At 39.3% G+C, this 89,057-nt stretch carries 69 protein-coding genes, 6 pseudogenes and 1 riboswitch; of the genes and pseudogenes, 59 read left to right on the top strand and 16 right to left on the bottom strand.

The window, feature by feature from the left end:
- Nucleotides 1-892 precede the first annotated feature (892 nt).
- The 4 genes from AC3WLU_RS20735 (at nucleotide 893) to dapF (ending at nucleotide 4,978) form a co-directional block, all read left to right on the top strand.
- Entirely contained in the window at nucleotides 893-1,687 is a 795-nt protein-coding gene (locus AC3WLU_RS20735; RefSeq protein WP_492597827.1) for a hypothetical protein, read from the top strand.
- An 88-nt stretch (nucleotides 1,688-1,775) separates the two neighbouring features.
- Nucleotides 1,776-2,348: a beta-class carbonic anhydrase gene (locus tag AC3WLU_RS20740; RefSeq protein ID WP_063575901.1), complete on the top strand. Its 573-nt coding sequence runs from the start codon at nucleotides 1,776-1,778 to the stop codon at nucleotides 2,346-2,348.
- Nucleotides 2,349-2,504: 156 nt separating this feature from the next.
- Nucleotides 2,505-3,806, top strand: a complete 1,302-nt coding sequence (locus AC3WLU_RS20745; RefSeq protein WP_340876678.1) for an NCS2 family permease — start codon at nucleotides 2,505-2,507, stop codon at nucleotides 3,804-3,806.
- A gap of 182 nt (nucleotides 3,807-3,988) precedes the next feature.
- On the top strand, nucleotides 3,989-4,978 hold the full coding sequence (gene dapF, locus AC3WLU_RS20750; RefSeq protein WP_492597828.1) for a diaminopimelate epimerase: 990 nt from the start codon (nucleotides 3,989-3,991) through the stop codon (nucleotides 4,976-4,978).
- 179 nt (nucleotides 4,979-5,157) lie between these two features.
- Here dapF and ligD read toward each other — a convergent pair whose 3' ends face one another.
- Nucleotides 5,158-7,005 carry a DNA ligase D gene (ligD, locus tag AC3WLU_RS20755; RefSeq protein WP_492597829.1) on the bottom strand — a complete coding sequence of 616 codons (1,848 nt, stop codon included), beginning with the start codon at nucleotides 7,003-7,005 and terminating at the stop codon, nucleotides 5,158-5,160.
- A gap of 150 nt (nucleotides 7,006-7,155) precedes the next feature.
- Between ligD and ku the strand changes: the two genes are divergently transcribed.
- The 14 genes from ku (at nucleotide 7,156) to AC3WLU_RS20825 (ending at nucleotide 27,303) form a co-directional block, all read left to right on the top strand.
- Nucleotides 7,156-7,998: a non-homologous end joining protein Ku gene (gene ku, locus AC3WLU_RS20760; RefSeq protein WP_492597830.1), complete on the top strand. Its 843-nt coding sequence runs from the start codon at nucleotides 7,156-7,158 to the stop codon at nucleotides 7,996-7,998.
- 490 nt (nucleotides 7,999-8,488) lie between these two features.
- The gene (locus tag AC3WLU_RS20765) at nucleotides 8,489-9,139 is read left to right on the top strand and encodes an MOSC domain-containing protein (RefSeq protein ID WP_492597831.1); all 651 of its coding nucleotides are present in this window, start codon (nucleotides 8,489-8,491) and stop codon (nucleotides 9,137-9,139) included.
- A gap of 111 nt (nucleotides 9,140-9,250) precedes the next feature.
- A riboswitch (SAM riboswitch) is annotated at nucleotides 9,251-9,349 on the top strand.
- Nucleotides 9,350-9,452: 103 nt separating this feature from the next.
- Nucleotides 9,453-11,300, top strand: coding sequence for a bifunctional homocysteine S-methyltransferase/methylenetetrahydrofolate reductase (locus AC3WLU_RS20770; RefSeq protein WP_063575906.1), 1,848 nt, complete (start codon nucleotides 9,453-9,455; stop codon nucleotides 11,298-11,300).
- Nucleotides 11,293-14,742, top strand: a complete 3,450-nt coding sequence (gene metH / locus AC3WLU_RS20775; protein WP_492597832.1) for a methionine synthase — start codon at nucleotides 11,293-11,295, stop codon at nucleotides 14,740-14,742. The genes AC3WLU_RS20770 and metH overlap by 8 nt, the downstream gene beginning before the upstream one ends.
- Before the next feature lie 104 nt (nucleotides 14,743-14,846).
- Complete coding sequence (locus AC3WLU_RS20780; protein ID WP_268565710.1) at nucleotides 14,847-15,620, top strand: polysaccharide deacetylase family protein; 774 nt, start codon at nucleotides 14,847-14,849, stop codon at nucleotides 15,618-15,620.
- A 75-nt stretch (nucleotides 15,621-15,695) separates the two neighbouring features.
- Nucleotides 15,696-16,466 carry a dioxygenase family protein gene (locus AC3WLU_RS20785; protein WP_034307426.1) on the top strand — a complete coding sequence of 257 codons (771 nt, stop codon included), beginning with the start codon at nucleotides 15,696-15,698 and terminating at the stop codon, nucleotides 16,464-16,466.
- 375 nt (nucleotides 16,467-16,841) lie between these two features.
- Nucleotides 16,842-19,694 (top strand): 2-oxoglutarate dehydrogenase E1 component, encoded by a 2,853-nt coding sequence (locus tag AC3WLU_RS20790; protein WP_063575910.1) that lies wholly within the window; start codon nucleotides 16,842-16,844, stop codon nucleotides 19,692-19,694.
- A gap of 1 nt (nucleotide 19,695) precedes the next feature.
- A complete protein-coding gene (gene odhB, locus AC3WLU_RS20795; RefSeq protein ID WP_057277368.1) occupies nucleotides 19,696-20,973 on the top strand; it encodes a 2-oxoglutarate dehydrogenase complex dihydrolipoyllysine-residue succinyltransferase in 1,278 nt (425 codons plus the stop codon).
- A gap of 226 nt (nucleotides 20,974-21,199) precedes the next feature.
- Complete coding sequence (locus AC3WLU_RS20800; protein ID WP_057277370.1) at nucleotides 21,200-21,952, top strand: DeoR/GlpR family DNA-binding transcription regulator; 753 nt, start codon at nucleotides 21,200-21,202, stop codon at nucleotides 21,950-21,952.
- A complete protein-coding gene (pfkB, locus tag AC3WLU_RS20805) occupies nucleotides 21,952-22,872 on the top strand; it encodes a 1-phosphofructokinase (RefSeq protein WP_057277371.1) in 921 nt (306 codons plus the stop codon). The genes AC3WLU_RS20800 and pfkB overlap by 1 nt, the downstream gene beginning before the upstream one ends.
- A gap of 4 nt (nucleotides 22,873-22,876) precedes the next feature.
- Entirely contained in the window at nucleotides 22,877-24,769 is a 1,893-nt protein-coding gene (locus AC3WLU_RS20810) for a PTS fructose transporter subunit IIABC (RefSeq protein WP_492597833.1), read from the top strand.
- A gap of 808 nt (nucleotides 24,770-25,577) precedes the next feature.
- Nucleotides 25,578-25,982 (top strand): secondary thiamine-phosphate synthase enzyme YjbQ, encoded by a 405-nt coding sequence (locus AC3WLU_RS20815; RefSeq protein ID WP_048679988.1) that lies wholly within the window; start codon nucleotides 25,578-25,580, stop codon nucleotides 25,980-25,982.
- A 39-nt stretch (nucleotides 25,983-26,021) separates the two neighbouring features.
- Complete coding sequence (locus tag AC3WLU_RS20820; RefSeq protein ID WP_492597848.1) at nucleotides 26,022-26,597, top strand: GNAT family N-acetyltransferase; 576 nt, start codon at nucleotides 26,022-26,024, stop codon at nucleotides 26,595-26,597.
- A gap of 106 nt (nucleotides 26,598-26,703) precedes the next feature.
- Entirely contained in the window at nucleotides 26,704-27,303 is a 600-nt protein-coding gene (locus AC3WLU_RS20825; RefSeq protein WP_057277373.1) for a cell wall hydrolase, read from the top strand.
- A gap of 58 nt (nucleotides 27,304-27,361) precedes the next feature.
- On the opposite strand, the gene AC3WLU_RS20830 is transcribed toward AC3WLU_RS20825, so the two are convergent.
- Nucleotides 27,362-27,949 (bottom strand): DUF2087 domain-containing protein, encoded by a 588-nt coding sequence (locus AC3WLU_RS20830; protein WP_492597834.1) that lies wholly within the window; start codon nucleotides 27,947-27,949, stop codon nucleotides 27,362-27,364.
- Nucleotides 27,950-28,108: 159 nt separating this feature from the next.
- Between AC3WLU_RS20830 and trhA the strand changes: the two genes are divergently transcribed.
- Together trhA and AC3WLU_RS20840 are read left to right on the top strand one after the other, a co-directional pair.
- On the top strand, nucleotides 28,109-28,753 hold the full coding sequence (gene trhA, locus AC3WLU_RS20835) for a PAQR family membrane homeostasis protein TrhA (protein WP_063575916.1): 645 nt from the start codon (nucleotides 28,109-28,111) through the stop codon (nucleotides 28,751-28,753).
- Between the two features lie 100 nt (nucleotides 28,754-28,853).
- Nucleotides 28,854-29,339: a YusW family protein gene (locus AC3WLU_RS20840; protein ID WP_283928701.1), complete on the top strand. Its 486-nt coding sequence runs from the start codon at nucleotides 28,854-28,856 to the stop codon at nucleotides 29,337-29,339.
- Nucleotides 29,340-29,602: 263 nt separating this feature from the next.
- Here AC3WLU_RS20840 and AC3WLU_RS20845 read toward each other — a convergent pair whose 3' ends face one another.
- Nucleotides 29,603-30,175 (bottom strand): biotin transporter BioY, encoded by a 573-nt coding sequence (locus AC3WLU_RS20845; protein ID WP_048679976.1) that lies wholly within the window; start codon nucleotides 30,173-30,175, stop codon nucleotides 29,603-29,605.
- Between the two features lie 314 nt (nucleotides 30,176-30,489).
- Here AC3WLU_RS20845 and AC3WLU_RS20850 point away from each other — a divergent pair, with 314 nt between their 5' ends.
- The 11 genes and pseudogenes from AC3WLU_RS20850 to AC3WLU_RS20900 all read left to right on the top strand — a co-directional run bounded on the left by AC3WLU_RS20850 (nucleotide 30,490) and on the right by AC3WLU_RS20900 (nucleotide 44,979).
- Nucleotides 30,490-31,008 carry an NfeD family protein gene (locus tag AC3WLU_RS20850; protein ID WP_413001421.1) on the top strand — a complete coding sequence of 173 codons (519 nt, stop codon included), beginning with the start codon at nucleotides 30,490-30,492 and terminating at the stop codon, nucleotides 31,006-31,008.
- Between the two features lie 20 nt (nucleotides 31,009-31,028).
- Nucleotides 31,029-32,561, top strand: a complete 1,533-nt coding sequence (gene floT, locus AC3WLU_RS20855) for a flotillin lipid rafts scaffold protein FloT (protein ID WP_413001423.1) — start codon at nucleotides 31,029-31,031, stop codon at nucleotides 32,559-32,561.
- A gap of 984 nt (nucleotides 32,562-33,545) precedes the next feature.
- Nucleotides 33,546-34,232 (top strand): FadR/GntR family transcriptional regulator, encoded by a 687-nt coding sequence (locus AC3WLU_RS20860; protein WP_240520696.1) that lies wholly within the window; start codon nucleotides 33,546-33,548, stop codon nucleotides 34,230-34,232.
- A 73-nt stretch (nucleotides 34,233-34,305) separates the two neighbouring features.
- Nucleotides 34,306-35,634: an FAD-binding oxidoreductase gene (locus AC3WLU_RS20865; protein ID WP_492597835.1), complete on the top strand. Its 1,329-nt coding sequence runs from the start codon at nucleotides 34,306-34,308 to the stop codon at nucleotides 35,632-35,634.
- Between the two features lie 2 nt (nucleotides 35,635-35,636).
- Nucleotides 35,637-36,995: a (Fe-S)-binding protein gene (locus tag AC3WLU_RS20870; protein WP_492597836.1), complete on the top strand. Its 1,359-nt coding sequence runs from the start codon at nucleotides 35,637-35,639 to the stop codon at nucleotides 36,993-36,995.
- Nucleotides 36,996-38,462: an FAD-linked oxidase C-terminal domain-containing protein gene (locus AC3WLU_RS20875; RefSeq protein WP_098186943.1), complete on the top strand. Its 1,467-nt coding sequence runs from the start codon at nucleotides 36,996-36,998 to the stop codon at nucleotides 38,460-38,462. It abuts the gene before it with no gap.
- Between the two features lie 292 nt (nucleotides 38,463-38,754).
- Complete coding sequence (locus AC3WLU_RS20880; RefSeq protein ID WP_492597837.1) at nucleotides 38,755-40,935, top strand: malate synthase G; 2,181 nt, start codon at nucleotides 38,755-38,757, stop codon at nucleotides 40,933-40,935.
- Nucleotides 40,936-41,167: 232 nt separating this feature from the next.
- Nucleotides 41,168-41,383, top strand: a pseudogene (locus AC3WLU_RS20885) (NAD-dependent malic enzyme); the annotation flags it as partial.
- 24 nt (nucleotides 41,384-41,407) lie between these two features.
- A complete protein-coding gene (locus tag AC3WLU_RS20890; protein WP_095395220.1) occupies nucleotides 41,408-42,187 on the top strand; it encodes a fumarylacetoacetate hydrolase family protein in 780 nt (259 codons plus the stop codon).
- A gap of 10 nt (nucleotides 42,188-42,197) precedes the next feature.
- Nucleotides 42,198-42,665 (top strand): annotated as a pseudogene (locus AC3WLU_RS20895) (IclR family transcriptional regulator); the annotation flags it as partial.
- A gap of 622 nt (nucleotides 42,666-43,287) precedes the next feature.
- Nucleotides 43,288-44,979 carry an L-lactate permease gene (locus AC3WLU_RS20900; protein ID WP_413001432.1) on the top strand — a complete coding sequence of 564 codons (1,692 nt, stop codon included), beginning with the start codon at nucleotides 43,288-43,290 and terminating at the stop codon, nucleotides 44,977-44,979.
- A 1,002-nt stretch (nucleotides 44,980-45,981) separates the two neighbouring features.
- Here AC3WLU_RS20900 and AC3WLU_RS20905 read toward each other — a convergent pair.
- The 4 genes from AC3WLU_RS20905 to AC3WLU_RS20920 all read right to left on the bottom strand — a co-directional run bounded on the left by AC3WLU_RS20905 (nucleotide 45,982) and on the right by AC3WLU_RS20920 (nucleotide 48,769).
- Nucleotides 45,982-46,704, bottom strand: a complete 723-nt coding sequence (locus tag AC3WLU_RS20905; RefSeq protein WP_413001434.1) for a dihydrofolate reductase family protein — start codon at nucleotides 46,702-46,704, stop codon at nucleotides 45,982-45,984.
- A gap of 100 nt (nucleotides 46,705-46,804) precedes the next feature.
- Nucleotides 46,805-47,215, bottom strand: a complete 411-nt coding sequence (locus AC3WLU_RS20910; protein WP_057277380.1) for a cupin domain-containing protein — start codon at nucleotides 47,213-47,215, stop codon at nucleotides 46,805-46,807.
- A gap of 33 nt (nucleotides 47,216-47,248) precedes the next feature.
- Nucleotides 47,249-47,995: an SDR family oxidoreductase gene (locus tag AC3WLU_RS20915; RefSeq protein ID WP_475467728.1), complete on the bottom strand. Its 747-nt coding sequence runs from the start codon at nucleotides 47,993-47,995 to the stop codon at nucleotides 47,249-47,251.
- An 18-nt stretch (nucleotides 47,996-48,013) separates the two neighbouring features.
- Entirely contained in the window at nucleotides 48,014-48,769 is a 756-nt protein-coding gene (locus AC3WLU_RS20920; protein ID WP_413001440.1) for a carboxymuconolactone decarboxylase family protein, read from the bottom strand.
- Between the two features lie 217 nt (nucleotides 48,770-48,986).
- On the opposite strand from AC3WLU_RS20920, the gene AC3WLU_RS20925 reads away from it, so the two are divergent.
- The 3 genes and pseudogenes from AC3WLU_RS20925 to AC3WLU_RS20935 all read left to right on the top strand — a co-directional run.
- Entirely contained in the window at nucleotides 48,987-49,532 is a 546-nt protein-coding gene (locus tag AC3WLU_RS20925) for a TetR/AcrR family transcriptional regulator (RefSeq protein WP_063575922.1), read from the top strand.
- A 485-nt stretch (nucleotides 49,533-50,017) separates the two neighbouring features.
- Complete coding sequence (locus tag AC3WLU_RS20930; RefSeq protein ID WP_400448085.1) at nucleotides 50,018-50,926, top strand: PhzF family isomerase; 909 nt, start codon at nucleotides 50,018-50,020, stop codon at nucleotides 50,924-50,926.
- A 186-nt stretch (nucleotides 50,927-51,112) separates the two neighbouring features.
- A pseudogene (locus AC3WLU_RS20935) lies at nucleotides 51,113-51,734 on the top strand (IS110 family transposase); the annotation flags it as partial.
- Between the two features lie 13 nt (nucleotides 51,735-51,747).
- Here the strand turns inward: AC3WLU_RS20935 and AC3WLU_RS20940 are convergent.
- Nucleotides 51,748-52,116, bottom strand: a pseudogene (locus AC3WLU_RS20940) (transposase); the annotation flags it as partial.
- 1,385 nt (nucleotides 52,117-53,501) lie between these two features.
- Between AC3WLU_RS20940 and AC3WLU_RS20945 the strand changes: the two are divergent.
- Both AC3WLU_RS20945 and AC3WLU_RS20950 read left to right on the top strand, forming a co-directional pair.
- Nucleotides 53,502-53,720 carry a hypothetical protein gene (locus AC3WLU_RS20945; protein WP_057277386.1) on the top strand — a complete coding sequence of 73 codons (219 nt, stop codon included), beginning with the start codon at nucleotides 53,502-53,504 and terminating at the stop codon, nucleotides 53,718-53,720.
- A 98-nt stretch (nucleotides 53,721-53,818) separates the two neighbouring features.
- Nucleotides 53,819-56,053 carry a transglycosylase domain-containing protein gene (locus AC3WLU_RS20950; RefSeq protein WP_413001449.1) on the top strand — a complete coding sequence of 745 codons (2,235 nt, stop codon included), beginning with the start codon at nucleotides 53,819-53,821 and terminating at the stop codon, nucleotides 56,051-56,053.
- 829 nt (nucleotides 56,054-56,882) lie between these two features.
- On the opposite strand, the gene AC3WLU_RS20955 is transcribed toward AC3WLU_RS20950, so the two are convergent.
- Entirely contained in the window at nucleotides 56,883-57,182 is a 300-nt protein-coding gene (locus AC3WLU_RS20955; RefSeq protein ID WP_413001451.1) for a spore coat protein, read from the bottom strand.
- Nucleotides 57,182-57,385: a hypothetical protein gene (locus AC3WLU_RS20960; RefSeq protein WP_492597838.1), complete on the bottom strand. Its 204-nt coding sequence runs from the start codon at nucleotides 57,383-57,385 to the stop codon at nucleotides 57,182-57,184. The genes AC3WLU_RS20955 and AC3WLU_RS20960 overlap by 1 nt, the downstream gene beginning before the upstream one ends.
- A 189-nt stretch (nucleotides 57,386-57,574) precedes the next feature.
- On the opposite strand from AC3WLU_RS20960, the gene AC3WLU_RS20965 reads away from it, so the two are divergent.
- From AC3WLU_RS20965 to AC3WLU_RS20975, 3 genes are read left to right on the top strand one after another with little or no spacing between them, the layout of a single operon-like run.
- Entirely contained in the window at nucleotides 57,575-57,790 is a 216-nt protein-coding gene (locus AC3WLU_RS20965) for a hypothetical protein (RefSeq protein ID WP_063575944.1), read from the top strand.
- Nucleotides 57,791-57,802: 12 nt separating this feature from the next.
- Nucleotides 57,803-58,165, top strand: coding sequence for a spore coat protein (locus tag AC3WLU_RS20970; RefSeq protein WP_048682441.1), 363 nt, complete (start codon nucleotides 57,803-57,805; stop codon nucleotides 58,163-58,165).
- 15 nt (nucleotides 58,166-58,180) lie between these two features.
- Nucleotides 58,181-59,317, top strand: coding sequence for a zinc-dependent alcohol dehydrogenase (locus AC3WLU_RS20975; RefSeq protein WP_063575945.1), 1,137 nt, complete (start codon nucleotides 58,181-58,183; stop codon nucleotides 59,315-59,317).
- Between the two features lie 522 nt (nucleotides 59,318-59,839).
- Here the strand turns inward: AC3WLU_RS20975 and AC3WLU_RS20980 are convergent.
- Nucleotides 59,840-60,505 carry a GntR family transcriptional regulator gene (locus AC3WLU_RS20980; protein ID WP_057215460.1) on the bottom strand — a complete coding sequence of 222 codons (666 nt, stop codon included), beginning with the start codon at nucleotides 60,503-60,505 and terminating at the stop codon, nucleotides 59,840-59,842.
- 589 nt (nucleotides 60,506-61,094) lie between these two features.
- Between AC3WLU_RS20980 and AC3WLU_RS20985 the strand changes: the two genes are divergently transcribed.
- From AC3WLU_RS20985 to AC3WLU_RS21005, 5 genes are all read left to right on the top strand, one after another.
- Complete coding sequence (locus AC3WLU_RS20985) at nucleotides 61,095-62,537, top strand: aldehyde dehydrogenase family protein (RefSeq protein ID WP_492597839.1); 1,443 nt, start codon at nucleotides 61,095-61,097, stop codon at nucleotides 62,535-62,537.
- 18 nt (nucleotides 62,538-62,555) lie between these two features.
- On the top strand, nucleotides 62,556-63,761 hold the full coding sequence (locus tag AC3WLU_RS20990; protein WP_492597840.1) for a hydroxyacid-oxoacid transhydrogenase: 1,206 nt from the start codon (nucleotides 62,556-62,558) through the stop codon (nucleotides 63,759-63,761).
- Nucleotides 63,762-63,877: 116 nt separating this feature from the next.
- A complete protein-coding gene (locus tag AC3WLU_RS20995) occupies nucleotides 63,878-65,119 on the top strand; it encodes an iron-containing alcohol dehydrogenase (protein WP_492597841.1) in 1,242 nt (413 codons plus the stop codon).
- A 126-nt stretch (nucleotides 65,120-65,245) separates the two neighbouring features.
- Nucleotides 65,246-66,541, top strand: coding sequence for an MFS transporter (locus tag AC3WLU_RS21000; protein ID WP_413001460.1), 1,296 nt, complete (start codon nucleotides 65,246-65,248; stop codon nucleotides 66,539-66,541).
- Between the two features lie 60 nt (nucleotides 66,542-66,601).
- Nucleotides 66,602-68,065 (top strand): NAD-dependent succinate-semialdehyde dehydrogenase, encoded by a 1,464-nt coding sequence (locus AC3WLU_RS21005; RefSeq protein ID WP_328136528.1) that lies wholly within the window; start codon nucleotides 66,602-66,604, stop codon nucleotides 68,063-68,065.
- Between the two features lie 588 nt (nucleotides 68,066-68,653).
- On the opposite strand, the pseudogene AC3WLU_RS21010 reads toward AC3WLU_RS21005, so the two are convergent.
- Nucleotides 68,654-69,176, bottom strand: a pseudogene (locus tag AC3WLU_RS21010) (transposase); the annotation flags it as partial.
- 474 nt (nucleotides 69,177-69,650) lie between these two features.
- Between AC3WLU_RS21010 and AC3WLU_RS21015 the strand changes: the two are divergent.
- From AC3WLU_RS21015 to AC3WLU_RS21055, 9 genes and pseudogenes are all read left to right on the top strand, one after another.
- Nucleotides 69,651-70,958 (top strand): spore germination protein, encoded by a 1,308-nt coding sequence (locus AC3WLU_RS21015; protein ID WP_492597849.1) that lies wholly within the window; start codon nucleotides 69,651-69,653, stop codon nucleotides 70,956-70,958.
- Nucleotides 70,951-72,015, top strand: coding sequence for a GerAB/ArcD/ProY family transporter (locus tag AC3WLU_RS21020; RefSeq protein ID WP_492597842.1), 1,065 nt, complete (start codon nucleotides 70,951-70,953; stop codon nucleotides 72,013-72,015). Before AC3WLU_RS21015 ends, AC3WLU_RS21020 begins: the two co-directional genes overlap by 8 nt.
- Nucleotides 72,012-72,446, top strand: coding sequence for a Ger(x)C family spore germination protein (locus AC3WLU_RS21025; RefSeq protein ID WP_492597843.1), 435 nt, complete (start codon nucleotides 72,012-72,014; stop codon nucleotides 72,444-72,446). Before AC3WLU_RS21020 ends, AC3WLU_RS21025 begins: the two co-directional genes overlap by 4 nt.
- A 176-nt stretch (nucleotides 72,447-72,622) precedes the next feature.
- Nucleotides 72,623-73,090, top strand: coding sequence for a Ger(x)C family spore germination C-terminal domain-containing protein (locus AC3WLU_RS21030; protein ID WP_492597850.1), 468 nt, complete (start codon nucleotides 72,623-72,625; stop codon nucleotides 73,088-73,090).
- 465 nt (nucleotides 73,091-73,555) lie between these two features.
- A complete protein-coding gene (locus tag AC3WLU_RS21035; protein WP_492597851.1) occupies nucleotides 73,556-73,759 on the top strand; it encodes a MerR family transcriptional regulator in 204 nt (67 codons plus the stop codon).
- A 299-nt stretch (nucleotides 73,760-74,058) separates the two neighbouring features.
- Nucleotides 74,059-74,442, top strand: a complete 384-nt coding sequence (locus tag AC3WLU_RS21040; protein ID WP_413001466.1) for a VOC family protein — start codon at nucleotides 74,059-74,061, stop codon at nucleotides 74,440-74,442.
- Nucleotides 74,443-74,850: 408 nt separating this feature from the next.
- Nucleotides 74,851-75,948 carry an L-dopachrome tautomerase-related protein gene (locus AC3WLU_RS21045; RefSeq protein ID WP_413001468.1) on the top strand — a complete coding sequence of 366 codons (1,098 nt, stop codon included), beginning with the start codon at nucleotides 74,851-74,853 and terminating at the stop codon, nucleotides 75,946-75,948.
- 216 nt (nucleotides 75,949-76,164) lie between these two features.
- On the top strand, nucleotides 76,165-76,269 hold the full coding sequence (locus AC3WLU_RS21050) for a VOC family protein (protein WP_400449467.1): 105 nt from the start codon (nucleotides 76,165-76,167) through the stop codon (nucleotides 76,267-76,269).
- Nucleotides 76,229-76,441, top strand: a pseudogene (locus AC3WLU_RS21055) (flotillin family protein); the annotation flags it as partial. The gene AC3WLU_RS21050 and the pseudogene AC3WLU_RS21055, both read left to right, overlap by 41 nt.
- A gap of 406 nt (nucleotides 76,442-76,847) precedes the next feature.
- Here the strand turns inward: AC3WLU_RS21055 and AC3WLU_RS21060 are convergent.
- The gene (locus AC3WLU_RS21060) at nucleotides 76,848-78,236 is read right to left on the bottom strand and encodes a M28 family peptidase (RefSeq protein WP_034307391.1); all 1,389 of its coding nucleotides are present in this window, start codon (nucleotides 78,234-78,236) and stop codon (nucleotides 76,848-76,850) included.
- Between the two features lie 654 nt (nucleotides 78,237-78,890).
- Here AC3WLU_RS21060 and AC3WLU_RS21065 point away from each other — a divergent pair.
- The 3 genes from AC3WLU_RS21065 to AC3WLU_RS21075 all read left to right on the top strand — a co-directional run bounded on the left by AC3WLU_RS21065 (nucleotide 78,891) and on the right by AC3WLU_RS21075 (nucleotide 82,030).
- Entirely contained in the window at nucleotides 78,891-79,073 is a 183-nt protein-coding gene (locus tag AC3WLU_RS21065; protein WP_034307388.1) for a YolD-like family protein, read from the top strand.
- A gap of 664 nt (nucleotides 79,074-79,737) precedes the next feature.
- The gene (locus AC3WLU_RS21070; protein ID WP_369314893.1) at nucleotides 79,738-80,367 is read left to right on the top strand and encodes an NAD(P)H-binding protein; all 630 of its coding nucleotides are present in this window, start codon (nucleotides 79,738-79,740) and stop codon (nucleotides 80,365-80,367) included.
- A gap of 46 nt (nucleotides 80,368-80,413) precedes the next feature.
- Entirely contained in the window at nucleotides 80,414-82,030 is a 1,617-nt protein-coding gene (locus AC3WLU_RS21075; RefSeq protein WP_252266819.1) for an FMN-binding glutamate synthase family protein, read from the top strand.
- A gap of 834 nt (nucleotides 82,031-82,864) precedes the next feature.
- Here the strand turns inward: AC3WLU_RS21075 and AC3WLU_RS21080 are convergent.
- Nucleotides 82,865-83,503, bottom strand: coding sequence for an HD domain-containing protein (locus tag AC3WLU_RS21080; protein WP_492597844.1), 639 nt, complete (start codon nucleotides 83,501-83,503; stop codon nucleotides 82,865-82,867).
- A gap of 104 nt (nucleotides 83,504-83,607) precedes the next feature.
- Entirely contained in the window at nucleotides 83,608-84,531 is a 924-nt protein-coding gene (locus AC3WLU_RS21085; RefSeq protein WP_413001584.1) for a LysR family transcriptional regulator, read from the bottom strand.
- A 438-nt stretch (nucleotides 84,532-84,969) separates the two neighbouring features.
- Between AC3WLU_RS21085 and AC3WLU_RS21090 the strand changes: the two genes are divergently transcribed.
- A complete protein-coding gene (locus AC3WLU_RS21090; RefSeq protein ID WP_492597845.1) occupies nucleotides 84,970-85,581 on the top strand; it encodes an FMN-binding negative transcriptional regulator in 612 nt (203 codons plus the stop codon).
- A gap of 167 nt (nucleotides 85,582-85,748) precedes the next feature.
- Here the strand turns inward: AC3WLU_RS21090 and pdxR are convergent, their stop codons facing one another.
- Nucleotides 85,749-87,134, bottom strand: coding sequence for a MocR-like pyridoxine biosynthesis transcription factor PdxR (gene pdxR / locus AC3WLU_RS21095; protein WP_492597846.1), 1,386 nt, complete (start codon nucleotides 87,132-87,134; stop codon nucleotides 85,749-85,751).
- Nucleotides 87,135-87,260: 126 nt separating this feature from the next.
- Here pdxR and AC3WLU_RS21100 point away from each other — a divergent pair, with 126 nt between their 5' ends.
- On the top strand, nucleotides 87,261-87,884 hold the full coding sequence (locus AC3WLU_RS21100) for an FMN-binding negative transcriptional regulator (protein ID WP_098864727.1): 624 nt from the start codon (nucleotides 87,261-87,263) through the stop codon (nucleotides 87,882-87,884).
- Nucleotides 87,885-88,130: 246 nt separating this feature from the next.
- Nucleotides 88,131-88,769: a LysE family translocator gene (locus tag AC3WLU_RS21105; protein ID WP_492597847.1), complete on the top strand. Its 639-nt coding sequence runs from the start codon at nucleotides 88,131-88,133 to the stop codon at nucleotides 88,767-88,769.
- Nucleotides 88,770-89,057 lie beyond the last annotated feature (288 nt).

The raw sequence follows: 89,057 nt of genomic DNA on the forward strand, positions 1-89,057 counted from the left end.
CTGAGTCCGATAGAATACCGAACTCAGGTCTTAGAAGCTGCTTAAATTATATGTCTAACTTTATTGGGTCAGATCATTTCCGCCGACTGCCTGCCAAGCCTCCTCGACGCAAGCGTCTGTGGGGTCTCGGCTAGCCAGTTTTTCGGCAGGAGTGTCGCAAATTCTTCCATCCATTAAGGAGTACAGGGAAAAACATGAAAGATAAACTAGTCTTAAATAGGGTTCGGAATAAGACGAACCTGCAGTTTTTTCTTTTAAAAATTCCAGTGGATTTCAGAAATCCGCTCCCTTTCCGCCGACTGCCTGCCCAGCCTCCTCGCCTAGCGGGCAGCGGTGTCTCGGCTAGCCAGTAATTCGGCAGGAGTGTCGCAAATTCTTCAATCCATTAAGGAGTTCAAGAAAAACATGAAAGATAAACTAGTCTTAAATAGGGTTCGGAATAAGACGAACCTGCAGTTATTTCTTTTAAAAATTCCAGTGGATTTCAGAAATCCGCTTCCTTTCCGCCGACTGCCTGCCAGCCTCCTCGATGCAAGCGTCTGTGGTGTCTCGGCTAGCCAGTAGTTCGGCAGGAGTGTCGCAAATTACTTCCATCCAATAAGGAATACAGTAAAAAGACATTAAGAAAAATCTAATCTTGTTTTAAAATTGGATAGGCCCCAATTTTGTCTAATTTAGGATTCCGTTCGAAGCGGACCTTTTTTATTTGGACCATGTTGGGAATTGTCCTTCATTAAAAAGGGAATAGATCACATTAAAGCGAATAAAGTATTATGATAACTGCTTCCCTGCACATTTAGGAAGCGGATCCGGGCGGATTGTGGTATTGCTAATCAATGGCCGCATTAAAGGCGGTAATCTTTCTTGTAAGGAGTGAGGAGCAGAGCGGGATATGAATATACGTGAATATTATCAGAAAACGAGCAATTCAAATTTTCATGCATCTTGGGTATCTCTTGTTTTGGCCGTTGTTTTTTTCATTTGCCATATTTTTGCGATAATTCCTGGCAATATATTATTGATAACTTCTCCTTTTATTTTCTTTAGCATTGCTCAATTTGTCAGTCATCGTATATATGAAAATAGAATGAAGGAATTGCCTGAAGAACAAATCGGGACGAATGCCGGGTTATTAAAAAATGAACATGTTTTATTGACTTTTATGCCAGCACCGACTTTGCGACTGCTTCTCTTTGCGCCCGATGGGTCACTAATGGGCGAGGTACGTGATTTGAATATGAAGTGGTTCATGTGGATGATTCCCAATTTCTTGTCGATGCTAATGGCCAAGCGATATGAACTGGTGGACCATGAGGGGCGTTTGCTGGCTAAGTACCATATCAAAAGGGGGCTTTTCAATAAAATGACGATCCTGGATGATCAGGGCGGCATTATTGGATCGTATCAAGAAAATCGGTCATTCGTGAAGGTAAATGGAATGATCTATAAGGAAGATGGTACGGAATGGATGCCGATTGAAACTCCGGGAAGTGTAAATTCTTTCGAGATTGCCACAAAAGACGGGGAAAAGATCGCTTCATACCAAGAAGGCTGGATGCCTTTGGAGTGGGGGAAACGATTCAAGACTAATACACCCATACTTTCTTTTTCATCAAATGTTGCTGAAAGTCCTAAAATCATTGTCTTTGGGTTCTGTGCAGCCACGCTGAATCATCGTTCAAATTGACTACGGTTCCCCTTTAGCAAATCTTTTAAATACCTGATATAATAATAGGAGATACATAGATTAAATAAATAATAAAAAGGTGGTAAATATGAGTTTACTTAATGAGATTCTGGATTATAATGAACAGTTTGTAGAAAAAGGTGAATATGTTAAGTATAGGACGGATAAGTTTCCTGAGAAACGTATGGTCATCATAAGCTGTATGGACACTCGGCTCGTCGAACTATTGCCAAAATCCTTGAATGTCAAAAATGGTGATGTCAAAATCCTGAAGACTGCCGGGGCAATCGTCTCCCACCCATTCGGAAGTGTCATGCGGAGTATCCTTGTTGCTATTTATGAACTAAAGGCAGATGAAGTATTGGTCATACCTCACCATGACTGCGGGATGGCATCAGTCGATGCCGATTCTGTCATGGACAAGATGATCGAACGTGATATACCAAAGAGCACCATCGATACACTGGGAGCTGCAGGAATCGATATCCGCAGTTGGCTTCGCGGATTTGATGATGTTTATGAAAGTTGTAAGAACAGCGTCGAAGTGATTAAAGGACATCCATTGATTCCTAAAAATATTCCTGTGCATGGTCTAATCATTTCGCCTGATACAGGGAAGCTGGAATTGGTAGTAGATGGTTATTCGCAAGAACAAAAATAATATATTCATCGAGGCTGTCGGGAGCATTTCCGACAGTTTTTTTCAAATTTTTATCATTGCTATTTATTTTTATCCTTTTTTTTGTTAAAATCGCCAAGTGTAGTTTGTCACTAATACAAACGGGTGGGCGAGGGATAAATTTGATAAGGATACAACATGAAGAAATTAAACTTGGAAACGTTTTTTCATTTTTCCGACTATGGAACGAATGGAAAACGTGAAATCCTTGCTGGAGTGGTCGGCTATTTTACGATAGTCTATATTCTCATCGTGAATTCCCTGATTTTATCGGAAGCGGGTATACCGATTAATGGTGCAGTGATTGCCACGATTCTTTTATCTGCTTTAAGCTGTGTCATGATAGGATTTTGGGCGAATGTCCCAATCCTTCTCGTTCCAGGAATGGGCGTCAATGCCCTATTTGCTTATACCATGGTTCAAGGAATGGGTCTATCATGGCAATCGGCTCTTGGTGCTGTGTTTATCTCAGGGGTAATTTTTGTAATCATCGCTTTTACAAAATACTCCAAAATCATCAGTGATTCGATTCCAAGTTCGATAAAAGAAGCCATATCTGTTGGTCTTGGCCTATTCTTGATGCTGATCGGACTTGAAAAGGGTGGGATCATCACAAGAGGTTCATCATCAATCGTCGCACTGGGAGATTTAAGCGATCCAGCGGTGTTTGCAACGGTGTTGACCTTTTTACTGGCAATCACGCTGTTCATCAAGAATATCCCCGGTAATTTCATGATAACCATCCTGGCAGGCAGCCTCATTGCCTATTGGTTCGGGACGGTTCAACTATCGGAAATCCATTTTTCAGGCATTAACACAGCTTCCTACGGCGATCTCTTCTTTTCATTATCGTTCTTGGAAGCGAACCGGATTGAATTCTGGATAAGTGTATTTGCGATGACGATGGTTCTTGTTTTTGAAAATATTGGTCTTGTACACGGGCATGTAGACAGTATCAACCGCCAGGATGCCTATAAAAAGTCGCTGCAGGCGACAAGTGTGTCCGTTCTATTATCAGGCTTATTCGGTTCGAGTCCTACCGTCGCAACAGTAGAAACGGCAGCTGGAATCGCATCAGGAGGCAGGACTGGTCTTACTTCAGTGGTGACGGGCGTGCTATTCATCCTATCACTGTTATTTATACCGGTGATTAAAGTAATCCCTGATAGCGCCATTGCCCCCATCTTGATTATCATTGGCATTTTGATGCTCGGAAACATAAAAAAGCTGAATTTCAGTGATTTAACCGAGAGCATACCTGCAATCATGATAATCACGATCATTCCTTTCACATACAGTATTGCCGATGGAATGGCATTCGGTTTCATCCTGTACCCATTCTTGAAGCTTGTAACCGGAAAAGCGAGAGAAGTGTCAGCCCCGATGTATGTGAGTGCCGGAATGTTTATCGTCTATTTCATCATTGGTATGATCGGTTAAAATTCAAAAGAGCGGTTGGAATGAGTTAATTCTTATTCCAACCGCTCTTCTTATTGGTTTTTTCGTCGAAAAAAATGGATTTAATGTGATTTACGCGATGACACATCCATCTTCAAAATGCTATGATATAGAATATTAAAAAAATGATAAATAACAAGCAGCATATTAGAGGATGTGACAGGATGATTATTGAAGGTTTAAAAAGCCATGGTTCAGGAAATGATTTCTTGATAATTGATGAATTGACTACTACCCTGACGTTTACGGAAGAAGAGCGGAAAAATTTCGCGAAGGCCCTATGCAATCGGGAGAGGCTCGGAGCGGATGGTATTTTGTTCGTAATGAAAAGTGAACATGCTGATTGCCGGATGCGTGTCTTTAATGCGGATGGATCGGAAGCCTCGATGTGCGGCAACGGACTTCGCTGTGTTGCACGTTACGCGAACGACGTTCTGGGGCTAGATAAAATGATCGTGGAAACCATGAAGGCAAATTTACTAGTCGAAAAAACGGAAGATATTTATGAGGGCATTCCGACTTTTAAGGTGGAAATTTCACCGGTAAGTTTTAATGTGAAGGATCTACCTCTTGTATTGGCTAAAGAACAGCTGCAAAACGAAACATTGCCGGAACTGCATGATACCCTTTTATTTTCGGCATTGGCGGTTCCAAATCCACATTTGATCACACTTGTCGATAGTGATGTTTTACAAAGTGATTTGCAGGAAAAACTTTCAACAAAGGTCAATCAACCGAATGAGCTTTTCCCTGATGGTGTCAATGTCAGCTTTGTGAAAGAGTTGGAACCAGGGAGCATTTATGTGCGGACATTCGAACGTGGAGTAGGCTTCACGAATGCATGTGGAACGGCGATGTCGGCTTCTAGCCTAGTAACATGCTCTGTTGGGTTAAACGCGTTGGAAAGTGAAATATCTGTCTACAATAACGGCGGAAAAGTTAAATGCGTGGTCCACCATGTTGTAGAAAGCCAAACGTATTCAATTGATTTAATCGGGAATGCAACCTATGAATTCAAAGTATCGATTGAAATGGACTTAGATCAGCCTGAAAAATTTGAAATACTTGAAAAAGAGGATTTTGAATTGGAAACAAGCTTATATGCCAAGCTGCAGGATGAAGTGCAAAGTTATTTGAGAACAAAATTATTATGAAATTTTTAAACTGCAGGCGAACTCGAAAAAAACGAGTTTTCCTGCAGTTTTCTTATTTGAAAAAAGTTGCAGTTGATTTCAAAGATCCGTTCACTTTCCGCCGACTGTCTGCCAAGCTGCATCAAAGCAAAAACCGCCCGCGGAAAGTGCGTTTCTAGAGCAACTTTCCATCTTACCAATTAATTATTGGTCTTTTTCTGTTTTAGGAACGACAATACTTCCAAAAAGGCTGGTCCATTATCTACCAGTCGGTAATCCATAAACGCACACCCGTCCCTTTTTATTCTGTTTGGTATGGTTTCAATCGTAAAGTCCTTTAACTGGAGACTTTCGTTCACTTCCTGCCAAAACAAAGGTGTAGCTACACCAGCGAAAGAATTTCCCCGTGGGGAATAAGGAAGAATGATGGTTTTTCCTTCACTATGCTGAACAAAGTCCAAGTAAAGTCGATTATGCCGATTTATTTTCATTCTTTCTGTTGTAAAATCATTCGGATTGGAACTTGTTAAATAATCACCTAGAAAGTCAGTGAATATGCGTGTCTCCTGATAAGTAAATCTGTCTTCAGGCAGAGGGAGGTGAATTTGCAGTCCTTTGTTACCTGAAGTTTTTACAAAAGCTTTAATCCTTAATGATTCCATCACCTTTTTTATTTCCTGTGCAGCCTTTACCGCAAGAGAGAAATATTCGATGGAAGGAGGATCCAAGTCCAGGACGATTTCGTCTGGTCTTGTTTTACCGGCTTTCTGAAATGGGGCATGAAATTCCAATGCAAGTTGATTACCAAACCAAAGGAGAGTTTCAATGTCGTTACACAGCATATACTCGATATCCTCATCCATGAACGTTTTTATAAAGTCCGGCGCATAATCAGGTTTGTTTTTTTGGAAAAATCTTTCTTTATCCAAAGTTCCATGAGGATAGCGGATCGTGGTAAGAAGCTTATCCTTCAAGAAGGGTAAGAAGAAAGCTGAAACCTCCCGTAAATAATGAAGATATTCTACTTTTGCCACCTGTTTACCTTCTGTTTTCCAAAGCGGTTTATCCCTGGAAGTTATTTGTACAGTATCTGGAAATGTATATTGGCCTAGCACGAATTTCTCCCAGGTACATTCGTCGGGAGAGGTTTGTAAAAGCCACTGGGAAAACTGAGGTTCACGCAATTCATTTTCCTCATAAACGTGCAAGAATTGAACTTCAATGCAAATGGATGGATGGATATAAAAAAATTGTGCGTCTTCGTCTGATGCATTTTGCTTGATTAATTGATGCAATATACTTTTATCTCTAGCACTCAGTCCATTTTTGACACTTCCGATTTTCGTTACGGCACCTTCTTTGAATACTGCAAGGGAAACGTAGCCATTTTCTTTGTGCAATGCTGTGATGAAACAAGAAACGGTCTTCCAATTTTTCACCTTAATCCAAGATGTAGTACGTCTTCCTTCTTGCCAAGCACCCCGAATTTCCTTAGCGACAATCCCTTCGCCATCTAACAAGGTGACCTTATTCAAGGCAATATCCAAAACGTCAAAACTCTCTATTAATTGTATCAAAGCCTTATCATTGGGATCAGGAGGCATAGGAAGACCGAGTTTTCCCCCCATATTCAACATCAATTCCCTTCGTTCCAACATAGGTTTATCTGCTATGTCTTTTCCGCTGATGCGAAGCAGGTCAAACGCTATAAACCGACATGGGGAAAAACGGGCATTTTCTGAAATTAAGGATTGTTTCCCAAGGCGTCCTCGCCACTGTATTTGAAAAAAGTCCGCTTTCGCCTCATTCGTAAGCCAGACCAATTCTCCATCTAATTGAAGCGGGAGATAATCTTCCAGGTCCAGGTCTTTGATGAAAGCAATGATTTCTGGGAATTGAGGTGATAATTCCTTTTCATTTCGACTCGAAATGCTTATGGTATCGGAGTCTATCGTTAAAATAGCCCTAAAGCCGTCATATTTGACTTCATAACGCCAATCCTTGGAGTTGGGGGCTTCAGGGTAATATGTTGGCAGCATCGGTTTCATTTTTGTATTTACCTCCGCAAATAATTGATAACATTATTTTGCCAAAAAAACGAAGTGTTAAAGTTGGCAATTGTTTTTTCGGTTTTTTTTGAACAAAGGGGAATAATAAAATTGTTCTTCTCATCAAAAATAAGTTATGAGGTGACGAATATGCATACGATGTGGAAGGGGAGCATATCATTCGGTTTGGTGAACATTCCGATCAAACTTCATGCTGCAACGGAGGATAAGGATATATCTTTAAGGACGTTGCATAAGGAATGTCATACACCGATTAAATACGAAAAGGTTTGTCCAGTATGCGAGAAAGAAGTGGGGAAGGATGATATAGTCCGCGCTTTTGAGTATACAAAGGGAAAGTTTGTTGTATTGGAAGACAATGAACTAGAACAACTGAAAAAACAAAACGAAGAAAAAGCCGTGGAAATCGTGGATTTCGTTAAAATTGAAGAAATAGATCCTATTTATTTTAACCGGAGTTATTACATGTCCCCAAATGACGGGGGGATAAAAGCTTATTCCCTTTTGAGGCAGGCCCTCAAGGAATCGAATAAGGTTGGGTTGGCAAAAATCATCATTCGCTCCAAAGAACAAATGGCGGTAATCCGAGTCGTTGATAATACCTTGGTTATGGAAACGATTCATTATCCGGATGAAGTCCGCTCCACAGCGGATGTTCCGAATATCCCGGCCAATGATACCATTGTAAAAAAAGAAATCGATACTGCCGTATTATTGATAGATCAATTAACGACTACTTTCGATCCGACAAAATACACCGATGACTATCGAACCGCGTTACTAGAATTGATTGAATCGAAGAAAACGGGTCAGACGACGATTACAGCGAAAACAAAAGAACTAGTTTCCAACAATGTAACTGATTTAATGGAGGCACTACAAGCATCCATAGACCGTACAAAACATGATGAACCGGAAAAGAAAAAGACGACCCGAAAGAAAGCGGCACCGAAAAAAAAGAAACAAGCGTAAACAGGAAGCTGAGCGGAAGACGGATGATGTCGCTCGGCTTTCTGCTTGTTTTTGCAAGGAATCAGGCTTCTAATAAGATGAAAAGGTCTTGATAAAGAGGGAAGGAATGTACAAACAGGTGAGTCGATCACGATGCAAGAAACTGAATGGAATTACAGGAAATTAGTGGATATTGACGAAAGCAAAAAAAATTCGCTCCCTAAAGAGCGACAATGAGGAATTCAATCGTGAAAATCAACATATAGGCGAACGGTTGTAGTTTTCGACTATATATTGTGTTCATATTCTACCATATTTAATTCTGAAATAGCAACTAAATTACTGAAACTAACCTATGAATTTTTCTGGAAATCAATGATATTTCGCCCATTTCCGCCGCATATGGCTTTTTCATTTCATATACATATAAAAAGGTACTGAATAAAATGGATTTTTAGTATAATTTATACATATAGAACGATATAAATTTAATATGAATGGAAGATGCAAAATGGAAAATGGGAAAATCAAATCACTACATGCGGGGAAGCCGAAACAAGAAATTTTTTCGAATATCGATATCTTTTCAGCCATGGATAAACAAGCACAGGATAATTTGAAAGTGACTAAAGCTGGCATAATCGGTGATGGTGTCGGTAATGTAAAGTTCCATGGAGGTCCTGATCGGGCTTTGTGCTTTTACCCATTTGAGCATTATTCATTATGGAATGAAAAATTCTCTAAAGAGCTGGATATCCCTGCATTCGGTGAAAATTTAACTATAGGGGGGATGAAGGAAGAAACAACATATATCGGCGATATTTATCAAATAGGCGATGTGATTGTTCAAATTAACCAAGGGAGGATACCTTGTTCGACCATTTCCCTCTTCAATCAAGAACCTAAGTTTTTGGAACTCGTGCTGAAAACGAGTTTCACTGGTTATTTTGCAAGAGTACTTCAAGAAGGAACGATAAATAAACAAAACGAGATTGTGCTGATAGATCGTCTACAAGAAAAAATTTCTGTCCATTACGCAGCAGAGGTCATCCTTCATAAACGGGATGGGCTTGAAGGTGCTAAGGCTTTACTAACACTAGACTCGTTAGCGGAAGACTGGAAACAAAGGATCTTGAAGAGGGTTCAAGCAGCAAAAGATTGAATGATTTTTGCAAAAGTGAAAAAAATGTCGATCAGGTATTGAAATTGACAGACTATTAATGTAAATTAAATATAATCAAATTTTGAAATCTTATGAAAATTATATAAATGGATCTTATCGAGAGAGGTGGAGGGACTGGCCCGAAGAAACCTCAGCAACCAGCTTACGCAAAGGTGCTAAATCCAGCAAGCAGAGCTTGATAGATGAGGAGAATGTTTCAAAAACCTTCTTCTTTGAGAAGGTTTTTTTTCCTTTTCTCTCATACTCATAGAATACGACAAAAACAGGATTGTTTTTGAGAGAGGGTGTAATGATGAATTTTCGTAAAGAATTAAAAGAAAGAATGCTGGTTGGGGAAGGGGCAATGGGGACCTTGCTTTACTCTAATGGCATTGATCAATGTTATGAGGAATTAAACTGCACGAACCCAGATCAAATAGAGTCCATCCATCGAGCCTATCTGGAAGCTGGTGCAGATATCCTTCAATCGAATACATACGGAGCCAATTTCAATAAATTGAAGCGGTATGGACTTGAAGATGAAGTGAGCAGAATCAATCGCCAGGGAGTCATTCTTGCTAAAAAAGCGGCAAAAGGAAAGGCATACGTCTTCGGCACCATAGGGGCACAGCGGAGTATCAGGAAATCGGATTTAAGCATGGAAGAGATAAAACGGGCTTTTCGTGAACAGCTATACAGTCTGTTGATGGAAAATCCTGATGGGATTCTTCTGGAAACATTTTATGACCTGGAAGAACTGGAAACCGTCCTGCAAATCGTTAAAAATGAAACCGGACTGCCGATTATCGCAAATGTCTCGATGCATGAACTGGGTAATCTTCAAAATGGAATCCATTTAAATGAAGCCTTTCAAAAACTCGAGCAATTGGGTGCCGATGTGGTTGGTGTGAATTGCCGCCTTGGACCACATCATATGATTCGGGCCTTGGAAGAAGTGAGTTTGCCAAAGCAAGCATCGATTGCCATTTACCCTAACGCCAGCCTGCCGGATTATGTCGATGGGAGGCTCGTTTATAAAGCTGTCCCGGAATATTTCGGTTCTAGTGCCCTGGAACTTCGTGAGCAAGGCGCCGCGATCATAGGAGGGTGCTGTGGAACGACTCCACTGCATATTCAAGCTGTAAAGCATGCAATTGGAAGTTTGGCTCCCGTGAAAGAGAAATTTACGAAATCCCGTGAAATAGAAGTAATTGAGGTGAACGATAGGGAATTGGAACTTCCCCTTTACGAAAAGGCCAAAACGGAACGGACGATTCTCGTTGAGCTTGATCCACCGAAAAAGCTAGGGATAGAGAGTTTCATGACTGGTGCTGAGGTTTTGAAAAAAGCAGGGGTCGATTCCATTACATTAGCGGATAATTCACTTGCCTCACCAAGGATATCGAATGATGCACTGGCTAATTTACTGAAGAACCAATTGAATATAAATCCGATGGTGCATATAACATGCCGTGATCGAAATTTGATTGGCCTGCAGTCACATTTAATGGGTCTGCAGACGGTAGGGCTGAACGAAATATTGATCATCACCGGAGACCCTTCAAAAATTGGGGACTTCCCGGGTGCCACTTCGGTTTACGATTTATCTTCCTTTGACCTGATAAGTATGGTCAAACAATTTAATGAAGGTCTTTCCTATTCCGGTCAAAGTTTGGGTCAACGGGCAAATTTTAAAATTGCGGCAGCTTTTAATCCCAATGTGAAATATCTGGATAAAGCCGTACTGAGAATGGAAAAGAAGATTGCCTGCGGTGCTCAATCCTTTTTGACACAGCCAATTTATTCCGTAGAGCAAATCGAAGAAGTATATGAAGCGACAAAACATCTGGAAACCCCGATTTTCATCGGTATCATGCCCTTAACAAGCACCCGGAACGCCGAATTCATCCATAATGAGATCCCGGGCATCAAATTGCCTGATAATGTTAGAAGGGCCATGGCTCTAGCGGGGGATGACCCTGTAAAGTCAAGGATTGAAGGGGTGAATATCGCGCGGGAACTGGTGGACGCGGCTAGGGAAAAATTCAAGGGCATATATTTAATCACTCCATTCCTTCGCTATGAAATGACGGCGGAACTAACGAAATATATTAGAAAAGTCGATAGTAAACAGACATCAGAGGTGGCAGTACATGAATAAAAAAGCGATTCAAGATCAGTTAAATTCTAAGATTCTCCTACTTGATGGGGCGATGGGAACGATGCTTCAAGCGGAGAATTTGACAGCAGACGATTTTGGCGGGGAACAATTCGAGGGCTGCAATGAATATTTATCACTGACGCAACCGGAAATCATCCAATCGATTCATGAAAAATATTTAGCAGCGGGCGCAGATATCATAGAAACAAATACCTTTGGAGCGACCAGCATCGTCCTTGAGGAATACCAAATAAGTACGATTGCCTACAAGCTAAATAAAATTTCAGCTGAGCTTGCCGTTAAAGCTTGTGAAAAGTATTCCAATGATGAATGGCCAAGATATGTAGCTGGCTCGATGGGCCCCACTACAAAAACGCTATCTGTAACGGGCGGAACGACTTTTGATGTTTTAACAGATTCTTATGAAGAGCAGGCACTGGGTCTCTTGGATGGCGGGGTAGACTTGCTGTTGGTGGAAACCTGTCAGGATATGCTTAATGTCAAGGCTGCCTTTTCTGGAATCAAAGCAGCATTCGCTAAAACGGGAAAAGATGTGCCTGTCATCATATCAGGAACAATCGAACCGATGGGCACGACACTTGCCGGCCAGTCCATAGAAGCTTTTTATTTATCGGTTGAACATATGAAGCCCGTAGCTGTCGGCCTTAATTGTGCAACAGGGCCGGAATTCATGATAGACCATATCAGGACACTTGCAGATATATCAAATAGCGCCATCAGCTGTTATCCGAATGCCGGGCTCCCTGATGAAGAAGGCCACTATCATGAATCACCTACATCCCTGGCAGAGAAAATGAAGCAATTTGCCGAAAAGGGATGGGTCAATATCATTGGCGGATGTTGTGGCACGACACCAGAACATATTAAAGAACTTTCCAGGGTACTCGAAGGCATGAAGCCCCGTACAATTATGGAAGCTGCCCATGGTCATGCCGTATCAGGGATAGAGCCGCTAATTTATGATGATTCAATGCGTCCTTTATTCGTAGGGGAGAGAACGAATGTTATCGGTTCCCGAAAATTCAAGGAGCTGATACGTGGAAAGCATTACGAGCCAGCTGCCGAAATTGCACGTAACCAGGTAAAGAAAGGCGCCCATGTCATTGATATCTGTCTTGCCGATCCTGATGGGGATGAGCTTGGCGACATGAAGGAATTTGTAGAAGAGGTCGTCAAAAAAGTGAAAGTCCCATTGGTCATCGACACTACGGATGAAGTCGTACTTGAACAAGCATTAAAACATTCACAAGGAAAATCGATCATAAATTCCATAAACCTTGAAGATGGTGAAGAGCGCTTTGAAAAAATAGTACCCTTAGTCCATCAATATGGTGCTGCCGTTGTCGTAGGAACCATTGATGAAATTGGGATGGCCGTCGATGCTGAACGAAAATTGGAAGTGGCTACGCGGTCTGTGGATTTGCTCGTCAATAAGTACGGTCTAAACAAAAATGACATCATTTTTGATCCGCTGGTATTTCCTGTAGGCACCGGGGATGAACAATATATTGGATCTGCATTGGAGACGGTGAATGGAATAAAGGCGATTAAAGAAAAGTTTCCGGAATGTCTAACGATACTTGGGATTTCCAACGTTTCTTTCGGTCTGCCGGCGAGGGGAAGGGAAATATTAAATGCCGTTTTCCTTTACCATTGTACAAAAGCGGGTCTCGATTATGCTATCGTGAATACAGAAAAACTTGAACGTTTCGCCTTGATACCGGAAGAGGAAGTGAAATTGGCGGAGGCACTCCTGTTTGAAACATCAACTGAAACTTTAGCGATTTTTACCGAATTTTATCGTGGAAAAAAAGCGGAGAAGAAGGATGATGGTGTGATCCTGCCATTGGACGAACGTCTTGGTAACTATATTATCGAAGGAACGAAAGAAGGATTGATTGATGATTTAAATGAAGCGATAGAGCGCGGTGATACCCCATTGGAAATCATCAATGGACCATTGATGGATGGGATGAGTGAAGTGGGGCGGCTGTTCAATGACAACCAACTTATTGTCGCAGAGGTGCTTCAAAGTGCTGAAGCGATGAAGGCGGCTGTAGCTCACCTTGAACCACTTATGGAAAACGCTGAAGATAGTGCTAAGAAAGGGAAAATCCTGTTGGCGACCGTCAAGGGAGATGTGCATGATATCGGGAAAAACCTAGTGGATATCATCCTTTCCAATAACGGCTATGAAGTCATTGATTTGGGAATAAAGGTCGCACCGCAACAAATCATTGAAGAGGTTCGAAAACATGAGCCAACCATCATTGGCCTATCTGGGCTACTTGTCAAATCTGCACAGCAAATGGTTTTAACCGCGCAGGATTTAAGGCAAGCGGGAATAGATACCCCAATTTTAGTTGGAGGGGCAGCATTATCCCGTAAATTCACCGATTTTAAAATTTCACCTGAATATGAAGGGCCGGTTTTATATTCCAAAGATGCGATGGATGGTTTGGCGGTAACGAATATTTTACATGACGCCGACAAAAAAATGGTGTACTTGGAAGAGTTGGTCGAGAAACGAGAAAGATCGAAAGCGAATGCCGCCATTGCTGCCACGTTGGAAAAACCTGTTCGTAAGCAGTCCACAGCGGCTCCTTTAAGCGATGTTCCTGTTCAAACACCGCGTGACATCAAACGACACGTCCTGAAAAACTATCCATTGGATGTCGTCCAGCCATATATAAATAGGCAAATGCTGATTGGTCATCATTTGGGGTTAAAAGGCAAAGTTACCGAATTGCTTAAGCAAGGGAATGAAAAAGCAGTGCAGCTCAATGATCTCGTAGACGAATTGATCGAATTCCTAAAGACGGAACCGGATTATGGTTTGAATGCAGTTTATCAATTTTTCCCTGCTCAAAGCGAAGGAGATAAGCTATTTATATACAACCCGGACAATCATCATGAGGTTTTGGAAACTTTCGAATTCCCCCGGCAAGATACTAATCCGCATCTTTGTTTAGCGGACTTCGCAAAACCGATTTCCTCCGGGCAAATGGATTATGTTGGTTTCTTCCTGGTCACTGCCGGAAAAGGAATCAGAAAATGGGCAGAAAAACTGAAACTTGAAGGTGATTTCTTGAAAAATCACGCCCTTCAATCACTTGCTCTTGAAACAGCTGAAGGGTTCGCGGAAAGAATCCATCAATTAATGCGGGATGATTTAGGTATAAGCGATCCGATTGATATGTCCATGAAAGAGCGGTTTGCAGCTAAGTACACCGGGCAAAGGTTTTCATTTGGTTATCCTGCTTGTCCTAATCTGGAAGACCAGGAGAAGCTATTCCGCCTGTTGCAACCTCAAGATATTGGCGTGGAATTGACTGAAGGATGCATGATGGAACCAGAGGCTTCCGTTTCAGCCATTGTTTTTGCACATCCTGAAGCCCGTTACTTTAATGTCGATCGATAACTTCATTTAATAAAGGCAGCGGTATTTTTTACCGCTGCCTTATTGCGCATGAAACCCCTTAACTGGTACACCTTAATGGTCAAAAGGAAGGGGATGCAGCACCTATGAAGAAGATGCTAAAATTAATTCTTGCCATGGCGAGTTCTCTCATTATTATTTTGTCTGATGTGGATGTGCAAAACATTCAAGTACATGCAGATGCAGTTATTCCTGAAGAGATGACACCGTTGCTAAAAAGTAAGGCGAATCAGAAAATCGCCTATTTGACCTTCGATGACGGACCATCCTTGAATACCATGGAGATATTGAATATTTTGGACCGCTATCATGTTAAGGCCACATTTTTCGTTAAAGGTAACGAAGAACCATACGCAAAGAGTTGTTATCAGGAAATGATATCCCGCGGTCATTCGATCGCCCTTCATTCTTATACACATGATTATTCCATCGTTTATCGGTCGACTGAGAGTTTCTTTCAAGATTTGAATAGGCTTGAAACCATGCTGCAAGAGGAATATGGGATAAAAAGCCGTATTGTGCGCCTTCCTGGCGGCTCGAATAATCGGCTGCGGCATCAGGCGTCAACGAAACCAATCATCAATGGAATCCTTCAACAACTAAAGGAAAAAGGGTATATTTATTTTGATTGGTCCATTGACTCGACAGATGGCTTCAGTCCGTCAATAAGTGAACAACAAATCATTTCTGCTGTACAAAAAGGGACGAAAAATCAAAAGCATGTTAATATCTTATTGCATGATATCAATAGTATGAAAAATACAGTGAAAGCGTTGCCTGATATAATTGAATTCCTTAAAAAAGAAGGATATACCTTTGATACTATTGATGAGACTACGCCGAAAATGCAATTTAATTGATGAACACATTGTTTAACTATAGTAAATTAAGGTATAGGATTTTGAGATTACAATGCGAAAGGATTTATCGTCTCTATGATGCCATCATTGTTTTTATCACATGGAACACCGCTATTAGCTTTGGAAAAGAATAGCTATACTCTTTTTTTGAAGGAATATATGCAAACTATGAAGAAACCTGCTGCCATCGTTATTTTGTCAGCACATTGGGAAAATGAAGATCAAATGATTTCAGCAGTGGGGAAGCATGAAGTCATTTACGATTTTGCTGGATTTCCTGAAGAAATATTTCAGATAACATATCCTGCGAGGGGATGCCTGGAGCTGTCAGATCGAATTTTAACCTTATTGTCCAGGATAGATGTATTGGGGGAACTTGATGAAAGGCGCCCCCTGGATCATGGAGCATGGGGGCTTTTGCATATCATGTACCCAGAAGCTGATATCCCGACCGTATCTATGTCCATTAGTCCTTCGCTGCCATTGGACAAGCAGTATGAAATTGGGAAAGCATTGAGGGAATTAAAGGAAAATAATGTCCTGATCATAGGAAGCGGTGGAATTGTCCATAATTTCACACATATTCAGGAAGATATGCATGTTGCAGAGGGATGGGCAATCGAGTTTGAGAACTGGGTCGAAGAAAAAATCATGAAATGGGATTTGCAATCTTTGTTCAATTATGAAAATATCGCCCCTTACAGTACAGAGGCTGTGCCCTCCAAAGAGCATTTCATTCCATTGGTCATCGCAATGGGCTCAGGGGATGACAATAAAAAAGCGGCTCTTCTGCACAGAAGCTTTCAATATGGCAATCTAAGTTTAACAGCTTGGAAGTTTGAGTGAGGTGAAAGGGCTTTCAAACTAGTTAAATTTACCTGAAAAATAATCATTATACAAAAATACAAAAATCTTTTTTTAGCGAAAAAAAGACTTAAATGAGCAAAAAAGACAGTTAAAAGCGATTTTTGACGAATTAAGCAGAAATATAGTTGAAAAAAGGTTGTATAAAGTGGTTTAACCTTTGGATATTTCGACAAAAACATGTTAATATAACATCTGAAAACGTTTTATCCTTTAAAATTTTATTATTCAATAACCAAAGTTATTTATTATATATCTTATATATATCCTATATTTGGGGAAAATTAGAAGAAAGAAATTTGGGGATGGATAAAACGGAATGAAAAAAATTATGAGAAAAATTTGGGGGTTTACAAAATGACCATCAATGATTCTAAGGTATTAGACCACTGGAAAGCTTTTTCGGGTCCAAACCTTGGGTATGTCATGGAGCAATACGATTTATTTCTAGCTAACCCGGAAGAAGTGGATCCGGAACTGAAAAACTTTTTTGAAGTAGCAGGTCCTCCTTCATTCGATGTATCGGCAGAAACAACGACTGTAAGTGCATCAACTGTACAAACTGGAGAAGTTCTTCCAATGAAGAAAATTATGTCTGCAGTGAAGTTAGCTGAAAATATCCGTGCATACGGGCATCTTGCTGCAAATATTTATCCTTTAAAAGAAGAAGCTCTGGACACTGAACAAATTCACTTTGAAAAATATGGCTTGACTGCAGATGATTTAAGGAAAATACCGGCTGACTTTATTTGTCCGGAATCACCTGAAGACGTGAAAGACGGATACGAAGCCGTACAATACCTAAAACAACTCTATACAAAAACGATAGCCTTTGAATTTCATCATGTTAATGACTTGGATGAAAAGCAATGGCTTACTGATATGGTCGAATCTGGAAGCATGTTCCCGGAAGTGGGAAAAGAGAAAAAAGAACTATTACTTAAACGATTGAATGAAGTAGAAGGTTTCGAGAAATTCCTTCACCGCACATATGTAGGGCAAAAACGTTTCTCAATTGAGGGACTGGATGCTATGGTTCCGATTTTAGATGAAATGATTTCACAAACTGTCCAAAACGGAACGGGTAATGTGAATATTGCCATGGCTCACCGTGGACGTTTGAATGTGCTTGCACATGTATTAGGAAAGCCTTATGAGGTCATTTTCTCTGAATTCCAACATTCACCGAATAAAGATTTGGTTCCTTCCGAGGGTTCAACAGGCATTAACAATGGATGGACAGGTGATGTTAAATACCATTTAGGTCTGGATAAACAGATTACAAAAGCTAATATACAAAAAGCAAGGATTACACTTGCCAATAACCCAAGTCACTTGGAAGTAGTCGGTCCAATCGTGGAAGGGTATTCTCGTGCGGCTCAAGAAGACCGTACAGAAAAAGGATTCCCTGTGCAAGACATTTCCAAATCTCTTGCAATCCTGATTCATGGTGATGCTGCATTCCCAGGTGAAGGAATTGTACCTGAAACGTTTAACTTAAGCCGTTTACGCGGTTATCAAGTTGGCGGCGCAATCCATATCATCGCCAATAACATGATCGGTTTTACAACGGAAAGTGAAGATTCACGTTCAACCTTATATGCTAGTGATTTGGCAAAAGGCTTCGAAGTGCCGATCGTGCATGTAAATGCAGATGATCCAGAAGCATGTATGGCTGCTGTGAACCTTGCTAACCTATATCGTGAAAAATACAACAAGGATTTCTTGATCGACCTGATCGGTTACAGACGTTTCGGCCATAACGAAATGGATGAGCCATTGGTGACTCAACCTGAAATGTATGCATTAATCCATAAGCATCCAACCGTAAAAGAGCTTTATGGGAAAAAACTTATTGAATCCGGCGAGTTCACTGAAGCTGAAGTTAAAGCGATTGCTGAGCAAGTAGATACAAGGCTTGCAGATGCATATGCGAAAATTTCCGGAAATAAACCGGAAGCTTCCAAAGAGTGTAATCCTCCTGGGATTATTGAAAAAGGACTTCCAGCCATTGAAACGGCAGTTCCGAAACAAGAACTTGTTACAATTAACGAAGAGCTTGTTAAATGGCCGGAAGGATTCACCCCTAATAAAAAATTAGGAAAGATCCTATCACGTCGCTTGGATTCCTTTGGTCCTGACGGAAAAATCGATTGGGCACATGCCGAGACATTGGCTTTTGCATCGATTTTAAGTGACGGCACGCCAATCCGTTTGACAGGACAAGATTCAGAGCGTGGAACATTCGCACAACGTAATATCATGTTACATGATAGTGTTAATGGAAAAACATATTCACCACTTCACACACTTGAAACTGCCAAAGCTTCATTCGCTGTTCATAACAGCCCGCTTACGGAAACGGCAGTTCTGGCTTATGAATATGGGTATAACGTTTTTGCACCTGAGACACTTGTATTATGGGAAGGCCAATTCGGTGACTTCGCTAATACAGCACAAGTGATCTTTGACCAATTCATCGCTGCTGGCCGTGCAAAATGGGGTCAAAAATCAGGTCTTGTCATGCTGCTTCCACACGGTTATGAAGGACAAGGGCCAGAGCACTCAAGTGCACGACTGGAACGCTTCCTTCAATTAGCAGCTGAAAACAACTGGACAGTTGCTAACTTAAGTTCGGCAGCTCAATACTTCCATATCCTTAGAAGACAAGCTAAGATTTTGGATCAAGAACAAGTACGTCCGCTTGTCATCATGACACCGAAGAGTATGCTTCGTAATCAGGTGATGGCTTCTACAACAGAAGAATTCAGTGAAGGCGCGTTTGAATCATTCGTAGAAACCAAAACTTTGGGCAAAAAACCTAAATCGGTTGAACGCATTGTTTTTGCAACAGGTAAATTGGCGGTTGAACTTCGTGAAAAAGCGGCAACTGAAAAAAATACGGATTGGTTGCAAATCATCAGTATCGAAGAAATTTATCCATTCCCATTCACTGGAGTTCAAGAAGCCCTGAAAAAATATACAAATCTTAAAGAAATCTTCTGGGCTCAAGAAGAACCTAAAAACATGGGTGCTTGGACATTTGTTGAACCTCGCCTAAATGCAGCGGCTCCTGGCAATCTTTCAGTAACATATATAGGAAGGAAGCGCAGATCAAGCCCGGCTGAGGGAGATCCACTTGTCCATAAAAATGAACAACAACGGATTATGACTCAAGCAATTACACGCAATAATGAGGGGGAGAAATAAAATGGCTGAAGTAAAAGTACCTGAATTAGCAGAATCAATTTCTGAAGGATCTATTGCGCAATGGTTAAAACAACCCGGTGATCACGTTGAAAAAGGAGAATATGTCCTTGAACTTGAAACGGATAAAGTGAACGTTGAAATCATTTCAGATTATACTGGTACACTTTCTGAACATTTAGCAGAAGAAGGCGATACTGTCCAAGTCGGACAGGCTATCGCCATCGTTGATGAAAATGGATCAGCTGCAGCAGCTCCAAAAGCGGAAGCTCCTAAGGTTGAAGAAGCTAAAGCAGAACCAGTTAAGGCTGAACAAGCGGCTCCTGCTAAAGAGGCTCCTAAAGCAGAAGCGAAAGAATCATCATCCACTCAACAAGTTATTGCATCACCAGCTGCAAGGAAATTGGCTCGTGAAAAAGGAATTGACTTGACTCAGGTGCCTGTAGCAGATCCACTAGGTCGTGTACGTGTACAAGACGTAGAAGCTGCAAGTAATGCACCTGCAGCTCCTGCAGCACCTGCGGCAGCTCCAAAACAAGCTCCTGCAGCTAAACAAGCAGCAGCTCCTGTTGAAGTGAATGATGACCGCATTGAAGTGGTTAAAATGACACGCCGTCGTCAAACCATTGCCAAACGTCTAGTTCAAGTACAATCAGAAGCAGCCATGCTTACAACTTTTAACGAAGTCGATCTTTCTGCAGTCATGGAATTGCGTAACCGCCATAAGGATTCTTTCGTGAAAACAAATGATGTTAAACTTGGTTTCATGTCATTCTTCACTAAAGCGGTCATTGGCGCATTGAAAAAATATCCGTTATTGAATGCTGAAATCCAAGGCGACCATATCCTGAAAAAGAACTTTTATGATATCGGTGTAGCAGTATCCACTGATGAAGGTCTTGTCGTTCCGGTTGTAAGGGATGCTGACCGCAAAAGCTTTGCTGAAATCGAGAAGAACATTTCGGATTTAGCTGTTAAAGCGCGTAACAACAAACTGGGACTTTCAGATTTATCAGGTGGTACTTTTACCATCACTAACGGAGGGACTTTCGGTTCCCTATTATCAACACCAATATTGAATGCCCCTCAAGTTGGGATTTTGGGCATGCATACAATCAAGACTCGTCCAATCGCTGTTGGAGACCAAATCGAAAACAGACCAATGATGTACCTTGCATTATCTTATGATCACCGTATCGTAGACGGAAAAGAAGCTGTTGGTTTCTTGGTGGCCATCAAAGATATGCTTGAAGATCCAGAACAACTTTTACTTCAAGGCTAATAAAATAATATTACCCCCCTGTCATCTTGACATGGGGGTTTTTTTGTTGAACAAGAAAGGATATTTTCATAGAAAAAAAGATAATCAAATTCAAGAAAGTTCATCTCTAATAAAAATGAATGTTTTTGAATGTATTTTTGGATGAATTTGATTATTTTTAAACGTTTATGATTGATTATTCTTTCATTTTCATATATGATGATGATATTAAAGTGAGGTGGGCGAATTGTTGACAACTGAAAGGCACCAGTTCATCTTATCGATCCTTAAAGAACAAGGAACGGTAAAGCTGCAGGAGCTTGTAGATCAGTTACAAGCCTCGGAGTCGACCATTCGGAGAGATTTAGTGCAACTCGAAGAAATGAAGCTCTTGAAACGCGTGCATGGCGGGGCCTCTTTACTGCAAAGAAAAGGCCTTGAACCAACAACTATGGAAAAGCAATACAAAGCAAGAGCTGAAAAACAACTTATAGCAAAGCTGGCGGCTTCATTCATAGAGAAAAATGATTGTATATATCTTGATGCAGGCACGACAACTGCCGAAATGATTCCTTATTTAAAAGATAAAAATATAACGGTGCTGACAAATGGTCTTATGCATATTCCAAAACTCATCGAATTGGAAATCAAAACAGTGTTAGTTGGCGGAATGATAAAGTTTTCGACAAATGCAATTATAGGAAGTAATGCTGTACAGTTTTTGAATGAATACCGTTTTGATAAATGTTTCTTGGGAATGAACGGCATCCATCAAGAATTGGGTTTCACAACACCAGACCCTGAGGAAGCCCTGCTGAAGAAGATGGCATTACGTCTCTCTAACGAGACCTACGTGCTTGCTGACAGTTCAAAACTTAATGAAGCTACTTTCGCCAAGGTGGCAGATGTAAGCGATGCCATTATCCTTACTGACAGCAATGATGAAGAGGCTGTTGCTCACCTTCAAAAAAATCCAAAGGTAAAGGTCGTGACCATTTAATGATTTATACAGTGACACTCAATCCATCCATCGATTACCTGGTCGAAGTGGAGAGCTTTCAAATGGGCAAGGTGAATCGAACCAGTTATGATGCAAAATTCCCTGGAGGGAAAGGGATCAATGTTTCCCGTGTGCTAAAAAGGCTGGGAAATAGTACAACAGCGTTAGGATTCATCGGTGGACAAACAGGTGAATTTGTAAAAAGGTTTTTAAGACAAGAAGAGATATTCACGGACTTTACAGAAATAGCTGGAGATACAAGAATTAACATTAAATTGAAAACAGGGCTTGAGACCGAAATAAATAGCCAAGGGCCAGTCATTTCAAAAGGGAATTATCAACAATTATTTAGTCAGATTGAACAGTTGAACAATAATGATATCCTCATTTTGTCAGGAAGCATCCCTCCAAGCGTTCCTTCGGATGTATACGAAGCCATGGCAAGGTCTTGTACCCATAATGGCATTAAAGTGGTGGTGGATACGAGTGGCAAGGAATTACTGAATGTCCTTCCACACCGGCCATTTTTAATAAAGCCCAATCATCATGAACTGGGTGAGCTTTTTTCCACCGAAATAAGTAACATTGATGATGCTAGGGAATATGGTGCTAAATTGGTTGAAGCAGGAGCACAAAACGTTATTGTCTCAATGGCGGGACAGGGTGCCGTGCTTTGCTCGGGTGGAGAATCATATTCCGCAAATGTTCCAAAAGGGAACGTCATCAACTCAGTGGGTGCCGGTGATTCCATGGTCGCAGGTTTCATCGGGACATATGAAAGGACAGGGGATATTCTATCTGCTTTCCGCTTCAGTCTTGCGGCAGGAAGTGCTACAGCCTTTTCATCCGATCTCGGTACATTGGATAAAATTGAAGAGTTATTACCGCAAATTGCTATCAATCAACTAACAGGAGGCTGACTCTATGAAAATTACAGACTTGTTAAAATTGGATACAATCATAATCAATCTGCAAAGTGTTACAAAGCAAGCAGTCATTGATGAACTATCAGGAAAGTTAGCCGAGGCAGACAGGTTAAATGATCTGGATGGTTTCAAAGCTGCCATCTTAAAACGTGAAGAACAAAGCACAACCGGGATTGGTGAAGGGATAGCCATACCGCATGCAAAAACAAATGCTGTAAAGATACCTGCCATCTGTTTCGGCAAATCGGTCAGTGGTGTGGATTATGAATCGCTTGATGGACAGCCGGCCCATTTGTTCTTTATGATTGCAGCCAGTGAAGGAGCGAATGCAGATCACTTGGAAACTCTTTCTAGGCTTTCTTCGTTACTGATGGATGATAAATTCAGGGCCCGATTGATTTCTGCTTCTTCTGGTGAGGAAGTGTTGGAGATAATCAATCAAAAAGAAATGGAAGCTTATGAAGAAGAAAGTAAAGAAAAGCAATCGAGTAATGGCGCCAGCGGTAACGATAAAGGAGGTAAAATCCTTGCCGTTACAGCTTGTCCAACAGGAATTGCCCATACTTATATGGCTGCCGATGCGTTAAAGGCTAAAGCGAAGGAAATGGGAATCGATTTCAAAGTGGAAACAAATGGTTCCACAGGTATTAAAAATGGTTTAACCGCCGCAGAAATTGAAGAGGCGGATGCCATTATTGTTGCGGCTGATAAGCAGGTGGAAATGGATCGTTTTAATGGAAAACATGTCATTATTGTCCCTGTTGCCCAGGGAATCCGGAAGACCGAGGAACTGTTAACCAGAGCCATGAATCAGGATGCACCTGTTTACAAAGGAACTGGAAATGGTAAAAGTGATGAAGGTGATTCAGCTAAGGGAGGATTGGGGATTTACAAGCACTTAATGAATGGTGTAAGTAATATGCTTCCATTTGTCGTCGGGGGCGGAATCTTGATTGCGCTTTCTTTCTTTTTTGGAATCGAGGCAGCCGATCCGGCAAATCCGGATTATAATCCCATTGCCAAAGCACTAAGTGATATTGGCGGGGGAAATGGTGCCTTCTTCTTGCTTATCCCAGTACTCGCTGGATTCATTGCTTCAAGTATAGCCGACCGTCCAGGTTTTGCCCCTGGTATGGTAGGTGGATTATTGGCAGCACAGGCTAATGCCGGTTTTCTTGGCGGACTGATCGCCGGTTTCCTTGCAGGTTATGTCGTCTTACTATTAAGAAAATTGTTTTCCAAGTTACCGCAAACACTTGATGGCATTAAACCGGTTTTACTCTATCCTGTATTCGGAATGTTAATTACAGGGTTTATCATGATATTTCTCGTAAATGAACCAGTAACAGCAATTAACACGGGCCTGACTAATTGGCTGCAGGGCTTATCAGGCACGAACGCAATATTCCTCGGCTTGATTCTTGGGGGCATGATGGCTGTGGATATGGGAGGCCCCTTAAATAAAGCGGCATTCACTTTTGGGATTGCAGCCATTGAAGCATCAAGTTTCGGACCGCATGCTGCAGTTATGGCTGGTGGAATGGTTCCTCCTCTTGGAATCGCACTTGCAACTACATTCTTTAAAAGTAAATTCAGTGAAACGGAAAGGAAATCCGGCTTCACTAATTACTTCATGGGTGCTTCGTTCATTACAGAGGGAGCTATTCCTTTTGCGGCGGCGGATCCATTGCGGGTTATTGTCAGCAGTGTTATTGGGTCAGCGACGGCAGGAGCGCTGTCAATGGCTTTTAGAGTAACATTGCCAGCGCCGCATGGGGGTATATTCGTAATCCCTCTAGTCAACCATCCTTTCCGCTATTTGCTGGCGATTTTAATAGGAGCCCTCATTACTGCTTTAATATTGGGAATCTGGAAAAAGAAACAAAAATAAATATACTACAAAAGCGGGTCCGAGATAAATGGACCCGCTTTTTATTACTTCCATTCCAATATTTCGGTCCGTTTGCCGAAGGGATCGGTTAAATATATACGGTTCGCACCGGGCAAACTCCCATCTACTGTAAACTTAGTTATTAAAATGTTGTTTAAATTCGTTGAGATTTTCAACTTCAAGTGCTGGATGAGCTTTTTTTGCGGAATGAAATGATCCTCCGTTCCGACATGAATCTTGATCGATCCTGATTCGAACCATAACCCGCCATTGGAACTTAATGAGGCTTTTTCACTTCCCGGAACATTAGTATCTCAGTGAAAAACTTCCTTGATTGGTCCTCGGTATTAGGAGATGCTAATTGGTAATGGTCGATTGACTTAAAAAGGAAGTTCATTTTGCAACACCTTCCAACTCCTTATATATCCAATTTTAAAATAAGGCTCTTTTCGTAAAGATTGTTGTTTTTAAAACGACTCTATTTAAGGTTGATTGGAGCGGAAGTGCGAGACTCCTGCGGGAGCAGCGGGACAGGTGAGACCCCACAGGCGTTTACGCCGAGGAGGCTCACCGCCCGCACCAAGGAAAGCGAGCATCTGGAGGGGAAATCAACCACACCGCACTACTTGGTAAATAGCAACAAAGTATGCGAAAACAGCCTAAAATAAAAAGATCAATAGGGATGTTTTTTTTTTGATTGTCATCGATAAGATCTCCTTATGTTTTAGTCGTGCATGGTTTAAGAAAGCATGAATTTTTATGTTTATGGGTAAAGGAGTATTAAAATGAATAAAAGGAGTGAATGTACATGCTGAAGAAAAATACCTTAAAAACGGTGAAAAGGGATGATATGATTGATGTTACGACAGAAGTACAGGCATTCATCAAGGAAAAGGGGATTCAAGAGGGTGTAGCTCTTATATATTGTCCACATACGACTGCAGGGATCACGATCAATGAAAATGCTGACCCCGATGTCAAAAAGGATATATTAAGAAGATTGGATGAGCAATACCCATGGAATCATACATTGGATTTACATATGGAAGGAAACACGGCTGCCCATTTGAAATCAAGTACGGTTGGTTCTTCACAACAGGTGATCATCCATAAAGGGAGCTTAGTCCTTGGTACTTGGCAGGGTGTGTATTTTTGTGAATTCGATGGTCCCAGAGAAAGGCAATATTTTATTAAATTATGTGTCGACCAGTAAAATGGAAGGTTCAGCATGGATGAAGTGGGAGGAAGCGGAGTGGACGATGTTCGGATTGAAGGTAGCAAAGTCATATTGAGGAATGTAAAACAAGCCGATTTAAAACGTTTATGGAGCCTGAAATATGGCGAAACCGATCCCGAATGGAAAAAGTGGGATGCACCTTATCTCCCTCTTGAACTCATTGATTTCTATACGTTTATCGAAAAAGAAATGAAGCATAAAACCTATGATGAAAAAATCGGGGCTTACTCCGAGCTATTAATGGAAAAAAACGATCAAATTATAGGATCTGTTGTATATTACTGGGAACATGAACCTTCACGATGGCTTGAAATCGGAATTACTATTTTTGATCCCCAGTATTGGAATGGCGGTCATGGGACAGAAGCATTAATGATGTTCAGTGGGTATTTATTCGAAAACCTGGAGATTGAGCGGGTTGGACTTACAACTTGGTCAGGTAATGAACGTATGATCGCAGTTGGGAAAAAGGTAGGAATGCAAGTAGAGGGAAGAATGAGAAAATGCCGCTATCATGATGGTTATTATTATGATTCAATCAGAATGGGAATGCTGCGGAAAGAGTGGGAATCATTAAAATTTCAAAGGTAAATTGAAACGTGAAAATATTTCCTGCATTTCCTTGGAAAAAATTTAGCACTGTTTTCACCAATATGGTCTGTTATCCTAGGAAGGTGCTTAACGAGGAGGTAACAGGATGAAATTATCAGTATTAATATCCGTGATAATGACTCTAAGTGTCATCGTACTTGGTATAGCTTTTCCTAAGGGAACGACAACTAAAGCTTCTGATGGGGCAACTAAACATGTCATTAAACAAGGTGAATCGATTTGGGATATTGCAAAGCAGCACGGTGTTCCGATCGGTAAGTTAAAAGAAGTCAATCATAACGTAAATAATGTTGCCGAACCTGGTAAAACATTGATTATTCCACATGTAATGAATGATAAAGATAAAGAATTATTAGCAAGGCTTGTGCATGCAGAAGCCAAAGGGGAACCATACAGAGGAAAGGTCGAGGTGGCGGGAGTTGTTTTGAATCGCCTTGATAGCAATGAATTCCCTGATACGGTCCGGGAAGTGATTTATCAAAAAAACCAATTCTCGCCTGTTGGTGATGGCAGTATAAACAAACCGGCAGGAAAGGATGCCAAGAGAGCTGTCAATGAAGCATTGGCTATTCATGGCTACACAAATGATGCCTTGTATTTTTGGAATCCAAGTATTTCGGACAGCGAATGGATGAAACAATTAGAGGTAATAAAAATTATCGGCGGGCACCATTTTGCCATCTAAACTGCATCTTAAGAACCGGTTTTCCAAATGGGAGACCGGTTCTTTTTTTAGAAAACCGTTAAATGATATCAGCCCACATTTCGCGGGGATTCAGCTCATAAATGCTGTTTTCGCGGTACATGATGCTTCCGATAATGAGTTCACGTCTTATCGTTGCATAATCATCATGGAAAGACTGGATGAATTCATTCAGTTCTTTTTCTGGATATTTACGTCCCTTTTCCAGAAGGCTTCCAATATGATGAAGAACGATCATTTTCTTTTTTCTTTGTGCTGGTATAGTTTTTAGTCGACCATCTGGAGTATAAAAGTTTTCAAGGATCTTTTTATGTTCTAAAATCAGCTTTTGATTTTCCATTTTACTGGAGTCCCCCTTAGTTGAAACCATTTTAGGCAATGCTGACGAATAATGCTGCAGGACATCTTCATTCAAAAAATAATAGACCGTATTTTTTTCCCTCCGGTCCTTCACTAAATTAATGTCTTTCAATTTCGATAAATGGTGTGAGATGGTCGGAGCCGTCAATTTTAGTATACCTGCAAGTGCCTGTCCGTGTTTTGGACCGTTTGCCAGGATGGATATTATCCTGATCCTTGTCACATCACCAATCGTCTTGTGGAAAGCGACCAATTTTTTTAATTGCACTTTATCCCCCCTCATAATTAGATTAACATCTAATTAGATAATAATCTAATTAGTGGCAGTTAATCAAGTTACTATTCACTTTTCTATATTGCTTGGAAGATCTGATGTATACTTTAGGGGAATACTAAAAAAATTAATCCGGAATTAAGGAGCTGTAACATGGCCAATACTCATGTTTATACAAGAAAAGAAGAAGTGGTCAATGCGATAACCCACGGTGTCGGCGTTTTGTTGAGTATTGCCGCACTTGTGTTTTTAATCATATTCTCAGCCCAAACAGGATCGCCTTGGAATGTAGTCATTTCGGTCATATATGGTGTTTCCATGCTTCTTTTATACGTCTCTTCCACTTTAGTGCATAGTTTTCCAGAAGGTAAAACAAAGGATATTTTTGAAATCTTTGATCATTCAGCCATATATATATTCATTGCAGGAACATACACGCCAATCATGCTTCTTGTGATCAAAGGGTCACTGGGCTGGACACTGCTAGGTATCATTTGGGGAGTTGCAATCATTGGCGTCGTCTTCAAAGCTTTCTATGTGAAAAAATTCCTCTTCCTTTCGACGATCCTTTATATTGCCATGGGGTGGATGATCGTTATCGTTTGGGGACCACTTACAGCTACGATGCCTGCAGCGGGTATCCAGCTACTGATTGCAGGGGGATTGCTTTATACGTTCGGAGCCATCTTTTATGTTTGGCGGGGTTTTCCGTTCCATCACGCGGTTTGGCATGTATTCGTGCTTGGGGGAACTGCCACACACTTTTTTGCGGTATTGTTTTATATCCTTCCACAATGATAACTTGGCCGATTTGATGTATTTGAGAGATTGGTTGAGGTTTTAAATGACCCCCATTAGGAAATAAGTAAGGTATACAAACTAAAGGAGGAAAAAACTAATGGGGAGATCAATCAAAATATTATCAGTGCCGTTTGCCGCTATGCTTGTTTTGGCTGGATGCGGCGAAGAAAAAGATGAAGTGAAAAACCCCCCGGTTCAGGAAAATGAAAATCAAGCTGAAAATAATCCTGAAACAGGCGAGGATAATAATGAAAAACTGCCTTTCACATATAAGGATTTTCAATTAGAAGTGGATTATACCGGCAATGATAACGAATACGAAGCTGAATATGATACAATGGGAGCCCAAACAGAAGCTTCAATCGAGGACAAGCTTAACAAACACGAAGTTCACGGTGATGAAGCAATGAAAGAGTTGACCCCGATTCTAGAAAAATTGACATTCACTAAAGATTCAACAGATGAGGAAGTCATTCAAGAAGTGACAAAAGCTTTTAATTTGAAGGATGGCTATCAAGAATTTGATTTAGAAGTCGTTTTCGATGATGGCACGAAAAAAGAATATAAAGTGAGTAATAAGTAACTAAAATCCGTAACGATATTCTGAATGTTTCTGTGTGCCTTCAATAGTTGTCAAATTACTGTTCCTATAGTAAAATGATTACGGTTAGCAGAGGGGTTAATATACATTTGCTATTCATATTCGGACTTATGGGGATAGGACCGCAATAAACACTTGCAAAAAAGATTCTTTTTTAAGAGTCTTTTTTTTTTGCAGTATTCTGGAAGTTGAATATAGAAGAAAAGAGAGGATGCCATAAGCGGTATCCTCTCTTCATTTACCCATCATTGGGATATTGGTGCATTTTTTTTTGGCAGCATATTAGCCGACGCTAACCTTGAACGGATTGTAATGCCAAGCCAAGATGCAAGGAATGCCTTTAAAACGCCTACGATTATAAATGGTGCAAAACCGCTGGCAAATGCCACTGGCCAAGATAATGAACTCATATATTTTAACCAAACCGTACCGATTACCAAAGTAATTATCATCCCGATTGTATTTGCAACGAAAGCCATTGCAACGGAGAAACGGGTTTTTTCCAATATCAGACCCGTTATATATACTGTCGGGATATAGGATAATAAATAACCGCCAGTCGGACCGAATATTTTAGCTAGTCCCCCAGACATTTCAGCGAAAACCGGTACTCCCGCTGCCCCTATGAACAAGTATAATAAAACGGAAGAGGTTCCATAACGTGAACCCAGTATTGTTGCTGCCAGTCCAACAGCTAAAGTCTGTCCTGTAATCGGAACTAAGGGCAGTGGAATTGTAATTTGGGCAAGTATTCCTATAAGTGCTGCAAATAATGCTGTAACCATCATCATTCTTAACTTCTCATGACGCTCCTTCATCGTGTTTCCTCCTAATGTAAACCTGGATATGTAACGAGTTAACATATAAAGAATTTTAATATGTTAAGTAAACACTGTCAATGGTATTATGCATTTTATTTCAATAGTGGTCCTAGAGAATACAGGGTTTTACAAGGATGAAATTCAAAACTTGGAAAATAAATGAAACTTTTTGAATGCATCAATCGTATGAATGGTAAGCGAAGTAAATGGAGGGGATTATAACCATAGATTATTAATGTTGGTAAAACGCTTATCCTAGGCCATTAAAGTAGTATGCGGCTTGGAAAAATCGAATTTAAAGGATGAAAGAGATGGAGTTATTTGGAGTTCCATTAGAAACAGTCTATTTATATGGATTAATTATATTCGGGGGGTTAACATTCTTATTTATCTTGTTTAATGATATATTTTCCGGCCTTGAATTACCGGATATATTTAATCCTACGCTCATTTTTTGCTTTTTGACCGTGTTTTTTGCGAGTGGTTTTTTATTTGAATCGCTTTCAGGGCTTAATGCTGGATTATGTGCCGGCATTTCCCTCATCATTTCATTTACCATCGTCACTTTACTGAATGTATTTGTTTTGATTCCCATTTCATCAGCGGAAGAAAGTTTGACATTTCATGATAATGACCTGAGAGGAAGGGTCGGCAGGGTTCTCACATCAATCCCTGTTGACGGGTTTGGGGAAGTCCTGATAGAAAGCATCAGTGGAAGCATCGCCAAAACTGCGGCCAGCTATAAGAATGAAGGAATTGTTTCGGATACAAAGGTCTTGATCATCGAAGTTAAAAATGGGGTTATCTATGTTATGCCCCACCAGGATTAAAAAAGTGTAGGAGGTAAGGTATGTTTGATTTGATTTGGATAGTTGTCGCCATAGTTGCAGTTTTATTTATCGCACTTATTGCTGTCTTTGTTACGAAATATCGCACGGCTGGTCCTGATGAGGCATTAATCGTGACCGGAAGCTACTTAGGAAGCAAAAATGTTCACATTGACGAATCAGGAAATAAAATTAAAATCGTCCGCGGCGGAGGTGCTTTCGTTCTCCCGGTGTTCCAGCAAGCGGAACCACTGAGCTTATTGTCAAGCAAGCTTGAGGTCTCCACTCCCGAAGTATATACAGAACAGGGAGTTCCGGTCATGGCAGATGGTGTATCGATCATCAAGATTGGCGGTTCAATCACCGATATAGCCACAGCTGCTGAGCAATTCCTTGGTAAATCGAAAGATGACCGTGAACAGGAAGCGCGGGAAGTATTGGAAGGGCACCTTCGTTCCATCCTTGGTTCGATGACCGTCGAGGAAATTTATAAAAACCGTGAAAAGTTTTCCCAGGAAGTACAGAGGGTTGCCTCGCAGGACTTAGCTAAAATGGGACTCATTATCGTATCGTTCACGATTAAAGATGTTCGGGATAAAAATGGATATCTTGAGTCGCTCGGAAAGCCAAGGATTGCACAGGTGAAGAGGGATGCCGATATAGCTACCGCCGATGCAGAGAAAGAAACGCGAATCAAGCGAGCCGAAGCTTCGAAGGAAGCGCAGCGTGCCGAACTTGAAAGGGCAACAGAAATAGCCGAAGCCGAAAAAATCAACAAGCTAAAGGTTGCGGAATTCCGTCGTGAGCAGGATATTGCGAAGGCACGGGCTGACCAAGCGTACGATCTTGAAACGGCCAGGTCTAAACAGGATGTAACCGAACAGGAAATGCAAATCAGGATCATCGAACGGCAGAAGCAAATTGAGCTGGAGGAAAAAGAAATCCTCCGCCGTGAAAAGCAATATGATTCAGAAGTGAAGAAAAAGGCCGATGCCGACCGATATGCGGTAGAGCAGGCAGCCTCCGCCAACAAGATGAAACAGATTACAGAAGCGGATGCCGATAAGTATAAAATTGAAGCCATGGCAAAAGCGGAAGCGGAACGCGTTCGTATGGACGGTCTTGCTAAAGCGGACGCCCAAAGGGCACAAGGTACGACAGAAGCGGAAATCATCAGGTTAAAAGGGGTAGCAGAAGCAGAAGCCAAGCAGAAAATAGCTGAAGCTTTTGAACAGTTCGGGCAAGCCGCTGTAATGGACATGATTTTGAAAATGCTGCCGGAATATGCAAAACAAGTAGCAAGCCCGCTTAGTAATATCGACAAGATCACTGTAGTGGACACAGGCGGAAGCGGTGCGAATGGCGGGGCTAATAAAGTGACTGGATATGCAACGGATTTAATGGCAACCTTGCAGGAGTCATTAAAGGCATCCTCGGGAATTGATGTCAAAGACTTGCTTGAGAATTTCTCAGGAAAACGAAATTTACCATTCACCACCATCAACCAGGAGAATGTTGAAGCGAGCATGAATATGGCAGCAAGCAAGGAAGAGTAACAATTAAGAAAATAAATGGTAAATCATACTGTTTAACACATAAAACTAACGCTAATATATTTCCTATACAGATAGGTTATGGCCCTACTTATAGAGAATAAACCAACAGGGATCCATTTTCATTCAGTAATACTCAATTGACAAATAAAATTGATTAAATGAAAAAGTTGAAATAGAACAAAAGATTCGAAGAATAATTAAAAATCAACAACCAAGGATGATTGGTTGTTGATTTTTTGCTTTTTAATAAAGCCTAAATTGTTTTTTTAGTTTCGCTAGTACTAAATGTTTGAAACCGATATTTGGATGTACTTAATACTTAAACTTAGTAACGTATTTAAAGACAAGTCTTTTCTTTAAACCTACTTAGTCAACGTATTTAAATCAACATATGCAGAGAAATCTCGTTTTGTTTTTGCTAGGTAGGATGCTTTGTTGAATGCAAAATCATACATTTTATCGACAAAATAAGATTCATCATCGTAAATGACACTATCAGCAATATAATATTCACAATATGGTGGACAACTTGAAGGTGCACTCCTGGCAGCTGATCAGGTAGTTTTTGAAATCACTAATCTAAAAAAACAGACCTTAATAAAGGTAACTTAACATTCTATTAAACAATTAACTATTTTATTTTTTATCTTATTTTCAAAAATTCCATTACTAAACTGTAGGAGCTAATATGTGATGAAAATTATGAAAGCTATACAGATTCCGTCTAAAGGCGAATGAATTATCTGTATTAGAAGCAGCACCACTTATGTGTGCTGGTGAAACAACGTTTAGTGCATTAAGAAACAGCAAAGCTCGGCCTGGCTATCGTGTATGTCTCCAATAATCTATAATAAATATTTTTTAATTATTTGTTAAATTCTGAATTATTTGTTGAAATGTATATTGGAAGGTGTTTTAATAAATGTAAGAATATAACTTATCGGATATGTGATGTCTGAAAGGATAGAGGATGGGTGTGTAAATATGGGGAAAATATTCACCAAGAAAGTATCGGAAACAGTCGAAGAAGAAATAGAGAAGATGATTGAGTCTGGCAAATTCCAGTCAGGTGAAAAGCTACCTTCCGTTAGGGAATTATGTGATTTATTCGGTGTTGGACGTTCCGCTGTCCGAGATGCAATCACAACACTTAAAGGAAAAGGTACTGTTTACGTGAAACAAGGGGAAGGTACATACATTTGCGAATTTGATTCCGCAAAATTGTTTACCAACCATATGTTAATCCCCAGCTGTGAAGACATAAAAGACTTATTTCAAGTCAGGAAAATATTGGAGACAGGTATTGCTGAAATGGCTGCTTCCAATCGGTCGGTACAAGATTTGGTACGTATGGAAGAAATCCTTTCAAACCTCTGTATCAATGGCTGGGAAGGGGACTACCACTTTCATATGGCGATTGCTAATGCGACAGGAAACAAAAGCCTGATCCAATTAGTGCAAACCATTTCAACCACCATGAAGAAGGCAATGATTGATTTTCACAGGTATATTCAAGAGAATGAGAACATCGTAAAAACGATGGATGAACAACATGATAAAATCTATGAATCAATAAAGATGGGGAACCCTATAAAAGCTAATCAGTCGATGATTAACCACTTACAATATGTTGAAGAAATTTTGCAAAACAATATTTTACAAAAGGTATGAAGTTTAAAATGTTTTTTTTGCAACAATAAAGGAACGATGTTAGTTATTACGAAACAAAAAGGAGGCGTGGGTTTTGATCGTAGCGGATCTTCTATCAGATTTAAAGTCATTTTTACCTGATGTGCAAATAGTTGATGGGAAAAACCAAAGACATCCACTTGGGAATGGTGGTCAGGTATCTGTTTACCCGAAAACAGAGGGAGAAATAGCAAGTATTTTAAAGTATGCAAACGATAAAGGGAAAAAAATAACGGTGGTAGGAGGCGGAACCAAGAGAGGTTTTGGAGGATTGATTGAAACAGCTGATATCTTACTCTCATTATCGAAATATAAAGGAATTGTCAAACATACTGTAGGAGATATGACATTAACGGTTAAAGCGGGTACTTCATTTAAAGAATTGCAAGAATATTTGGCACAACATAATCAGAAGGTTTCGCTGGACCCTGTATGGCCTGAAGATGCGACAATTGGCGGAATCATTGCTTCAAATGAAAGCGGTCCCAAAAGATTGGGTTATGGTTCTTCCAGAGATGTGGTAATAGGACTTCGCTTGGTTTACCCGGATGGCAGTATCATAAGAGCTGGGGGAAATGTAGTAAAGAATGTTGCTGGGTACGATATGAACAAACTTTTTATAGGATCGATGGGTACACTTGGTATTTTATCTGAAGTGACTTTGAAGCTTAGACCAATACCAAAGTACGAAAGCCTTGGACTGTTAGTGTTTCCCAATGGAAATCTCGAAGAAGTTCGGTCACTAGCAGTTAAGTTGTTGGATTCAGTGATGGAACCAATCGCTTTGGAACTGATAAATCCTGCTTTATCGGAAAGGTTAACGGGTCAAAACGTTTATACCTTAGCAATTTCATTTGAAGATGTGGAGAGCTCTGTTCATTACCAGGAGGATTTTGTAAAAAACATCCAACCTTCTAACGCAAAAATGACAGTGCTTTCACAAAATCAGGCACAAGCTTTTTGGGAAAAATTTTATTCGATTTCTCCAAATGGGGCAACACTTGCTAGTGGAAATCAGATAGAAGCGGCATTGAAAATAGGCGTTGTTAACCTAGATGTTTTGAAGGTCATTAAAGAAAGCCACATTTTACATCACTCTAGTACTCTTACAGTAGAAGCACATGGTGGACTAGGTCATGGAATATGCCAGGTTAACCTAAAGGGAACTGAAGATGAAGAATTAACACAGGTAATATTAAAGCTCAGAAAATCCGTCGAAGCATTGGGTGGTTATGTGATTGCGAAGCATCTGCCTTTAACGCTCCGTCAGCAAATAGATGTATGGGGTGAAAAACCATCACATTTCTTCTTGTTAGAAGGAATTAAAACAAAGATCGATCCTAATAGAGTACTTAATAATAAAAGATTCGTGGGAGGGATTTAATAGTGATTCTGAGAGAAGTTGATATAAAGCAAGATTCATCATGTTCATCTAATAGCTTAAGCAACTATCTATGGAGTGATAAGCCTGATGAAAACAAATGGGCAGATTGCGTACATTGTGGTATGTGTTTGGAATCCTGCCCAACATATGAGCTAACAGGTCAGGAACAGCATTCTCCCCGTGGGCGTGTTCATCTTATCAAATCAGTAGCAGAAGGAAAGCTTGAGGTGAACGAGCAATTCATGGATCCTGTTTTTGCTTGTCTTGACTGTCGTGCATGTACAACTGCTTGTCCAGCGAATGTAGATGTCGGAGGATTAATTGAAGAGGCTCGCGGACAAATTCGACAGGCGATTCCATTGACAGGAGTGAAAGGAAAAGTAAGTAGATTAGTACTTGAAGGAATGTTCCCACATCAAAACAGACTGAATACAGTGGGGAGTTTATTAAAGTTCTATCAGAAGAGCGGATTGCAGAAAGTGGTTCGCAAAATAGGGTTAATGAATATTATGCCACAGCATTTAATTGAGATGGAAGCAATTATGCCTGAAATTAAAGAGCCTGTACGCAAAAAATACAAAAATGAAAAAGTGATCAAAGCATTAGGAAAAACTAAAGCAGAAGTGGCGTTTATGACAGGTTGCGTGATGGACGTTATGTTCAGTGATATTAATCAGTCCACGATTAATGTTTTAACACGAAACGGAAATGATGTGACAATTCCGCAAAACCAAACTTGCTGTGGAGCCTTACATGTTCATGCCGGTGACCGTGAAACTGGAAGAAAGCTGGCGAAACAGAATATCGAAGCGTTTAAGGATGCTGATAAAGTCATCGTTAACGCAGCAGGATGCGGCTGTATGCTTCAGGAATACGCTGAATTGTTTCGGGAAGAGCCTGAATGGCATGATAAAGCTGAAAAATTTTCCGCTAAGGTCGAGGACATCTCTAAATATATTCATGAAACAGGCTATGAAATACCAAAAGCTGAATTGAACACTCGTATCACATATCATGACGCATGCCATTTAGCACATGGTCAAGGAATTCGCCAGGAACCGAGAGACCTTCTTGTTAGTATTCCAGGAGTTGAAATGGTACATATGCCAAACGCTGATCGCTGCTGTGGAAGTGCAGGTATATATAACATCACTAATCCGGAAATGGCCGGTGCCGTGCTAGAAAGCAAAATGCAAAATGTGCCAGGCGATGTTGAGATGATTTCAATGGGTAACCCAGGATGTATGCTTCAGATGGCAATGGGGGTACAGAAATATGGTAGAAATCAAAAAGTCGTCCATACAATTCAGCTTCTGGATTGGGCTTATCAAAAAGAGGATGATCTAAAGGGGGGACAGTAAATGGCACCGAAAAAAATAAAATCGAATGATCGACATATAAAGAATTTAGAAGCTATTGTTGGCGACGCCAATTCAATTCTATTTCACAAAGAGGATCTGCTTGCTTATGATAGCGATGGATTTACGCTTCATAGACACTTACCTAAAGCGGTTGTGTTTCCAAAAGATACTCAGGAAGTAGCCAAACTAGTTAAATATTGTTCCGAAAATAAACTGCCGTTCCTAGCCCGTGGCGCTGGAACTGGATTAAGCGGCGGTGCTATACCTTTAAATGAAGAAGTCATTATCAGTCTGGTCAGGATGAAGAAGCTATTAAGCGTTGATCTCGAAAATAGGCGTGCTGTTGTACAGCCTGGTTTTATCAATCTTAAACTCACGAACTCTATCTCTGATAAAGGATATTACTATGCTCCGGATCCTTCTAGCCAATATTGTTGTACAATTGGCGGAAATGTCGCAGAGAATGCTGGAGGGGCTCACTGTCTTAAGTATGGAGTAACCACGAATCACATTCTAGGGCTGGAAGTAGTACTTCCTAACGGGGAAATTATAGAAATGGGTGGAAATGGAATTCCTGATTCTCCTGGATATGATTTGCTCGGTCTGTTGACAGGGTCTGAAGGAACATTAGGCATTGTAACGAAAATCACTGTTCGTATATTGAAAAATCCGGAAGCGAAACAAACTGTTCTTGCTTATTTTGATAAAGTGGAGGACGGAAGTCAGGCCGTATCTGATATAATTTCAGCAGGAATCGTACCGGCAGCCCTTGAAATGATGGATAAAACAGCGATTGAAGGAGTGGAGGCGGCTGCTTTTCCAGTAGGTCATCCAAGTGATATTGAGGCTGTCCTACTCATTGAAGTGGATGGAATCTCAGTAGGTATTGAAGAGCAAATTAATCACATTTTGGAAGTGTGTAAGTACAGAAATGTACTTGAAGTGAAGGTAGCACAGGATGAACTCGAAAGAGGTAGATGGTGGGCCAATCGTAAAACAGGATTTGGTGCCATGGGAGCCATTTCACCGGACTATTTAGTACAGGACGGTGTTATTCCACGAAGCAAATTGCCCGAGGTATTAAACAAAATCAATCGAATCAGCGAAGAATATGGTTTGCGAATCGCTAATATTTTCCACGCGGGTGATGGGAATTTACATCCACTTGTTCTTTTCGATGCCAGAATCCCTGGGGAAAGCGAAAAGGCCCTGGCAGCTGGTAGTGCCTGCTTAAAAGCATGTGCTGATGTTGGGGGGACGATTACAGGTGAACACGGAGTGGGGATTGAAAAAATAGAGGAAATGCGTTTCGTCTTTTCTGACGAAGAGATTATTGCACAAACAGATATTCGAGAAGTATTCAATCCTCATAACCTTTTAAATGCAGGGAAATTATTCCCGATGCCGGGACGCTGTGTTGAGATAAAAAGAGATTTAAAAGAAAAAGAAGCAGCTGCTATATCTTAAATATGTTTGTCTAGTATGGCGCAGTCCATAAAACGGATGAAGCCAATTCATTTCGTGGCAAAGTCCTTTTGATAAAGTTTAGAGATAAATATAAATTATTAGAATATTATGAAATATTCGAATCCATATCAGGTATCGTGCCATCGTTTTTATACACAGATAAAGAAACGTTGTTTTGTAATAACAAACAAACAGAGCAATTAGGATAATTACATCCTAGAGTGAACAAATTACTTTTTTCCAGAGAAGAATTATCTAAAATAAAATCTTGATTTACAAGGAGGAACTCATAGTGACAAAATATATTAAATCAGGGAATCTTCAAGTTGCAACGGAATTATTTGAATTTATTAATTCAGAAGCTCTACCAGGTAGTGAAGTGGATCGTGATCAGTTTTGGTCTGGTTTAGAAAATTTGATAAATGAATTAACTCCTAAAAATAAGGAATTATTGGCACATCGTGAAGAGATTCAAAATCAAATAAATGCTTGGTATCGAAAAAATAATAATGATTTTGATTTTGAAGAGTATAAATCATTTTTAAAAGAAATTGGATATCTTGAACCAGAGGCTGAAGACTTCAAGATCACCACTGAAGGTGTGGATGCCGAAGTAGCTATCCAAGCTGGACCGCAACTGGTTGTTCCAGTTAATAATGCTCGTTATGCAATCAATGCCGCCAACGCCCGCTGGGGAAGCCTTTACGACGCACTTTATGGTACAGATGCAATCAGTGAAGAAGATGGTGCACATCGAGAAGGTGGCTACAACCCAGTTCGTGGTGCTAAGGTTATTGAGTTTGGAAGAGAGTTTCTTGACCAAGCAGCACCATTAAGGGAAGCTTCTCATAAAGATGCTGTAAAATACACAATTGAGTCTGGAAAGCTGAATGTTGCACTCCGGAATGGAGAAATGACAGGACTTGAGGACGAATCGAAATTAACTGGCTATCAAGGACAACCACAAAATCCAAGTGCTGTACTTTTGAAAAATAATGGCCTGCACTTTGAAATTCAATTCAATTTCAGTCATCCAATCGGAAAAACTGACGAGGCTGGCGTTAAAGATATTCTATTAGAAGCAGCAGTAACGACGATTATGGACTGTGAAGATTCAGTAACTGCGGTAGATGCCGAGGATAAAGTTCTAGTTTACCGTAACTGGTTAGGATTAATGAAAGGAGATTTATCTGCTACCTTCATAAAAGGCAATAAATTAACGACAAGAACTCTTAATCCTAATCGCATTTATTTGACCCCGACGGGAGAAGGATTGTCTTTGTCAGGTCGTTCACTTTTGTTTGTTCGTAATGTAGGTCATTTAATGACGAATAATGCAATCTTAGATCAAAATGGGGAGGAAATCCAAGAGGGGATTTTAGATGCAATCATCACTAGTCTTCTTGGAAAACATACTCTTTTAGGAAACGGCCCATACCAAAACACATCCGAAGGATCCATTTACATCGTTAAACCTAAAATGCATGGATCAAAAGAGGTCGCTTTTGCCAACCATCTATTTGATCAAGTAGAGGAATTGCTCGGTCTAAAACGGAATACTCTAAAAATTGGTGTTATGGATGAGGAGCGCCGCACATCTTTAAACTTAAAAGCTTGCATAAGCGAAGTTAAGGAACGGGTAGTATTCATAAATACCGGATTTTTAGACCGTACTGGTGATGAAATCCATACCTCTATGGAAGCGGGAGCAATGATTCGAAAAAGTGAAATGAAATCATCCACTTGGTTGCAAGCCTATGAAAAATCGAATGTTAATACAGGCCTTGTAAGCGGCTTCCAGGGGCGTGCTCAGATTGGAAAGGGTATGTGGGCTATGCCGGACTTGATGGATGAAATGTTAAAACAAAAGATTGGACATGTAAAAACAGGTGCAACTACGGCGTGGGTTCCATCACCTACTGCAGCTACATTGCATGCATTGCACTACCATCAAGTTGATGTAACGAAGGTCCAAAATGAAAAGATCAGTGAATCTAGAGACTTGAGGGATGAAATTTTACAATTCCCAGTTGCGAAACATTCTAATTGGAGCCCGGAGGAAATACAGGAAGAGATTGATAACAATGCTCAAACTATGCTAGGTTATGTTGTTCGGTGGGTGGACCAGGGAGTTGGTTGCTCGAAAGTACCTGATATCAACGACGTTGGACTAATGGAAGATCGTGCGACCTTACGTATATCCAGCCAACACATGGCGAACTGGCTACACCACGGTATCATAACAAAGGAACAAGTGCTAGAGACGCTTCAGCGTATGGCTAAAGTAGTAGACGAACAAAATGCTGGAGACGCTGCATATCGCTCAATGTCTGCGAATTTTGACGATTCGGTGGCATTTCAAGCTGCATATGACCTGATTTTTGAAGGTTATAATCAGCCAAGTGGCTATACTGAGCCAATATTGCATCGTCGCCGCATTGAAGCAAAAGCAAAGTTTGCTATAAAACAATAAACAACTAGGGGACATTCTATTTTTTACAACGTCACGATTTACAATGTAAAGAGTATATTGCTAATTTAATTGAAGTACTGCAGTTTCAACAACTAACTTTCATTATTAAATAGTGATAACAGATTGGGGGAGTTGAAGCTATGAAAGACCTTCGGGGAAAAGCACTAGACCTTCATATGAGTACTAAAGGGAAAATAAATGTAAATGTAAAGTAGCTGTAGAAATTTCCAGGGTTTTTAAAGGGGCACTTCAGGTGTTCGCTTCTGAAATTAATGAGTAAATGAAAGTGGCAGCGGTTTATGCAATTGCAAACTTAATTCAGCCGCAAGAACTGACACATGATTTTGTAATACCAAATGCTTTCGACAACCGAGTAGTAGAATCTGTCGCCAATGCTGTAGCAGAGGCAGCAATACAGTCTGGTGTTGCGAGAAAAAAACCGAAATAGAAGTCTGAGAGGAGCAATAAAACAATGAAGTTTACTAGGTTTATAGCTAATTCTTCCATTCATACAGGTGTTAAAGAAAAAGGTATAATAAGAGTAATTAAGGGCGATATTTTTGGTGCTTGGGAGTATACAGGCCAAACATTTTCTCAGGGTGAAGTTAAGTCTATTGCACCCCTAGAACCAAATCAAATCATTGGAATCGGTGCAAACTTCGTTTCAAATGTGGAGGATCTTCCGGAACAGCTCCCGGAAATTCCAGTATTCTTCTTTAAGCCAACTTCATCAGTGATTGGACCTGAAGATGAAATTATCATTCCAGAGGGTATCAAGGAAGTAAAGTTTGAATCCGAATTAGCCATTGTCATTGGGAAAGAGGCAAAAAATGTGCCTGAATCCGACGTACTGGATTATGTTTTTGGATACACAGTTGGAAATGACGTAACAGCACCTCAGTTTTTCCACCAGGATGGCCACTGGACAATTGGTAAATCATTTGACACGTTCACTCCATTAGGTCCTGTTATTGAAACCGTACTTGATCCTTTTAATGTAAAGGTCAAAGCAAAACTGAACGATGTTGAAAAACAAAACAGTGCAACTGAACTGATGATTATTCCAATTCGCAGAATGGTTTCCTATCTGACAAAAGTTATGACACTTAAACCGGGAGATGTAATTTTGACAGGTAGTCCTGTTGGAGCAGAGTTGGTCGGCGCAGGCGACGTTATAGAATGTGAAATAAAGGAAATTGGAAATCTTCGAAATACATTTGTTACGGCTAAAGAAGGTGCAAGAGCGTATTAGGTACGGTTAAAAATTTTTAGAGGTTAGTTCCAAATTGCTGGAATCAATTGATTTGAGATCGGAAGCAAGGCAATACTTGCAAGAACTGGAGAATACCACAAATAAGGTTATCCATCTAGTTGTTTATGACCAAGGTGAAGTGGTGTATATTGAAAAGCTAGAAGGAAACGAAACTCTGCGAATGCACTCTAAAGTTGGAAAACGAGAACCCATGCATTGTACTTCAGTCGGCAAAGCAATTCTTGCTTATTTGCCATCTAATGTCGTGCTTAACATTCTTGAGCAAAAGGGAATGCCAATGCATACTGAAAAAACGATTACGAATAAAGATGATTTCCTTCAAGAACTCATTCAGGTTAGAATTAAAGGCTATACATTGGATCTAGAAGAAAATGAATACGGAATTACTTGTATAGCCGTTCCTATTTTCGTTCATTCGGGGAAAGTCATTGCTGCTGTCATCATATCTGGTCCAACAAGGCTTCGATTTTAAAGTGGATTACTTTCCAATATATTTTTAGAATTTTTTTTCAAAGAAAATTTGCCCGATATATCTTTTTTTCAAAATAATCGGGCAAATTTTGATATTGGTTTTAAAATTTTACCAATAATTTGTATAATTAAAATAGGATTAGTGTTTGTTATATAACAACTACTTATATAGTTACTAAACAATAGTGTTTTTTCGCAAACTTACAGAAACATTGTTTCTTAATACGAAACAGAAAGGGGGAATTGTCTTATAGAGTGTTATCATGCCGATAGAAAGTGTTAAGGGAAATATTATGTAGAGAAGACAGCAGATTTGCAAGCGTTTTTCTTTTTGTATATCTCACCTTAGTCGCAATAAACCTTTAGTAACTAAAGGTTTAAAGTACTTTATAGTCCCTTTACCGGACAAGCACTATTATGATTTTATCATTACGCAACCAAGATAAAATTACATACATCCGGACTTTACAACACGAAAAAATTGAATATTTTCAGTGGATTCAAATTTTTTTCACTTTCTTGTAAATTAGAGCAGAAGAAATGGTAGCATATTTTAATAAAAATATGTAAGCGGTTACTTTTAGGGACTATAAATTGGAGGGTACAATATGACATATACACAAAACTTTACAGTGGTAGGAGATAGCCTCGCTTTATCCGCTATCGTGGCAGTAATTCCAATACTTTATTTCTTCTGGGCATTGGCAGTGAAGAGAATGAAAGGGTATCTCGCAGGGCTCACGACGCTATTAATTGCTTTGATGTTGGCGGTTATTGCATTTGGAATGCCAACACAAATGGCGATTATGTCTGCTACACACGGGGCAGTATACGGGGTTTTGCCTATTGGTTGGATCATTATCAGTTCAGTTTTCCTTTATAAATTAACCGTAAAAACAGGACAATTTGATATTATTCGTAATTCAGTTGTTTCACTTACGGAAGACCGTCGTCTTCAGGCACTATTGGTAGCGTTCTCATTTGGGGCATTTCTTGAAGGAGCCGCTGGTTTCGGTGCGCCTGTTGCCATTTCTGCTGCACTTCTTGTTGGTCTTGGATTCAATCCTTTATATGCAGCTGGCTTGTGTTTAATTGCCAATACAGCACCGGTTGCATTTGGTGCAATAGGAGCACCAATTATTGCGCTTGAGGGACCTACCGGAATTTCTGCGATGGAGATTTCAAAAATGGTTGGTCGCCAATTACCGTTTTTATCTGTAGTCATACCATTTTATTTAATCGTGATTATGGCAGGCTTTAAAAAAGCCTTCGAAGTCATGCCTGCAATTTTAGTAACTGGTATTACTTTTGCTGTAACACAATTCTTAAGCTCTAACTTCCTTGGACCAGAACTTCCGGATATTTTATCGGCTCTTGTTTCATTACTTGCTTTAGCAGTTTTCCTTAAATTTTGGAAACCGAAAACCATCTTCCGTTTTTCAGCCGAACAAGAAATGGCTGCAACACTTGCTGTAAATGAACCTACTGGCCACAAGCTAACTTATACCGGCGGACAAATTTTTAAAGCGTGGTCACCATTCCTGGTTTTAACGGGAGTAATCTCCCTTTGGGGAATTCCAACCATAAAGCAGGCACTAACAGGACACTATGAAGGAACAAATGTTGTTTTATCAATGATTAATTCTATAGGGCATGCATTTTCGTTTATACCTAACGTTCCATTATTAAATAATAAGATTATAAACGCTGCGGGAGAAGCGATACCTGCCTTTTACAAGCTGGAATTGCTAGGTGCTGCTGGTACAGCGGTTCTGATTGCAACAATCATTACGAAATATATTGTAAAAATTTCTTGGAAGGGTTGGATAGTTACATTCGGTGAAACACTAAACGAACTTAAATTTCCCATTATCACAATCGCTTCTGTTGTAGGATACGCTTATGTAACAAACTCTTCAGGAATGAGCACATCTATGGGGATGGTATTGGCGAAAACAGGATTTTTATTCCCTTTCTTCTCTCCTATACTAGGCTGGCTAGGAGTGTTCATTACTGGTTCTGATACTTCAGCCAACTTACTATTCGGTAACATGCAAAAAGTTACAGCTACTTCAATAGGCATGGATCCGGTGCTCGCAGTGGCAGCGAACTCTTCAGGCGGAGTTACTGGAAAGATGATTTCGCCTCAATCAATTGCAGTAGCTTGCGCCGCAGTAGGCCTAGCAGGGAAAGAATCTGATTTGTTTCGATTCACTATAAAGCATAGTATTATACTGGTGATTATTGTTGGAATCATGACATATTTGCAGAATGGGGTGTTATCCTGGATGATTCCTTAAGTAAGATTGCAAAGCAAATATCTATATTTAGAGTCAATATGAGATCAATATGAGTTGATAAAAATAAGAAAAACACCATTTAAAAGTCGCAAGTTTGTCAAACGACTTTTAAATGGTGTTTTTTCATTGGAAAAGAAAGATAGCTACGCATGAAGTTGATGGCGGACTTATAGAATTAAATCCAAGAAGGATATAATGTCCCACCTCTTGTTGAACACCATATGATTAATAAAACTAATTTTTATGTAGAATTTATAGTTACCTCTGCCAAAAAGTTGGGGCAATAGAGTTTCGTCCTAAAGGTTTATATCCAGTATTCTCCTTTTGGAGGAATTTTTTAAATATACATCTCTGTGATTGTTTCACGCTTTTAAATAAAGTCACGGTGTTTATAAAAAAGATAGATACAGGCGCAAAGGCGCTGAGTAGGCTTGCGGACCGCCAGCGAAAAGAGAGTGCTTGGAGAGGAAATTAACGTTCATTGTACAAACCATAAAAAGACTGTAGACAACAGTCTGAACACCGCAAAATGCGGTGTTTTTATTTGTGAATTTTCTTTCATTTTTATACAATAGCTATTCTAAAAAAGATTGAATGATGTAAATTCTATCTATGTCTCGTGTTGAAATATTACATATACTTCTTAATTACTTTTTAAAAAGTTCTACAATAGATGAAATTGAAGCCAAGCCCCCTTCTAATTAAGTGCCTCTCCGAAAATCTTAATAAAGAACAATTGATATCAATTTTGGAGGCTATCGAATGATCTAATCAATACAGCAAAAAAGCTATCCCCTGATCAACGGCAAAAAGTTACTGAAATGATAAAACTAAAGCATCGATTCTGATGACTCAATGCCTTAGTTATTTTAGAAAATACACCATTAATCTTTGACAGGTTCTAACCAACCGGTATCTCCTGACATAAGTGGTATGTGTACGAGCCAAGTGTCATTTATCGGTGGATTACTCTATTAACTTTCTGCAGTAAAAAATGATTATTCATTTTTTTGTAACATACTTCAGCCATAGCCCACCATCGTCCAGTTTTTCAATATCCTTTAAATAAAAATTTACTGGTTTTGTTTTATTTAGATAAGAACTCGTCTCAAATAGTGTCACAGAGTTAGATGCAGCATCTGCGATTGGAACTAAAACGAGGCTTAATTCATCAATTAACCCTTCATTTAAAAAGGATCCGTTTAGATAGCCTCCACCCTCTAACATTAGCATATCGATGGAAAATAACTTTTTTAGTTTTTCCACTACTAGACTAAAGTTTAATCGTTCTTTTCCGCCAAAAAAATATGAAATACCTATCTTTTTCAGATGTGCCAAGTATGCATCAGATACTTGCTCTGTAAGGACTTCTACTATATGATCCTCCGACCTATCTTCATTCCATGGTGCGATTGAATTTTCTGTCCATCCTAATTTCCCAGACGGGTCTACTGCTATTACATATGTTTTTGCATTTTTATTTGCTACGTAATCAATTCTAGGGATCGTCTCAATGTTTTCTTGTGCTAGAATTAATTTATGTCCGAAAGTAAAATGTTCCTCCATGGTAACCCTACCACACATCCAAGCTTTACATCCGTACCTTCCATGAATTTTATCGTATACGTCTGTAAAATAGGCAGCTCGTTCCACATTCAAATAATCTCCAATGATTTTTCCATCCAATGATGTCAGCATGTGGCATATTATATATGGTCTATCCAAAGGTATTACTCCTTCATAAAAGTAGTGGTTGAATACATCATAATTCTTATGATTGATATAAAAAAGCCCTGTATAACAGGGCAATTCTTATCATCAACTTTTATTTTAATTTGCTATATTCCACATCTGTTACTGGTTCCAACCATTCCGGTGTACCTGCAGTGATTGCAATGTGTTCAAACCAGCTATCTTTTGTAGCCCCGTGCCAATGTTTTACACCATCGTGGGTGACAATAACATCCCCGGCTTTTAAGAATTGAGCAGGTTTTCCTTCTTCTTGGTACCAACCTTCGCCACCAGTTACTAATAAAAGTTGGAATCCATCACGATGAATATGCCAGTTATTTCTGCATCCTGGTTCAAAGGTCACATTCCCTACACCTACACTCACTTTAGGGTCAGCAATTAATGATTTAAGATAACTTTGTCCAACAAAAAATTGTGCATATGCTTCATTTTTTTCGCCCACTGGGAAAATAACGCCATTTTTTACTTCCTCATGTTTTGCCATTTTAATTCCTCCAATAAACTATATTTTTTATTATTAACCTACTTGAACTGTAGGGCGTATAATCAGTTCATTTATTCCTACATTAGATGGTTGTTCAATGGCAAAGGCTATTCCACGAGCGATACTGTCACCATCGATGGCAACTTTGTAAAATTCATCTAGCCCTGCTTTCATCGCTGGGTCTGTTGTCGTTTCTAACAATTCGCTGCTAACAGCCCCAGGAGAAATATTGGTAACTCGGATATTGGTGCCATTCATCGCTTCTTCTTGGCGTAAACCTTCAGAGATGGCTCTTACTGCAAATTTGGTACCACAGTATACTGTTCCACCAGGGTAGATGTTATGTCCTGCTACTGAAGAAAGGTTGATAACGTGACCGGATTTGCGTTCTCTCATAGATGGAACGATACCAGCGATGGCATACAAAACACCTTTGATGTTGACATCAATCATTTTATCCCACTCATCAACTTTATTTTCAGCTAGAAAAGCTTGTGGCATGATTCCAGCATTGTTAACTAGTACATCAATTTTGCCAAACTCTTTAAGTGCATAAGCAGCGAGTTCTTCCATTTGTTGACGAGAAGTGACATCTGTCACTTTATAAATGGCTTCTCCGCCATTGGTTCTAATTTCTTCTTGTAATTTCTTTAATCGATCTTCACGACGAGCTGCGAGTACCAACTTTGCTCCTTTAAACGCAAGTTCTTTTGCAGTAGCTTCTCCAATTCCAGAAGAAGCACCTGTAATAATGACAACTTTATCTTGAATATTAGACATAATAAATAACACCCTTTCTTAATTTTCAGGAATAATTTCATTTACGCAAGCTAATGCGTTCAGTGTTCTCGGAAAGCCCATATATGGAAGGCAGTGGGTGATGGCGGCGATCAATTTTCCCTTGTCATTGCCCACATTTTTGTTACCCTGTACATGTGCCTTCACTTGACCTTCAGCACCACCTAAAGCAGTAATGATGCAGAGCGTTAACAATTCTCGTGTTTTCAAATCAAGTCCGCCACGGGTGTATAAATCTCCGAAGCAAAAAGTGGTTAGATATTCCTGTATATGCTTTTGATTTGACGGAGCACTCTCCTGCATTTTTTTAATGACATCACCAAATATCTTTACTTGCACTGCAAGTCCTTTATCAAAACGATTTTCTTCATCTACAGTCTTTTGACTTTCAATCGGCAAAGCGATATTCTTTGCTTTGAAAACCTCATTGACTTCATTGATAGCATTTAACGTTTTTGGGAATCCGATGTATGGAGCACACTGGTAAACAGCCTCTTTGATTTCGACAGATGTTAGCCCAACGTTTAGTGCGGCGTGAACATGCGCATTCAACTGATGCAATGTTTGATTGGTCGCAAGAACAACCAGTGTGATCAACTCACGCATCTTATCATCAAGGTTACCTTGATAAAAAACTTCCCCAAAAATGAAATGGCTTAGAATGTCCTGAAAATCAGGATCAGTAGTATGTGCGGCAGTTATTCCCTCACCAAAAAGCTGTTTGAACTTTTCCTGGCTCTTTTCAACACGGTCCATAACTAAACCTCCTCTTTGAATTAACTCTTCTATTATTCCAAGGTAGTAAAATTTGATGTGTTAGCAAATCGCATATTGATACGATATCGCACATCTGTATATAATATAAAATGTAAAGAGGATGTCTACAACTATCAAAATGCTACGATTTGTACGTTATTGCACAAGTTAATTGAAATTGTGCGTTAATTTTTAAGAAAGTTTGGTGAAAACTACAATGTCTAGGGTGGATAGAAGAGTACAAAAATCTCAAGAAGCAATAAAAAATGCTTTTATTGAACTAATGACTGAAAAAAGTTTTGATCATATTACGATACAAGATATTTCCGACAGGGCAAATGTCGGACGCAGAACGATTTATGACCATTACATGGATAAATTTGATCTACTTGATAAACTCATTGAAGAACATATTAACCAACTAAGGATACTCTGCGAGTCGGCATCTGAATTGAATTTTGTCGAGGGAAATCTAATTTGGTTTGAATACTTTGAACGTAATCATTCATTCTTTTCAACAATGTTAACGAGTAAAGGAGCCCCTGCTTTCCGTAGTCATTTCCTAGAATTTGTAATCCAAGAGCTAGAGGGTGAAGTTGATGTAACTGAAGGGAAAAATCAAGGTTTAAGTAAGGATTTAATTCTTAAATTCTTTGGAGCAGCTATAGTAGAGATTGTAGAAGTGTGGTTCAATAATGGATTATCAGAACCGACACAAGTCGTGGCAGAACAAGTGGGGCTTTTGTTAGATAGGAATTTATAGTTAGAAGATAGTTTTGTCAGATACAACGAGATTGTGAAGAAATATACTTAAACTCCCATGAAAATTAAAAAAGCTCAAAATTCAGAAAAAACCACCCCAGTAAAAACGCTTTTTAAAAAAAGGCTGAGCCTTATGAGTGATCTGATTGAGTTTGGTAAATGGGTAAACAAAAACCTCCAATCATAGCAAATTAAGTAGAGGCTAGCGCGACGACCAAAAAAAGGATTAATCTCCCATGAGTGCTACCCATAAAGGGCGCGACAGTCGGTGGTACACCGTGGTCGCCGGAGTCAGACTAACGGATGGGCTCAAAGGCACCATAGTTCAACGACCTTCTTCGCCAGACATTAAACATTATTGACCCCGAACCCCATTTCATTCTCTGTGGCGATCACTCTTTTTCTTGTGGAGTTAACGGGGTAATTTAATATAATAAGAATTAATAAAGGACCGGAAATTCACTATATTAAAGGGTGGGAAATGACATGCCAAGAAAGTACCGATTATATCAAATTGATTCATTTACGAAAGAAAAATTATCGGGTAATCCTGCTGGTGTAATTACAAATGCAGATGGTTTATCTTCGGGTGAGATGCAGAGGATTGCAAGAGAGCTAAACAATTCGGAAACGGCATTTATCTTTAAATCAGCCAATAGTGAATCTGATGTACATATTCGTTTTTTTACGCCTACACATGAGGTTCCCCTTTGTGGACATGCGACGATTGCGGCCCACTATGCTCGTGCAGTTGAAAATAGTTTAAGTACAGTTAAAGTTTATCATAAAACCGGTGTCGGCATTTTACCAGTCGATGTGATTAATGAAGATAATGATTACAAAATTATAATGACGCAGGGTAGTATTAGTTTTGAAACGGTGATTGATGGTGTAGCTTTGGAAAACATATTAACGGCTCTCAATATTAGTGAAAAAGATTTATTAGAAGATTGTCCAGTACAAATCGTTTCTACCGGGCATTCCAAGGTGATGATTGGAATTAAGAGTTCGGAACTTCTTCACCAATTAAACCCTAATATGGATCTACTTACAAAAGTCAGTGGATTAATTAATTGCAATGGTTTCTATGTTTTTACGATGAATGCTCCCGACTCGGAAATTTTAATTCATGGAAGAATGTTTGCTCCTGCAATTGGTATTAACGAAGACCCTGTTACGGGTAATGCGAACGGTCCTTTAGGCGCATACTTAATACACCATGGACTTGTCAAACATGATAATTCTTTATTCAGTTTTAAAGCAGTGCAGGGCGAAGCTATAAAACGGTCGGGTATCATTGATGTCCAAGTGAAAATTTGTAATCAGGAACCAGAGGAAGTAAGGATTGCGGGAAATGCTGTAATCGTATTTAAGTCCGAGTTATTACTTGAATAGCCATTTAACGTGCGTTAGCTTAAGATCGAAGCTGTCTCAAGGCAGCTTTTTCTTCTGGAACTAAAGGGGCAGCATTCCTATAATAACTGAAAATGAGGTTTGAACGAAAAAAGACCTCTTGATAAGATGAATGTGTCCTGAGCTGGCCAGCTAAAAAGGACAATACATCTATTTGGAGGTCTCACAATGAATTATAACCAAAATCATAAAATCTCTCAAATTACTTCTGAAACCTTAATTGTCGGAGTAGATATAGCCAAGCACAATCATGTCGCGAGAGCACAAGATTTTAGAGGATTGGAACTAGGTAAAACGTGTTTCTTTGAAAATACGAAAGCAGGATTTCATTCGTTTCTAGATTGGATTACCCAACTTGTTAAAGGGTGTAAGTTAAATCAAGTGATTGTAGGGATGGAGCCAACCGGTCACTACTGGTTAAATCTAGCTCATCTTCTAAAAGAGAATAATATTAAGTTCGTATCAGTCAATCCACTACATGTTAAACGAAGTAAAGAATTAGACGATAATTCACCTACAAAGAATGACGTGAAAGATGCAAAAGTCATCGCACAGTTAGTAAAAGACGGAAGATACGCCGAACCAACAATTCCACGTGGAATTTATGCAGAACTCCGAGTGGCCAAAAAACTTCGCGATCTTCTCAACGTTGACTTACAGGTCGTTCAGGGACAAGTTCATAACTGGCTTGATCGTTACTTTCCCGAATTTTTGACGGTGTTCAAAAGTTGGGAAGGCAAGGCAGCCATTCATTTTCTAAAGCTAGAAGCCTTGCCACATGAACTTGTAAAGTATACGGATGGCTTTCCGGATGTATTTTCTTTTAAACTTAAACCTGCTAATTTTACGATTTGGCGAGGATGTTGATAGTCTCTGAGGTCTTTGACCTCTGCGAAAAAACCTGCTACTGTATCTCGACCGATTCCTGACACCTCTAACATCTGTGTGACACCTGGGATATGGTCTAATAACTGATCTAATTGATGATCTATTTCTTCGAATTTCATTTGAATAAAATCATACTTCTCTAGTAAAGCTCTCAACTCTAATTTCGCCATAGCTGCCCCTTGACGAATACCAATCGAACGATTGGCTGCTTCTTTAAGTGCTCGTATTTTCTTTAAGCCTATACTGCGTTTTACCACTTGTCTTAGGGAAAGTAAGAGCTCTTCCAAAGGTCAGACCAAGATTACCAAACGGGGACGAAAGAAATTGAGGGCTCTCTTATTCCGGGCAGCCATGATACTGGTGGCAAAGAACAAGGCTTTTAAAGCTCTTCATATATATTACACAACACGTTCCCACAATCCCTTAAAGAAAATGCAATCTCTGATAGCCTTGTGTAACAAGCTTATTCGAATTCTGTTTTCAATCGGTAAAAAACAATTTACGTTTCAAGAAGACAAGATGTTAAAGGATATCCCTCATATGGCAACATTTGTAGGACATCAAACAGTCGCATAGTTCATCGGATTTTTATGGTTACACTGTCATTTAATTAACACTCATTTAAAAGTGAAGCACGGATTAGTCGGCAAAGCAACTAACGTGAGGACTTAGATCCTGTGGGGCAGCATGACCGACATCCACCTCATGGAAAGGTTGAACGAAGGAATGTAGGAGCATCGACTCTGTGAGACATGGGAGGGTTGACCTCCATGAGACATGTGGATATCTTAAAGTGCGATCATAACATTGTTTAAACCAATTTTTTCCTATGATTGGCTAGTTTAGCATGCACTTTTTTCGGTAAATCCCTATTCTTGAGGCGTAATGCCGAGCTTACATAGATAACGGTTAATGATATGACTATGAAATCCTAAGAATTCTAGAGCAATCGTGAGATTGTGTTTAGTTTATTGAGGGAGTTAGTGTAATAAGACGGGTTGAAAATCCAGTTCTCTTTTAAGGCGCTCTTGGGACATATTATTCAGCTAAGAAAAGTAAAAAATAAAAATCCATCCCTGAAAAGCTTCAAGGATGGATTCATACAAATACCATGATCCTTAGGGTGTTTCTTGGATAATTCTTGTTATGGTCGATAGATAGGTAAGTTATCCCGGTTAATACGTAAAACAAACATAATATATAGAAAAAGAGAAAGTGCTTATAAACGGGAACAAAATCCAGCTGTCATAATTGGTGTCTTATTTATTGAATATAGTGCAGATTTGGTCTTTATATAGAGGGGGGAATCGAGGATTAAATATTTTTGCCCCCTTAATACTAAGATTCCTTTCGAATTAATATAAATGGTCTGTGTAATGGACTGAAAAAAATGAAATTTTCTATACACGCTTTGATCCTTTTAGGCGGTATCTATGGTATTCATGAAATATTTATAGTTGGTACACAAAGGTATTTTTCGAAAATAGTAGGAATGCCATACATCATTTTTTCAACAGGGGCATTTGTTTCATGTATAACGTCTTTAAGACAAAGCTGATCGATAATAGCATTCTTTTCAGGATAATTTTAAGACTATTCGCTTCAAATAAGTAGACGTGTTTCCCTACTTAAGACAAATCACAAGTTGTTCTCGAAAGGGGGATTTAATTTGAAGAAATTTATTGTTTGTTATACCTTGGATAATGATATTAAACGAGAAAAAATAATAAAAGGGCCAGATGTAAAGAAGGAAGACGTTCTTAAAGATGTATTGGATAAGATAGTACGAAGTAATTACTTTATTGCGAAAACCGACCAAGGAGAGTATAGGATAAATTCTTCCTTAATACGTTATATTCAGGTTTTGAGTGAAATGCACTGTTTTTAATACCATACTGAATATTAATGACTAGTGACTAAATAAAATGTTATTTTCATAGTTTACTTCAATTTTGTTGATTAACTTGAATATGGGAGAGAAGATTAATGTCAGAAACGTATCGTTCACGACAGGAACGAAAACAAGTGGAAAAAACAAAACAAGATCAAACAAAAGGTAAAAACTCCCCTAAAAGAAGGTCTTTCTTGAAAAAAGTTCTACTTTGGTGTTTAATTTTATGGGTTATTTCAATTGGAATAGGGGCAGTTACGGTTGCAGCAATGATTAAGGATGCACCTAAAATAGATGCTTCAAAACTTGTCGATCCGCTTTCTACCAAATTATACGATAAAAACGGTAAGTTCCTTTACGAATATGGTAAAGAAAAGCGGACGAAAATTAAGTATTCTCAAGTTCCAAAAATGTTGGAACATGCTTTCCTTGCCACGGAGGATGCACATTTTTATGAACACAATGGCATTGATATAAAAGGAACTACGAGAGCAATCTTCAAGAACCTAAAAGGGGATTTCGGATCTCAGGGCGGAAGTACGATTACACAGCAGGTCATCAAGAACTCCTTTTTGTCACCTCAGAAAACAATAAAGCGAAAGGTACAGGAATGGAGCTTGGCCTATCAGCTTGAGAAAAAGTATTCTAAACATCAAATCTTGATGATGTATTTAAATAAGATCTACCTTGGAGACGGGGCATATGGTGTAGCAGCTGCCGCCAAAAATTACTACGGAATCGATGCCGATGATCTAAATAAATTAACGCTTCCGGAGGCCGCTATGTTAGCGGGGCTACCACAGAGTCCAAGTTATTACGATCCCACTGAACCGGAACATGTGAAAGCTGCAACAAATCGTCGTAATAATGTTTTAAAAGCTATGTATAAACAAGGGTATATTACGAACAAGCAATTGGAGGATGCAAAGAAGGTTCCAGTTACATCAGGACTTGTTCCAAAAAAGAAACAACAAGGAATGCCGTACGAGGCGTTTTTGGCCGCTGTTGTAAAAGAAGTTGAAAAAAAGCAGAAAAATGTTGATATCAGTTCGGATGGATTATCTATTTATACGACGCTAGATCCAAAAGCTCAGACCTTTGCGGATAAAATAATGAACACCGATACGATTATTTCTTATCCAAATGACAATTTTCAAGGAGCCTTCGTATTTTTAGATACAAAAACAGGAGAAGTTCGAGCTATTGGAAGCGGTCGAAACCAATATAAAGCTTCCTTCCGAGGCAACAACTTTGCGGTTGATATCAAACGTCAACCAGGATCTACTTTCAAGCCAGTCTTTGATTATGGTCCTGCTATTGAAAATTCAAAATGGTCTACAGCACACCAAATTAATGATCATGAGATAACCTACTCAAATGGTCAATCTATTTCTAACTGGGATCATCAATATCACGGAATGTTGTCTATTAGAACAGCACTTCAATGGTCATACAATATTCCAGCACTCCTTACCCTTCAAGAAGTAGGAATGGATAAGGCACAAAACTTTGCAGAAAATCTGGGTATTACTTTTAATAATAATAAGGTGTACGAATCATATGCGATTGGAAGTAATACGGTTAATCCATTAGAGTTGGCAGGGGCATATAGTGCTTTTGGAAATAACGGTGAATACAATACACCACATTTTGTTCGTAAAGTTGTCTATCCTGATGGCAGAGTTGTTAATTTTACTCCAAAGCCAAAACGTGTTATGCATGATTACACAGCTTATTTGGTGACGGATATGTTACGGACAGTCGTAAAATCTGGTACAGGAAAAACTGCAAATGTTCTTGGACAAGATGTGGCTGGAAAAACTGGCACAACCAATTTTGACAGTAAAACCAGAGCACAATATGGATATCCAACAGGTTCGGTAAATGATAGTTGGTTCGCTGGTTATACACCGCAATACACTATGGCGGTTTGGACTGGATATACTAAAAATGGTCCAGGTAATTATATGGATGGAAATACAACTAAAATCTCGCACCAAATGTTTAAGGCCATGCTGGAAGCGTTTGGAACAGACCAAAGCAGATTCCAGCAGCCTAGTGATGTATACCAGGTGAATAATGAACTGTTCATTAAAGGTGCAAATCCTGAAGAAGGTCCACAAGTTACAAAAAATAATAAAGATAAACCATTTGAAATTGGTGAAAATAAAGAGGATAAAAAACATAAACAAGAGGAAGAGAAGCATAAACAACAAGAGGATAAGAAACACAAACAAAAGGAAGAGAAGCATAAACAACAAGAGGAAAAGAAACACAAACAAAAGGAAGAGAAGCATAAACAACAAGAGGATAAGAAACACCAACAATAAAGATTTTTAGGATGGGATTGCATTGGTCCCATCCTTTTTTTGATTCACAAAAGAAATGTGAAGGTTTCTACTTAAATGATTGGGTGCTTTACTTCAATAAGGGAGGTTGCTGAGGCAGCCTTTTTCTTATGGAACTAGAGAGGTAGTTTAGTTGAAAAAGCTTAGTTTGAACACACAGTGAAGGCTGGAAGGGATTGTCAAATAAGCAAATTCAAAATATAGATTGGTAAACGATTGCAGGGCTCAAGGTTATCTATTTATTACTGCATCGGTATATTGATAATTGGATTGAGAAAAGATGAATTTGGTTTGCTTCTAGGGATTGAAGCAAAAACCGAATAAAGCCAGCTGGCATAATAGAGTTTAAAGATTAAGTGCAAGGTAAAGTTTAGAAATTATACAAAGGCAGGCTTGCCCCGCATTCCTGTCTTATATAATCAAATAAAATAGTGAAGGTTATTTTACTTTGTCTGTAGAAAATCCAGAAGGTAATTATTTATGACCACGAAGATTATCCTGACGTTAGTGGTCGCTATGACAATTGCGGTAAAACTTAGTTTGAAAGTTCGGTTAAATATATTCGTAAATGCAGAGAGTGTGGTATGAAGAAATCGATTTAACCCTAGTATGAAAGAAGTAAAATTCGTTAAAACAACAGCATCTAAGATTGAATCTTCTACATTATCACTATTAGCTTGTTTTGCTAAGCACTTCCTATAATATACCCCTAAAAAAAAGCAATGTATCTCAAGGTTGAGAAATTCATTGCTTTTTTCCCTTCGCCCGGAACCCTGTGTGATCTGTCTGTTCTCACATCCATGAGTAGACTTTATTGTTGAGGAAGGTTTAGGGCTGTATTTGCTGTATTTATATCAACTTGTAATTGTTCACTTAAATCATGTGGATGATAGTAACCTTTTGAAACCATATAGTTACTTATCTCTCCATGTCTTTCTACAGCGACACGAAGCTGTTCTCTTAGGGCTGCTTTCAATTCAGGTGTTTTTGTTTCTGTAATGGCAAAAGCAAGATTTCTAATTCCAGATTTTGCGGATATTAAGAAGTCCGTTGCAATCACCTGATCAGTCATGCCACCCATACCTGCCATATTTTGCAAAAAATTTGTCATTACTGTTCCCCTCGATTCGTCAGAATTTCCTGCAGTGTTTGAATATCTTGTGTCCCGATCCTCGTGTCTTTTAATAGAATATTTTGTAATTCTGTATCCTGCACTAAACTGCTCATTGTAGAGGACTTTGTTAGACAAAGACTCTTGAAAGTTAAAATTTCGTGCGCTTCTAAAGTCTCATGCAGTCCTAAATTTTTAATCATGATTTTTCACTCCATTTCTTTGAGAATTCACTTCAATATCTTTCGTAATACAAAAGTTTTTATACATCATCATTTGCAAATATAACGTGTATTTTGGGAAATAAACTACCTATCGGTCAATACTCCGTATAACAAACAGATGAACCGGGAAAGGTATTTTTGTTATATATGGATTAGGGAGGTGAGCGTATGGAAAATGAAAGCTTGGCATTTCATGAAACTATGGAAACGCATGAAATTTTGAATTTAAAAACAATAGGTTTAATGAGATCAAAATTAATGCAAGGCATTTGCTTTGACAATGACTTAAAAGCATTAATGGAAAAAGACGTACAACAATCTATAGCTGCTATAAACGAGCTAAAGGGTTTTTATACAGGAGCTCGAACAAACTATGAAAAATGAGGTGAAATTTAAATGGAGATGGATTTTTTAGATCCTCAAGGCGCTGAACATATGCCGGAAATGGCTGATTCCTCTTTCGCGCTAGATTTTTTACTCTCGATCAAAAGTGGGATTCATACTTATGGTATTGCATTATCTGAAACAGCGAATCCCGCATTGAGAAAAGCATTGTACCAGCAAATGGAGCAATCCATTGACTTACATGGTGAGTTATCCGATTTAATGATCAGGAAGGGCTGGCTTTATCCGAACGATGTAGGTAAACAGGTGGAATTAGATTTGAAATCAGCCGATATGGCGGTTAGTATCGCTGGAATGAATCTTTTCCCGAATGATACTGACAGACTCGGCATGTTCGCAACGCCGAATAAATAAAGGAGGAAAAGCATTATGAAGGCCGTAACTTACCAGGGCAATAAAAATGTACAGGTTAAAGAAGTTAAAGACCCTAACATCAAAAATTCAGATGATATAATTGTAAAAGTCACTACTTCAGCGATTTGCGGCTCCGATTTGCACTTAATTCATCAATTAATTCCCAATATGCCTACAGATTATGTGATTGGTCATGAACCGATGGGGGTTGTTGAGGAAGTTGGACCAGGAGTAACTAAGGTAAAGAAGGGAGACCGGGTCATTATCCCCTTTAATGTTAGCTGCGGGAGCTGCTGGTATTGCGACCACGACCTTACAAGTCAGTGTGATAATTCAAATCCTCATGGGGAAATGGGTGGTTTTTTTGGATACTCTGAAACAACTGGTGGGTATGCGGGAGGGCAAGCTGAATATATGCGTGTTCCTTATGGAAACTTCACCCCTTTCAAAATCCCGGAAGACTGCGAGGTAGAAGATGAAAAATTGGTGTTGCTCGCTGATGCAGCATCCACAGCATTCTGGAGTGTAGATCACGCAGGTGTCAAATCTGGCGATACGGTTATCGTTTTAGGCTGTGGTCCCGTAGGTCTGCTTACTCAAAAATTCGCTTGGTTTAAAGGGGCGAAAAGAGTGATTGCTGTCGACCATCTCGATTATCGTTTAGAACATGCAAAAAGGACGAATAAAGTTGAAACCGTAAATTTTGCACAATATGAAAACACTGGCGAATACCTTAAAGAAATCACTAAAGGTGGTGCAGATATCGTTATTGACTGTTCCGGGATGAGTGGCAAAATGACACCGATGGAATATCTTGCATCGGGTCTTAAATTACATGGGGGAGCCATGGGAGGGATTGTAATTGCGTCCCAAGCCGTTCGTAAGGCGGGAACCATACAAATAACAGGCGTTTATGGCGGCCGTTATAATGGATTCCCTCTAGGAGATATTTTCCAAAGAAACGTGGATATAAAAACCGGACAAGCTCCTGTTATTCCTTATATGCCCTACCTTTATAAACTAATATCAGAAGGAAAAGTAGATCCTGGCGATGTAGTAACCCATGTACTTCCAATTGACCAAGCAAAGCATGGGTATGAAGTATTTGATACAAGGACAGATGGATGTATTAAAGTGGTCCTTAAGCCATAAAGATGGTTGTTTTCATTTGGTGGACTATGAGTAAGAAGGGAAGATATCAAACCCTTTTTTAACTTTTTGGAGTAATTTTTTACTTCTGGATGAAATGCGCATAGAAGAAGATTTAAGAAAAGTGAACACCCCTGTCTTGAGAGCTACATTTACCTTATTTAAATTAAGCACCAGAAAAGACGATTTTGCCCACGGTAAGGGAAAATCGCTTTTTTTTGGTGCTCTATGCTATCTTTTTTTGAAAGAGGTTTTTTCATTAAGTAAAACCCACGACCTATAAAAAAATAAGGGGCAAATTAGTTATAGGGTTTTTATTATTTTTTTCTTTTGCCTTTGGTTTCATCCCTTTGATTAACTTGTTTTCTTCTTTGTGCATAAATCTCTCACATGTTTTTCTGTCACTTTCTTAAGTATTTGAGATGGTAATGTCTGTTTAAATCCACTTGCATATTCCGGAAATTTGATCAAAGTGATTACGATGACTGATATCCGAAGAAGATTATCCTCAATAGCTTCCAAGTATTATCTTTTTGTCCTCTCCAATAAACGATCTATGGAATCCTGTATGTGGCTGGAGATCGCAATCTCGGCTCTGTATACATCCCTAGTCCGGATGGCCTCAATGATTTCCATATGTTCCGATGGTGCGTCTTTTTGGTCGATCTCACCTTTGACGTGATAAAACCGGCCTATATGAAGATGACAGTGCATGCCTTTATATGCTTCAAATAAAAACGGGTTTCCTCCAGCGTTCATGATGGCATGATGAAATTGTTGATCTAAATGAGTAAAATCTAGTATTTTTTTGTTGGAAGCACCTGTGTTTGTGGAAAACATTTCATCTGTAAGCGCGGCCATTTCTTCCGTCACGCTTACATTATTTAAGCGGATAATATTCCGGACCGCATGCGTCTCCAGTAATATCCGGGCCTCCAACATTTTCGCCATATTTTCAGTATCTAATATGTCACTGACCCGATACCCCTTATTTGGTTCTAAGATGACTAAGTTCTCAGAGTTCAGACGAGATAATGCTTCTCTGAGAGGTATGGCGCTAATGTTGATTTCCCGGGTTAAATGGCTGATATTGATTTTTTGTCCCGGCGATAAATCCCATTCAAAAATCTTTTCTTTTAATAAATTGTAGACATATTCCGTTGTCTCTCCGCGTTCTTTTTCCTTTATCATTGAAATGCCCCTAACTTAAAAAAATTTCTATGAGAACGAGTGTTATTTCAAATAGATGTAACAATTTAAATTATTACTGAAGTAGCTTTCTTCTTGTTGCCTCTATCAATAAGATAAGGCGAAACCATATTGATATCAAGAATAGAGAGTTTATAAGGGGATCTATAGTTTGTTGGATAGCTAAAAAAATAAATCTTCATTACTGATAATTATATATTATATTCGTAAGTTTTGTAAAAAATTATATATAATATTGTCCGGATTAATATGAATTATTTAATCTGTCGATATTATTTAAAGGTATAAACTCTTTATTTGTAAGGTTTTATTCAATAAAACAGAATCTTTTTAATTTTAAATATTTACAAAATAATATATTATGTGATATATTTTCGGAAATGATTACATACTATTTTTGAGCAGGATTCTATAAATAACAATTAAAGAGTATGGATGGGCAGGCAAAACCTTAAGTTTAAAATGGAAGCGCTTTACGCTTGCCGTTTTCTTGATTGAAATTTATTGAATTAGCAGAAATAACTGTGAAGTGAAAAAATGTAATCGTTATTTTTCAAAGGAGGAATCTTCAATGAGCACATCGCTTGGTAGAAAAAATGCATTTTATGGCCATTTCATAAATGGGCAATGGATATCCGATCAACATACAATCGCTGTTATGAACAAATATGACAAAGAAGAAATTGCCCGGATTGGCAGGGCATCCCGCGAAATTGTTTCTGAAGCGGTGACCAATGCCTTGGAGACCTTTAATACGAGAAAGCTAGATTCCGATCAACGCTACGAGATTTTAATGCGTGCAGCGGAAATCGCGAAAGAAAGAAAAGAAGAGCTGGCGATGATTCTGGTTCAGGAAGTCGGTAAAGTATTGAAGGACGCAAGAGGGGAAATCGATAGAGGAATTCAAACGATGATTGCATCAGCGGAAGAAGCAAAACGGATTGCTGGTACAGGCGTTCCTTTGGGGCAGTCTGGAAACGACAATAAGATGGCTTTCACCATCCGGGTTCCTGTTGGAGTTATCGGTGCGATCACCCCGTTTAACTTCCCGTTCAATCTCACCATCCACAAGGTGGCTCCTGCGTTGGCAGCGGGAAATACAATCGTGTTGAAGCCGGCTGAGATGACGCCGCTCATTGCATGTAAGATAGCAGAAATCTTTTCCGAAGCTGGATTGCCCGCAGGTTTTCTGAATGTGGTCAACGGGTTTGGGCAGGAAACAGGTCAATATCTTTTGGAGGATGAACGAATTGCGATGTTCACTTTTACAGGGAGTCCCAGCGTAGGACGGCACATTAAGAGCAGTACGGGAATTCGTAAGGTTACCTTGGAATTAGGGAATAACTCCCCAAATATCATTCACAAGGATGTCCCTGATTTAGACAGAGCAGTTGAGCTCTGTGTCACGCGGGGGTATGTGAATGCAGGGCAAGCCTGCATCTCTGTGCAGCGAATCTACGTTCATAGAGATATCTGCGATGTGTTTGTGGAGAAGGCAGTCATGGTGGCACAGGGGTTGAAGGTCGGAAATCCTGCAGATTCTTCCACGGACATTGGTCCTATGATTTCCGAGAAGGAAGCAAGGCGTGCGGAAGAATGGATTCAGGAGGCTGAGCGTCTAGGTGCCAAAGTGCTATATGGAGGGAAAAGGAGGGATTCGATTCTAGAACCTACTATATTAATAGATGTGAAACCGGAAATGAAGGTAGTCTGCCAGGAAGTGTTCGCGCCGGTGATCAGCATCATTCCTTTCGATAACATCGAGGAGGCTTTCCGTCAGGCCAATGATACGAAGTTCGGCTTACAAGTTGGTTTATTTACATCCGATATCACTTTAGCCATGCGGGCAACACAGGAACTTCATTTTGGCGGTGTGATCATCAATGATGTTTCTACATACCGTGCCGACATCATGCCGTATGGCGGCGTGAAGGACAGCGGAATTGGCAAAGAAGGGCCGCATTATGCCATGCAAGAGATGACAGACGAAAAACTTGTCGTCATCAATCTATAGACTTTGGAGGTAAGGGATATGAGAAATACATGGGATTTTTATTCTACCGAAAGAATCGTATTTGGAAACGGGGCGATAGGGCAATTGGATTCAATCCTGCAAAGGTTAAAGGCGAAAAACATCTTGCTCGTTACTGACCCAGGGATCAAAAATGCAGGAATCGCAGACAGAATTTCATCGTTGTTGGAACATGCAAATTACGAAACAGTTATCTATGACCAGGTCGTACCGGAGCCTCCGGTAGATTCGGCGATAGACTGTTATGAGTTTGCTAAATCTCAAATGGATATTGATGCAGTAATTGGCCTTGGCGGAGGAAGCAGCATTGATATGGCGAAGATTGTTGCTTTGTTGGTCGCCCATGGCGGACATCCCTTGGACTATTATGGCGGAGAAAACCAGGTTCCTGGACCAATCGCCCCTCTTGTAGCGATTCCGACGACGGCTGGAACCGGTTCAGAAGTGACATCAGTGGCGGTATTGACCGATGTGGAAAATAACCTAAAAGTTGGTATCTCGGATAACTACTTAAGGCCAACCGTTGCTCTACTTGATCCAGAATTAACGTTAGGGCTTCCCGCTTATGTAACAGCATGTTCCGGAATTGATGCTTTGTCACATGCGATAGAGGCATACACAGCCAAACCTTCTGCATATATCCAGGCAGAAGGAAACATTTTATTCCAAGGTTCAATCCCCATAAGCGATGCACTCGCCTACAGAGCTATTGAATTGATTGCAAAAAACCTGCCGATTGCGGTGCAGCAAGGGAGCAATCTCGAGGCACGTTCCAATATGCTAATGGGCAGCCTGCTTGCTGGAATGTCCTTTTCAAATGCAGGTACTGCAGCAGCCCATGCATTGGCTTACCCAATTGGAGGGCTTGTGAAGTCGCCGCATGGAGAGGTGACCGGGCTCTTGCTTCCATATGTCATGGAATATAATGCAGTTGTAGAAACAGAAAAAATGGTGAGGATTTCCCAGGCATTCAATGTTAACTCAAATGGCCTCTCCGATAAGGAAGCTGCTTTGGCTGCTTCAAAAGCTGTGCTTACCCTGCTTGGGGAAATTGGACTGCCTACAAAGCTGACGGAGATTGGGATCAAAGGAGAGGATATTCCCGAAATTGCTGAGAAGACCCTCCAAATCGATCGCCTGATTCGGAATAACCCAAGAATGTCTACCCAGCACAGTTTAGAAGAATTACTTAGAAAAGCTTTATAGATTGCTTGTAAAGGAATGGTGTCCCTGGAAGGTTAAGCATCATAACCATTCATGATGGATCTACAGACCGGGGCGAAAGATTTTCACCATCTAATAGAATATAAATGGAGAGGAAGATGAAAATGTCTCTTATGCCTTTTACATATAGTATGCCGACACGGGTGGAGTGCGGTAACGGAATATCTGGAAAAACAGGGGAGCTAATTAAGGATTTAGGTGTATCGAGTGTGCTGATCGTAACAGATAAAGGGGTTAGAGAAGCCGGTCTCTTACAAGGCATTGAACAATCCCTTGCTTCTGCAAACCTTTTTTTTGAGATTTACGATGAGGTAGAGCCTAATCCATCAGCTCAAACAATCCAACAGGGGACAGTTTATCTTAAGCAACAAAAGATGGAGGCGGTACTGGCTGTAGGTGGAGGAAGCAGCATTGACACAGCCAAGGGCATTGCGGCAATGGCTACTAACCCCGGCCATATCCTGGATTATGAAGGAGTTGGAAAGATTTCCATTCCTCCGCTCCCGATCATAGCAATCCCGACTACGGCTGGAACTGGCAGTGAAGCTACTAATTCGACAGTGGTAACGAATAAGGAAACTTCTTTTAAATTAGGTGTACTTAGTTCACTTCTGTTTCCAAAGCTAGCTATATTGGACCCGGCCCTTACATTAAATTTGCCTCAAGAGATTACTGCAGCTACTGGTATGGATGCTCTGACTCATGCAATTGAATCTTACACCTCCAAATCTGCCAACCCTGTCAGCAAGGCTTTCGCGATGCAGGCCATTAAGATGATCGGTGAAAATTTAACACGATCGTACTTTGTGGGAACGGACATGGAAAGCAGGGAAAACATGCTTGTAGCCTCCCTGTTAGCTGGTGCAGCCTTTTCACAATCCCGCCTGGGGAATGTACACGCCATTTCCCATACATTTGGAGGAGTCTTTAATATCCCGCATGGTATCGCAAATGCAGCACTATTGCCATTCGTCATGAGATTCAACCTGCCGGCATGCGAGGATCAGTATAGAGAAATTGCAATAGCTTTAGGAAGGGATGTAAGCGGTTTATCCAATGCGCAAGCAGCCGAGAAAGCAATCGAAACCATCATCGAAATGAATCGGAGCATGAATATTCCTCTTAACATTAAAGAGCTCGGAGTTTCATTGGACGTTTTGCCGAAATTAGTGGAAGATTCCATGCGAAGCGGTAACGTGGTCGTTAATCCAAGGCTGACGAAGGCATCGGATATCCAACTGATTATAGAGAAGGCTTATGAGGGGGACTTTGAAGGTTTTAATTATGGTAATCGAAATACAATCAGAGCCAAAAGTTCAGAAACAGCCGTGAATGTTTAAAACCTTTGAAAATCACCTGAAATTTTAGGGGATATGAATCAGTTTCCCCTTCCCGATTTTTTTCGGACATATGGATTTCCCGCAGCATTTTTTCTACCTGAATATAATTATCTAATGAGGTGACGTATGAAAAAGACCAATGGAAGATGGCTTGTAGTGGTACTCCTTTTCGTCGCAACAACAATCAATTATATGGATAGGGCAATTCTTGGTATTGCAGGACCCTCGATGATGAAGGATCTTTCGCTTTCGGCAATAGAATTCGGGATATTGGGGTCAGCGTTCTTTTGGTCGTATGCCCTAATGCAGATCCCGGTCGGGGTAATCGTTGATAAATTGGGGGCACGCTTAACGTATTCGATTGCCATCGTTTGGTGGTCGCTCTGTACGGTGTTTACTGGAATGGGGCGTTCGCTTGGCGGACTGATCGGTATCCGCGTTTTAATGGGAATCGGAGAGGCTCCAGCGTTTCCAACCAATACGCGCGTTATTTCAGACTGGCTGCCGTCACACGAAAGGGGTATTGCAAACGGGATATTTAATTCTGGTACTGCTATCGGGATTGGCATAACAACACCCATTTTAGCATGGATCATCCAGACTTGGGGATGGCAAGCATCTTTTGTGGTAATTGGATCCATCGGTTTTGTATGGCTGGCATTCTGGTTATTCTTTTTCAAAAACCATCCAGAGCAAAGTAAGATTGCAAACGAGGCCGAAGTAGCCTATATCATAGAGGAGCAAACTCAAACCGAAAAAGCGAAGACACTAAACTTCTCACCATTTAAATTCTTTAAATTCAGAAGTGTTTACCCTATGTTATACGGCTTGTTCGCCCATAACTATCTTACGTATTTAATGATGACTTGGCTTCCCACTTATCTTGTAGTCGAAAGGGAAATGACTCTTTTAAAAGCCGGTTTTTTTACGATGCTACCTTGGATCATGTCCTTTCTGGGAAATATTTCAGGAGGAGTGTTGTCGGATTTCTTAATTAAAAGAGGCTGGAATTCCATCAAAGCAAGAAAAACTGTTTTAACCATCGGCATGCTTTTTCCATTAGCCATAATACCGACTATCTATACAGACAGTGCCATAATGGCACTTACGTATATCTCAATAGCAATCGGCGGTGAAGGATTGGCTGCGGGTATTCTCTGGGCCACTGTTTCTGATGTTGCTCCAAAGGGTGCGGAAGGAAAGCTTGCAGGGCTGCAAAACTTCGTGGGGAACCTCGCTGGCTGGATTGCCCCAGTAGCAACAGGGATCTTAATAGCGAAGTTCAATAATTTCAATATAGCCCTGATCATACCTGTAGTCATTTGCCTAATTGCTGCTGTGGGGTATACATTCGTTCTTAAAAATGAAAGGATTTCGATTAACACGGACATTGACGGGGGAACTAAAGTTTCAGGACTCTAATCTTTTTGTGTATTTAATGAAGGCTTTGCAAATCCAACGAAAAAAAGGAGACATATATTTATGCTGAAAACTAGTGGATTGGTCAATTTAACTGAACTGAAAATGTATGTAAACGGTGAATGGACTGCAGCACATAACGGAGAAACTTTACCAGTAACAAATCCATCAACAGGGAAAGTTGTGGCAAGGATTCCAAATGGAGGACGCCAAGAAACGAATGCGGCAATAACAGCTGCTGAGGAAGCGTTTAAAACCTGGTCAAAATTGACAGCACAGGAACGCAGTAAATATCTAAAGAAATTGCATGACCTTATGCATGAATATAAAGATGAATTAGCAGAAATCATGAGTATGGAAATGGGCAAGCCCTTTACGGAAGCCCGGGGTGAAGTGGATTTTGCTGCAAGCTACCTGGAATGGTTTGCTGAAGAGGGCCGCCGGATTTATGGGGAAACGATCCCTGCTTCTGCCGTAAATAAAAGGCTATCGGTGATTCGCCAGCCGATTGGAGTGGTTGCTTCCATTACCCCTTGGAATTTCCCGTTGGCCATGATGACGCGGAAAGTAGGACCTGCCATGGCCGCTGGATGTACAGTCATTGTCAAACCTGCAAAACAATCTCCTATTAGTGCATTAGCTTTTGGTAAATTGGTAGAAATGGCGGGAGTGCCTGCTGGAGTGGTCAGTATCGTGACAGGGAGTGCCGGACCTATCTCGGATGAAATTTTTGAAAATCCGGTAGTAAGGAAAATATCTTTTACCGGATCTACTGAAGTAGGAAAATTGCTGGTTACCAAGTCAGCCCCGCAGCTCAAGAGACTTTCCCTAGAGCTTGGAGGACACGCGCCCTTCATCGTTTTTGAGGATGCTGATTTGGAAGCCGCAGCAGCTGGTGCCGTTGCAAGCAAATTCAGGAACACCGGACAAACGTGCGTATGCGCCAATCGAATTTATGTCCACCGTTCTGTCATCGATGAATTCTCTTTACTTTTTGTTGAAAAAGTAAAAGCTCTAAAAGTCGGAAATAGCATCGATCCAACCGTTGAAGTCGGGCCGCTTGTCAGCAGTGATGGCCTGGAAAAGGTAGAGGAACATGTACAAGATGCCTTGGAAAAAGGTGCCAGACTTCTTTGTGGCGGACAAAGAGGTGAAGGGGAATTGGCTGATGGATTATTCTATGAACCGACCGTACTGGGTGGTGTGAACAAGGATATGCTCATCACATACCAGGAAACATTTGGACCAGTCGCACCAATCATCCCGTTTGATACAGAAGAAGAGGTGATCGAACTTGCCAACAATACAGAGTACGGGCTGGCCGCTTATTTTTACACACAGAATATAAGCAGGGGAGTCAGGGTATCCGAAGCTCTGGAGTTTGGCATCATCGGCTACAACGACGCCATTCCCACCGTTGCACAAGCCCCATTTGGCGGCATGAAAGAAAGCGGCATGGGGAGGGAAGGCGGCCATCAAGGCCTTGAAGAATATTTAGAAGAAAAATATATATCGATGGGTTTTTAAAATAGGGCAAGAAAGGGCTTAAGGTGAAGTCGAATCCTTAAGCCTTTCCTTATTTACCTCATAAGAAGTCTATTTCAACACACGCTCCCCATTGCTTAACAACCTCAGTTACAGAACCTAAGGCCGGGTTGCTTTACATCCTAAGACAAATAAAAAATATCCTGAATTTTTGAAATGGTAACATGCAAGATGAATGTTACAGTTATGAAGTTTCGAGTTTATAGATAAAGGTAATGTTAGAAAAGACTTTGTGAGAATAATTAGAAAAGAACGGAACTTGATTCAAATGGTAAAGTAATTATTTTACTAAAGTCAGATTCGAATGTATTAACGGAGAAAGAGGATTTTACTATGATGCAGAAGAAGAGAAAATATTAGACCCTGGATGCCATATCCCTAACTTGATAAGCCTTTCCTGTTTGCTATAATTACCCTGTTCGTTTACGAAAGGTTTTTTTTTATAAGATGCACTTATTATCACGTTCGTTAAAGATAAAAATTACTTTACGAACGTTCGTGCTTTCTTTGAAATTCCACGAATAAGCAACTTTCGATAAATAACCATGTAAAGGTAAATTTACGCAGCTCAAGAGGGAAGACCATTTCCGGTTTATAGGCAGAGGCATTACGAGCAATCCCTACTAGGACACAGGCGAGTTTTCCACAGTGTTTCGTGATAAATTTCATTTTTTTAATCTTCTTCACTTTAACATTATGCGTGTGTAGGGCTTTAAACTCGGGGTTATTTATCACCAAACTCATGGACGTAAGGAAGAGGTACTGCCGCAGGCCGATCTTCCATGTTTGAAAAGAACCATTTGGACTTTCCACTTTTCAGACCTTGCCTCAGCGAGATGCAATCCTGCATGACGAATGAGCGCATTCCCATGAACAAATCCACTCAGATCTCCAGCTTCTCCTAAAATGCCCGCCAGTGAAATCTCGCTGATTCCTTTAATGGCAAGTTATTTCTTAACGAATGAAATCCATTCCAAGCCGTTTGTGACTCCTTGCGTCACTCTTTCAAGTTGGGATGAAGCGAGATCATATTCCTCTAATAACTGTCCAAGTGAAGTTTATACGCATGAAGGGCTTGTTTCGTATGAACGCTTAGCTAATGCAAGCTGGGACAGAGCTTTTTTATGCGCGGAATGTCACTTCATACATGACTTTCACCCGGTTACGATATCCTGAGGCTCATAGTAGGGCTTCCTCCTTAAGACTTTGAGTGAGATTGGTCTCTATACTCATATCTTACTGAGGGCTCTATTTTTTTCAAACCTGATATTTAACGATCTTCAGGAATGCTAACGGTGCCTGGGAAATTGACAGAATTGCTTTTTTGATTATCCTCGTGAGTTCATGTGGTTTCATTATCATTACTACCACACCTTTTCGGAATGAGCTATTTCTAATGCAATTTGCATATCCGAATATGTGGTTGTGGCTTTAAAAAACATATGCAGACATCATATTTTACCTAGTTTGATATTTGTATAAATCAAAAGCAAAGGGGGAAAATGAAATAAGAAATAATGAAATTTGAAAGGGAAGATGAGAAATCACGAACTCAATAATAGTAGAAATAAATGAGGCTTTTAAAGATGCAGAAGACTTTTTCATAGAACCGTTTATTTTGGATGGTGAAGCTGCCCTTTTACTTGGTTTACATTCAATAGTTAACCTTATAAAAACAAAAGAAATATTAAAAAAAGATATGGATACCAGTGAAGCGATTCATTCAGTAAAAGTAAAAAGAACTCTTTTCAAGAGAAAATGTGTTGAAATAAATAGTGAAGAAGCAATAGAGGCTATTATTCAGGGTAAACTCATTGTTTATTCAAAAGAAAAAAATATAATGTTGCAATTTGAACCACTTCCTAAAGAATTGACCCGATCAATTGAACCACCTGCTAATGAAAACGTATTACAAGGTCCTTTAGATTCTTTTATTGAAGATATGTCAACAAATATAGGAATAGTGAGAAAAAAAGTTTCCACTGCTCAGCTCTCAGTTAAAACCTATACGGTAGGAAGTGATCAAAAAAAGAATTTATCAATAGTTTATTTGAATGACCGAGCAGATAAAAGTATGATCAAAAAGATCATTTCACATATTGAAATGAATCAACATACAAATATTCTCTATCTTCAGCATCTTTATCGTTTTATGGGTATGCGGAAATGGGAGGTTATCCCTCAGTTTAATAACACAGAAATGCCATTGGAAGCAGTAGATGGTTTAAACAAAGGTAAGGTCATTCTATTCGTTGACGGTTATCCCTTTGCGCTTATCTTGCCACATTTATTATGGGATATGTTTGTCCAGGCGAATGATCGTAACTATGCTTACCCAATTATGGGCGCCATCCGATTTTTACGTGTTCTTGGTGCTTTGATTACCCTTATATTGCCAGATATCTACGTGGCCCTTGTTGCTGTAAATCCTGAGATATTAAAAATTGAACTGGCTCTATCAATTGCTCAGAGCAGGGAGGGAATACCCTATCCCCCTTTTGTTGAAATTACAATTATGCTCCTTATTATAGAGTTAATTATTGAAGCGAGTATAAGGCTTCCGCTCAGTATCGGGCCAACGGTAACAATGGTAGGGGGAATTGTCATTGGACAAGCAGTAGTAGACGCAAAGCTGGTTAGCAACCTTTTAATTATCATTGTAGCAGCAACCTCAATTGCGAATTCAACCGTTGTAGGGTTTCAAAATGCCTTAATCCTGCGTTTACTTAAATATGTAGTTGTTATTTTTGCTTCAATCTATGGCGTGTTGGGCATATTATCCGGTCTGGTATTCATAAGCGCTTACTTTGCAAGTCGAGAGATTTTTGGTATTCCATACACCAGTTTAGCTAAGAGGAGAGGGGAAATTGGATAAAAGCCTTCAGGTTATATGCATGGGGTTAATGTCTCATTTTGGTCTTATTTTTTTCATTTATCCAGAAAGAATTATTGCCAGCACACACAAAGGTCACTGGGAACCAATTTTAATTCAATGTGTCATATTTATTCTGTTTTTATCGCTTTACCTAAAGGGGCTTTCTTATTTTCCCGAACAGAATATTATTAGTATTTTAAAGATATTAGGTAAAGCTTTTTCTTTCACATTACTTTTTCCTGTACTTCTTTACTTAGTCATAACTACTATTGAACTTGTTAGTGCCTATGCAGAAGTGACCAACATTATCTTTTTGGCGAATACTCCTACATGGGCAATTATTACATTAATGAGCGTTATTTCAACTTATATCGCCATAAAAGGAATAGAAACCATCTTACGTACAGCCTTATTAATATTCTGTATCTTTTTCCCGTTAATCTTACTTATGCTTTTGATTTGCTTTCAAGACATTGATTGGCATAATGCCTTTCCGATTATGGATACCGACTTTTCTTTTTTTCGACAACCTCCCTATTATACAAGTTTTTTTTCTTTCGCCATTGTTTTTTCATTTTTAGGTTTTCTTCCTAAAAAAATATCGTATAACTCTAAAAAAATCATGTTAGCAGTCTTTTTTCTTATCCCATTTTTTTTCTTATCCGTTTATTTACCTCTCTTAACCTTTGGAAATGAAACGGCTAGTACGCTGCTTTTTCCCTTTATAACCACATTGGATAAAGTTCAGCTTCAATGGCTTATATTTGACAGGGCTACCTTGTTTTTTGCGTTAAGCCTAGTTACCTTCATCATGTTGCTCACTTCCTTACTTTTATGGCAGTCCTCAATAATAATGAATCAATATTTCCCGAGATTAAAGCAAAAATATCATATTGTAGCCTTATCTGTTAGCATTTTTATCATTTGCTTATGTATTCCTAGTTGGCAAGAGACTGAAAAGTTGCTATGGTGGAATACTGCTTTCCGTTTTTATATTTTAATCGTACTCCCTTTAATTATATTCCTCATCGGTGTAAGGAGAATAAGACTATCATGAGAAGTATTATAATTTGTTCTAAACTAGTACTTAGTCTATGTATATTAATGCCATTAAGTGGTTGCTGGGATATTAAAGACATTAATCATCGAGCCTTTCCGATTGCAATGGGAATTACTAAAGAAGGAGAAAAATTCAAAGTCTTACTTCAAATTCCTATCTCTTCAGAGGGTGTTCAGAAACAGACAATTGTCAAAGGAACAGGATTAACCATTTTAAAGGCTGTAGAGGACATTAGAACTAATATGGAAAGCGGTGTAGACTTATTGCACATAAGGGTAATCATATTTGATCGAAAATTAGTAGAAGAAGGAGGGATGGAAGAACCGATTAACACGTTTATGAGAATTCGTGAAATATCTTCAAAAACAATAATCGCAATATGTGATGATAATATAGATACTTTTTTCTTAACACTCAAAAAAATCTAGAAAAAGGGATAAATCTTTATGAATTTTTTGAGAAATATGCAGGTTGGACTCCACAAATATCTTTAACACGTCTATGGCATGTTTATCGAGCTCTTAATTCCTACACACAAAATGTAGCAATTCCTATGGTCAGATCAGGGGAAAACACGCCAGTTACATATGCAGGTTCTGCAGTGATGAACAAAGGAAAAATCGTTTCTAAAATGGATCCTAAAGAAACCCTCCTTTTTAATGCCTTTCATGGGAACAGTATGAAGGGAAGGGTAGAAGTAATGGAACATGCAACCATCATGATTGTTGGAAATACAGGTTTTCATAAAGGAGAATTAAGAAATCATATTCCATATATGTTCTCAACGATTCGTTTAGATGTAGTTATTCAAGAGAGAAGAGGAGAAGTTTCCAATGCAATAATAAAAAAAGAGCTGGAAAAGGTGATGGCAAATCGTTTTGATGGAATGCTGAAACGATTTCAAAAGCACGAAACAGATGTCTTTGGTTTGGGGCAATACTACAGAAATGAAATTCCTTATGAGGAATTGAAGGACTGGCGAAAGAAATATTATCCCAATCTAGAAATGAAGCTTACCATTCATACTACAATACAAAACGAGGGAAATATAAAGACTATAATTGACAAATAGATATTGGATATCATATAAAAAATGGATAGGCTTTAATTTTAAAATGATCATTATCAAGAGCCCCATGCATCATTGTGCACTTTTTGAAGTGGAAATACTACAGTTTATGCTCTACTTCAGATAGTTTATATTTTTAATCTTTTAAGAAATAGTGAATACTTTAGTACTTGTTAATTATTAGGTACTTGGGAAACTCCCCAATAAACACATGAAATCAAGAAAGGACATCCAGACTTTTTAACACCTACTCATTTTATAGTTTTATTAGTTTAACCTTGGTTGCAAGTATTCCACCCGAGCTTTCTATAATTGTGCTTCTATGAATGAGAATACTAATATTGAGAAAAGGGGCTGTCTAATAAGTCCCTAAAATAAAACAGGAGAAGAAAAACGATTCGTTTTTCTTCTCCTGTTTTTCTAGTTTTATAATTATTCATTAAATCTGAGTATATATCTATCGGTGAACTGGCTCGAATAACTGATTTGAGATACGGTACTTTAAAATATTGTACCGAATCTAATTTAATTCCATTTGAACAATTAGATGAAAACTTAACACGTCGTTACTCTCGAGAAGCAGCAGTGGAAAGCGTTGAGACTATTAAAAGCTTAAAGAAATCTGGTATATCCATTGCTGAGAATAGAAAGAAAATACCGAAACAAAATTAACAAAATATAACTTTTAGAGTATCGATTTGATCAAAAAAGGATTACTACCTTAGAATCATTACGTCCGTTGAACAACCATTAATAGAAAAAAGTACCGGTTACACCCTTACCGTGGTGAGAACCGGTTATTTTTTACACAAATCTCCTTAGCGTTTTAAATTCGCTTTTTGCTGGTGGTGCCCGCTTAATGAACTAACGTTCTACAAGCACAGTGTTTTCGAACTATGATGAACTTCTAAAGGAATTTTTTGAAACTTGTTGAATTTCTTTAGGTAATGTTCAATGAAAGGTGGAAAACAATGAAAATAGCCAGTTCTCCTATCAATAGTAAAATAAACAATGTTTTTATCCATGTTAAAGAATTAAAGAAATCAGTTGAATGGTATTGCAATCTCCTTGGCATCTCGCGAAATAATGACTCTGTAGAATCACCTGTTTACAATATTCCTGTAACAAGTGAAACTGGATTAACTTTAGATGACCATACGTTTGATCCTAATTTCATATTTAAGCCATCCAATAATGTCTTATTTAATTTCTACGCAAAAGATATAGACGAAGCTTACCAATTTATCAAGAGTAATAACATAGCTATTGTTAAAGAAATAGAGCGTATTGGAAATTTTGCTTATTTTAACTTTCAAGACCCAGATGGTAATGTACTTATGATTTGTAATGGCTAATGTTCTTAGGGAGTAGCCGGCTCACTACTCCCTTTACTTAAGTTTTTTTCGCACTTCCTTTTAACTTCACAGTTTGTGTCAACTCTACAATATGGCGGTTGCTGAAGCTGCCTTTTCTTATGGCAGGAGACAGATTTATTTTCTAACCAGGCTGCTGGACGGGAGCAAATCAAAATAGTTTTTATGTTAGTTCTAAAATTGACTGCAAACGTAAATTCAGACGCTCTCATTCCCCGTCTTGAAGAGCCAGTGGAAGCTTGAATCACTTTATCGAAACTCCCATGTTTCTCCTGGACTAATAAACCCACAGCATCCATCACGATAGAAAAATTTATCAAGAACCAGGCACTACAAAAAATTTTCATCATATATAGGTGATATCCGTTCGGATTTGATGAGGAGGATATCATGCAACCTATGTTACCTATGGAAAGATATTTTGGGCAGTTTGAACTGGTGCATGCTTTTTATGGGGCTATGCCTACAGGTGTCAGCGTTTCCGAAACCGGTCGTATTTTTGTATGCTTTCCGAAATGGGGAGACGACGTTCAATTTACTGTGGCAGAAATTGTTGCGGGTGAATTGCAGCCTTATCCCAGTGTAGAAACCAATTTAGTTAATACTGGGAATATTACGATGTCTTTCGTCAGTGTCCAAAGTATCGTTGCTGATGGAAGAGGAACACTTTGGGTACTAGATACAGGGGCACCAAATTTTTCTGAACCTATTCAAGGGGGAGCAAAACTAGTTGCTGTTGATTTAAGCACGAATACAATAAGGAGAGTATATACCTTTACAGAAGAGGTTGTCTTGCCAACAACTTATCTGAATGATGTCCGTTTGGATTTTCGGGTTGGAAGAGCAGGCTATGCATATATAACGGATTCTTCTTCCAGAGGGCCAGGGGCTATTATCGTCGTAGATTTAGAAAATGGGAACGCGTTTAGACGGTTAAATGGGGCAATATCAACTTCACCTGATCCCTATTTTTTACCGAAAGTAGAAGGTGAAATTTTGATGAATCGAAACCCGGACGGCTCGACTTTCCCATTTAGATTGGCTTCCGATAGTTTAGCGATTTCTCCTGATGGAAAGGTTTTATTTTATGCACCGCTAACCAGCCGTCAGCTGTTCTCGATCTCAACAGAAGCCCTAAGAGACAGAAGGATACAGGACCTGAATTTATCCCAATATGTGCAGTATTTGGGGGAAAAAGGTGCGTCTGATGGAATGATCACCAGCGCAAAAGGAATCGTTTATGCGGGAGACTATGAAAACAATAGTATCCGGAAGATATTGCCGAATGGCGCAATGGAAACCATCGCACATGACCCGAGAATTTTATGGCCGGATACTTTTTCGATTGGCCCCGATCAATACTTATATGTCATTGTGAATCAATTACATCGGCAGGCGAGATTTCATTATGGAAGAGACCTCCGGGAAAAACCATATAGTTTACTTCGTATGAGAATTGATGAATTCCCCGCTCCTACCTTTTCATAGTAATCGTAAACGAAGGTAGCTATCCCCCACCAGGGAGCTGCCTTTTTTGTCAGATATACCCGCAACTGTCCTATAATAAAGAGGTGACTTAACTCAAATTGAAAAGCCTGCTTCATCTGAGACTTTAAAATATAAATAAAGCACCATAGGCATGAAGCTACATAAGTATCAACTTACGGTAAGAGGAAAAGTTTTGAACAAAACTAGGAGGTAATCATGGGAAGAGTAGTTCACCTCGAAATTCATGTGGATGACATGGAACGGGCAAAGAAATTTTACAAAAGCGGAAGCGGAACGCGTTCGCATGGGCGGTCTTGCTAAAGCGGACGCGCAAAGTGCACAAGGTACCACAGAAACGGAAATCATCAGGTTAAAAGGGGTAGCAGAAGCAGAAGCCAAGCAGAAAATAGCTGAAGCATTTGAACAGTTCGGGCAAGCCGCCGTAATGGACATGATTTTGAAAATGCTGCCGGAACATGCAAAACAAGTGGCTTTTATCTTTGGTTCATTCACAGATAGAACATGGCTATGTTACTTGCGACTTAGAAAGCGTTATGATTTAATTTGTAATCTAAAATTTCCAAAAACAGCCCACACTTTAAAGTTTGTGCTGTTTTTGGTTTTCTATCTAATGATTGATGAAATTATTCCAGTGAAGTAGTATTGGAGAGGTACACTGATTATATGGAATATTTACAGTGGGAATGATATTGGAGTTGGATAAGCATGTATGTTTTATTACATATTTCATATAGGATTTTCACTAGACTTAGAGCTTAGTAATGGTGAAAAAATTAAGCACAAGGCGCTGGCCGATAAAAAGAAGAGAGCATCTGTAAACTACACAGATGCCCTCCTGATTTTCTCCAAGATCCATTATTAATCTCACAATGAAGTATTTAATCTACCGGACGGTCATCAAAATCATAGTCTACCGTACCAGGAGCTACACGTGCATTTGTTAATGCCGGAGTTTCCGGACGGGCAATTTGATACACACTGGCACCGACAATTTCAGCTGCTTGCTGCAATTTTTCTTTCGATATCTTATCCAGTGTATCTGTAGGCTGGTGATACCAAGGCTCTACAGGGGAATGGATAAACAAGGCGGATGGAATGCCAAGCTCATGGAATGGTTGGTGGTCACTCCTGCCCAGCTGTCCATAAGGAATCGCAACATCCATCGTTCTGGCCCCTGCTGAGGAACCCAGGTCCGTCACAAGGTTTTTCATTCCATCAATGGTATACATAATCAAACCACCTGCAGGATTATCCTCGCCAGCGTCACGTCCACCTATCATATCCATTTGGAAGTGAGCCACCATGCGGTCTACATCCTCTTTGGGAAGGGAATCAGCATAGAAGGATGATCCAACGAGCCCTCTTTCCTCAGATCCGAACGTGAGGAAGCGAATTTCAGTGTCAATTGGGGTTTTGGCCAGGATCCTTGCCAGTTCCAGCACAGCTGATACACCAGAAGCATCATCGTTTGCACCAGGGCCGCCCGGGACAGAATCATGATGGGCTCCAACAGTCACGATTTGACCATTATCCTTATTGGCTTTTGGTTTTAGGGAAGCGATGACATTGTAGGATGTCTTTTCGATTCTTTCAGCTTTTCCCACTTCAAGAGTGGACGTGATTTGTTTAGTTTTAAGCTGTTCGACCAACTCTAACCCTTGGGCTTGGGTAATGGCTACAGCAGGTATATTTTGCCCCGCTGATACTTGTCCGAAATTATTTCCTGATGGTGAGTTGTTGTACATTAAAACGCCAACCGCTCCTTTATTTAGGACATTCTGAACCTTTTCAACAAAGGTGATGTCCCCACGTTCAACTAGTGCAATTTTCCCAGATACATTTTCTCCAACTTCCTCTGGCTTTGCTTTTCCAACATTAACAAGTTCGGCCGTTACCTTTCCGCTGATACTGCCGCTAAGGGCACGCGGTGTTCCTCCTAAATCACTGTCACCAATTTTCACTTTTACATTTTGCACCGTATCATAGATGGGAAAAGGCTGAACCTTTGTTTCGAAACCAAGACTCTTAAACTGACTTTCTATGTATTTGACTGCACGGAGCTCCCCTTCTGTACCAGCAGCTCTCGGTTGCTCTGATAGATAGGCAATCGTATTATACATATTGTCCGCACTAATTTTTTTGATAACTTTGTTATCAAAAGCTGTGTCAGACTGGGCATTTATTGCTCCGCTAGTTTGTGCAAATACTGTACCGGTTGATAGAACCATACCCGCAGCTAATAGTACTGTTAGTGATTTTCTATACATATAATCCCTCCTTATTCATAATCTTCCTAATTATGTATTTAACTGAATAGTTTGTAAATGAGTCATTAGTCTTTAAATTCCGAACATCAATCGGTTTCTGACACCCGCTCTCCCTTAAGATTATGCCGCAAAGAAAAAGCGATCCTTCTTAATGAAGAATCGCATCATGTACTGAAGCCATCAATATATTGTATTGTAAAAAAATGATCAAACATTCAAATCTATCAACCTCATTTTAACCTAACTTTTGAAAAGCAATACCGTTTAGTCCAAATGACAATTTGAAAAAGATAGGGAATCCAATTCTTTCTGGACTAGAAAATCTATGAACGATCTTGGAATGACTTCGGATAAATCATGTAAGAAATCAGTCCGTATTGTCGATAAGGGAGTCCGCCGACAAAACGGGGATATTATACGTTAAGTAATTTTTAGTCTAAAAAGTCGATTCACTTAATATTCACTTTTATTATTGATTTTACCATTTCCTAAAATATTCTAATGTTCAAACCTTCACAAATTGTTCACAACAACAATGAAAACGCTTACGATTTTCATTGTATAATATATATATCCTAATTGATTTCATAGTTTTGCACCAATTATCATACAATTTTAAATAAATAATTGAATAGACAGAAAGGAGATAATCAGGTGATCTTAAAATCGTTGAAAAAAAAGGGCATAACGACCATCATTTATTATAAAGAAGGAGTATTAAAAACATGCAAGGGTCAATTGCATAAACTTAACCTTAATGAACAAACCCTTTCCTTAAAGGATGAAAATCAAAAGATTTTCTCTATTCGTTTATCTCGTATTATGGAAATCTATTAATTTAATTGCTTTCAATTAACATATTTAAATTACAATTATATTTATTAATCCCGAATCTCTAGTTTATTACTAGAGGTTTTTTTTTCATATATGGAAAGCTGGTCAGTTTAGTATTCCTGTAGTTAGTAATTTTTCAGTTTTGAAAAAAATGGGGCTCCTCATTTCCGGATTGATAAATAAAGTTTTTATACTATGGCCAGTATCCTTCGTATGGAATTCCTCAAAATGGTGTTCGTAAGAAAGGCTGGGGCGATTAACTATGGAATGTATGGAGTGATTATATAAAAAATTAATATTTATATGAGATAATTTTTCGGGTTTGTTTCCCCAGGAAATAATCGTCTTTAATGTCAAGTTTTCTATAATTCCCCGAATCAAACCCCATTTACTTCACAAGAGCGGAGTAGTTGGGTTTCGTTATTATTTAATTCCAATCACTAATCTAGTTCGTACAGCTTCAGTAATAATGGATGTCAGATTATTAATTTTGAGATTACGTACGGTAAATAAAAGACTAATCGCTTCCACTGAAGAAATTGGAGTTCCCCTAATAATTAACTATCAAAGAATCGTTAAAATTAACGATACGGCGAAGACGCTTAATTGTTTCATTAAACTTTAAAGTGGTAAATAGGTAGTATCAAACTAGCAGGGAGGTATTAAAATGAGAGTTCTGGTAATAGGAACAGAGGACATGACCGGAGAGCACGTTGTAAAACAGCTGGCAGACAGGCACCATAACCCGGTAGCACTGGTAGGAGCAGAAAATAAAGTTGAGGAAATGATTAAACTTGGAGCAAGAGATGTAGTTTCTTTGGAAAAAAGGGATTTTTCCAGTGCCTTTTCGGGCTGTGAAGCAGTGATTTACCTGAGTAGCGCCAGTCCCCGGACTGGGGAGGGAAAACCAATACTGGTTGACCATCAGTCAGTAATAGACTCAGTTGAGGCTGCTAAGAAACATGGGGTGAAGCGCTTTGTTCTGATGAACACCATGCGAGCAAAAGAAATGGAGAGCAAGAATTCTAGTACAAATGATGTCAAGTACCACTCAGAAGAGCTATTAAAACAGGAAAAGCTTACATATACGGTCATACGGACAAGTATGCCTGTGGATAAGCCGGGACTAGGTAAAGTTGAAGCTGGACCATCAATTGTGAATGACAAAGGCGAGATACCAAAAGAGGATATTGCTTCTGTATTGGTCAAAGCGCTGGATACTGAAGAAGTATTTAATAAAACGTTCCATGTAACTTCTGGCGAAATTCTGATTGATGAAGCACTCCAAAGATTATAGATAACTCGAGTAACTTGTACAAAAATAAGAAGCAAAGGGTGATAAAATGTCCAAGTTAAAAAATTACCTTCCTACAGTTTTAAAAGGATCTGCCGTTTTAGGGACAGTTGCGGCCGCAGCGTACTTTTACCGAAAGGATGATACACAAAAACAACATTCAATCCTGAGGAATTTCCCCCTAATCGGCAGAATTAGATACATGACAGAGCAAATAGGACCTGAACTTAGGCAGTATTTATTTGAAAATAATAATGAAGGCACCCCTTTCTCAAGAAAGGAATTCGAGGATGTTGTAAAAGCAGGAAAATATAAGGAGCGTTTAATCGGATTTGGATCGGAACGTGACTTCAATGAGGCTGGATACTATATTCGAAATAGTATGTTTCCCAATCTCCGGGAAGAATTGAGAATAGATAATAGCCAAAAAATCAATACAAAGGTATATGAAGTAGATGAGGAAGGTCTATTGACCAGAAAGGAGAAGCGCGAAGATAGACAAATAGAACCGTACTTTTTACGAGACGAGGATGCTGTCATAATCGGAGGGGATACATGCCGGAATCCCTTTAAATTAAAGGGGCTCGTAGGACAGTCTGCAATGAGCTACGGGGCACTCGGTGAGAATGCCATCACTGCACTGTCGAGAGGATTAGGGCTTGCAGGAGGAACATGGATGAATACTGGTGAAGGTGGTCTTTCCAAATACCATCTCTCCGGAAATCCCGACATCATGATGCAAATCGGTCCGGGACTGTTTGGAGTAAGGACACCAGGTGGGGAGTTCTCCTGGGAAGAATTCAAGAAGAAAAGTGAAATCGAGCAAGTAAAGGCATTTGAAATTAAGCTGGCACAAGGTGCCAAAATCAGAGGTGGGCATATTGAAGGACAAAAGGTGACAGAAGAAATTGCCCAAATCCGCCTGGTAGAACCTGGCCAAACGATCAATAGCCCTAACCGGTTCTATGAATTCAAGAATTTTAATGAATTGTTCGAATTTGTGGAAAGAATGAGGGATGTAGGCGGAAAGCCTATCGGTATCAAAATTGTTGTGGGGGATCTTGATGCACTTGAGGAAATGACGAAAACCATGAGAGATACAGGTAAAGGGCCGGATTTTATCACGGTGGATGGCGGGGAAGGCGGAACTGGGGCAACCTATCAGGAGCTTGCAGATGCAGTCGGACTCCCAATTATGTCAGCCTTGCCACTTGTAGATGAGATGTTAAAAAAATATGGTGTACGAAACCGGGTCAAGCTGATTGCATCAGGTAAGCTGACTTCTCCAGATAAAGTGGCGGTCGCTTTAGCGATGGGGGCAGATTTAGTCAATATAGCCCGTGGTTTTATGATTAGCGTTGGCTGCATCATGGCTGAAATCTGCCATACAAATCATTGCCCTGCAGGAGTAGCCACAACTGATTCAAAGTTGCAGGAAGGTCTGGTTATTGAGGAAAAACAATACCGAGTCGCCAATTACGTGATTTCCCTCCGCGAGGGGCTATTTAACCTTGCAGCTGCCGCAGGTATAGATACTCCGACCAAATTTGAACGAAAACACATCGTTCACAAGGATGAGTGGGGAAGAGTTTCCCCTGTCCGGGACATCACCCTCACTCCCGAAAAAGTGGAGAAGTTAAGAAATAAGGAAAAAGTGGAGAAATAGCTTGGCGGGATTTTTATTTTTACTATATAGAAGAAACTCGTCAAAAAGGTAAGCCTTTGCTCAATGCAGCAAAGGCTATTTAAGTGCGTCCGGCATTGGTGCAATGTATAGGGGGGAGCAAGTCAGAGCTGTTTCCTGTAGAAGCGCTTAAAGTTGGTGCAATATTGTATTGAATGAAGAAGGAGCGGCATTTCTTCAATATATATGTGCGTGTGAATGACCCCGTGAACTATACCCGTTGATTTGGATGGGGCAAAAGGAGAGAGCCGAATCAGGCATCAAGATTAATCTTAACCGTAGGGTGAAGTTGCTTTACGACTTTATGAATATAAGTTTATGGATGTTTCCCCCAAGCTTCAGAGAGGTAACTGGCAGGAAGTCATCCGATTGGCAGGACAGAAAGTGGGCTGGAAAGTCTTAATCGATTTTTATTTCAGGTTAGAATTGAATTAAAAAATGGAATGTTACTTTTTCAAATACAGGGGTCTTTATTAGTTACGAAAAATAAACAACCAAGGGAGAAATCTTATTGGTTGTTTATTTTTTATTTGGCTCCTTTCGCAAAGATTGTTGTTTTTAAACGAAACTATTTAAGGTTGATTGGAGCGGAAGTGCGAGTCTCCTGCGGGTGCAGCGGGACAGGTGAGACCCCACAGGCGTTTACGCCGAGGAGGCTCACCGCCCGCCCCGCGGAAAGCGAGCATCTGGAGGGGAAATCAACCACAACCCACTACTTGGTAAATAGCAACAAAGTATGCCAAAACAGCCTTTATTTTTTAGTAGCTTCCTTGGCCGATATAACCTTTTGTACAAACTTTCTATCATTTTTGTACCCTATTCTGTCCAAGGTGAATGCAAAATACATTCACAGAAATTTTTATTTTTATATTCCGGTCTAAAATATTCAATAATATCTTCCTTCATATTGCCAAAAGTAGTTTCTGGCTTATGCTTAAAGCCCTCATAAAACGCTGGAATAATGTCCTTTTTGAAATTGTTACGTGGGAAGGCCTTTATAATTTCTTCACGCAAGTCGTCAGGGAATTGTTCAAAGCCATCTCCCATCACATCTAAACCAACACCCGAAAAGAGAAGAGCCACTTCAGCTTCCTTATGTTCTGCAATGCCAGGTGTCGTATGTAATGCAATAGCATCCCATACAAGACGAATCGACTCATCTGGAATTTGATACTGCTGTAAAAAGCTCCTCGCAGCATTTGCACCGTCTACTTCAAATCGTAAATCTGGACTGCTGAACTTTTTTGTTAAACCTAAATCATGGAATAATGCACTAACATATAGCAACTCTAAATCATGATTCTGCTTAATCTTTTTTCCGTTGACTGCACCAAATAAAAATACACGATTTGAATGATTCCACAACAAGTCGTCCCCATGCTCGCGTAAAAGATCTGCTGCTTCTTTAGCCAATTGAGAATCTGGAATTTTAATACCTGCTACTTCTTGAAACATAATTGAAAATCCCCTTTACAATTTGATTATGAACTTGTTTTCATTGTAAAGAGGAATTTATCATTTATCTATCCATTCATTTCTATGATAATAATAGATAAAAACTATAATATAGAACTTTTTAAAGAAGCTATCTCATCTTTTTCTGTATGAAAACGCAGCCTTTCGATTTCACATAATAATAACTCGATATACTTACGTGCCGCATAATTGATAAAACGATTCTTTTTCATCACGAGATAGACAGATCTAGTCAAAGTTGGTTTTTCAATACGTTGGAAAAATAAATCCTCTGTATCATAAAATTCATATAATGTACGCGAAACAAAACTGCGGCCAACCCCATTTCGAACGAGCTTCAAGATAGATTCAATGCTAGACGTTTCGACGATGGGTTCTAACTGCCTGCCAACCTCATGACTCGTTTTATCAAGTATTTTTCTGCATTGATGGATATTTGGAAATAAAATAAGCGGACTGTCTAAAACATCGGAAAATGAAGCCTTCTGCTCTCCAGTACTTTGATTACTAATCAGGTAAAATTCTTCATCATACAACTTCGTCACCATCAACATGTCATCACGATCGAATTCAAAACCAATACCAAAATCTGCTTGATTCTCTAAAACAGCCTTTTCCACTTGATCAGTACTTTGAACAAACACTTTTATGTTTGGATATAATTGGTTGAATTTAATGCACAAAGTGGATACCAAATCAGTTATTTCTCCTGGTAACACGGCAATTTTCAATTCCCCGATTTCTACTTTTGTAAGTGCTCTAATTTGAGAAGATATACTTTGTAAGGAATTTTGAATATTCAATGCTTCTTGTTGTACGATTTCCCCCACCTTAGTAAGTTCAATCTTCTTACCAATACGGTTGAATAGTGCATAGCCCACATCTTGTTCAAGCATTTTAATTTGATGGCTTAAAGTTGGTTGCGAAATTCCTAATTTTTCAGCTGCTTTTGTAAAATGCAGTTCTTTACTGACCATTAAGAAATATTCTAAATGTCTTATTTCGATACTATTTCAATCCTTTCTAATGAAAATAATTAAATCTGTATGCTTCCAATAAAATAATCTAGTTATTAAGTTACTTTATTTGAAGAGATTATTCCATAATTTGGCCCGATTGCTGGATAAAATTAAAAAACACCATTAGGCTATTTGTTATTTTCGTTCATAAATACCTCACTATGATTTGGATAACGGGCCTGGTTAAACAGAAATCATGTCTAATTACTGATTAAAATTGAAGTCGTAATTAATTCACTAAATGAAAGTTTATATACTCAAAATAAAAGGTCATCATTATATGAAAATTGTAATCAATATTGACATGTACAATTAATAATAATTGTACCTTTTTAGATGTCAGTTTACATAATAGAATATTTCCTATAATACTTAAAATTTGAGATAGTCGAAAATTGAAAAGACTTTATAAGGAGGAGCTAAATCATGTATATACCTAAACATTTTGAACTCAAGGATGAAGAAATAATTTATGATTTTATCGAAAAGTACAGCTTTGCCACTTTATTTTCTCAACACAATGGAGAACCATACGCTACCCATCTTCCACTCACATTAAATAAAGGTGAAAGTGCATTATATGGTCATTTTGCCCGTCCAAACGAACAATGGAAGGATATAGAATACCAAAAAGTTCTTGCGGTTTTCCAAGGTCCTCACTCTTATATATCTACTTCTTGGTATGAAACAACGATGGCAGTTCCTACTTGGAATTATGTCTCTATCCATTTATATGGAAAGATGGAGATTGTCGATGATCAAAAAGTCATTTTCGATTCCCTGAATGATATGGTAAAAAAATATGAAAGTCCAGATAGCCCATACAATTTAATTGATGTGGATTCCAGATTTATCGAAGGAATGAGTAAAGGGATTGTAGCATTTAAAATAAAAATCACAAAAATTGAAGCGAAAGCTAAATTAAGTCAAAATCACCCTGTGGAACGGCAAGAATTGATTATTAAGAATCTAGAAAACACTTCTCAACAAGGTAATATACAAGTAGCGTCTCTTATGAAGAAGAATCTACAAAAATAAAAGTTATTCGACATTGTCTTGTTCAACTGATGTGGTAGTTTTTGATCTAGCTGCCACTTAATTTCATCGCAATTAAAAATTAAGGGACCTATGAAGATTATTTATCGGTGCAGCATCAAACATTCAAATACAATAGCTACAATTCATTCGTTCAAAGAACGTTGGAGTTATTCTTTGAACCATGCCTTCTTTAAGAGTTTCACACCCACATCGATTTCATTGGAAGAAAGATTACTGAAACCTAGTTTAACCATTGGTCCGTCGGTGTTATTTTTAATGAAGTAGAGGGACGTAGGATACACAGTAACTCCATGTGAGGAAGCTTGTTGAATTAACCATTCTTCTGTATGCTTCAGATGTACTTTGACTAATACGTACAAACCAGATTGTTCACCAATAATGGATATATTTTGACCGAATTGCTCTTTTAAAGCGGATACTAAGTGCTGCATTTTTCTTTTATAAACAAGGCGCATGCGTTTAATATGTCTACTCCATTCTCCATCTTCCATAAATTTAGCCATTGTAAGCTGGCTAAGCAGGGAGGTAGTAGCTTCAAAATGAAGAAACTGGTTTTTATAACGATTTAAAAGTGGCTGTGGCAAGACCATATAACTTAAACGAATTCCTGGAAGAAAGGACTTCGAGAAATTCCCTAAATAAATGACTCTTGCCGAATCAATGGAGGCAAGAGCAGGAAATGGTTTTTGTGTATAGCGAAATTCACTATCATAATCGTCTTCGATAATATATCCACGCATCTTGTTAACCCAATGAATAATCATTTGCCGTTGTTGGATGGACATGCTTACTCCAATTGGACTTTGATGGGAAGGGGTTACATAGATTAATCGTGATTTCATTTGTTCTAATTTTGAAAGTTCAGCACCTGTTTCACAAACCGGCAAAGTTTCAAACATAAAACGATGGAATTGAAAAGCTTCCCTGGCACCGTCGTAACCAGGGTCTTCAACTATAATACTCTGGAATTCATCCTTCAGTATATGTCCCAAGTATACAAGCATTTGTTGGGTACTGCTTCCGATAATAATTGCATTTGCATTTGTTTTCACTCCGCGTGATTGGAATAAATATGTGGAGATTTGTTCGCGCAGGCATTCTTCCCCAAATGGTTCCCCGTATCGAAAGCTATCCTGTAATGTTAATACTTGATTAGCCATTCTCCTCCAAATTTTCAGTGGGAAATGTGTTTGATCAACGGCATCTGCCCTGAAATTAACTTCCGGAGGTCTCTTGGACCCAGTCTGCTTTTTAACATAAGAGATTAAGGGTTCCTGAAATATACGGGGTTCTAACTCGTTTGCAAAATATCCTTTTCTGCCCTCTCCACGAATATACCCTTCAGCAACAAGTTGTTCATATGCCAGTAAAGTTGTATTGCGGCTTACATGTAATGAATCTGCAAGTTGACGAATGGAGGGTAATTGCTCATTTGCCAAAATGTCTCCTTGTTCAATATATGATTTGAATTTCTCATAGATTTGTTTGTATTTTGGGGCGTTATCATTGAACGTAAAAATGGTATTATTCATTTGCATTCCCTCTGACATGTATATTTGTTTAATATTGTACCTTTTTTTATGTCAACTTGTATAATAATATTTTTTTATCGGATATTTATTTTGAAAATTCAAATACAAGTTGAAAGGAAGATTATTGTGTACATTCCTAAGCAATATCGTATGAAAAATGAAGAAGCAGTTCAAATTATGAAGTCTAACCCGTTTGCCTTATTGATTACTGTTAAAGAACATCGTCCCTTGGCTACTCATATTCCTTTGGAAATTCGCGAAGATGAAGGGAAAATCTATGCGACTGGGCATATCGCATACGGAAACATGCAGAAAAAGACTTTAGACAATAATAGTGATGTGTTACTGATTTTTCAAGGGCAGCACGCTTACATTTCATCAAGTTGGTATCAGTGCGAAGAGGTTCCAACATGGGACTATCTAGCTGTACATGCGTATGGATCAGCGCGTTTAATCACTGAAGACGAGCTGATTTCCTCCTTGGATACTATGCTTAATCATTATGAGGGTCACCGAGAAAATGGCCGGACCTGGGAAACGTTTGATCCAGAGTTGCTTAAGAGTGAAATGAAAGGAATAGTGGGCTTTGAAATTGAAATCACATCTATTCAAGCTGCAGCCAAAATGAGTCAAAATCGCAATGACACCGATTACAGAGCGATTATTACAGAGCTTGAAAAATCAAATGAACAAGGGGAAATTCAGGTTGCGCAATGGATGCGAGAGCAAAGGAAAGGGTCAATTGAATGATTGGCATATTACTAGGGTTTGCTATGGCACCCCTAAAAAAAGCAAAAATGGTGTTTATCATTTAGGTAAGTCAAAACCATTCCTTATAGACAAGAGCTCATTATAAAACAGTTGGAACATATTCCTTTTCTAAATGAGCAACAAATCGCCTCCTTGATGAAAACGAACCTTAAAAAAGTGTAACTTTCACCATAAAGGAGGAGCCCAATAAATTTTGTGCCAAAATACAATAAGGAGTTGCTTTTTATGGAGTTTTCTAATATTTGGCTATTTGTAATTGCTGCTGCTACATTGTTAATAATACCTGGACCGGCTGTATTGTATATTATGGCAAGAAGTATAGACCAAGGGAAGAAAGCGGGCATAGTATCAGTTCTTGGTGTATCACTTGGCGGTTCTGTTCACGTTTTAGCTGGAGCGATTGGAGTTTCAGCGATCCTTATGACATCAGCAACAGCCTTTAATATCGTTAAATACTTGGGTGCTGCTTATCTTATCTATCTGGGGTGTAGGACTTTATTTTCTACATCTGATCGAACGACTTCAGAAATTCCAAAAGCCCCTAGCAAAAAGTTAGTAAAGATATTTTACGAATCTGCGCTCGTGGAAGTAATGAATCCTAAGACAGCACTCTTTTTTTTCGCCTTCTTTCCGCAATTCATATCACCTTCGGCCGTATCAGTCACAATACAATTTTTACTTTTAGGAATTATATTTATTATCCTAGCTTTTATTAGTGATGGTCTGTATGCAGTACTTGCAGCAAGTATTAGAAAGCGGATTCTGGGTACTGAAGTGAATTCTAGGTTGCAGAATCGGATAACTGGTTATTTATATATTGTTCTAGGGGTATTCTCCGTCTTTGCGAGCCCCTCCAAAACATAAGAATATTTGATGAAAATCGATTCTACTAAGATATAAGTAAAACGAAATGGAAAGATATTTTATGCCTGGATTTATCATTGAAGATGACTTTTGGTCGTTATTCCCTCATGCAATTGCATGCTTTAAAGTCAATGGCAGCCTCAATTTTACGAACAACTAGGCCGCAGGCACCAGTTGATCTCCCTGAATAGAATCATGTTTAGAAGGCATTCTCATCACCTCAAGTTTTAATACTTCTATTTTAAAACAAAAATGACTCCAGGCAAAAGTGTTCTATCTAAAAGGTAA

This window comes from Peribacillus sp. FW305-BF15 (assembly GCF_058783805.1).

Bases quoted from the DNA above. Each gene is read 5' to 3' on its own strand.
- AC3WLU_RS20735 (WP_492597827.1), top strand. From the start codon at position 893: ATGAATATACGTGAATATTATCAGAAAACGAGCAATTCAAATTTTCAT.
- AC3WLU_RS20740 (WP_063575901.1), top strand. From the start codon at position 1,776: ATGAGTTTACTTAATGAGATTCTGGATTATAATGAACAGTTTGTAGAA.
- AC3WLU_RS20745 (WP_340876678.1), top strand. From the start codon at position 2,505: ATGAAGAAATTAAACTTGGAAACGTTTTTTCATTTTTCCGACTATGGA.
- dapF (WP_492597828.1), top strand. From the start codon at position 3,989: ATGATTATTGAAGGTTTAAAAAGCCATGGTTCAGGAAATGATTTCTTG.
- ligD (WP_492597829.1), bottom strand. From the start codon at position 7,005: ATGAAACCGATGCTGCCAACATATTACCCTGAAGCCCCCAACTCCAAG.
- ku (WP_492597830.1), top strand. From the start codon at position 7,156: ATGCATACGATGTGGAAGGGGAGCATATCATTCGGTTTGGTGAACATT.
- AC3WLU_RS20765 (WP_492597831.1), top strand. From the start codon at position 8,489: ATGGAAAATGGGAAAATCAAATCACTACATGCGGGGAAGCCGAAACAA.
- AC3WLU_RS20770 (WP_063575906.1), top strand. From the start codon at position 9,453: ATGAATTTTCGTAAAGAATTAAAAGAAAGAATGCTGGTTGGGGAAGGG.
- metH (WP_492597832.1), top strand. From the start codon at position 11,293: ATGAATAAAAAAGCGATTCAAGATCAGTTAAATTCTAAGATTCTCCTA.
- AC3WLU_RS20780 (WP_268565710.1), top strand. From the start codon at position 14,847: ATGAAGAAGATGCTAAAATTAATTCTTGCCATGGCGAGTTCTCTCATT.
- AC3WLU_RS20785 (WP_034307426.1), top strand. From the start codon at position 15,696: ATGATGCCATCATTGTTTTTATCACATGGAACACCGCTATTAGCTTTG.
- AC3WLU_RS20790 (WP_063575910.1), top strand. From the start codon at position 16,842: ATGACCATCAATGATTCTAAGGTATTAGACCACTGGAAAGCTTTTTCG.
- odhB (WP_057277368.1), top strand. From the start codon at position 19,696: ATGGCTGAAGTAAAAGTACCTGAATTAGCAGAATCAATTTCTGAAGGA.
- pfkB (WP_057277371.1), top strand. From the start codon at position 21,952: ATGATTTATACAGTGACACTCAATCCATCCATCGATTACCTGGTCGAA.
- AC3WLU_RS20810 (WP_492597833.1), top strand. From the start codon at position 22,877: ATGAAAATTACAGACTTGTTAAAATTGGATACAATCATAATCAATCTG.
- AC3WLU_RS20815 (WP_048679988.1), top strand. From the start codon at position 25,578: ATGCTGAAGAAAAATACCTTAAAAACGGTGAAAAGGGATGATATGATT.
- AC3WLU_RS20825 (WP_057277373.1), top strand. From the start codon at position 26,704: ATGAAATTATCAGTATTAATATCCGTGATAATGACTCTAAGTGTCATC.
- trhA (WP_063575916.1), top strand. From the start codon at position 28,109: ATGGCCAATACTCATGTTTATACAAGAAAAGAAGAAGTGGTCAATGCG.
- AC3WLU_RS20840 (WP_283928701.1), top strand. From the start codon at position 28,854: ATGGGGAGATCAATCAAAATATTATCAGTGCCGTTTGCCGCTATGCTT.
- AC3WLU_RS20845 (WP_048679976.1), bottom strand. From the start codon at position 30,175: ATGAAGGAGCGTCATGAGAAGTTAAGAATGATGATGGTTACAGCATTA.
- AC3WLU_RS20850 (WP_413001421.1), top strand. From the start codon at position 30,490: ATGGAGTTATTTGGAGTTCCATTAGAAACAGTCTATTTATATGGATTA.
- floT (WP_413001423.1), top strand. From the start codon at position 31,029: ATGTTTGATTTGATTTGGATAGTTGTCGCCATAGTTGCAGTTTTATTT.
- AC3WLU_RS20860 (WP_240520696.1), top strand. From the start codon at position 33,546: ATGGGGAAAATATTCACCAAGAAAGTATCGGAAACAGTCGAAGAAGAA.
- AC3WLU_RS20875 (WP_098186943.1), top strand. From the start codon at position 36,996: ATGGCACCGAAAAAAATAAAATCGAATGATCGACATATAAAGAATTTA.
- AC3WLU_RS20890 (WP_095395220.1), top strand. From the start codon at position 41,408: ATGAAGTTTACTAGGTTTATAGCTAATTCTTCCATTCATACAGGTGTT.
- AC3WLU_RS20900 (WP_413001432.1), top strand. From the start codon at position 43,288: ATGACATATACACAAAACTTTACAGTGGTAGGAGATAGCCTCGCTTTA.
- AC3WLU_RS20910 (WP_057277380.1), bottom strand. From the start codon at position 47,215: ATGGCAAAACATGAGGAAGTAAAAAATGGCGTTATTTTCCCAGTGGGC.
- AC3WLU_RS20915 (WP_475467728.1), bottom strand. From the start codon at position 47,995: ATGTCTAATATTCAAGATAAAGTTGTCATTATTACAGGTGCTTCTTCT.
- AC3WLU_RS20920 (WP_413001440.1), bottom strand. From the start codon at position 48,769: ATGGACCGTGTTGAAAAGAGCCAGGAAAAGTTCAAACAGCTTTTTGGT.
- AC3WLU_RS20925 (WP_063575922.1), top strand. From the start codon at position 48,987: ATGTCTAGGGTGGATAGAAGAGTACAAAAATCTCAAGAAGCAATAAAA.
- AC3WLU_RS20930 (WP_400448085.1), top strand. From the start codon at position 50,018: ATGCCAAGAAAGTACCGATTATATCAAATTGATTCATTTACGAAAGAA.
- AC3WLU_RS20950 (WP_413001449.1), top strand. From the start codon at position 53,819: ATGTCAGAAACGTATCGTTCACGACAGGAACGAAAACAAGTGGAAAAA.
- AC3WLU_RS20955 (WP_413001451.1), bottom strand. From the start codon at position 57,182: ATGACAAATTTTTTGCAAAATATGGCAGGTATGGGTGGCATGACTGAT.
- AC3WLU_RS20960 (WP_492597838.1), bottom strand. From the start codon at position 57,385: ATGATTAAAAATTTAGGACTGCATGAGACTTTAGAAGCGCACGAAATT.
- AC3WLU_RS20965 (WP_063575944.1), top strand. From the start codon at position 57,575: ATGGAAAATGAAAGCTTGGCATTTCATGAAACTATGGAAACGCATGAA.
- AC3WLU_RS20970 (WP_048682441.1), top strand. From the start codon at position 57,803: ATGGAGATGGATTTTTTAGATCCTCAAGGCGCTGAACATATGCCGGAA.
- AC3WLU_RS20975 (WP_063575945.1), top strand. From the start codon at position 58,181: ATGAAGGCCGTAACTTACCAGGGCAATAAAAATGTACAGGTTAAAGAA.
- AC3WLU_RS20980 (WP_057215460.1), bottom strand. From the start codon at position 60,505: ATGATAAAGGAAAAAGAACGCGGAGAGACAACGGAATATGTCTACAAT.
- AC3WLU_RS20985 (WP_492597839.1), top strand. From the start codon at position 61,095: ATGAGCACATCGCTTGGTAGAAAAAATGCATTTTATGGCCATTTCATA.
- AC3WLU_RS20990 (WP_492597840.1), top strand. From the start codon at position 62,556: ATGAGAAATACATGGGATTTTTATTCTACCGAAAGAATCGTATTTGGA.
- AC3WLU_RS20995 (WP_492597841.1), top strand. From the start codon at position 63,878: ATGAAAATGTCTCTTATGCCTTTTACATATAGTATGCCGACACGGGTG.
- AC3WLU_RS21000 (WP_413001460.1), top strand. From the start codon at position 65,246: ATGAAAAAGACCAATGGAAGATGGCTTGTAGTGGTACTCCTTTTCGTC.
- AC3WLU_RS21005 (WP_328136528.1), top strand. From the start codon at position 66,602: ATGCTGAAAACTAGTGGATTGGTCAATTTAACTGAACTGAAAATGTAT.
- AC3WLU_RS21025 (WP_492597843.1), top strand. From the start codon at position 72,012: ATGAGAAGTATTATAATTTGTTCTAAACTAGTACTTAGTCTATGTATA.
- AC3WLU_RS21030 (WP_492597850.1), top strand. From the start codon at position 72,623: ATGAACAAAGGAAAAATCGTTTCTAAAATGGATCCTAAAGAAACCCTC.
- AC3WLU_RS21040 (WP_413001466.1), top strand. From the start codon at position 74,059: ATGAAAATAGCCAGTTCTCCTATCAATAGTAAAATAAACAATGTTTTT.
- AC3WLU_RS21045 (WP_413001468.1), top strand. From the start codon at position 74,851: ATGCAACCTATGTTACCTATGGAAAGATATTTTGGGCAGTTTGAACTG.
- AC3WLU_RS21050 (WP_400449467.1), top strand. From the start codon at position 76,165: ATGGGAAGAGTAGTTCACCTCGAAATTCATGTGGATGACATGGAACGG.
- AC3WLU_RS21060 (WP_034307391.1), bottom strand. From the start codon at position 78,236: ATGTATAGAAAATCACTAACAGTACTATTAGCTGCGGGTATGGTTCTA.
- AC3WLU_RS21070 (WP_369314893.1), top strand. From the start codon at position 79,738: ATGAGAGTTCTGGTAATAGGAACAGAGGACATGACCGGAGAGCACGTT.
- AC3WLU_RS21075 (WP_252266819.1), top strand. From the start codon at position 80,414: ATGTCCAAGTTAAAAAATTACCTTCCTACAGTTTTAAAAGGATCTGCC.
- AC3WLU_RS21080 (WP_492597844.1), bottom strand. From the start codon at position 83,503: ATGTTTCAAGAAGTAGCAGGTATTAAAATTCCAGATTCTCAATTGGCT.
- AC3WLU_RS21090 (WP_492597845.1), top strand. From the start codon at position 84,970: ATGTATATACCTAAACATTTTGAACTCAAGGATGAAGAAATAATTTAT.
- pdxR (WP_492597846.1), bottom strand. From the start codon at position 87,134: ATGAATAATACCATTTTTACGTTCAATGATAACGCCCCAAAATACAAA.
- AC3WLU_RS21105 (WP_492597847.1), top strand. From the start codon at position 88,131: ATGGAGTTTTCTAATATTTGGCTATTTGTAATTGCTGCTGCTACATTG.